The 115,343-nt window shown below is 43.7% G+C and carries 101 protein-coding genes and 10 tRNA genes (2 of these 111 running past the window's edge); 56 read left to right on the forward strand and 55 right to left on the reverse strand.

What is annotated here, in order from left to right; translation table 11 throughout:
- From fusA to AV939_RS07945, 5 genes are all read right to left on the reverse strand, one after another.
- Window positions 1–1,316, reverse strand: the 5' portion of a protein-coding gene (gene fusA / locus AV939_RS07925) for an elongation factor G (RefSeq protein WP_057792668.1). 769 nt of this gene lie to the left of the window's left edge; only the first 1,316 of its 2,085 coding nucleotides appear in the window; it begins with the start codon at window positions 1,314–1,316; the stop codon falls past the left edge of the window.
- A gap of 194 nt (window positions 1,317–1,510) precedes the next feature.
- On the reverse strand, window positions 1,511–2,605 hold the full coding sequence (rlmM, locus tag AV939_RS07930) for a 23S rRNA (cytidine(2498)-2'-O)-methyltransferase RlmM (protein WP_061997502.1): 1,095 nt from the start codon (window positions 2,603–2,605) through the stop codon (window positions 1,511–1,513).
- Window positions 2,598–2,942, reverse strand: coding sequence for a DUF423 domain-containing protein (locus tag AV939_RS07935; RefSeq protein WP_063457324.1), 345 nt, complete (start codon window positions 2,940–2,942; stop codon window positions 2,598–2,600). The genes rlmM and AV939_RS07935 overlap by 8 nt, the downstream gene beginning before the upstream one ends.
- A gap of 165 nt (window positions 2,943–3,107) precedes the next feature.
- A complete protein-coding gene (locus tag AV939_RS07940) occupies window positions 3,108–3,776 on the reverse strand; it encodes an alpha/beta family hydrolase (protein WP_417885631.1) in 669 nt (222 codons plus the stop codon).
- Window positions 3,777–3,806: 30 nt separating this feature from the next.
- Window positions 3,807–4,700, reverse strand: a complete 894-nt coding sequence (locus AV939_RS07945; RefSeq protein ID WP_057792672.1) for a transcriptional regulator GcvA — start codon at window positions 4,698–4,700, stop codon at window positions 3,807–3,809.
- A 228-nt stretch (window positions 4,701–4,928) separates the two neighbouring features.
- Between AV939_RS07945 and AV939_RS07950 the strand changes: the two genes are divergently transcribed.
- The gene (locus AV939_RS07950; RefSeq protein WP_061997504.1) at window positions 4,929–5,216 is read left to right on the forward strand and encodes a hypothetical protein; all 288 of its coding nucleotides are present in this window, start codon (window positions 4,929–4,931) and stop codon (window positions 5,214–5,216) included.
- A gap of 62 nt (window positions 5,217–5,278) precedes the next feature.
- Here the strand turns inward: AV939_RS07950 and kdsA are convergent, their stop codons facing one another.
- The 6 genes from kdsA to hemA form a co-directional block, all read right to left on the reverse strand.
- On the reverse strand, window positions 5,279–6,133 hold the full coding sequence (kdsA, locus tag AV939_RS07955; protein ID WP_057792676.1) for a 3-deoxy-8-phosphooctulonate synthase: 855 nt from the start codon (window positions 6,131–6,133) through the stop codon (window positions 5,279–5,281).
- 24 nt (window positions 6,134–6,157) lie between these two features.
- Window positions 6,158–6,529, reverse strand: a complete 372-nt coding sequence (locus AV939_RS07960) for a SirB2 family protein (RefSeq protein ID WP_057792678.1) — start codon at window positions 6,527–6,529, stop codon at window positions 6,158–6,160.
- A gap of 78 nt (window positions 6,530–6,607) precedes the next feature.
- A complete protein-coding gene (locus tag AV939_RS07965) occupies window positions 6,608–8,182 on the reverse strand; it encodes a DUF3369 domain-containing protein (RefSeq protein WP_061997505.1) in 1,575 nt (524 codons plus the stop codon).
- Window positions 8,183–8,267: 85 nt separating this feature from the next.
- Window positions 8,268–9,179 (reverse strand): peptide chain release factor N(5)-glutamine methyltransferase, encoded by a 912-nt coding sequence (prmC, locus tag AV939_RS07970; protein ID WP_061997506.1) that lies wholly within the window; start codon window positions 9,177–9,179, stop codon window positions 8,268–8,270.
- Window positions 9,180–9,183: 4 nt separating this feature from the next.
- Window positions 9,184–10,269 carry a peptide chain release factor 1 gene (gene prfA, locus AV939_RS07975; protein ID WP_057792684.1) on the reverse strand — a complete coding sequence of 362 codons (1,086 nt, stop codon included), beginning with the start codon at window positions 10,267–10,269 and terminating at the stop codon, window positions 9,184–9,186.
- 15 nt (window positions 10,270–10,284) lie between these two features.
- Window positions 10,285–11,559 (reverse strand): glutamyl-tRNA reductase, encoded by a 1,275-nt coding sequence (hemA, locus tag AV939_RS07980; RefSeq protein ID WP_061997507.1) that lies wholly within the window; start codon window positions 11,557–11,559, stop codon window positions 10,285–10,287.
- Between the two features lie 114 nt (window positions 11,560–11,673).
- On the opposite strand from hemA, the gene lolB reads away from it, so the two are divergent.
- The 16 genes from lolB (at window position 11,674) to AV939_RS08060 (ending at window position 24,515) form a co-directional block, all read left to right on the forward strand.
- Window positions 11,674–12,294: a lipoprotein insertase outer membrane protein LolB gene (gene lolB / locus AV939_RS07985; RefSeq protein WP_061997508.1), complete on the forward strand. Its 621-nt coding sequence runs from the start codon at window positions 11,674–11,676 to the stop codon at window positions 12,292–12,294.
- 13 nt (window positions 12,295–12,307) lie between these two features.
- Window positions 12,308–13,183 carry a 4-(cytidine 5'-diphospho)-2-C-methyl-D-erythritol kinase gene (ispE, locus tag AV939_RS07990; protein WP_061997509.1) on the forward strand — a complete coding sequence of 292 codons (876 nt, stop codon included), beginning with the start codon at window positions 12,308–12,310 and terminating at the stop codon, window positions 13,181–13,183.
- 5 nt (window positions 13,184–13,188) lie between these two features.
- A tRNA-Gln gene (locus AV939_RS07995) sits at window positions 13,189–13,264 on the forward strand.
- Between the two features lie 43 nt (window positions 13,265–13,307).
- The gene (locus AV939_RS08000; RefSeq protein WP_208806010.1) at window positions 13,308–14,246 is read left to right on the forward strand and encodes a ribose-phosphate pyrophosphokinase; all 939 of its coding nucleotides are present in this window, start codon (window positions 13,308–13,310) and stop codon (window positions 14,244–14,246) included.
- A gap of 277 nt (window positions 14,247–14,523) precedes the next feature.
- Window positions 14,524–16,905, forward strand: a complete 2,382-nt coding sequence (locus tag AV939_RS08005; RefSeq protein WP_057792693.1) for a putative bifunctional diguanylate cyclase/phosphodiesterase — start codon at window positions 14,524–14,526, stop codon at window positions 16,903–16,905.
- Between the two features lie 72 nt (window positions 16,906–16,977).
- Window positions 16,978–17,430, forward strand: coding sequence for a hypothetical protein (locus tag AV939_RS08010; RefSeq protein WP_057792695.1), 453 nt, complete (start codon window positions 16,978–16,980; stop codon window positions 17,428–17,430).
- A gap of 106 nt (window positions 17,431–17,536) precedes the next feature.
- Complete coding sequence (gene ahr, locus AV939_RS08015) at window positions 17,537–18,538, forward strand: NADPH-dependent aldehyde reductase Ahr (protein ID WP_057792697.1); 1,002 nt, start codon at window positions 17,537–17,539, stop codon at window positions 18,536–18,538.
- A gap of 205 nt (window positions 18,539–18,743) precedes the next feature.
- Complete coding sequence (locus AV939_RS08020; RefSeq protein WP_057792698.1) at window positions 18,744–19,376, forward strand: 50S ribosomal protein L25/general stress protein Ctc; 633 nt, start codon at window positions 18,744–18,746, stop codon at window positions 19,374–19,376.
- A 5-nt stretch (window positions 19,377–19,381) separates the two neighbouring features.
- Window positions 19,382–19,963, forward strand: a complete 582-nt coding sequence (pth, locus tag AV939_RS08025; RefSeq protein ID WP_057792701.1) for an aminoacyl-tRNA hydrolase — start codon at window positions 19,382–19,384, stop codon at window positions 19,961–19,963.
- Between the two features lie 38 nt (window positions 19,964–20,001).
- Entirely contained in the window at window positions 20,002–21,093 is a 1,092-nt protein-coding gene (ychF, locus tag AV939_RS08030; protein WP_057792703.1) for a redox-regulated ATPase YchF, read from the forward strand.
- 180 nt (window positions 21,094–21,273) lie between these two features.
- Window positions 21,274–22,236, forward strand: coding sequence for a peptidylprolyl isomerase (locus AV939_RS08035; protein ID WP_231751179.1), 963 nt, complete (start codon window positions 21,274–21,276; stop codon window positions 22,234–22,236).
- 171 nt (window positions 22,237–22,407) lie between these two features.
- Window positions 22,408–22,484: transfer RNA gene (locus AV939_RS08040), tRNA-Met, on the forward strand.
- Between the two features lie 39 nt (window positions 22,485–22,523).
- Window positions 22,524–22,608 (forward strand) — tRNA-Leu (locus AV939_RS08045).
- 4 nt (window positions 22,609–22,612) lie between these two features.
- Window positions 22,613–22,688 (forward strand) — tRNA-Gln (locus tag AV939_RS08050).
- A 41-nt stretch (window positions 22,689–22,729) separates the two neighbouring features.
- Window positions 22,730–22,805: transfer RNA gene (locus AV939_RS08055), tRNA-Gln, on the forward strand.
- Window positions 22,806–23,111: 306 nt separating this feature from the next.
- The gene (locus AV939_RS08060; protein WP_057792705.1) at window positions 23,112–24,515 is read left to right on the forward strand and encodes an alanine/glycine:cation symporter family protein; all 1,404 of its coding nucleotides are present in this window, start codon (window positions 23,112–23,114) and stop codon (window positions 24,513–24,515) included.
- Window positions 24,516–24,606: 91 nt separating this feature from the next.
- Here AV939_RS08060 and AV939_RS08065 read toward each other — a convergent pair whose 3' ends face one another.
- The 3 genes from AV939_RS08065 to AV939_RS08070 form a co-directional block, all read right to left on the reverse strand.
- Window positions 24,607–25,224 carry a flavin reductase family protein gene (locus AV939_RS08065; RefSeq protein ID WP_057792707.1) on the reverse strand — a complete coding sequence of 206 codons (618 nt, stop codon included), beginning with the start codon at window positions 25,222–25,224 and terminating at the stop codon, window positions 24,607–24,609.
- 556 nt (window positions 25,225–25,780) lie between these two features.
- A complete protein-coding gene (locus AV939_RS20255) occupies window positions 25,781–25,954 on the reverse strand; it encodes a hypothetical protein (protein WP_167347515.1) in 174 nt (57 codons plus the stop codon).
- A 293-nt stretch (window positions 25,955–26,247) separates the two neighbouring features.
- Window positions 26,248–26,799: a carboxymuconolactone decarboxylase family protein gene (locus AV939_RS08070; protein WP_057792709.1), complete on the reverse strand. Its 552-nt coding sequence runs from the start codon at window positions 26,797–26,799 to the stop codon at window positions 26,248–26,250.
- Window positions 26,800–26,955: 156 nt separating this feature from the next.
- Between AV939_RS08070 and AV939_RS08075 the strand changes: the two genes are divergently transcribed.
- The gene (locus AV939_RS08075) at window positions 26,956–27,537 is read left to right on the forward strand and encodes a TetR/AcrR family transcriptional regulator (protein ID WP_057792711.1); all 582 of its coding nucleotides are present in this window, start codon (window positions 26,956–26,958) and stop codon (window positions 27,535–27,537) included.
- 476 nt (window positions 27,538–28,013) lie between these two features.
- Here AV939_RS08075 and AV939_RS20260 read toward each other — a convergent pair whose 3' ends face one another.
- Together AV939_RS20260 and AV939_RS08080 are read right to left on the reverse strand one after the other, a co-directional pair.
- Window positions 28,014–28,190 carry a hypothetical protein gene (locus tag AV939_RS20260; RefSeq protein ID WP_167347516.1) on the reverse strand — a complete coding sequence of 59 codons (177 nt, stop codon included), beginning with the start codon at window positions 28,188–28,190 and terminating at the stop codon, window positions 28,014–28,016.
- Entirely contained in the window at window positions 28,178–29,410 is a 1,233-nt protein-coding gene (locus tag AV939_RS08080; protein ID WP_061997510.1) for an FAD-dependent monooxygenase, read from the reverse strand. The genes AV939_RS20260 and AV939_RS08080 overlap by 13 nt, the downstream gene beginning before the upstream one ends.
- Window positions 29,411–29,762: 352 nt before the next feature.
- On the opposite strand from AV939_RS08080, the gene miaB reads away from it, so the two are divergent.
- The 5 genes from miaB to lnt all read left to right on the forward strand — a co-directional run bounded on the left by miaB (window position 29,763) and on the right by lnt (window position 35,295).
- Complete coding sequence (miaB, locus tag AV939_RS08085) at window positions 29,763–31,196, forward strand: tRNA (N6-isopentenyl adenosine(37)-C2)-methylthiotransferase MiaB (protein WP_057792714.1); 1,434 nt, start codon at window positions 29,763–29,765, stop codon at window positions 31,194–31,196.
- 26 nt (window positions 31,197–31,222) lie between these two features.
- A complete protein-coding gene (locus AV939_RS08090; RefSeq protein WP_057792716.1) occupies window positions 31,223–32,335 on the forward strand; it encodes a PhoH family protein in 1,113 nt (370 codons plus the stop codon).
- Window positions 32,332–32,799, forward strand: coding sequence for an rRNA maturation RNase YbeY (ybeY, locus tag AV939_RS08095; protein WP_057792718.1), 468 nt, complete (start codon window positions 32,332–32,334; stop codon window positions 32,797–32,799). Before AV939_RS08090 ends, ybeY begins: the two co-directional genes overlap by 4 nt.
- Before the next feature lie 127 nt (window positions 32,800–32,926).
- On the forward strand, window positions 32,927–33,784 hold the full coding sequence (locus AV939_RS08100) for an HlyC/CorC family transporter (protein ID WP_013784735.1): 858 nt from the start codon (window positions 32,927–32,929) through the stop codon (window positions 33,782–33,784).
- A 5-nt stretch (window positions 33,785–33,789) separates the two neighbouring features.
- Window positions 33,790–35,295, forward strand: coding sequence for an apolipoprotein N-acyltransferase (gene lnt / locus AV939_RS08105; RefSeq protein ID WP_231751180.1), 1,506 nt, complete (start codon window positions 33,790–33,792; stop codon window positions 35,293–35,295).
- Between the two features lie 229 nt (window positions 35,296–35,524).
- Here lnt and pta read toward each other — a convergent pair whose 3' ends face one another.
- Window positions 35,525–37,660, reverse strand: coding sequence for a phosphate acetyltransferase (pta, locus tag AV939_RS08110; RefSeq protein WP_057792720.1), 2,136 nt, complete (start codon window positions 37,658–37,660; stop codon window positions 35,525–35,527).
- 64 nt (window positions 37,661–37,724) lie between these two features.
- Window positions 37,725–38,906: an acetate kinase gene (locus AV939_RS08115; protein WP_057792722.1), complete on the reverse strand. Its 1,182-nt coding sequence runs from the start codon at window positions 38,904–38,906 to the stop codon at window positions 37,725–37,727.
- A 524-nt stretch (window positions 38,907–39,430) separates the two neighbouring features.
- On the opposite strand from AV939_RS08115, the gene AV939_RS08120 reads away from it, so the two are divergent.
- Window positions 39,431–39,874: an Hsp20 family protein gene (locus tag AV939_RS08120; protein ID WP_057792724.1), complete on the forward strand. Its 444-nt coding sequence runs from the start codon at window positions 39,431–39,433 to the stop codon at window positions 39,872–39,874.
- Window positions 39,875–39,975: 101 nt separating this feature from the next.
- On the opposite strand, the gene AV939_RS08125 is transcribed toward AV939_RS08120, so the two are convergent.
- From AV939_RS08125 to dapB, 8 genes are all read right to left on the reverse strand, one after another.
- Window positions 39,976–40,365, reverse strand: a complete 390-nt coding sequence (locus AV939_RS08125; protein ID WP_057792725.1) for a DUF3224 domain-containing protein — start codon at window positions 40,363–40,365, stop codon at window positions 39,976–39,978.
- Window positions 40,366–40,489: 124 nt separating this feature from the next.
- The gene (locus tag AV939_RS08130; protein WP_057792727.1) at window positions 40,490–41,035 is read right to left on the reverse strand and encodes an NUDIX domain-containing protein; all 546 of its coding nucleotides are present in this window, start codon (window positions 41,033–41,035) and stop codon (window positions 40,490–40,492) included.
- 89 nt (window positions 41,036–41,124) lie between these two features.
- A complete protein-coding gene (locus AV939_RS08135; protein WP_057792729.1) occupies window positions 41,125–42,990 on the reverse strand; it encodes a hypothetical protein in 1,866 nt (621 codons plus the stop codon).
- Between the two features lie 189 nt (window positions 42,991–43,179).
- Window positions 43,180–45,168, reverse strand: a complete 1,989-nt coding sequence (locus tag AV939_RS20005; protein ID WP_063457187.1) for a methyl-accepting chemotaxis protein — start codon at window positions 45,166–45,168, stop codon at window positions 43,180–43,182.
- A gap of 301 nt (window positions 45,169–45,469) precedes the next feature.
- Window positions 45,470–45,946: a transcription elongation factor GreA gene (gene greA, locus AV939_RS08145; RefSeq protein WP_057792731.1), complete on the reverse strand. Its 477-nt coding sequence runs from the start codon at window positions 45,944–45,946 to the stop codon at window positions 45,470–45,472.
- A 127-nt stretch (window positions 45,947–46,073) separates the two neighbouring features.
- Window positions 46,074–49,289: a carbamoyl-phosphate synthase large subunit gene (gene carB, locus AV939_RS08150; RefSeq protein WP_057792733.1), complete on the reverse strand. Its 3,216-nt coding sequence runs from the start codon at window positions 49,287–49,289 to the stop codon at window positions 46,074–46,076.
- A 13-nt stretch (window positions 49,290–49,302) separates the two neighbouring features.
- The gene (carA, locus tag AV939_RS08155; protein ID WP_057792735.1) at window positions 49,303–50,433 is read right to left on the reverse strand and encodes a glutamine-hydrolyzing carbamoyl-phosphate synthase small subunit; all 1,131 of its coding nucleotides are present in this window, start codon (window positions 50,431–50,433) and stop codon (window positions 49,303–49,305) included.
- Window positions 50,434–50,776: 343 nt separating this feature from the next.
- The gene (gene dapB, locus AV939_RS08160; protein WP_057792737.1) at window positions 50,777–51,577 is read right to left on the reverse strand and encodes a 4-hydroxy-tetrahydrodipicolinate reductase; all 801 of its coding nucleotides are present in this window, start codon (window positions 51,575–51,577) and stop codon (window positions 50,777–50,779) included.
- A gap of 243 nt (window positions 51,578–51,820) precedes the next feature.
- Here dapB and AV939_RS08165 point away from each other — a divergent pair, with 243 nt between their 5' ends.
- Window positions 51,821–52,501, forward strand: coding sequence for a cytochrome b/b6 domain-containing protein (locus AV939_RS08165; protein ID WP_057792739.1), 681 nt, complete (start codon window positions 51,821–51,823; stop codon window positions 52,499–52,501).
- A 50-nt stretch (window positions 52,502–52,551) separates the two neighbouring features.
- Here the strand turns inward: AV939_RS08165 and AV939_RS08170 are convergent, their stop codons facing one another.
- From AV939_RS08170 to grpE, 6 genes are all read right to left on the reverse strand, one after another.
- Window positions 52,552–54,444, reverse strand: coding sequence for a propionyl-CoA synthetase (locus AV939_RS08170; RefSeq protein WP_061997511.1), 1,893 nt, complete (start codon window positions 54,442–54,444; stop codon window positions 52,552–52,554).
- 198 nt (window positions 54,445–54,642) lie between these two features.
- Complete coding sequence (locus AV939_RS08175) at window positions 54,643–57,198, reverse strand: sensor domain-containing protein (RefSeq protein WP_061997512.1); 2,556 nt, start codon at window positions 57,196–57,198, stop codon at window positions 54,643–54,645.
- A gap of 288 nt (window positions 57,199–57,486) precedes the next feature.
- Window positions 57,487–57,987 carry a c-type cytochrome gene (locus AV939_RS08180; protein WP_082604943.1) on the reverse strand — a complete coding sequence of 167 codons (501 nt, stop codon included), beginning with the start codon at window positions 57,985–57,987 and terminating at the stop codon, window positions 57,487–57,489.
- Between the two features lie 155 nt (window positions 57,988–58,142).
- A complete protein-coding gene (gene dnaJ / locus AV939_RS08185) occupies window positions 58,143–59,276 on the reverse strand; it encodes a molecular chaperone DnaJ (protein ID WP_061997513.1) in 1,134 nt (377 codons plus the stop codon).
- Window positions 59,277–59,456: 180 nt separating this feature from the next.
- On the reverse strand, window positions 59,457–61,391 hold the full coding sequence (gene dnaK, locus AV939_RS08190; protein WP_057792745.1) for a molecular chaperone DnaK: 1,935 nt from the start codon (window positions 61,389–61,391) through the stop codon (window positions 59,457–59,459).
- A 117-nt stretch (window positions 61,392–61,508) separates the two neighbouring features.
- Complete coding sequence (grpE, locus tag AV939_RS08195) at window positions 61,509–62,129, reverse strand: nucleotide exchange factor GrpE (RefSeq protein WP_061997514.1); 621 nt, start codon at window positions 62,127–62,129, stop codon at window positions 61,509–61,511.
- Window positions 62,130–62,368: 239 nt separating this feature from the next.
- Here grpE and AV939_RS08200 point away from each other — a divergent pair, with 239 nt between their 5' ends.
- The gene (locus tag AV939_RS08200) at window positions 62,369–65,854 is read left to right on the forward strand and encodes a hybrid sensor histidine kinase/response regulator (RefSeq protein ID WP_061997515.1); all 3,486 of its coding nucleotides are present in this window, start codon (window positions 62,369–62,371) and stop codon (window positions 65,852–65,854) included.
- A 7-nt stretch (window positions 65,855–65,861) separates the two neighbouring features.
- Here the strand turns inward: AV939_RS08200 and AV939_RS08205 are convergent, their stop codons facing one another.
- Entirely contained in the window at window positions 65,862–66,500 is a 639-nt protein-coding gene (locus AV939_RS08205) for a response regulator (RefSeq protein WP_057792751.1), read from the reverse strand.
- Between the two features lie 311 nt (window positions 66,501–66,811).
- A complete protein-coding gene (locus AV939_RS08210) occupies window positions 66,812–69,115 on the reverse strand; it encodes a TonB-dependent receptor (protein WP_061997516.1) in 2,304 nt (767 codons plus the stop codon).
- Between the two features lie 273 nt (window positions 69,116–69,388).
- Between AV939_RS08210 and AV939_RS08215 the strand changes: the two genes are divergently transcribed.
- The 8 genes from AV939_RS08215 to tmpT all read left to right on the forward strand — a co-directional run bounded on the left by AV939_RS08215 (window position 69,389) and on the right by tmpT (window position 77,961).
- Window positions 69,389–70,684, forward strand: a complete 1,296-nt coding sequence (locus AV939_RS08215) for a GntP family permease (protein WP_061998186.1) — start codon at window positions 69,389–69,391, stop codon at window positions 70,682–70,684.
- Between the two features lie 12 nt (window positions 70,685–70,696).
- A complete protein-coding gene (locus tag AV939_RS08220; RefSeq protein WP_061997517.1) occupies window positions 70,697–72,034 on the forward strand; it encodes an E22 family MetX-like putative esterase in 1,338 nt (445 codons plus the stop codon).
- A 72-nt stretch (window positions 72,035–72,106) separates the two neighbouring features.
- Complete coding sequence (locus AV939_RS08225; RefSeq protein WP_061997518.1) at window positions 72,107–73,165, forward strand: extracellular catalytic domain type 2 short-chain-length polyhydroxyalkanoate depolymerase; 1,059 nt, start codon at window positions 72,107–72,109, stop codon at window positions 73,163–73,165.
- Complete coding sequence (locus AV939_RS08230; RefSeq protein WP_061997519.1) at window positions 73,158–73,925, forward strand: 3-hydroxybutyrate dehydrogenase; 768 nt, start codon at window positions 73,158–73,160, stop codon at window positions 73,923–73,925. Before AV939_RS08225 ends, AV939_RS08230 begins: the two co-directional genes overlap by 8 nt.
- A gap of 79 nt (window positions 73,926–74,004) precedes the next feature.
- Window positions 74,005–74,880, forward strand: coding sequence for an NAD(+) kinase (nadK, locus tag AV939_RS08235; protein ID WP_057792762.1), 876 nt, complete (start codon window positions 74,005–74,007; stop codon window positions 74,878–74,880).
- 96 nt (window positions 74,881–74,976) lie between these two features.
- Complete coding sequence (gene recN / locus AV939_RS08240) at window positions 74,977–76,662, forward strand: DNA repair protein RecN (RefSeq protein WP_057792764.1); 1,686 nt, start codon at window positions 74,977–74,979, stop codon at window positions 76,660–76,662.
- Between the two features lie 119 nt (window positions 76,663–76,781).
- Complete coding sequence (locus AV939_RS08245; protein ID WP_057792766.1) at window positions 76,782–77,138, forward strand: outer membrane protein assembly factor BamE; 357 nt, start codon at window positions 76,782–76,784, stop codon at window positions 77,136–77,138.
- Between the two features lie 181 nt (window positions 77,139–77,319).
- On the forward strand, window positions 77,320–77,961 hold the full coding sequence (gene tmpT / locus AV939_RS08250) for a thiopurine S-methyltransferase (RefSeq protein WP_057792768.1): 642 nt from the start codon (window positions 77,320–77,322) through the stop codon (window positions 77,959–77,961).
- An 87-nt stretch (window positions 77,962–78,048) separates the two neighbouring features.
- Here tmpT and AV939_RS08255 read toward each other — a convergent pair whose 3' ends face one another.
- On the reverse strand, window positions 78,049–79,344 hold the full coding sequence (locus AV939_RS08255) for a DUF445 domain-containing protein (protein WP_057792769.1): 1,296 nt from the start codon (window positions 79,342–79,344) through the stop codon (window positions 78,049–78,051).
- A gap of 3 nt (window positions 79,345–79,347) precedes the next feature.
- Complete coding sequence (gene arsC, locus AV939_RS08260; RefSeq protein ID WP_057792771.1) at window positions 79,348–79,764, reverse strand: arsenate reductase (glutaredoxin); 417 nt, start codon at window positions 79,762–79,764, stop codon at window positions 79,348–79,350.
- Between the two features lie 470 nt (window positions 79,765–80,234).
- On the opposite strand from arsC, the gene AV939_RS08265 reads away from it, so the two are divergent.
- Complete coding sequence (locus AV939_RS08265; protein WP_061997520.1) at window positions 80,235–80,906, forward strand: DUF4097 family beta strand repeat-containing protein; 672 nt, start codon at window positions 80,235–80,237, stop codon at window positions 80,904–80,906.
- 31 nt (window positions 80,907–80,937) lie between these two features.
- Window positions 80,938–81,504, forward strand: a complete 567-nt coding sequence (locus tag AV939_RS08270) for a sugar O-acetyltransferase (RefSeq protein WP_057792775.1) — start codon at window positions 80,938–80,940, stop codon at window positions 81,502–81,504.
- A 99-nt stretch (window positions 81,505–81,603) separates the two neighbouring features.
- Here AV939_RS08270 and dkgB read toward each other — a convergent pair whose 3' ends face one another.
- Window positions 81,604–82,407 carry a 2,5-didehydrogluconate reductase DkgB gene (gene dkgB / locus AV939_RS08275; protein WP_061997521.1) on the reverse strand — a complete coding sequence of 268 codons (804 nt, stop codon included), beginning with the start codon at window positions 82,405–82,407 and terminating at the stop codon, window positions 81,604–81,606.
- A gap of 323 nt (window positions 82,408–82,730) precedes the next feature.
- Between dkgB and AV939_RS08280 the strand changes: the two genes are divergently transcribed.
- Window positions 82,731–83,390 (forward strand): hypothetical protein, encoded by a 660-nt coding sequence (locus AV939_RS08280; RefSeq protein ID WP_156454634.1) that lies wholly within the window; start codon window positions 82,731–82,733, stop codon window positions 83,388–83,390.
- Between the two features lie 105 nt (window positions 83,391–83,495).
- Here the strand turns inward: AV939_RS08280 and rluB are convergent, their stop codons facing one another.
- From rluB to AV939_RS08305, 5 genes are all read right to left on the reverse strand, one after another.
- Complete coding sequence (rluB, locus tag AV939_RS08285) at window positions 83,496–84,392, reverse strand: 23S rRNA pseudouridine(2605) synthase RluB (protein ID WP_057792782.1); 897 nt, start codon at window positions 84,390–84,392, stop codon at window positions 83,496–83,498.
- Complete coding sequence (gene scpB / locus AV939_RS08290; RefSeq protein WP_057792784.1) at window positions 84,385–85,029, reverse strand: SMC-Scp complex subunit ScpB; 645 nt, start codon at window positions 85,027–85,029, stop codon at window positions 84,385–84,387. Before scpB ends, rluB begins: the two co-directional genes overlap by 8 nt.
- 2 nt (window positions 85,030–85,031) lie before the next feature.
- Window positions 85,032–85,844, reverse strand: a complete 813-nt coding sequence (locus tag AV939_RS08295) for a segregation and condensation protein A (RefSeq protein ID WP_057792786.1) — start codon at window positions 85,842–85,844, stop codon at window positions 85,032–85,034.
- A 9-nt stretch (window positions 85,845–85,853) separates the two neighbouring features.
- Window positions 85,854–86,474 (reverse strand): L-threonylcarbamoyladenylate synthase, encoded by a 621-nt coding sequence (locus tag AV939_RS08300; RefSeq protein WP_061997523.1) that lies wholly within the window; start codon window positions 86,472–86,474, stop codon window positions 85,854–85,856.
- A 138-nt stretch (window positions 86,475–86,612) separates the two neighbouring features.
- Entirely contained in the window at window positions 86,613–87,497 is an 885-nt protein-coding gene (locus tag AV939_RS08305; RefSeq protein WP_057796249.1) for a PHP domain-containing protein, read from the reverse strand.
- A 285-nt stretch (window positions 87,498–87,782) separates the two neighbouring features.
- Here AV939_RS08305 and AV939_RS08310 point away from each other — a divergent pair, with 285 nt between their 5' ends.
- From AV939_RS08310 to AV939_RS08340, 7 genes are read left to right on the forward strand one after another with little or no spacing between them, the layout of a single operon-like run.
- Window positions 87,783–89,405, forward strand: a complete 1,623-nt coding sequence (locus tag AV939_RS08310; RefSeq protein WP_061997524.1) for an anthranilate synthase component 1 — start codon at window positions 87,783–87,785, stop codon at window positions 89,403–89,405.
- Window positions 89,402–90,031, forward strand: a complete 630-nt coding sequence (locus AV939_RS08315) for an aminodeoxychorismate/anthranilate synthase component II (RefSeq protein ID WP_061997525.1) — start codon at window positions 89,402–89,404, stop codon at window positions 90,029–90,031. Before AV939_RS08310 ends, AV939_RS08315 begins: the two co-directional genes overlap by 4 nt.
- Before the next feature lie 4 nt (window positions 90,032–90,035).
- Window positions 90,036–91,067: an anthranilate phosphoribosyltransferase gene (trpD, locus tag AV939_RS08320; protein WP_061997526.1), complete on the forward strand. Its 1,032-nt coding sequence runs from the start codon at window positions 90,036–90,038 to the stop codon at window positions 91,065–91,067.
- Window positions 91,060–92,457, forward strand: coding sequence for a bifunctional indole-3-glycerol-phosphate synthase TrpC/phosphoribosylanthranilate isomerase TrpF (trpCF, locus tag AV939_RS08325; protein WP_061997528.1), 1,398 nt, complete (start codon window positions 91,060–91,062; stop codon window positions 92,455–92,457). The genes trpD and trpCF overlap by 8 nt, the downstream gene beginning before the upstream one ends.
- A 15-nt stretch (window positions 92,458–92,472) precedes the next feature.
- Window positions 92,473–93,654, forward strand: coding sequence for a tryptophan synthase subunit beta (gene trpB / locus AV939_RS08330; RefSeq protein ID WP_061997530.1), 1,182 nt, complete (start codon window positions 92,473–92,475; stop codon window positions 93,652–93,654).
- Window positions 93,654–94,463 carry a tryptophan synthase subunit alpha gene (trpA, locus tag AV939_RS08335; RefSeq protein WP_061997532.1) on the forward strand — a complete coding sequence of 270 codons (810 nt, stop codon included), beginning with the start codon at window positions 93,654–93,656 and terminating at the stop codon, window positions 94,461–94,463. Before trpB ends, trpA begins: the two co-directional genes overlap by 1 nt.
- A 17-nt stretch (window positions 94,464–94,480) precedes the next feature.
- Window positions 94,481–94,780, forward strand: coding sequence for a YciI family protein (locus AV939_RS08340; protein WP_061997534.1), 300 nt, complete (start codon window positions 94,481–94,483; stop codon window positions 94,778–94,780).
- A gap of 323 nt (window positions 94,781–95,103) precedes the next feature.
- On the opposite strand, the gene AV939_RS08345 is transcribed toward AV939_RS08340, so the two are convergent.
- Window positions 95,104–95,568, reverse strand: a complete 465-nt coding sequence (locus AV939_RS08345) for a pyridoxamine 5'-phosphate oxidase family protein (RefSeq protein WP_057792804.1) — start codon at window positions 95,566–95,568, stop codon at window positions 95,104–95,106.
- Between the two features lie 501 nt (window positions 95,569–96,069).
- On the opposite strand from AV939_RS08345, the gene AV939_RS08350 reads away from it, so the two are divergent.
- Genes AV939_RS08350 through AV939_RS08360 form a run of 3 tightly spaced genes read left to right on the forward strand, consistent with a single transcriptional unit; the run spans window position 96,070 to window position 98,357 of the window.
- Window positions 96,070–96,345: a PepSY domain-containing protein gene (locus AV939_RS08350; RefSeq protein WP_057792806.1), complete on the forward strand. Its 276-nt coding sequence runs from the start codon at window positions 96,070–96,072 to the stop codon at window positions 96,343–96,345.
- 1 nt (window position 96,346) lies between these two features.
- A complete protein-coding gene (locus tag AV939_RS08355; RefSeq protein WP_057792808.1) occupies window positions 96,347–97,021 on the forward strand; it encodes a response regulator transcription factor in 675 nt (224 codons plus the stop codon).
- Window positions 97,022–97,031: 10 nt separating this feature from the next.
- Window positions 97,032–98,357, forward strand: coding sequence for an ATP-binding protein (locus AV939_RS08360; RefSeq protein WP_057792811.1), 1,326 nt, complete (start codon window positions 97,032–97,034; stop codon window positions 98,355–98,357).
- Here AV939_RS08360 and AV939_RS08365 read toward each other — a convergent pair.
- Window positions 98,354–99,397 (reverse strand): AI-2E family transporter, encoded by a 1,044-nt coding sequence (locus AV939_RS08365; protein ID WP_057792813.1) that lies wholly within the window; start codon window positions 99,395–99,397, stop codon window positions 98,354–98,356. The genes AV939_RS08360 and AV939_RS08365 overlap by 4 nt on opposite strands.
- Window positions 99,398–99,472: 75 nt before the next feature.
- Between AV939_RS08365 and folX the strand changes: the two genes are divergently transcribed.
- Window positions 99,473–99,841 (forward strand): dihydroneopterin triphosphate 2'-epimerase, encoded by a 369-nt coding sequence (folX, locus tag AV939_RS08370; RefSeq protein ID WP_057792815.1) that lies wholly within the window; start codon window positions 99,473–99,475, stop codon window positions 99,839–99,841.
- Window positions 99,842–99,909: 68 nt separating this feature from the next.
- Window positions 99,910–100,803, forward strand: coding sequence for a TIGR01777 family oxidoreductase (locus AV939_RS08375; RefSeq protein ID WP_057792817.1), 894 nt, complete (start codon window positions 99,910–99,912; stop codon window positions 100,801–100,803).
- Window positions 100,804–101,107: 304 nt separating this feature from the next.
- On the opposite strand, the gene AV939_RS08380 is transcribed toward AV939_RS08375, so the two are convergent.
- Complete coding sequence (locus AV939_RS08380; protein ID WP_057792819.1) at window positions 101,108–103,630, reverse strand: ABC transporter permease; 2,523 nt, start codon at window positions 103,628–103,630, stop codon at window positions 101,108–101,110.
- Between the two features lie 15 nt (window positions 103,631–103,645).
- A complete protein-coding gene (locus AV939_RS08385; RefSeq protein ID WP_057792821.1) occupies window positions 103,646–104,344 on the reverse strand; it encodes an ABC transporter ATP-binding protein in 699 nt (232 codons plus the stop codon).
- Window positions 104,345–104,361: 17 nt separating this feature from the next.
- On the opposite strand from AV939_RS08385, the gene AV939_RS08390 reads away from it, so the two are divergent.
- From AV939_RS08390 to AV939_RS08400, 3 genes are all read left to right on the forward strand, one after another.
- Window positions 104,362–105,018, forward strand: coding sequence for an arylesterase (locus tag AV939_RS08390; protein ID WP_057792824.1), 657 nt, complete (start codon window positions 104,362–104,364; stop codon window positions 105,016–105,018).
- A gap of 67 nt (window positions 105,019–105,085) precedes the next feature.
- Window positions 105,086–105,271 carry a hypothetical protein gene (locus tag AV939_RS08395; RefSeq protein ID WP_057792825.1) on the forward strand — a complete coding sequence of 62 codons (186 nt, stop codon included), beginning with the start codon at window positions 105,086–105,088 and terminating at the stop codon, window positions 105,269–105,271.
- An 80-nt stretch (window positions 105,272–105,351) separates the two neighbouring features.
- Window positions 105,352–106,332 carry a transposase gene (locus AV939_RS08400; RefSeq protein WP_057796250.1) on the forward strand — a complete coding sequence of 327 codons (981 nt, stop codon included), beginning with the start codon at window positions 105,352–105,354 and terminating at the stop codon, window positions 106,330–106,332.
- A gap of 63 nt (window positions 106,333–106,395) precedes the next feature.
- On the opposite strand, the gene dusC is transcribed toward AV939_RS08400, so the two are convergent.
- From dusC to gltX, 7 genes are all read right to left on the reverse strand, one after another.
- Window positions 106,396–107,334 carry a tRNA dihydrouridine(16) synthase DusC gene (gene dusC, locus AV939_RS08405; RefSeq protein ID WP_057792827.1) on the reverse strand — a complete coding sequence of 313 codons (939 nt, stop codon included), beginning with the start codon at window positions 107,332–107,334 and terminating at the stop codon, window positions 106,396–106,398.
- Window positions 107,335–107,605: 271 nt separating this feature from the next.
- Entirely contained in the window at window positions 107,606–107,779 is a 174-nt protein-coding gene (locus AV939_RS20010) for a DUF1289 domain-containing protein (protein WP_082604944.1), read from the reverse strand.
- Complete coding sequence (locus AV939_RS08410; protein WP_057792830.1) at window positions 107,779–108,009, reverse strand: hypothetical protein; 231 nt, start codon at window positions 108,007–108,009, stop codon at window positions 107,779–107,781. Before AV939_RS08410 ends, AV939_RS20010 begins: the two co-directional genes overlap by 1 nt.
- A gap of 67 nt (window positions 108,010–108,076) precedes the next feature.
- Complete coding sequence (locus AV939_RS08415) at window positions 108,077–108,979, reverse strand: M14 family metallopeptidase (RefSeq protein WP_057796252.1); 903 nt, start codon at window positions 108,977–108,979, stop codon at window positions 108,077–108,079.
- A 128-nt stretch (window positions 108,980–109,107) separates the two neighbouring features.
- A tRNA-Glu gene (locus AV939_RS08420) sits at window positions 109,108–109,183 on the reverse strand.
- Window positions 109,184–109,705: 522 nt separating this feature from the next.
- Window positions 109,706–109,781 (reverse strand) — tRNA-Ala (locus tag AV939_RS08430).
- An 85-nt stretch (window positions 109,782–109,866) separates the two neighbouring features.
- Window positions 109,867–111,276 (reverse strand): glutamate--tRNA ligase, encoded by a 1,410-nt coding sequence (gene gltX, locus AV939_RS08435; protein ID WP_057792831.1) that lies wholly within the window; start codon window positions 111,274–111,276, stop codon window positions 109,867–109,869.
- A 314-nt stretch (window positions 111,277–111,590) separates the two neighbouring features.
- Here gltX and AV939_RS08440 point away from each other — a divergent pair.
- From AV939_RS08440 to AV939_RS08455, 4 genes are all read left to right on the forward strand, one after another.
- Window positions 111,591–111,666, forward strand: a tRNA-Val gene (locus AV939_RS08440).
- A gap of 93 nt (window positions 111,667–111,759) precedes the next feature.
- Window positions 111,760–111,835: transfer RNA gene (locus tag AV939_RS08445), tRNA-Val, on the forward strand.
- Window positions 111,836–111,860: 25 nt separating this feature from the next.
- Window positions 111,861–111,936, forward strand: a tRNA-Val gene (locus tag AV939_RS08450).
- Window positions 111,937–112,554: 618 nt separating this feature from the next.
- On the forward strand, window positions 112,555–114,180 hold the full coding sequence (locus tag AV939_RS08455) for a response regulator (protein WP_057792833.1): 1,626 nt from the start codon (window positions 112,555–112,557) through the stop codon (window positions 114,178–114,180).
- Here AV939_RS08455 and AV939_RS08460 read toward each other — a convergent pair.
- Complete coding sequence (locus AV939_RS08460; protein WP_057792835.1) at window positions 114,168–114,695, reverse strand: GNAT family N-acetyltransferase; 528 nt, start codon at window positions 114,693–114,695, stop codon at window positions 114,168–114,170. The two genes, AV939_RS08455 and AV939_RS08460, sit on opposite strands and share 13 nt — an antisense overlap.
- An 80-nt stretch (window positions 114,696–114,775) precedes the next feature.
- Window positions 114,776–115,343: the 3' portion of a GTP 3',8-cyclase MoaA gene (gene moaA / locus AV939_RS08465; RefSeq protein WP_057792837.1), read on the reverse strand. The gene runs 401 nt beyond the window's last position; only the last 568 of its 969 coding nucleotides appear in the window; its start codon lies off the right edge, out of view; the stop codon is at window positions 114,776–114,778.

The raw sequence follows: 115,343 nt of genomic DNA on the forward strand, positions 1-115,343 counted from the left end.
TCAGTTTCAACTTGGAAAGAAGGATCTTCTGCAATCATTTTACCGATAGCGATACCCATCTTCTCGTTTCCGCCTTTATCTTTAGGCTGAACAGCAATCGAGATTACTGGAGTTGGGAAAACCATTGGCTCAAGTGTTACTGGATCTTTCGGATCACATAATGTGTGACCAGTTTGTACGTTCTTCATGCCTACGATAGCAATGATGTCACCCGCTTGCGCGCTAGATAACTCAATACGTTCGTCAGCTTGCATCTCAACCATACGGCCAACACGCTCAGTTTTACCAGTGAATGAGTTAAGGATGGTGTCACCCTTATTCAATTTACCAGAATAGATACGTACGAATGTTAGTGCACCGAAACGGTCATCCATGATCTTAAATGCTAACGCTTTAAACGTTTCATCAGCAGATACGATTGCATGTTCACCATTTTCGTTACCTTCTTCGTCCATAAGAGGCTGAGGATCAACTTCTGTAGGAGACGGTAAGTAATCAACAACAGCGTCAAGTACTAGTTGAACACCTTTGTTTTTGAATGCAGAACCACAGAACGTAGGGAAGAAAGCAAGGTCACGTGTACCTTTACGGATACAACGCTTGATGTCTTCAACCGAAGGTGTTTCACCTTCCATGTACGCTTCCATTAGGTCATCGTCTTGCTCTACAGCAGTTTCGATAAGCATTTCATGGTATTCATCAACTTTGTCTACCATGTCTGCAGGAATATCTTTGATTTCGTAGTTTTCAGGAAGACCAGTGTCGTCCCAAACGTATGCTTGTTTAGTCAATACGTCTACTACACCTACGAAGTCATCTTCGATACCAATTGGCAACGTCATGATTAGAGGTACAGCACCAAGTACTTTACGTACTTGCTCAGTTACACGGTAAAAATCAGCACCCATACGGTCTAATTTGTTTACGAATATAATACGTGCAACTTCTGATTCGTTAGCATAACGCCAGTTAGTTTCTGATTGCGGTTCAACACCACCAGAACCACAGAATACACCGATACCGCCGTCTAATACTTTTAATGAACGGTAAACTTCAACTGTAAAGTCAACGTGTCCAGGAGTATCGATAACGTTGAAGCGGTGATCTTTCCAGAAACAGCTTACTGCTGCCGACTGGATAGTAATACCACGCTCAGCTTCTTGTTCCATGAAGTCAGTAGTTGACTCACCGTCGTGTACTTCACCGGTTTTATGGATTTTACCAGTAAGCTTCAAAATACGTTCTGTAGTGGTAGTTTTACCCGCGTCTACGTGGGCGAAAATACCAATGTTTCTGTAAAGGGATAAGTCTGACATTAGTTCACTTTCATTGATTCAGAGTAAAAAAACGGCCGGATTATAAAGGATTTCTGTACAAGAGATACACCTTTATTTAGCACAAACTCTGAAAACGTTTGTGAAAAACCGAGCCACCATTAATTTTTTATTTAAATATCAATAATATAAAAATTTAAGATATTTTTTTAAAAATAACAAAAACACACCTCGTTTCACGAAGTGCGTACAATCGTTACTGTAACTTCATCTCTGTCATGATAGAGATGTCTTACCTTGACAGTGAATGCATCGTCTAACGCATCCAATCTGGTCATTAACGTCGACATGGCCTCTATAACGGTTTCATATCGTCGTTTCATGGGTAGCTTTAAATTAAACACTGCGTGAGTGGCCCAATGTTTTACCAACCAGTCACCCATCAGCTTTGCTACCCGATCGGGTTGCTCTATCATATCACACACAAGTAAATCTACACGACCAAATTGTGGTCTATAAGTAAACCCGTCTGCAGCATGGTGTTCAACAAGCCCTGTGTTCATTAAGCTTTCTGCAATAGCGCCATTATCAATTGCTTCTACGTACATTTCACGTTTCACTAATTGATAGGTCCAGCCACCGGGGCACGCGCCTAAATCAACAGCTCTGCCACCGGCTCTTAACACCAATCGTTGCTCTTCGGCGCTTAACATATTCACCAAGGCGTCTTCCAATTTAAGGGTTGAGCGGCTTGGCGAATCAGAAGGGAACTTTAATCGGCAAATGCCCAAATGGTCACTAGAGCGATAACCAGCCAAACTATAGCCGATATAGCAGGTTTCAAAAGATTCAAAGAAAACATGCAGTTTAAGCTTAGTATCGTTTTCCTTAGGCGATAACCAACCCTTCTTTCTTAATGCCTGACGAAGAGGAACGGTAAACTTCCTACAAAATTTCGCAAGGGTTTTGCCATCTTCCGTATCTGGGTATTCCACGTCGATAGCGCCGAATATACCATGTGCGCCAGTGAGTTCCTCTAGCGATACATCTTCTAGCGCCTCGAGCACTTGCCCTACTCTATCGTCTTTTTCTATTTCATTTAGGGTAGCGAATACCCCAATTAATTGACGAGGGAATATAGACTCACTCACCGCAAATAACGAAAGAGCGTTGCCCAAGCTTGTTTTGTCGTACAAATGGTAATGCACAAAGCCCGTGTTCGATTTTGATACCGGATAGCCAAAGAGTTCTTTTTCGCCATATCGGGTAGCCAATTCATTTGCCGTGTCGTTCTCATAGCCGGGGCGACAATAAGCCAAAATGCTAGTCATTAGATTTTCCCTTACTGGTCTTTCCATTAACGATGGCGATAGCCAATGCTATCCAGCCGATAATAAAACATAGGCCGCCCAAAGGCGTAATAGGGCCAAATAACCCGTTACCGGTTATTGCTAATAAATACAAACTGCCACTGAACAGCGCACAGCCAATTACATAAAGTGCTGCTACCGCATTAAGCCATTTAGGCGAAACGTATGCCGATAAAGCAGGCAGCGCTATAATGGCTAAACCGTGATACATCTGGTAGCGAACACCAATTTCAAATGTTGCAAGTGCTGATGGTGCCAATATCGCCTTTAGGCCATGAGCACCAAAAGCGCCTAGCATTACCGCGGTTGCCGCCAAAAGGATGCCAGCACAAAGCCAGACTTTATTTAGGCTCTGGCTATCGTTTAGCCCCTTATTAACAACCCCTGCGTTATCTATTGGCTTATTCAAAGCAGCTACCCATGACATTGAGTGAGAGTAAAACCGAAGGTAATTGGTGATTCATTATGTATTTACGCGTGCCTTTATGAAATCAGCGGTCGATTTAGCCGCGCATTCTATATGGGTCTCTAACGTAAAGCCACTTTGCTTTCTAGGTTTAAAACTGTGATCGCCATCAGCCAAGTAGGAAACCGCAATTGCACTAGATAAAGCATAGGCACTCACCTCATCTTTCGTTCCAAAGGTATCACGCTCGCCTTGCAGTATAAGCAGCGGCTTATTGAGTGTTTCTAAATGGGCGGTTCTGAGCTTTTCTGGCTTACCTGGAGGATGAAATGGATAACCGAATGCTATAGCGCCTATTATTGATTCAGCATCATCAAGCACCATGGTCGCCATTCGTCCTCCCATGGATTTTCCACCAATAAACGTTGGTACGCTAGTTTGGGTTTTAGCCACCTCATCAATAAGCGCAGTAAAGTGTGCGAGTAACTTTTCAGCTTTGTCTGGCGGCCTACGCTTCCCCGTTTCTATCATGGTTTGCATATAGGGAAAGTTAAATAAAACTACTTCAATATTTTGACTAGTTAACTGCGAAGCCATTGCTTGCATGAAATCATGATGCTTACCCGCACCCGCGCCATGCGCAAAAATAAGACGTGCTATAGGTGCTTTGTTCTTTTCATCGGTATTTACAGGGTGAATTTCAATATCAAACATCGACTGACTCATTATCTGTGTACGTTTTATTTCTGTGATGCATCACTCTTGCTCTTCTTCTACTAAGCCTAAGATCCATTCTCTGAATGCAGCAATTTTTCCTAACTCAGCTTGAGATTCTTCGCACACCAAATAAAAGGCATCACGACTTTCTACTTTCTCTTCAAAAGGCATGATTAATCGGCCTGCATCTAATTCCGGTCGAGCAAGCACCGTATTACCTAATGCAATCCCCTGCCCCAACGCGGCCGCTTGCAGTACCAACATAGAGTGACTGAACACTGGACCTTGGTTTACATTCACGCCCAATACGCCAACATGTTTGAGCCAGTTTTTCCACGCTGCGCGACTTAAGTCATGAAGCAGCACATGATGACGTAAATCTGCCAGGCTGGTTAACGGCTTAGGACCATTGAAAAGCATTGGGGAACACAAGGGGGTCAAAAACTCACGGTGCAGCTTGTCTGCTTGCAACCCACTCCAGCGGCCTTTGCCGTAGTAAATAGCAACATCTACGTCGTCGTCCAAAAAGCCTTCATCAAAATCTACTGCCTTAATTCTTACGTCTATGTCAGGTTGCGCCACACTAAACTGACTAATTCGAGGCACTAACCATTGGCTAGCAAAACTCGGCGGCATGGCCACAGTTATGGCTCCTTTACTGCCTCTTGCCAGTAACCTTTCTGTGGCTTCTTGTAAGTTTTTAAAGATGTCCTTTAACTCAAGGAAATAGGCTTGGCCTTCTTCTGTCAAAAGCAAGGTTCTGTTACGACGAATGAATAACTTCATCGATAAGAATTCTTCAAGCGCTTTTATTTGATGACTAACCGCAGCTTGCGTAACAAAAAGCTCATCCGCCGCTTTAGTGAAACTCAAATGCCGGGCAGCCGCTTCAAAGGCTTTTAAGGCATTTAGAGGAGGGAGACGTCGATGCATGTTAAGAAATAAACCCTGTGTGACCTACTTATACTATAGTAGCAGCTAACTCATTAGTTTTACTAATGACAACCCATACTTTTACTCGTTTTATTTTTGCGCGAATTTTGGCTACTATTTGCGCGAACTTTGAAAAGAGCTACGAATATCAACTCTTTACAAAGCCTACTTGTTAAACAATTTAACAAGTAGAAACATATTTTTAAATTATTTTTATTAGGTGTGAAAATGAAAAAATTACTACTAGCTAGTGTGTCTGTAATGGCTTTTGCAAGCGCTGCTGTGAATGCTAACGTACAACCAGAAAAGATCAATCTTCAATCATTAATTACTACTGCAATGACCAGCGTAAACATGGCAGACGTATTGCCTGAGAACGACGCTCACGTTGTTGTCAAAAAGCAGTCAGTTGCATTATTGGCAGAAGAGACGCAAATCGCGTTGCATAAGAACTTACTTGCCATGGCGAAAGAAAAAAATAAAGAATCTACTGTATTAGTTGCTGAAAGCGAGTAATACACGCCCACACCTGATACGCATGCCGGTGCGACGCACCGGCATTCGCCATCAGACCTGGCCTAGGTATTACTGGTATCTAACGGCTCAAACCCTTTAACCAATTCATCCAACGCTTTCATCTGCGCTAAATATGGCTCAAGTTTTGCCAATGGCAACGCACATGGACCATCACATTTTGCTTCATCCGGATTAGGATGTGCTTCAATAAACAACCCTGCAAGGCCCAACGCCATTCCGCTTCGCGCTAATTGTGCAGCTTGAGCACGACGACCATCTGCTGATGTTGCTCTGCCTCCTGGCATTTGCAGCGCATGGGTAGCATCAAATATTACCGGTGCGTAGGATTTCATTGCATCCATGCCCAGCATATCAACCACCAGATTGTTATAGCCAAAGCTACTGCCACGTTCACATAAAATGACTTTATCGTTACCCGCTTCGCCTAATTTAGTAATGATATGACGCATTTCATGAGGCGCTAGAAATTGCGGCTTCTTCACATTAATTACGCTACCGGTTTTAGCCATAGCAACCACCAAATCAGTTTGACGGGCTAAAAACGCTGGAAGTTGGATCACATCTACAACGTCAGCAACAGGTGCGGCTTGATGGGGCTCATGAACATCGGTAATTAATGGCACATTGAAAGTAGATTTAATTTCTTCGAATATACGCAGGCCCTCTTCCATACCTGGACCGCGATAAGACGTTACCGATGAGCGGTTCGCTTTATCAAATGAAGCTTTAAAAACATAAGGAATACCCAACTTTTGGGTAACTTCAACATAATGCTCAGCAATGCGCATGGCAAGATCGCGAGACTCTAATACATTCATTCCGCCAAAAAGCACGAAAGGTAAGTGATTAGCAACTTCTACATCGCCAACACGAATGATCTGTTGAGATTCAGACATAATTAATTCGTTATCCGTTAATTTCTAGAATAAGGGTTGTTTGGTAACCGCCACCATCGCAGTTGTCATCAGTACCACGAGCGCGGCAATGAAAAAAGCCCAGCGGCCCACAGTGGTTTTTGCTTTTTTAAGCGCAAATAAACCAAGCACGATGTAAGCGATAACACCAGCTAACTTGAATGTGAGCCATGCATTTACAATGGGATATTGTGACAAGATCACACATAGCCACACAGCACTGGCTAATAAAATGGTATCAATAATATGAGGAACAATTTTGACCCACTTTTTTGCTAAAATTGAGGCGTCGAATTGTGACCAGATAAAGCGAAAAATAAACAGTAAAATACTTAGTCCGACTGCGGTTAAGTGCAGATGTTTCGCCATCATATACATACAATAATTCCTATCGTTCTTAAGTTTTGATTATGTAGTTATTCGTTATTGTACGTTATTTACTGGCATTCGACTAAGTTAAACATACTCAGGAATATCAGGGTGCTGATGTTGAATAGCCATGAATTTTTCAATGTGGGTCAACAAGTAATCCACTAGTTGAGGGTCGAAATGCCGTCCTCTTTCTTCATTGATAACCTTTTCAACCTTGTCTAATGGCCAAGCAGTTTTATAGGGGCGGATATTGATTAACGCATCAAACACATCTAACAAGGTTGCTATGCGACTTTGCAGCAAGATATCTCTTCCTCGTAGACCTTCAGGATAGCCTTTGCCATCCCATCGTTCATGATGTTGGCGTGCTAGCGTTGCGGCAAGCTGAATAGTGGGCCTAGAAGAGTCTTTTAAAATCTGATAACCAAATTCGGCATGCTGACGAATGGCAAAAATATCATCTTCTGTTAAGGGCTCAGTCTTACGTAAAATAGTGACAGGTACCCGAGAGTTACCAACGTCATGAAGAGGTATTGCATGCTTAAGTAACCGCACGTCGTTTTCACTCATGCCTATGCCACAGCCCATAATCTCTGCCATCGCACTCATTCGCACAATATGGTTACTGCCCTGTCCGTCATGCTCCATGGCTCTACCTAAGCGCTCGATAATTTCTCTTTGCGTATTTTCTACATCAATGGTTTTAAGTACATTATCGAACGCTAGTTGAACACTGTTCGAAAACCGTCTCACCAAGTGCTTGTCATTTTCGCCAATACGACGAGGTAATCCGGATAAATACAACAAAGCACCGTTTTGCGTTTTACTATTGCAGTAAGCCACTACGTGGTCTTCTGCGTACACGATTTCGCGTTCGCGCATTGCGCGCTTGCACAGTTCATATTCTTCAGGTGACACGGCATCTTTTAATAGCACACCTTCCTTATCTGAATATTCACCGTTGCCGGCGAAAACGTATAGCTCATTGAGATCGAGTGTATTAGTAGGATTAGGTGATGCATCGGGTGTGGCAGCTACGGCCGTGGTAATGTAGGCTGCATCTTTCGAACAGCCTAAAATAGACGCCAGTTGCTGAATAATGCCTTGCATGAATTTTTCTAGCGAGTTGGAAGAAAACAAATCTACAGACGCATCTATGATTTTTTCTAAGCCTGCACGGCTCTCTTCAATCACAATGATATCGCGATAAGAGCGCAGCGCCGCAATAATAACAGTGAATAGCTTTTGTGCGGTTAGTTCAGTTTTAGATTTATAGTCATTGATGTCGTAATTAATAATGACATCTTTTTCAGGCGCTTGGCCTGGCTGACCGGTACGCAGAATAATACGGGTAAAGTGATTATCGAGCTCGTTACGAACATACTCTGCAACTAGCAAGCCCGCATCGTCACTTTCCATAACCACATCAAGTAGTACCACTGCAATATCATCATGCTCTCTGAAACAGCGTTTTGCTTCATCACCACTATAAGCACTGATAAATTCGAGGGTTTTGCCATTTAAGAAAAAGTCGTTGAGTGCCAATTTTGTGATGGCATGAACTTCTGGCTCATCATCAACAATGAGAATTTTCCACGTACCTAACTCTTCTACTACATCATCTTCATCGTCTTCGATGAAAAGTAAATCGTCACTCATCTATAACTTCCTGTTCCTCAAATGCTTTTAAAATACTAATGCAATACGTATTTTTAGCAAGTCCCCAAATATAAGTGACAAATTCTTAACGTGTTGTAGATAGGTAACCGTAAGTGACTCGGTCATTCCCGCCATAGTCTCTTTCTGTGCAAACATTCACAAAGCCTTGGGCTTTTAACAGGTCGCCAACTGCTTTTGCTTGGTCGAAACCATGCTCGAAAGCCAGTAAGCCACCTTCAAATAAGTGGGTGGGTGCAAGTGCGATAATATGCCTTATGTCATCAAGCCCATCAGTACCCGAGGTAAGCGCTGATGCAGGTTCAAAGCGCACATCACCTTGCTGAAGAAAAGGACTGGATATTTCTATATAAGGTGGATTAGAAACAATAACGTGAAATTTTTCGCCCGCTAAATTATCGAACCAACTGCTTTGCTTAAACTGTGCATTAGTAATGTGATTAAGTGCTGCATTGCTAGTGGCGAGTTGAACAGCTTCATGTAGTAAATCTATACCCGTAACATTTGCATTGGGCAATTCAGAGGCCAACGCAAGGGCAATCGCACCTGTGCCTGTACCTAAATCACAAACGGATAGTTCACTCTTAACTGGCTCACTGCTTACTGGCTTAGCGCTTTCTTGTTTATTATGTACAAGCGCACTGGCAAACTGCGCCGACGCGATACATGCTAGAGTTTGCTCTACCAATACTTCTGTATCGGGTCGAGGAATAAGGGTATGGGGCGAGGTGGCTAAATGTAAGGTCCAAAAGTCACGACTACCGGTTAGGTAAGCCACAGGAATACCTTGGACGCGTTTGGCTACCAGTGTTTTAAAATGAGATAACTCGTCAGCGCTTAACCTTTTGTCTGGCCATGTAAATAGATAAACCTGAGGCTTATCTAACACATGGCTCAACAGCACTTTTGCATCAACAGCTGGCGATTCGCTTTCGCATAACTCGGCTATCGCCCACGCTAATGCTGCGTCTATACGCATGGTATTATTCGTCTGACAACGAGGCTAATAAGTCGGCTTGGTGCTCTTGCATGATAGGGTCGAGAAGCTGCTTCAAATCACCTTCTATCACTTCATCTAAACGATAAATCGTTAGGTTGATGCGGTGATCGGTTACACGGCCTTGCGGGAAGTTATAAGTACGGATACGCTCTGAACGATCACCACTGCCTACTAGGCTCTTACGAGTAGAAGCTTCTTCTGCTGCACGCTTTTCTTCTTCAATGTTATTCAATCGAGCTTGCAATACTGACATGGCTTTTGCACGGTTTTTGTGTTGCGAACGCTCATCCTGACACTCAACCACTAACCCTGATGGTAAGTGAGTAATTCGAATAGCAGAGTCGGTCTTGTTAACGTGCTGACCACCGGCACCAGATGCTCTAAAGGTATCGATGCGAAGGTCCGCTGGGTTAATATCAATGGCTTCTGATTCTGGAATTTCAGGCAATACGGCAACCGTACACGCAGAGGTATGTATACGGCCTTGTGATTCTGTATCGGGTACACGCTGAACACGGTGGCCGCCAGATTCAAACTTTAAAATACCGTAAACACCATCACCACTAATATTCGCGACAACTTCTTTATAGCCGCCGTGCTCACCCTCATTGGCGTTAATTAACTCTACGCGCCAACCTTTGGTTTCAGCGTAACGGCTGTACATGCGGAATAAGTCGCCTGCAAATATAGCGGCTTCATCTCCACCGGCACCGGCACGTACTTCTAAGAAGCAGTTGCTGTCATCGTTGGGATCTTTAGGTAACAATAAAACCTGAAGCTCAGTTTCTAAGCGCTCAATATCCGCTTTCGCAATTTTTAATTCTTCTTGCGCCATTTCACGCATCTCTGCGTCATCTTCTTTCAACATTTCATTCGCTGAATCAAGATTTTCTTGCGCTTGTTGGTATGCATTAAAGCCAGCAACTACGCTCTCTAGCTGGCTAAACTCTTTTGACAAATTACGAAACTTATCTTGATTGCCGATTACTTGTGGGTCGCCTAATAAGGCCTGCACTTCTTCGAAGCGTTCCACTAAGTTTTCGAGTTTTCTGACAACCGAGTCTTTCATATTTTTATGTTTACCTTATTTTTTGATATCTGACGTAGTGTCAGATAACGATAATGCTTGCCCCAACCACCGGCTCAGCGCCGGGTCATCATGCATGGCAGCTTCTCTAAGTGCCAGGGTTGTGGGGTGCAGCAATGTATTGGTTAGCTTGTAGGCCATTTCACTCAGTACCGTTTCGGCATCTTTGCCTTCGGTTAACTGTGCCAGTGCTTTCTCTACTACGTCGTCACGCTGTTCCATGCCCTTTTGACGATATTGCCTAACTAAATCTATAGATTGTTGAGACTGCTTCCAGATCATGTAATCGCCAGCTTGCTTTTCAATTAGCTTTTCAGCTTCAAGAGCCGCTTGCTCACGATTTTGTAAATTCTTTTGAACGATGTGCTGTAAATCATCTACGGTATATAAGTAGGCATCACCCAATTCGTTCACTTGGGCTTCAATATCTCGAGGAACCGCTAAATCGACCAAGAACATGGGCATATTCCTGCGTTGTTTCAACGCCTTCTCTACCATGCCCTTGCCTATTAAGGGTAGCTGACTCGCCGTAGAGCTGATAACTATATCGAAATCTTTTAGATGTTCCGGTACTTGAGACAGCGTAAATACACTGGCATCCAAGGTTTCGGCCAAGGCTTCAGCACGTGAAATAGTCCGGTTGGCCACCGCTAAGCAACTTACGCCTTGCTCTTTTAAATGCTGTGCCACTAACTCAATAGTTTCACCCGCACCCACCAACAAAACCGAGCGCTTAGGTAGCTCAGCAAATATATGCTTGGCTAATTGAACTGCAGCATAAGCTACACTGACGGCATTCGCGCCAATTTCAGTTTCGCTACGAACTCGCTTTGCAACAGAAAAGGTGTGCTGAAATAGTTTATCAAACTCGGTATTAATCATACCTGAGTGTTTGGCATCGCCAAAGGCTTGCTTTACTTGCCCTAATATCTGCGGCTCGCCAAGAATAAGGGAATCTAACCCACTTGCCACCCGCATAATATGTTTTACCGCATCATCTGCAGCAAGCACATAACTGTTGTTAGCAATTTCATCAACCTCAACATGGTGGAAGTTTGATAACCACTCTAATAATGCAGTAGCACTTTCATGCTGGGTGTTCACGTACAGCTCTGTGCGATTGCACGTTGATACAATCACCGACTCATCAACCCCATCTACCTTTCTTAATGACGCAAGTGCTTCCACCAGAGAGTCTGGTGTAAAAGCCACTTTTTCACGTAATGCGACAGGGGCGGTTTTGTGATTAATACCAAGGGCGAGTAGAGTCATTCAAATCTGTGCTGGCAACGTCGGACGCGCATTGTACGAAAAACCCAAAATGATTGAAAGTGTTGGTAGAACTGTGTTCACATAAAGTATGAACTTTACCTAAGACGATACCCAATGATTCGCTTCGTTTTTATACTTGTACTGGTTAACCTACTTATCAGCGCCTGTACCACACTACCTGATGGTCCTGAAAGCGCCGTAAACCTTAGTGCCCAGCTTAAAAAGGTGGCACAAGTTGATGCCTGGCAATTGCGCGGAAAAATAGCTTTTAGGCAGGAAAAAGAAGGGGCTAGCGCTAACCTTTTGTGGAAAACCGATGATGCCGATTTTCATTTCCGATTAACCAATTTGCTTGGTGTAACTATGGTTGATTTGAACGTAAATGGTGATAAAGCGATTTTAGAAGCGGGTAATGACGTATATGAAGACGCCGACCCCGAACCTTTAATTTATTATACCACTGGCATGGATATCCCCGTTGAACCCTTACTTTCTTGGATTAAAGGGCTTCCTCTTGCTGATGATAAATTTACCCTTACCGACAAGGGGCTACTTAATACGCTTGAAAGCAACTGTAGTGCATGTAAGGGCTGGCAAGTCAGTTATGCTAACTATGGCAATGTGGCTACTCCCGAAGGCAATAATGTGTGGCTGCCCCATTCAATTAACTTGGTTCAACCCAATCCGCCTTCAACAACGCTAAAAATAAAAATATATGAATGGACGCTGCTTTAGTGAGAAACCTAACATGACAAACTTAGATTGGTGGCCTTCCCCTGCCAAACTTAATCTTTTTCTGCATATTAACGGTCGTTACCCTAATGGCTATCACCAATTGCAAAGCTTATTTCAAATGCTTGATTACGGCGACAAGCTAGCTTTTGACATTAATGATTCAGGTGTAATTTCTATGGCTACCCCTCTACAAGGGGTAAAAGATGAAGATAACCTTATTGTGCGTGCCGCTAAGCTGCTGGCTAAACATACTCATATTCATAAAGGTGTTAGCATTAGTTTAGAAAAATGTTTGCCCATGGGCGGCGGTATTGGGGGCGGTTCATCGAATGCTGCCACCACCCTAGTTGCACTGAATCATTTATGGGGCGTAAAGTTATCTGAAGACGAACTTGCTGAGCTAGGGCTTAAATTAGGTGCAGATGTACCTATATTTGTTCGCGGTCTTACTGCTTTCGCATCAGGCGTAGGTGAAGAAATTACCCCTGCCCCGCAAGAAGAAAAGTGGTATCTGGTGGCAAACCCCAATGTGCATATTAGTACCGCCGAAGTATTTACAGCTGAACAATTGACCAGAAATACACCAATTATGCAGTGGGAAGACTATCAATTTGAAGAAACTCGCAATGATTGTCAGCAATTAGTCGTTAATCGCTATCCCGAAGTTGCAAATTTATTACAGTGGTTGGTACACTACGCACCGTCGCGAATGACGGGCACAGGTGCCTGCGTATTTGCCACCTTTTCTGACGAAGTTTCAGCCGTAAAAGTTCAGGCTCAATTGCCCGATACTTGGCAAAGTTTTGTTGCAAAAGGTGTGAATCGCTCACCGCTATTACAAAAATTAAAAAAATCAGAGCACGTGTACGCCACATCGGACAAGAAATAAAAAATTGGGGTATAGCCAAGTTGGTAAGGCAGCGGGTTTTGATCCCGCCATTCGTAGGTTCGAGTCCTGCTACCCCAGCCAAACCTCTTTTATCAACGCACTGAGGAACCCACTTGTGCCAGATATGAAGCTCTTTGCAGGTAATGCCGTACCAGAACTTGCCCAGAAAGTCGCCGATCGCCTTTACACCAAACTCGGAAACGCCAAAGTAGGCCGTTTCAGTGATGGTGAAATTAGCGTAGAAATTCATGAAAACGTCCGTGGTTCGGACGTTTTTATTATCCAATCAACCTGTGCCCCCACAAATGACAACCTAATGGAATTGATCGTGATGATCGACGCTTTGCGCCGTGCATCAGCAGGTCGTATTACTGCGGTAATTCCATACTTTGGTTATGCGCGTCAAGACCGTCGCGTTCGTTCAGCCCGGGTACCAATTACTGCAAAGGTTGTCGCAGACTTTCTTTCTAACGTTGGTGTAGATAGAGTACTTACTATCGACTTGCACGCCGAGCAGATTCAAGGTTTCTTCGATGTACCTGTAGATAACGCGTTCGGAACGCCTATCTTGTTGGCCGATATGGTTCAACGTGATTTCGCCGATCCGGTTGTGGTATCTCCAGATATTGGTGGTGTTGTTCGAGCTCGTGCTACTGCTAAGCTACTTAACGACGCTGACCTTGCCATTATCGACAAACGCCGCCCTAAAGCGAACGTTGCTCAGGTAATGAACATCATCGGTGACGTTAATGACCGCGACTGTATTATTGTGGATGACATGATTGATACTGGCGGTACATTGGCTAAAGCCGCTGAAGCATTGAAAAGCCATGGTGCACGTAATGTTTATGCTTACGCCACTCACGCGATTTTCTCTGGTAACGCAGCACAAAACCTAAAAGAATCAGTCATCGATGAAATTATCATTACCGATTCTATTCCGCTTAGTGCAGATATGCAGAAGATTGGAAAAGTGAAACAACTTACCTTGTCTGAAATGCTCGCTGAAACGATTCGTCGTATCAGCAACGAAGAGTCTATTTCAGCTATGTTTGAGTACTAGCCTCTAGTCATAGTCGCAAGCACTCAACTTAAATTTTCGCCGTAGTGTTAAAACGCGGCGTCAATTCACTTCTCGAAAAAGGGCCTATGGGCCTTTTTTTTTGGCTCGAATCTTAATAATGCCTCCCTATATTTCCCTCAATACTTAACATTAAGAATAATAGACGGAGCAAGCAATATAGCTCACTATTCGTTCGGTAAAATAAAAGATAAAAACTAAATAATTATCGTGATTGAACTCTGTCGAGTGAAACCAGCTTTCTAAAGGAGTAGAATGAGTGATAGGTAAACATATATTTAAGTTACCTGTATTCTTATATTGGTTAAGGCAGTATTGGGGCGATCCTGATGCGCCATCAGACATAGCTCGTCACTATCGTGCACGCCAAATTGATTCCATTGCTCGGCAATTACCCCTCGCCAGTATAGCGACCTGTTTTGTGGTGTTTTTGTGTGTTGCTTTCGCAAGAAATAATATTAACCATGATTTTTTAATGACGTGGGCGGGTACGCTCATCATCATTGCCTGTGGAGATCTTATTGCTTGGTATCTTCTCTTACATAGCAACATTGGTAATAGCGGCGCTAAACGAGTCGTCCTCATTTTAGCGCTAATGCTAGGGTTAGCTGCCCTACTCTATGCGCAAATGATCGTAGCCTTAATAGGCGCCCTAGATTTCTCAGGCCAACTCGTATTAGTAGCGATAGGTGCAGGTTTCATTTCCACTGGAGCTTGGCAGTTTGCCTCACTACCAGCCGCCTCGCTGCTTTGGATATTGGGTCTTACACTAGGGACCTCTATCGGTTTTTACATAAATTACGGCACTGAATACCTATTCCTCTCATCCTTGCTGGTAGTTTACTGGGCCTACTTGTCATGTGCAGCCATGGTAACGTCGAAACGGTTTGTTTTAGGTTTAGTTGCCGAAACTGCCATAGAGCAACAACGACAAGTGGTGGGCTTATTACTAAAAGATTTTGAAGAAAATGCCAGTGATTGGCTGTGGGAAATAGATACGCTTGGTTGCCTTAGACATGTTTCCTCACGAATGGAAAGCGTATTTGGTAAAGACATTACTCACCTTTCGGGTCGTCACTTTGTGAGTTTGCTTCGTGAAATATCTCCTTCAGGAAGTGAGACACAACTGACTCAATTGGGAACAAAGTTTGAGTCAAATGAACCTTTCACTTTCCAAAATATTGCAATTCAAAATAGCAGTAGTACAAGATGGTGGTCTTTAACTGCGCAGCCACTTAATAACAATAATGGCGAAGTAATAGGCTGGCGCGGAGTAGGCACGGATGTAACCGAAGCGTTATTAAGAGAACAAGAAATGACGCACTTAGCGAATGTCGATTCGTTAACAGGGCTTGCGAATCGCCATGCGTTTGGCCATACCCTTTCGAATTGCTTCATTGAAGGAGCAGAACTAAGTTGTAACATTACACTTTTAACGCTGGATATAGACAATTTTAAAGCGGTTAATGACACATTGGGACATTTAGCCGGAGATGAACTTTTAAAGGAGGTGGCCTCTCGCTTCCAAAAACTAACTCCCGATGACGTTTTGTTAGTAAGATTAGGTGGCGATGAGTTTGCGTGGGTATTCCCACACTGTATATCCCCTTTACAGGCCACACTTTTTGGCGAAAAGATTCACGAATCACTAGCTATTCCTTGGCTTCACCAAGAGCATTCTTTTAATTTAGGGGCTAGCATTGGTGTAGCTAATGCGCCTATGGATGGCGCGTCACCCGTATCACTTCAGCGTGCTAGTGACATGGCGTTGTACTCAGCAAAGGCTAGTGGTAAAAATAGACTGTGCTTTTATGATCCCAAACTTGATGAATATGCCATGCTCAGACTGGCATTACTTAATGACTTTCGAAAAAGCTTCGCTAACCATGACTTTGTTGTGTTATATCAACCTCAAATACGATTCAGCGACAATGCTTTAATCGGGTTTGAAGCCCTAGTGCGATGGCATCACCCTGAAAGAGGCATAGTGTCACCTATCGAGTTTATTCATTTAATTGAAGAAAACGGGATGATAATCCCTCTTGGGAAGTGGGTGCTAAATCAGGCCTGTAAAGATGCAATGACTTGGAGTGCACCGTTACAAATTGCGGTTAACGTGTCGCCAGTTCAAATAGAGCGTTCAAATATGCTCCTGACGGTAGCGTCAACACTGGAAAACACAGAGTTACCGGCATCTCGCTTGGAACTAGAACTTACCGAGTCATCTTTGATGTGCGATGGCGATAATACCATCAATTTATTAAATGAACTCCGTCAACAGGGGGTTAAAATAGCGCTCGATGATTTTGGTACAGGTTACTCTTCATTGTCATATCTTCAGCGCTTTCCTTTCGACAAGCTTAAAGTAGACCGAAGTTTTGTTATTGCTGCATCAAATCATACTAATAGCGATGGCAAATCTGATGCTAAGTCTATATTAAGTGCAATACTTCAGTTAGCCCAAGTGTTGAACCTAGAAACCATTGCTGAAGGCGTGGAAACTCAAGAAGTGGGTACTCTCCTCCACGAGCTTGGTTTTGAAAATGCCCAGGGCTATTTCTATGGACGCCCCATGACTGCCGATCAAGCTAAGCAATTGATCATCGATTGGCCACATAATATTGAACAAAACAATAGTTAACGGGTCTTCCATTCATCTCCTTTTCGGATTACCTTCATGGGTAAATACGGGAAGTTATAAAAAGGAAAACAAATGAAATTTACTCGTTCACTATCTATCTTCACTGGTTTAGCTTTGCTATTAACAGTATCAGCGTGCTCTGACGACGAGCCCAATGCTGATATTAAAAAAGACATGACTATGACTGAAAAAGACTCTAAAAAGCCATCTAATGATTTGATTGCTAAAACCGCAGAACAAAAACGTCTTAGTGCTTCCGATGCACCTAGTGAAGTTACCCTAACCGGCACTATTGTGTACAAAGAAATGGAAGGTGGCTTCTATGCCTTTATCGCAGAAAACGGCGAGCGCTACACACTTCGAAAACTGGATAAGAAATTTCATAGAAATGGCCTGATCGTGAAGGTTACCGGTATGCCTATGCCTGACGTCATGACTATCACACAATACGGCACCGTGTTGCAGGTTAAAAGTGTTGAAATACTCGACGCTAGCAGAGTGATAGGAAACGCATCTTCTCACTAAGCATACTTCGACTAAGTGTTGCTTTGCTGGGCTTGAAACAGGGAACGGTGATCGATTACGGCTAACTACGCCGTACAAACACCACTGTTAATAGTAGGAGTAACAAATGATTAATGCATACGCAGCAAAAGAGCCAGGCGGAAAACTGGAAAAGTTTGAATATGATCCTGGCGAATTAGCCTCTCATGATGTTGAGATAGACGTAGAGAGCTGCGGTATTTGTCATAGTGACTTAAGCATGTTGGATAATGAATGGGGTATAAGTGAGTACCCTTTCGTTCCAGGCCATGAAGTAGTAGGAAAAATAAGTGCGATAGGCGATCACGTTACCTCGTTAAAAGTAGGTCAACGAGTGGGCCTAGGATGGCATGCTGGCTATTGTAATAGCTGCGGTACCTGTGAATCTGGCGATCAAAATTTATGTTCTAATGCCACTATGACTATTGGTGGCCGCCACGGTGGTTTTGCCGATAAAGTTCGTGCTCAAGCCACAGCAGTAGTTCCTATTCCTGACGGCGTAGACCCTCAAAGTGCTGGGCCATTATTTTGTGGCGGCATCACAGTATTTAATCCTCTCATTCAATTTGATATCAAGCCCACTTCCGTGGTTGGCGTGGTAGGGATTGGCGGCTTAGGTCACTTAGCATTGCAGTTTTTAAATGCCTGGGGGTGTAAGGTTGTTGCTTTCACGTCCAGTGAGTCGAAGAAAAAAGAAGCGTTAGAGCTTGGTGCTCATGAAACCTTAAATAGCCGTGATGAAGAGGAACTCAAAGCCGCTGCAGGTAAGTTTGACCTTATTATTTCTACCGTGAATGTGAAGCTTGATTGGAACTTATACCTATCGACATTAGCGCCTAAAGGCCGTTTACACTTTGTTGGCGCAACCTTAGAGCCATTAGATATAGGCGCGTTTAACCTTATTGGAGGCCAGCGCTCGGTTTCAGGTTCTCCGGTAGGTAGCCCAGCAACCATTAAAACCATGCTGGATTTTGCGGCACTGCATGATATTGCTCCTGTTACCGAAACGTTTAAATTCGATGAAGTTAACGAAGCAGTACAACGGCTTCGTGATGGTAAAGCTCACTATCGTGTGGTGTTAACCAAATAGGCTGTACTTTACTGCTAAGTAAAGCCTCACCAATACATAAACATATGCCAAGTAAAATTTGTATGTTATAGGTCTCGGTGTTAGAATTCGCCGCCCTCAAAATTTGAGGCGGCGATTGTTGCTTACAAATTGTAACTGCAACGCCCTATAACGTAGGTTCTGGTCGCAAGAACTTACATTCTTAATTTTTTATTGGAGACATATAATGTCTAAAGCAATTTTTACTCTGGACGCTACTGTACGTACAGACCTAGGGAAAGGTGCGAGCCGCCGCCTACGTCGTGAAGACAAGCTTCCTGGTATCATCTACGGTGGTGAAGAAGCACCAGTGTCGATTACTCTTGAGCACAACAAAGTAAACAACGCCGCTGATTTTGAAGCGTTCTACTCTCACGTTCTTACTTTGAACGTAGACGGAAAAGCTGTTGAAGTACTTGTTAAAGACATGCAACGTCACGCTTTCAAGCCTCGTATTCTTCACGTTGACTTCCAGCGCGTAATCGCAGGTCAAGAGTTACACACTAACGTACCTCTTCACTTCATCAACGAAGACAAGTCTGCAGCAATCAAAGCTGGCGGTATCGCTGAGCACCACGTAAACGAAATCGAAATTACGTGTCTGCCTAAAGATCTTCCAGAATTCATCGAAGTAGATATTGCTAACGTTGAAATGGATTCTACTCTTCACTTGTCTGACCTTACGCTACCTGCTGGTATCACGTCTGTTGAGCTTGGAAAAGACGACGAGACGCATGACCTTGCAGTAGTAACTGTTAAGCCTGCTCCTAAAGCAGCTGAAGCAGAAGAAGGCGACGAAGAAGCAGCTTCTGAGGAATAATCAGCTTGGCTGATATCCGACTTATCGTGGGCCTGGGAAATCCAGGCCCCGAATATGATAATACCCGACACAATGCCGGTGAATGGTTTCTAAACCAACTTGCCGACACCTTCAATACCCCGCTAAAACCAGAATCCAAATTCTTCGGTAAAACAGCCCGCGTTACAATTGCTGGTCAAGATGTGCGTTTGCTCTACCCCACCACTTTTATGAATAAAAGCGGCCAAGCAGTAGCGGCATTAGCCAATTTCTACCGTATTGAACCCGAACAAATTTTAGTGGCCTTTGATGAACTTGACTTACCTCCTGGTGTAGCAAAATACAAAGTAGGCGGTAGCTCTAGTCAAAATGGTATTAGAGATATTGTGGCAAAATTGGGTAACAATAAAGACTTCTTACGCTTGCGTATTGGTATTGGACATCCGGGTCACAAAAGCCGTGTTACCGGACATGTATTAGGTAAGCCACCCGCTGACGAAAAAATGGCCATAGAAAGTGCTATTGACGAAGCTGTGCGTTGTACTGAAATACTCCTTAAGAACGACCTTAAGCAAGCGCAAAATCGGCTACACTCCTTTAAGGCGTGAGCCTAAGCTAGCACTAATTCCAGACAAGGATCCCTATCATGGGTTTTAAATGCGGTATTGTTGGACTACCAAACGTAGGTAAATCAACACTCTTTAATGCACTGACAAAAGCAGGTATTGAAGCGGCAAACTTCCCTTTTTGTACCATAGAGCCCAACACAGGCGTTGTACCTGTACCGGATCTTCGCTTGGACAAACTGGCTGAAATTGTAAACCCTCAGCGTGTTATTCCAACGACGATGGAATTCGTTGATATTGCAGGTTTGGTTGAAGGCGCTTCAAAAGGTGAAGGTTTAGGCAATAAATTCCTAGCTAACATCCGAGAAACCGATGCGATTGGCCACGTGGTTCGCTGTTTCGATAACGAAAACATTGTTCACGTTGCAGGTAAAGTTAACCCACAAGACGATATTGATATTATTAATACCGAGCTTGCGCTTTCAGACTTAGAAACCACAGAAAAAGCCCTACACCGTGTTGCTAAACGCGCTAAAGGTGGCGATTCTGATGCTAAGTATGAGCTTAAAGTATTAGAAAAGATTAAGCCTCACTTAGATGAAGGTTTATTACTTCGTTCTTTAGAACTGACTAAAGAAGAGCACGCTGCAATCAGCTACATGAATATGCTTACCCTTAAGCCAACCATGTACATTGCAAACGTTGACGAAGACGGTTTCGAAAATAACCCATACTTAGACAAAGTACGCGCTATCGCTGAAGGCGAAAATGCCGTAGTTGTTGCAGTATGTGCGGCTATCGAGTCTGATATTGCTGAGCTTGAAGATGACGAGCGTGAAGAATTCATGCAAGACATGGGGCTTGAAGAGCCAGGTCTTAACCGTGTTATTCGTGCTGGCTATAACTTGCTTACGCTTCAAACCTACTTCACGGCAGGTGTTAAAGAAGTACGTGCATGGACCTTTCCTGAAGGCTCAACTGCACCACAAGCAGCAGGTAAGATTCACACAGACTTCGAGAAAGGCTTTATTCGTGCCGAAATCGTCAGCTACGATCACTTTGTTGAATTCAACGGTGAACAAGGCGCGAAAGATGCCGGTAAGTGGCGCTTAGAAGGTAAAGAATACATTGTTAAAGATGGCGATGTTATTCACTTTAGATTTAACGTGTAATAAGCAATATAGCCTAGGCTAGCGCTTATTTTAACGTACAAAGAACCACCCTTATGGGTGGTTTTTTTTGCCTGTAAAATTAGTTGTTGATTTACCAGCCAGTGAGTCGTTATTTTAAACACATAAAAAGACACTCATAACAGTGCTTATAATAAGATTTTCATTAGGGCTTACAATAAAATGATAAAAAACCTCTTACATTCACTTTCAGTACCTTCACAGATTTCAGCACTGGTAGTTTCGCTTTGTGTGGCATTTTTAGGTTTAAGCAGCGTTTCATCAATCGCGCACGCAGAAGATCATGAGAAAAGCCATGAGGCCACTCAGATAAAAGAAAAACTCTTGTTGGATACCGACATCACCAATAAATGGTACAAGGTGCCCACTAAACATACCGTTACGCTTGAAACACACTATGGTGATGTAGTCATCGCGCTTAATCCCGCTTTAGCCCCCCATCATGTAAAACGATTCCGTAAGCTAATTAAAACTGACTTTTATCAACAGGAGTACTTCTATCGCGTGGTAGATGGCTTTGTAGCACAAGGAGGGAGTAATGAAAGCCATGAGCCCTCGCCAGAAACAAGTAATCTTCAAGCAGAGTTTATTGCCCCTCTGTCAGCTTCTGCTGTAGTAATTGAAGAAAACGACATGTTCGCCCCTGCTACAGGTTTTCTAAATGGCTTTCCTGTGGGAATGGACAAGGCGCGCAATGAAATGTGGGCGCTTCACTGCCCTGGCACTGTCGCTTTTGCCCGTAATAGTGAAAAGGACACAGCCAGTACCGAGTTTTATATTGTGATTGGGCAAGCCCCAAGACATTTAGATAGAAATATGTCTGTTATTGGGCGTGTGCTTGATGGAATGGACGTATTGCAGCAATTACCAAGGGGTCCAATAGAGAATAGCGGCGTTATTGAAGTACCTTCAGATAAGAGCCAAATAAAAAATAGTGCCCTTGGGAACAAAGATACGTCAGGTAAACAGTATTATATTCAGCTTCCATCCCACCCCGAATACCAAAAACGTATGAAAACTGGGCAAACACTCGATAATTCTTTCTTTCATGATAAAATTTATAGTCCAAGACCGATAGACGTTTGCTATTACCAGACTAAAACTTCATCAACACCATGGAATTAAGTTTAGGTTTATTGGCGAAATTTGATTAAATTCGCTGCACTTTGACTAGATTTTAGACCTGAACGCACAGATATTAGCCACTTAGAAAAAGTTCGTAAAAAAGGGGTTGACGGTCGCCAGTCATATCCGCATAATACGCGCCACTTCCTGAGAGGGAAAAGAAAAGCCGGAGGCTATGTAGCTCAGTTGGTTAGAGCACATCACTCATAATGATGGGGTCGCAAGTTCGAATCTCGCCATAGCCACCAATTTTCTTTTTATCTAACTTCTCTAGAGGTTCTGACTGTGCGGGAGTGGTGGAATTGGTAGACACGCTGGATTTAGGTTCCAGTGCTTCACGGCGTGAGAGTTCAAGTCTCTCCTTCCGCACCACAGTTGGGGTATAGCCAAGTTGGTAAGGCAGCGGGTTTTGATCCCGCCATTCGTAGGTTCGAGTCCTGCTACCCCAGCCATTTTTTCCTAGTAATTGCGCTTTTGCTGCGTGGTTATCACTTGGGGTATAGCCAAGTTGGTAAGGCAGCGGGTTTTGATCCCGCCATTCGTAGGTTCGAGTCCTGCTACCCCAGCCATACATAAGAAACCGGTCCTTCGACCGGTTTTTTGTTTTCTGCATCAATAAAGTTGTAATCTAACTACTTATTCCCTCTTCACTCTTTTTTTCCACATGCTACTATATTTGCTTACTGTGTCTTTTGAGCGCTTTCCTGCAAGATACTTTCTTCTACGGTGCTTTTGTTAAGGTGCTTTCCATTGAAGTGCTTTAGATTAAATGTGCTCAAGATTTAGATATTAGCCTTTTAAGGTATTCGTCTTTACGCGAATAACAGCCTCTTTAGAATTTCTACGAGTCTCACAACAAAAACAAAGGAAAACGCGTGATATACGACTTTGTCTCGGCGGTGAATAACGTCTTATGGGGTAACGGCCAAGTATTAATTATAATGCTATTGGCGTGTGGTATTTGGTTTACCGTTAAATTAGGTGGTGTTCAATTACGTCATTTTGGTCACATGTTTTCCTTATTGAAAGGAAGCAATAAATCCTCGAAAGAAGGTATTAGTTCTTTTCAGGCATTATGTACCAGTCTATCTGCACGCGTAGGTACGGGTAATTTAGCTGGCGTAGCGGTGGCTATTTCTTTAGGTGGCTCGGGCGCTATATTCTGGATGTGGATGATTGCCATATTAGGTATGGCCACAGGCTTCGCAGAAAGTGTACTTGGCCAGCTTTATAAAGTACGCGACGAAAACGGTGAGTTTCGTGGCGGCCCTGCGTATTACATTAAACAAGGTTTAAATAAAACCTGGTTAGCAGTCGCCTTTTCTTTGTGCCTTTTCTTCGGTTATGGATTTGTGTTTAGTGCCGTGCAAGCAAATACTATCACTGATGCGCTAAACAACGCTTACCAATTCCCCAGCGAATACACGGGCATAGCCATTATTGCTCTAGCCTCTTTAATAGTAATAGGTGGCTTACGGGGTATTGCCAGGTTTGCTGAATTTGTTGTGCCTTTTATGGGTATTGGTTATGTTTTAGTGGCATTAGGAATTACCTTTATCAACATCTCAGAACTTCCTGCTATGCTGATGGATATCATTAAGTCTGCATTCGGATTACAAGAAGCAGGCGCTGGCGCATTAGGTGCGGCCATTAAAAATGGTATTCAACGAGGATTATATTCAAACGAAGCCGGAAGTGGCTCTGTGCCCCATGCTGCGGCCAGTGCGGTGCCAAACCCTAACCACCCAGTGTCGCAAGGCTATATTCAAATGCTGGGCGTGTTTTTAGATACTATGGTGCTGTGTACCTCTACCGCGTTTATTATTCTGCTTGCAGGCGGGTCTAGCTCCGACCAAATGGAAGGGATCAGATTAACCCAAGACGCAATGAGCAGCCATTTAGGTGAAGGGGGCACCGACTTTGTTGCCGCCGCTATTAGCTTATTCGCCTTCACATCGGTTGTGGCTAACTATGCCTACGGCGAAAGTAACTTACACATGTTCAAACTTGATAACCGTGCTGGCCGAGCCGCCTACACAATAGGTTACTTGGGTATGATTTACTGGGGTGCTCAAGCAGCTATGCCGCAAGTATGGGCCATGGCCGATATGGCATTAGGACTAATGACCGTTATCAATATCACCGCCATTGTGTGGATGACGCCTACCATCGTGTCTATCAGCAAAGATTACTTTGCTAAACGGGATAGTGGCGAAAAAGTAGAATATAAAACCGGAGACTGTGAAATTCAGGGTAAATCTGAAGACGGTATCTGGTAAGCCTTACAGATAAAAACAAAGCTAAAGCAGTGGCAACTTTTTAAGAAGTTTATAAATCGTCGCCACTGCTTTTTTATCGCTACGGCTATATTTATTTTGGCCTGAACAGCTCAAACATATTGCTACTGTCTACCGTAAAATAATCCCCCGCTCCGCCACCGCGCATAACAGGTTCAGCTCTCAAGGTTTTATACACACCCGCTTCAATCATGTTTTTTTGTATATGCACACCCACAACTTCACCCATTACAAACCAACTTTCACACAAACCGCCTTCCGCATTTTTTAGCTGTACGATATCGGTAAGCTTGCACTCCATACTAACAGGGCTTAATTTCACTCTAGGCACATCAACAATGTGAGAAGCTACGGTATCTAAAGCAGCAAACGCGAACTCATCTTCATCGGCTGCTAATGGTGCACTGGTTTGGTTCATAGCCTCTACCAATGGCTTGCTTACAAGGTTCCAACAAAACTCACCAGTCGCTTTGATATTTTTAAGTGAATCTTTATCACCTACGCTAGAAAAACCGATGATAGGTGGCGTGTAATTAAGCGCGTTGAAAAAACTATAAGGCGCTAGGTTTAGCTTACCTTCTTTACTTTTAGACGAAATCCAACCAATGGGCCTAGGCGCAATAATGGCGTTGAAAGGATCGTGGGCTAGACCATGCCCTACTTTAGGTTCGTAGAAGTGAATATCAGACAAGAATTTTCCTTAGCAATCATGGTGGTTAATTAACTAACTTTTTTATCATTGTGAGTATAGCGGCTAAGGTGTTTAAATTGCAGTAGTGAGTTTAGGCTGGTTGTAAGTTTAGGCTAGCTGGGAGTTTAAGTTAGTTGTGAGTTTGGCTAACTAGCATAACTTAGCAGGCGTAATCATTTCATTATTTCGATGTGGTTAGTGTTGGTTTGCCATTCAGATGAATCGCTGAAATGTTAAATCATTAAGCAATAAACCATCACATACAAAAAACGGCGTTAAGCCATGCTTATACGCCGTTTTTTATTTTTATGAATTAAGAAAACAAACTATTTTTTCTTCGCTTTTTTAAGTTCTTTCTTAAGCTTTTTAAGCTTACCTTCTTGCTTAGAAATTTTAGCTTTAGTTACTTTGATTTCTTGTTTAACTTTCTTAGCTTTAGCCATTGGAAATATCCTTTTATTGCTATTGGTTATTGAGTGAGGAATGCTAGGCAATATACGCTCACTTGATGTAATCACTGCTTAAAGAGAAAATGCATTATTTGTTTCGCAAACTACTAATCCGAAGACTTCGCTTTTTGCGCTTCAGTGAATTCTTTAATAAACCGCCTGATCTCTCTTGCCGCTGTAGTATCAAGCTCTTCACAGAGATGAATAAAGTCGGCACGCTCCTGGTCGTTAATGCGAATAATCAGCTGACTATTCTTTTTTTTATTCTTTTTCTTATCCAACGTGAGTCCTCATCAAGAACAGCAGTATCTGTAAATGCCAGCCCGTAAATGCCGATAGATACCAGATCATGCGTTATATGACTATACATCATATAGCACTTGTATATACATTTTCAACATTTACTACTGTTGTATGGCACCTTTGTTTAACTGATATAGCAAAAAACGAGAAAACTAGGCGTAAAAAAACGGCCTATGATAAACAAAGGCCGTTTCTTGTATGCGTATGTTCTACATTAACTTTCGTAAAACCATAGCTGTTTTTACCACGGGTGGAAGGTTTGTCCTCTACCTTACTTCGGTTCCCAAGCAAACGATTTGAATGCGTCGTCTACAGGGGTATCAGCTAGGTGGTTTGTGTAGTTGCTCATCACTTTTTGCGCTAAAATTAGAATAATTTCTAATAGTTGCTTGTGCGCATAACCCGCATCATAAAACGCTTTAAGTTGTGCATCATCGATGTGACCACGACCACGCGTTACTGCTAATACGGTATCTTTCAATGTGTTTAGCTTGGCATCAGAAAGGGTTTCGTCGTTGCGTAACTCTTCAATTAGCTCATCACTTACTTTCATGCTTTTAGCAATACCCGTATGCGCTGGTACGCAGTAATGACACGCATGCTCTACGTTAACCGCTTGCCATACTACAGTAAGCTCTTCTGCATTGAATGAGGTATCTTGTGCCAAACCGTGAAGTACTTGATAACCTTCAAGCAACGTTGGCGCTTCCGCCATTACTGCATGCAAGTTAGGGATCATACCGAAAGCTTTTTGAGAATTCTCAAGAAGTGGTTTAGCTGCTTCTGGTGCGCTATCTGCTGTGTGTAATGTAAAATCGCTCATGTCACTCTCCTATTGATGTGAACTGAAAACCAGTAACTAAAATTGATAATAAATACTGATTACGTTTTGATGTAATACAATATAGGTTTACTTGAACACTTGTTCAAGTCATAATTGAACAAGTGTTCAAAACATTCGAATATAAGGTATACCAGAATGAAATATGTAGAGTCTGAAGTGATTGAGAAGGCCACCACGCTTTTTTGGCAAAAAGGCTTTCAGGCCGCTGGTATGCGCGACATTCAACAAGCCTTAGATATGCGACCAGGTAGTATTTACGCGCGTTTTAAAAGTAAAGAAGGTTTGTTCCAACTGGTAGTGGAAAAGTATGTAGCCCACACTCAGCAGAAACTCAGCACCGTAATTGGTGCTGATACTCCTCTTGATGCCTTGCGTGCATTTTTTGTCAACGAGCTTATTAATCCTGAAGAAATACGCTTTCAGCGCCAATGCTTATTGATTAAGTCTATTACCGAATTAGAAATGTTGGGTGAAAACGGGAAACAGTCTGTACTTGATGGCATGAGTACCTTAAAAACTTGCTTCAAATCGATTGTAAAAAAGGCCGTTCAAACTAACTCATTACCTTCGAGTACACCCGTTGATAAAGCCGCAGATTGGTTACAAAACCAATTTGTAGGGCTTCGTACTTTTGCCTTAATGCAGAGCGACAATCTCGCCATTGAATCTATGATTGATAAAGTACTCATCGACCTTAAGACATCTTGGCCTGAGTAATTGGTGCAGAAGGTGGGCTTTTATTAGAAACTTTCCACTGTATAAATTTGGTGGCAGAGTACTTTTGGGTGGGCTTATCACGTACTTCTGAATGTTAGCTTTTCGCTTGGTGAATCAGAGGCGTTGGGAGAGCTTGTATTCGCAACTTTCCTCAGTAGAATTCTGCGGCAGACTGCCTATCGACGGGCTTATCGGGGATTTTTTACTGCTGACTCTTCGCTCGATGTATCTAGAGAGTCGGGAGAGTGTGCATTAGAAACCTTCCACAGCATGGATGCTGTGGCAGAGCGCCCATGGATGGGTTTACCGCGCGTTTCTGAATGTTAGCTTTTCGCACGTTGTATCTGAGGCATTGGGAGAGCTTGCATTAGAAACCTTCCACAGCATGGAGGCTGTGGCAGAGCGCCCATGGATGGGTTTACCGCGCGTTTCTAATGCAAGCTTTCCCAAGGGCCACCATCATTCGAGCCGAACAACTAACTAAACATCATGCGCAGAAGTTGTGCTACCAGTAATATGCCCATTAGCGGCCATATCCACTTAGACCATTTGGCGGTGTCTTCATCACTAATGCGCATTTTAGAGCGTTCGATAAGTGGTATCACTATGAAAAGTGCGCCGAACAGTACGGCAAGTATTATTAAAACTTCCATTCTCGCATTCCTATCGCATATTTAAGTACTTCCCGCTTGGCTGGCTCAAACTGCTGAGCTACAGAAAGTATTTGGTTTCTTAACCATTTAATGGGGCCGATATCGTTACTAAACAAGCCGTAGAAACCATCCATAGCAGACATCATTAGCCCGTTATCACGCTGGCGCGGTTTTTCGTAGCTTGTTATTAAGCGCTTTTTAAACTCTAGCGATGTTAAATCGGTACCTTCGGCAGTCACCGCCAATAAGGTTTCAACATCTCTAAACCCTAAATTAACACCCTGCCCGGCTAATGGATTAATAGTATGCGCTGCATCGCCTACCAAAATAACGCCGTCGGTAATATAACGGCTTGCATGTGCTCGGGTTAACGGAAATGTGGCTTTATCAATTACCGTGAAGTCGTTACCGTTTTTTAAAAGCTCGTTGGGAAAGGCCTCTATAATGGCTTGCTTTAATTGTGCGGCGTTAAGGGTTGATATACGTTTGAGTTCATCGGGTGAGTCGTACCAAACTAGCGAGGCGTAATTGTTGAACATTGGCAAAAAGGCTTTAGGGCCATCAGGTGTAAATTCTTGCCATGTAATGGCATCAACCGAATTTACCATTTCAACCGTAATGCCCATAGCTTGTTGACTATATTGCCAACCAGATACGCCAATATTCGCAGCTTGCCTAACTTGCGAGGCCGCACCATCGGCACCTATTAACCACTTTGCGTGAATAGTTTCGCCGTTATCAAGACTAAGGGTGGCGGCATGGTTTCTTGAAACATCAGAATCGACCGAGCTATTAACCGAACTATTGCCTAGCGTGATATCGGTAACTTTACAGCCAGTAAACCAGGTAACGTTATCAAATGCCTGCAAGGCTTGATGACACCCCAATTGTAATAATCGGTTTTCAACAAAAAAACCTAACTGGGGCACGTCGATACTTTGTGCGGTAAAGTCTGTTCGATGGGCGGGGTCATCCCATACACTTAAGCCAGTATAGGGTTTAACGCGCATTGCTTGAATATATTCCCACGCGCCTAACGAAGTTAGTAAGGTTACAGACGCATCACTAATGGCTGATACTCTTAAGTCTGGCTTACTGGATTCGTCAAAGCCCTTGGGCAAATGGGGTTCAATAATAGCCACGCGGTATTGCTGTTTAGCTAAACCTAATGCAAGCGCAGCCCCCACCATGCCACCACCATTTATACAAAAATCATACATAATATAAATCTCTTTTACTGACCCAATAGCTTACTCGCTTTGCACTAATAAATAATACGAATGTGAGCCCAAATACGTTCGCCTTTTTAATTTACTAATATCTTCTGTTTCATGCTTTATATCCGCCACACCGCCCTTGCACAATGGCAGTGCATTAAATTCCGGCGAATGTGGGTGAATACACTGGGCATTCGGCGTTATAACAGGTAAAATACGCGGCTATTTTGAACATCTTCCCAAAACTGCAGTGGCAGGCTTTGCCAGAAATTACACCTAACCTAGTTAGCGTGTGGCATTTTCAACCGCCAGTCAATTGCTTACGGGAACTCTATCAGGTTATCGACTAGTTGTTATGACTAAAAAGCTGTATATCAAAACCTGGGGCTGCCAAATGAACGAGTATGACTCGGAGAAAATGGCAGACTTACTCGACTCTACTCATGGCTACTCTGCAGCAGAAACTGCGGAAGAAGCCGATGTTATCTTGCTTAACACCTGCTCTATTCGTGAGAAGGCGCAGGAAAAAGTGTTCCACCAGCTAGGTCGTTGGAAGAACCTTAAGCAAGATAAACCCGAGCTTATTATTGGCGTGGGCGGATGCGTAGCTTCTCAAGAAGGTAGCGTTATTCGCCAGCGAGCCCCTTATGTTGATTTAGTATTCGGCCCGCAAACCTTGCATCGTTTGCCCGAAATGATTAACCAACTTAAAGGCGGCGAAAAGTCGGTTATCGACGTGAGCTTCCCTGAAATTGAAAAGTTCGACCGTATGCCTGAGCCTCGTGCTGAAGGCCCAACGGCGTTTGTTTCTATTATGGAAGGCTGTTCTAAGTACTGTACATTCTGCGTAGTACCTTATACCCGTGGTGAAGAAGTAAGCCGTCCGGTAGACGACGTATTGCTTGAAATTGCTCAGCTAGCCGGTCAAGGCGTTCGTGAAGTTAACTTGCTTGGCCAAAACGTAAATGCGTTTCGTGGTGAAAACCACGATGGCACCGTGTGTCGCTTTGCCGAGTTATTAGAACTTGTTGCAGCTATCGACGGTATCGACAGAATTCGTTATACCACGTCACATCCGGTTGAATTTACCGATGATATTATTGACGTGTATGCCACTATTCCTGAACTTGTTGATCATCTTCACTTGCCTGTACAAAGTGGTTCAGATCGTATTCTTAACTTAATGAAACGTGGTCATACCGCCATTGAGTATAAGTCTAAAATTCGTAAGCTTCGTAAAGTTCGCCCTAACATTAGTATGTCGAGCGACTTTATTATTGGTTTCCCTGGTGAAACCGATGCTGACTTTGAAGCCACAATGGACCTTATTCAGGCAATTGATTACGACCTAAGTTTTAGCTTCATTTACAGTGCACGCCCTGGTACACCTGCAGCAGACGCAGTAGACGATGTAACCGAAGACGCGAAGAAACAGCGCCTGTACTTGTTGCAACAACGTATAAACCAACAAGCGTTACGCATTGCCCGTAACATGGTAGATACCGAGCAGCGTATTTTGGTTGAAGGCCCTTCAAAGAAAAATCCTATGGAGCTTTCCGGCCGTACTGAAAATAACCGCGTAGTAAACTTCGAAGGCACGCCGGATATGATTGGTGAATTCGTAGACGTGAAAGTGACAGACGTATTCTCTAATTCATTACGTGGCGACGTTATTCGCCGTGAAGATGAAATGGGCTTGCGTGTTGCCGTTTCGCCCCAATCTATTATGGCTAAGCACGAGGCTGATTTGCCTGACGCGATAGGCGTAGGTCAATTCAACCCAGCATAAATAGTAAAAGTGAGGAATACAGTAGTTTGAGTACATTGGTAAGTAATGAATTTGATTTGGAACCGGCAGACACAAAACGTTTGTCCAATTTATGTGGGCCGTTTAACGACAACATTAAGCAAATAGAGCGCAGGTTGGGAGTAGAAATTACTTACCGAAATAATGCGTTTAAGGTGCTAGGTGAGCCACGCCAAATTCAGAGCGCCACTGAATTACTTAAACAGCTGTATGTAGAAACTCAGCCAGTAAAAGGCCGCTTGCCTGAACTTGAACCTGAGCAAGTGCATTTGGCTATTCAACAGGCCGCGGCTTTAGAGCAAGATACAGGGTCAGGCGCTGGCGATTTCGGTAAAGAAGTACACATTCGTACAAAACGTGGTGTAATTAAGCCTCGTAATCCGAATCAAGCTCAGTATGTGGCTAATGTTCTAAACTACGACATCACCTTTGGTGTAGGCCCTGCTGGTACTGGTAAAACGTATTTGGCCGTTGCTGCAGCCGTTGACGCGTTAGAACGTCAAGAAATACGTAGAATACTATTAACTCGTCCTGCTGTTGAAGCGGGTGAGAAGCTAGGCTTTTTGCCGGGCGACCTTTCACAGAAAGTCGACCCTTACCTACGCCCACTTTACGACGCCTTGTTTGAAATGTTGGGTTTTGAAAAAGTAGAAAAGCTAATGGAACGCAATGTGATAGAAGTTGCCCCCTTAGCTTATATGCGTGGTCGTACTCTAAACGATGCTTTTATTATTTTGGATGAGAGTCAAAATACCACGGTTGAGCAAATGAAAATGTTCTTAACCCGTATTGGCTTTAATTCAAAAGCGGTGATCACCGGTGATATCACTCAAGTAGATTTGCCACGTGGTGCCCGTTCAGGTTTACGCCACGCTATTGAAGTATTGGATAATGTTGACGATATTTCGTTTAACTTTTTCAACGCTGAAGATGTGGTAAGACACCCTGTAGTTGCCCGAATCGTGCGTGCTTATGAGCATTATGACGCCGAGCAAGAGCGTGTTCGCAAAGAGAAGAAAGAAGAAGCCCTTCGTCTTCAACGTGAACAAGCTGATGCTAATGCCTTATCTGGCAGTTCATCTAATAGCACATCTGTACAACAAAATAGCGATGCCAAGTGATAGCCATTGTAGATTACCAGCAAGCCTACGAAGCTGACGAGGAAATGGCTAAGGCCATTCCCTCTGCTGAACAAGTTGAAGCGTGGGCTAATGCGGTACTTGCGGCCGAAAACACGGGCGAGCAAGAAGTTACCGTACGCTTCACCGATGATGAAGAGTCACAAACACTAAACCATGAATACAGAGGTAAAGATAAGCCCACTAATGTGCTGTCTTTTCCCTTTGAAGTTCCACCAGGCATTGAAATGAACTTGCTTGGCGATTTGGTTATTTGTGTACCTGTGATCATGCGTGAAGCGCAAGAGCAAGACAAAACACCCACCAACCACTATGCCCATATGGTCATTCACGGAATATTACATCTTCTGGGATACGATCACATAGACGATGCAGATGCTGACATTATGGAAGCAAAAGAAATTCGTATATTGGCATCTTTAAATATTGGTAATCCTTATCAATAAAACCCAATAGCGCCAACAAGTTACACTTGGGTAGTTGCGTAATTTACGTGCAAATAAACAATAAAGCATTGACGCCCCTCCCCAAGACATTTAACGTTGACGTTGTATCAATAAATTAGCGGACATTATGAGCGACGATAATCCTCACTCTACCAACGGCTCCCAAGGAAAAAGTTGGTTAGACAAACTTAAACTTTCTATCTCTGGCGAGCCGAGAAGCAAACAAGAACTGGTTGAAGTTATTACTGAAGCCGAGCAGAACGAAATCATCGATCCCCAAACCCGGGAGATGATTGAAGGTGTAATAGGTGTCAACGAAATGCGAGTTAGGGATATTATGATCCCACGCGCGCAAATGACTACCATAGACGTTGAAAAAAACGTTGATGAATTCCTACCTGTTGTGTTGGAATCAGCCCACTCCCGCTTCCCCGTTATTAGTGAAGATAAAGATCATATTGAAGGCATATTGCTTGCAAAAGACTTACTGAGCTATGCGTTTAATCCAGAAAAAAGTCTTAATTTACGCGATATCTTGCGCCCTGCCGTGATTGTGCCGGAAAGTAAGCGTGTAGATGTGCTGCTGAAAGAATTTCGCCAACAACGCTATCACATGGCCATTGTTGTGGATGAATACGGCGGTGTATCTGGCCTTGTTACCATCGAAGATATACTAGAGATTATTGTCGGTGAAATTGAAGACGAATACGATACCGAAGAAGACGGTACCGATGATATTCGCCCACTGAACAAATCGACCTATTCAGTTAAAGCGTTAACGCCTGTTGACGAATTTAATGCCTTCTTTGAAACCAAATTCAGCGAAGAAGAAGCCGATACCATAGGCGGTATTGTGCTTAAAGCGTTCGGGCACATGCCTGAAACGAACGATGAAGTTACCATTGGTGATATTCACTTTAAGGTAACCAACTCTGATAAACGCCGTCTTATACACCTGAAAGTGTCGGTGGCCTCTCTGGAGTAACTCCGTTGAAACGGTTCATTCCTTATTTACTGCTTTTACTAAGCGGCGCTAGCTTAACGCTGGCGTTTGCCCCCTTTGGTATCTGGCCACTTGTTATCCCCGCGTTTGCATTGGGTATCCGGCAAGTAATGAAACTTACGCATCGCCCTTTTTTAGCTGGTTGGTTGTTCGGGCTAGGCTGGTTTGGAGCAGGTATTAGTTGGGTACATGTAAGCATTGCCGATTTCGGTGGCTTACCGCTAATTGCATCCATAGGCCTCATGGTTTTATTATGTAGTTACCTTGCGTTGTTTCCGGCGCTTGCGTTTAAGCTTACCGCTCGCTATTTCCCTCATCGTCTTTGGCCATTGGCTTTGCCTTTTTTCTGGGTATTCGCCGAATGGTTACGCAGTTGGTTATTAAGCGGGTTTCCGTGGCTGTCGTTAGGCTATAGCCAAATCGATAGTGCTCTAGTGGGTTGGGCACCAATCATTGGTGAAACCGGCATAACAGCCTTGCTAGTTATTGGTGCGAGCTTGTTTGCCGTTGCGCATACTAAACGGCATTTCACCGGCGCGGTTGTGGTTAGCTTAGCTTTATATATTAGTGGGTTTGTTGCCAATCAGCATACATGGGTTGCCCCTAAGCAGCAGTATAACGTTGCGATGGCGCAAGGTAATATTGCACAGTCTTTGCGATGGGTGCCTGAACAAGACGCCCCTACTATGGACCGTTATTTAAATCTTACGGAACCGCTGTGGGATAACGACCTGATAATTTGGCCTGAAGCAGCGGTACCAAAATTAGAGCCACTTGCGTTAGATTATTTAACACAAGTCAATGCTCGCGCCTTTGCTGAAGATACCGCGCTTATCACAGGTATTGTTAATTTTAATTGGGAAACCGATGAGGCGTGGAACAATTTGATCGTACTGGGTAAAAGAACCCCCGATTCTACAACGCCAGACTATCAGTACTTCCATAACAATCGTTTCGCTAAGCACCATTTACTACCCATTGGTGAATTTGTGCCTTTTGAAGACTGGTTGCGTCCGTTAGCGCCTTTGTTCGATTTGCCCATGTCTTCCTTTGCGAGAGGTGATTTTCAGCAAGCTAATCTTGTTGCCAACGGTATACATTTGGCGCCGGCAATATGCTTTGAAATTGCTTTCCCAAGGCAAGTAGCCGCGAATATCTACAATGCTACAGACATGATTATTACGGTAAGTAATGATGCGTGGTTTGGCCATTCTCATGGCCCAGCGCAGCATTTAGACATTGCTCGAATGCGTGCCGTCGAGTTTGGCCGCCCCGTGGTACGTGCCACCAATAATGGCATCACCGCCTTTATTAACCACAAAGGCAATATAACCGCACGATTACCTCAATTTGAAGCGGCCAGTTTAACTGCCCCAGTGTTGGCAACCTCTGGTTTTACGCCCTATTACCTGATTCAAGATATAGGCGTGTGGGTGCTGGTATTGGTATTTTTCTTTATTGCGCTGAGGTTAAGAAAGCGTTCGAAGGATTAGTAGATACGCCATGCGCTAATCGTCCAGTTTTGATTTAGTCGGTAAGTTAAGTGGACGAACTAAAATTGAAACATAAAAAACGGCGCTTCATGCGCCGTTTTTGTACGTGTAACTAACTAGTTTTCATAGTAGTAGACTAATAGATACAGCCTTGAGCTGAATAGACAGCCTTGAGCTAACTGATTTATGAGCTAACTCAAGCAGCCTCAAGCTAATACACAGCCCCTAACTAATTCGCAGCCTGAATAGCAGTTAACGCAATAGTAAACACAATATCATCTACCAACGCCCCACGGCTTAAGTCATTGACGGGTTTGCGCATACCTTGAAGCATTGGCCCAATACACACCAAATCGAAACTACGCTGTACCGCTTTGTAAGTGGTGTTCCCGGTGTTTAAATCTGGGAACACAAATACGTTCGCTTTACCTGCAACAGGGCTGTTTGGCGCTTTACTGCGCCCTACACTTTCAATGGCAGCAGCGTCGTATTGAAGCGGCCCATCAATCAGCAAATCTGGACGAAGTTTTTGTGCAATCTCGGTAGCTTCACGCACCTTTTCAACATCACTGCCAGCACCAGATGTACCAGTAGAATAACTGATCATGGCCACTCTTGGTTCAATACCAAACATCTGCGCCGAAGTAGCAGACTGAATAGCAATATCCGCCAGCTGCTGGGCGTTAGGATCTGGGTTTATCGCGCAATCGCCATAAACCAAGACTTGGTCGGGCAATAGCATAAAAAATACCGACGATACTAATGATGCATTTTCTGCTGTTTTGATTAACTGCAATGCTGGGCGAATGGTATTTGCTGTAGTGTGAACGGCGCCAGATACCAAACCATCAACATCACCTTGCTGCAACATCATAGTACCTAGGGTAACGTTGTCTTGTAGCAGCTCGCGGGCAACCACATCAGTAACACCTTTGTGACCGCGAAGCTTAACTAACCCAGCCACATAATCTTCTTGAATTGCAGCAGGTGAAACAATCTCTACGCCTTCCCCCAATACCACACCTTGTTGCTGCGCCACACGTTGAATTTCGTTTTCATCACCAATTAGTACAGGGCGCGCTAGCCCCCGTTTTGCACATATAGCGGCGGCTGCCACAGTACGGGGTTCATTACCTTCAGGCAGTACCACTCGTTTATTAACTTGGCGCGCACGATTGGTTAAATAATAGCGGAATGCAGACGGAGAAAGTTTCTTTTGACGAGATACTTTTTCGGTAAGCGAAGCTACCCATTTAGCGTCTAAACTTTCAGCCGCATGCACCATCACTTTTTCGATACGCTGACTATCATCTACCGGCACTTCTTGATTGAACGCGTGCAGATTCTGTGCGGTTTGCCACGTATTAGTATTAACTAGCATGACAGGCAAGCCGGTCTCCAGTGCTTGGCTGCATAAATGCTTTATATTTTCATCTGGCTGGTAGCCGCCGGTTAATAGCAATGCGCCTAATTTGGTACCATTTAACGCTGCTAAACAACAAGAAACAAACACATCACCTCTATCACCAGACATCACTTGCAGTGCACCAGGCTTTAACGTGTGCGTCATGTTATGAATTTCACGGGCAGCAAAGGTAACGCTACTTAATCTACGTGAAGCAATATTGCCTTCGTTAATTAATGTGGCGTTTAAGTGCTTGGCAATATCGATAGCGCGGGGAGACATAAGCTCTGCATTCCAATCAATATTTCCCAACAGATTTAAGCCTTTTGCAAATATAGGCAGCTCACGCAACGCTTTGCTGCGTGTTTCATCGTGCTCTGGCGCTTCTAGCACACTTAAATCGGTACGTAGTTGGCCATGTTCGTCGTAGGGCGCGTTTACTTTGTTAAATATACAACCTACTACCTTTTTACTTTTATGGCCGCCGTAAGCGTCTACCACAATTTCAAGTCGATGGTTAATATCAACAGGATCATCGTTTCCTGGCACGCAAACAAACACTATATCGGCATCTAACGCGCGACTAATTTCAAGATTCAGACGCTCTGCGTAGGGATGATGGCGGGTTGTTACCAAGCCTTCGATAACGGCTACTGCATCGGGTTCTTGATGTGCTTCAAAGCGCTCTATAATCTCTTCAAGTAATTCATCAGTATTGTCGCTACTGATCATTCGCTCGACTACATTCAAATCGAACGGCGCTATAGGCTTAACACTACAGTGGTGGCTAATAATAGCTGTAGAGCGCTCTTCACCGGTATCGCCTCTTCGAGGCTGTGCTACAGGTTTAAAAAAATTCAGTTTAATGGCTTGTTCTTCTAATGCACGAACTAGCCCAATGCTGACAGTAGTTAACCCTACGCTAGTGCCAACAGGGATCAGCATAATACGGCGTGACATAATTGCTCCTAAAGCAAAGACAATTTACGCGAAAACAATTTACGCAAAAGTTTATCCAAAAAAACTAGGCAAATTTCGCAGCTTCGGCGGCGATAACCCACTCTTCATTAGTGGGTACGATTAAAACAGGTTTGGTGGATGAAGAAGACGCTATATTTCCTTTTGCACCAAAACGCATAGCCTGGTTACTTTGCTCATCAACCGTAAAGCCAAGGTGAGAAAAATAACCCATGGTTGTGGCGCGAATGTACGATGAATTTTCACCAATACCACCGGTAAACACTACAGCATCTAATGACGGCACCGCTATCATGTAACTAGATATATACTTGGCTAAGCGATAACAGAACATTTCAAGGGCTAATAATGCGCCTTCATGCCCCGCTTCAGCCGCTTCTTCTAGCGTACGACAATCGTTGCTTAGCCCAGAAATACCGGCAAGGCCTGATTCTTTGTTAATTAGTGCGTTGATTTCAGCAGCAGACTTCCCTAGCTTTTCTTGTAACGTTCCAGGAAGGCTAGGGTCGATATCGCCGCAGCGTGTTCCCATCATTAACCCTTCAAGCGGCGTAAACCCCATGCTGGTATCTACCGCTACCCCTTTTTCAATAGCAGTAACACTGCAACCATTTCCTAAGTGAGCACTAATAATACTGGTTTGTTCAACCGGCTTATTAAGCAATTGCGCAGTGCTATCTAGAATGAACTTGTGGCTAGTGCCATGGAAGCCATACTTACGCACGCCATGCTGCTCGTACAAAACCTTAGGCAGTGCATACATATAGGCACGTTTAGGCATTTGCTGGAAAAAAGAAGTATCGAACACAATGACATGAGGTAAATCTGGATACGCGGCTTGGGCAGTGGTAATCCCTTTTAGATTTGCCAGGTTATGTAACGGCGCCATACTCGCATATTCTTCTACCGAGGCTAATACGCTATCGTCGACTAACGCTGCTTCTTTGAAGCGCTCACCACCGTGAACAACTCGATGACCCAAAGCAATTGGATTAACACCTGTACTAGCAATTATGTTTTGAATTGCTGCCAACGCTTCTGCATGAGAGGCATTAGCCGGTAAGGTTTGCTTTTCTTTTTGACCGTTTAATTTAAACGATATGCTTGCGTCATCATTCCCTAAGCTTTCTGCAATACCACTTAGGCCAGCTTCACCTGTGTCGGCATCGATAATAGCGAATTTAACTGACGAACTACCGCAATTTAAAACAATAACTTCTTTTTTCATTCGATTTCTTGAGTTTGATTAAGTAACAAAAAGAACGCTAAGTGTAGCATTTTTGTACATAAATGCTTACTTAATACTCTTTCAAGTAGATGGTTATATTACTATCCCATAAAACCCAAATACAATTAATTATCATTTAGTTCAGTAATTAATGAAGGTCAGCGTCGTTTGAGTGCATACGAAAGCTTGCTGTTGATTTGATGGTTCTTTTAATGAAAGGAACAAACTAAGGAAAGGAAAATTTAGTGGATAGTACAACCTTACGCTAACCACTTGATTTATTAAAATTCGGTCGCACTTACCTGTTTGCGGTAACTAATAATACATAGTGTTGACGCCGGTAAAAACTAAGGTGCTTTTACATTTCAAAATAAATTTTAAAATTTTTGAAAAAAAACCTTGAAAAGAATTTGAGCCACCCTATATCTATTATGTCGACGCTGAAAGCTCAGGTTGACAACACCGCCGCCGAATAGTCGGGGCGAATTATTTTTAACATATTGCTAAATTAATAGGATATGACTATGCGTACTATCGATCTATCTCCACTTTACCGTTCATTTATTGGTTCTGACCACTTAGCTTCACTTGTTGATGCTGCTTCTCGTGCTGAAAAACAAAGTACTTACCCCCCTTACAACATTGAATTGCTTGGCGATGATAAATATCGCGTCACAATGGCGATTGCGGGTTTCAGTAAAGATGACGTATCCATTGAAGTTCAAGAAAACACCCTAGTGATAACAGGTACACGTAAGCCGGAGGAAAAAGAATCCGCCGAACGTAAGTTCCTTCATAAAGGAATATCCGAGCGTAATTTCGAAAGAAAATTTCAGCTTGGCGACCATGTGAAAGTGTTAGCTGCTGATATGGAAAATGGGTTATTGCACATCGATATGGAGCGTGTCATACCCGAAGCTAAAAAACCTCGTCAAATTGAGATTGGTTCTCGATTAATAGAGAGTTAAAAAAAGCTTTTAAAAATCGTTTCCCTGGTTTTGGACGGCGCTGAAAAGCGCCGTTTTTTCGTTTACACCTAATGTGTAAGAAATAAGGTTATCTGTAAGAGTTATTCGGTAAGATTAATTGTGTAGTTCGCTTTACCGCCTTCAGCAGACTCGAAGGTTCCTAAAATATTGCAATTAGAAAGTTCACCCGTAGCACTGCCTTCAATTGATGAAAAGTTGCTACTGGCAATGCCATTCACAAATTTTCCATCATGTTTAAATGAAATTGTGCCTCGACGACCGTCTATAACCCCTACAAAACTCTCGAATCCAACGAATAGCGCTAACATTGATGTCTGATATGACATGAGAAATTCAACGTCGCTTTGCCCCGCCATGCTGCCTTCATAAGCCTGTGTAATGCTAGCATGGGTTTGCTTAACACCTTCTCGTTTTTCACTTAGTATATTTTCATCCCACCCCGTAATGGAAAATTGCCCATTGCAGTTCATTGTTTGCTCCAAAGAAAAAGTGTGGTCACACAATACAAGTGAGTTCGATACCGTTCAACATAAAATTGTTACACACTGTTACAACCAATAATCAGAGTGTTACAACCAATAATCATAGTGTTAACTAAATAAATCCTTTTAAGCGGGCAAGTCCGAACGCATTGCAGGTAGATGCATCTTTAATCGAGCCTTGAGCTATCATTGATTCTAATTCTTTTAAATGAACAGGTATGATTTTTAAATCCTCCTCCTCTACGTCTAACTTCTGCTCTCCCTGCGTTAAACCTTTCGCGACGAATATATGATAACCCTGATTGCAAAAGCCATAGGCAAGGTATTGAAAGCCTACATAATGCATTTCGCTGGCTGTAAACCCAGTTTCTTCTTTTAATTCGCCGGCGGCTAGTAATTTAGGATCGGCATCGGGGTTGTCTTCCCAAGCACCTTGTGGAAATTCTAGCAATCGCTGTTCTACCGTGTACCGGTATTGTTCAACTAAATAAACAATATCACCATCGATGGGAAGAATAATCGCAAAATCTGGCTTTTCAACAACACCGTAAATACCTTCGTTTCCACTTGCACGACGAATTTTATCTTCACGCACTTTTAGCCATTTATTTTCATAAACCACTTTTGACGAAAGCGTTTCAATATCCTTATCCGACATAATAGTGCCCTTCAGTAAGCCTTAAAAAGTTAGTGTACAAGCGCCTAAAGCAAGGAGCAAATCCGTCCACCGGCGAATAAAACTAAATATTAGCTTTTATTTTCATCGTCTTCATCTGCATTATTACGCAAGAAACCGGCAGCGTCTTCTTCCTGTTCAAGGGTAATTTTGCTTTGAGGAGTGTCATTATGGCTTCGGGTTTGCTGATTTACCTGATGAATGGTTCCAGCATTGGCTAGATCGGCCTCATTGGTAATAGACGCGATGGTTTCACGCCCGCGCAAGAATGCTTTAATCTCAGTGACAATCTCGCCAAGCTCGGCATCATTTTTATTCATTCCCATAATGAAACGTGGCGATTCTAAGTTGTTCATACCGCTTGTGGCAAAAATAGAAGTGTTGATCCTGCTGGTGATGATCCAAGGGGTAATACTACTTCGCACCACAACATTTTCGGACCGTGTAGAGTCATGAATAGCCATGCCTGTAGATACACGAGACTCTGTATAGGTACCTTCCGTTTTCATAAACATAAGCAAGGATGAAAATGTCATTTCACCCCAAAACATGTGAGACGCTTTGTTCATCACATTAGCAGCACCGCGAACCGTTAACCACGCAAACACTAACCAAATGAGATTGTTGCCCATCGTAATTGCAGTATTGACTTGCGCGTCGGTGTTTACGCCTTGCCGAATAACTAAATCGAGAACTTCAGCAAGCTGCAACCCGCCCACATAAAATAAAATTGCGGCTGCGACCACGGCGACTTGCGCCACAGCAGTGAGAGCCATTTTCTTTTTCTCTGGCAAGGTCACACCGTCGGTTAATGTAGGCTGAGTTTCTATTAGTAACTCACCCTCAAAACTACCTTTACCTTCTGCTTGCTCTTTTAGTCTAGGATCGAAATCGGCATAAATACGATTTGGTACTTCACGGTATCTTCGGTTCGCAAGCACGATATTTTCAATATTGATGAAGATTTCATTCGGGTGAACCGACTCCTGCATATTGGCGCGAAATTCACTGACTTCCGTTTTAGGTGTAACCTGCCCCATTCGTTTGTAAAGTAGCGGCATAATTAACGCCATCACAGCAATGACGCAAACAAGCAGTAAGGCTAAGTTTGCCCAAGCGCTAAATAGTGGGAATGTATTTGCCCAAGCCTGTACTTTATCGATATCGCGACCTACTAGCTCATCTAAAAACACACCCGCTCCTAACGGAACCACTATCGCTAGACCAATAATCACCCCTAGCGACAAACTGCTTGCTTTCGCAAGTTGTGAGTTACCTTCGTTGTGAATACCTTTTGCGGTAGAGCCCCAATTTGCTATTAAGTACACAAGAAGCAAAATTGAGAGTAGAGGCATCACCAATACTTTAGCCACCTCACCCGCTAAGCCGTTACTTACCAAAAAGTAGACAATAGCGAATGCAAGCAGCGCAACAAGAAAGGTTACCGCCATGGCAATAATTTCTTGAGATAAATGGCGCAAAGGAAACGGCAGGAAAGTAAGTTTTGGCAATACGCTATGCACTAATCTGGCTAGCCAACCGCGGGGCTCTTCAAACGTAGTGTTGCGACGCCCCATTAACATAGCGTGTAGGCTTTCTTTAGAATACAGCAGGGATTTTTGTTCTGCTTGTGCTGCATCTTGTTCGGAAACCGAGTGGTTATACGCAAGAGATGTTGGCACAGTTCGCCCTACAAAAAATCGCATGAGCTGCAAAATACCCACCGCGCAATGTTTAATGCCTGATACGATCAGTACAAAAGCGACACCTAATAAGGTGTAGCCACGAACTTTGTTTTCGGCAAATAGCTCAGGTACACCTGCTACTGCATAAATGGCTAACGCGAGCACCAAGCCGCCGCCTACTGCGCGGAATAACCCTTCTTTTTTGAATGGGTTGGCTATGCCTAACGTCTGTGAACCAAAATCATAGGCCATTGGAAAAATCCCTGTTAAATAAAAAGCTTATGCAGAATAAACTTTGACTGGGGGTTAGGCAATGAAAAGTCTTAGCGAGATTGTAAAGGATTGATAGTTAAGCGCGAGGCAGACACTTAAAATGAGAGAACCAACATGAGTGTGTGTCCAACTTTAACGTCAGATTGCTTAGCCCCATTGTTTTAATAGTTAATCATTATCCACTTTAAACCCATCTATTGTGCGTTGAAGAAGAAGGTTGTTTTCTTTCATCTCGCCGGATAATTTAGACAAACGAGTGGCTATATTCACTTCATGACGGGCCGCCTCTTCAACATTCACCACATCTTGAGCTATGACTGAGGTAGTAGCCGACTGCTGCTGCGCCGAAGATGACATGGTATTAGCCATGCCTTCAACATTGGTTGCAGCTTCTTTTACTTTTTCAGCGGTAAAACGGCCTTCGTTGGTTACTTCCATAGAATTTGAGATAGAGGCCACGTTTTTATTAATATCCGCGACCACTACTACACTGGCATTTTTTAAATTAGACAACAAACTCGATATTTTGTCGGAAGAAGCCCGGCTGCTTTGCGCTAGCTTTCTTACTTCATCAGCAACAACAGCGAAACCTCTGCCATGCTCGCCAGCCCGCGCGGCTTCGATTGCTGCATTTAACGCCAATAAATTGGTTTGATCAGAAAGTGTATTAATGGTGTCGAGAATAGAGCCAATTTCTGTGACTTGCTGTTCCATATCGGCAGCATTTTGCTGTACACCTTTGATATCATCAGACAGTACTTCCATACTATGACGAATATTATCGTTCGCGGTTAGCGACTGTTCAGCTAAACTGTCTAACTGCTTACTGGCGCTTAACGTATCTACCGCCGCTTTAGCAATTTCACTGCTAGTCGCGGCCACTTGTTCAATAGCTGAAGCAATATTCGCAGTAAGTTGCTGGGTTTTTTCCGCATCATCCAGCATTTCACTACTAGAGTCTTCTAATTGATTGGAAAGCCTGGAGCTTGTGAGAATAGATTCGCCTAAGCCACGCAAAAGATCCCGCAGAGCTAAAATGGTGGCATTTACTGAGCGGGATATGTCACCTAGTTCGTTCTTCGTGCTCATTGATAAATCAATAGTGAGGTCACCCTCTTTCGCTATTTTATCTAGGTTCGTCACCAACTTGTTTAACTGTTGAGTAATGATCCCAATCAACGTGCGATATATAACAACAATAATCAGCGTGAGTACCACAATGGCTACGAATGTAATGACTAAGTTTGTGTTAGCCCTACTCGCTTTCGAATTAACGCTGCTTACCACGTAATCAAACCGCTCACCTAACAACCCAGCAATGCCGCCTATTTGCTTTGTGGCTAATGCAAACCATTCTGAATTTGTGGGTAGTGAGGAGAATGCAGGGTTATCAGAGGTGGCGTCATCCACAATTTGATTAATTTCATTGCTTGTAGAACTGTTCAATAGGGTTTGCAATCCAGTTAATGCATCGCCCTTTAAATTCAGCTTGAGCTTTTCTTCTATGTATTTGGTTTCGTTGGTATAGGCTAACACTTGCTGCCTGACCGGACCTGAAATGCTCCTTGATGCCAAAACCGCATTCATTTTACCTCGTCGCTGCCCCATTTTTTCTTTTGCTTGCGCAAACAACAGTGCCTGTGACAGCGCCTGTTTAGCGTCAGGAGCATTAACTAGCATTGTTAGCGCATTGGTGGCATTTAACACGCGTTTATTAAGGTTGCTATAGAAAGAAAAAGCATTTTTCCCATTTAACTCGTCTACCTGCTGTCTAATTTCACCTTTGTTTTTCATTAATGTATATACGGGTGAAAGAATAACGTTAATTGTCGATGAATTTTTCCAGTCCGACGCGACTATACTTTTTACATTATCAATTGCAGCATCGGCCTTTTTTCTTTGGTTTACTACTTTGTTTCGCGATGCATCATTTGGGTTACCTAAAAAGCCAGCCGTTAACCCCCGTTCAACCGCGTGATGATGAGCCACCCGTTCTACGGCTGTTATTATGGTCACTAGTTTAATATCTCTTTGTGCAGAAGAGAGTAGTTCTCTAGAGGAACTTATGTCTTTGTAGGCCAGAAACACGATTGATATAAACAAGCAGGCCGTACCTAAAATGGCAAGCTGCAACACCGATAGTTTTTTCAATACCATAACGAAGACAGCCTTATAAAAAGTGGATAACGTTGTTACAAAATTCAATAAGTGCGTTGTAAGCAACAACAGCAATCAATATCGCTATGGCCAATAAATGCATACGCTATTAACAGTAGTCTATTACCTGTGACTTTCACCTTTATCAATTAGTGTAAGGTTTTCATCATGGCAGGCTGATGGCCGTTTTTCACAAGGGAAAGAGATTTAAAAATTAAAGAGTGGTAAAAGAGGAATTGGTCTTAGTGGTGTATTTTGTATTAAATCAAACCAGTGGCGAGCGCCACTGGTTTGCGGTGTATCAGATATATTCAACTTCGATAATTTCTACTTCAACACTACCAGCTGGCGTTTGAATAGTAACCATATCATCAATCTCTTTACCAATAAGACCGCGAGCAATAGGTGAATTTACCGAAATACGGTTTTTCTTAATATCCGCTTCGTCGTCGCCTACAATGCGATACGTGGTTTCTTCGTCGGTATCAACGTTCAAAATGGTCACAGTAGTGCCGAAAATCACCTTACCTGTATTCTCCATTTTGGTGACATCGATAATTTGTGCGTTCGACAACTTACCTTCAATATCTTGAATACGGCCTTCGCAGAAACTTTGCTGTTCACGGGCGGCATGATATTCAGCATTTTCTTTTAAATCGCCGTGCTCGCGAGCTTCAGCAATAGACTGAATAATACGCGGGCGAGTTTTTGTTTTAAGTTCGTTTAGTTCGTCGCGCAGAAGCTGTGCGCCGTGCGCGGTCATTGGATACTGACTCATGAATACAGTCTCGACTGGCTAGTTGATTTTAAACAGAAAAAAGTGCGCCTTCCGGCGCACTTTTGATTTGGTTCACATAAGTGTCATATACACAGGATACCGCGTATCCCATGTAATGTCATCAGTGTTAGAGTCTTGCGTGAAGCTCTTGTACTGAAGCAACCTTGTCACGATCGTCTGCTGACTTCGCACGAATAGTGGCAAAAGCAGCATTCATTGTGGTGGTGTAGGTAACCTTATTCAACAATGCTTCTCGGCGAATATAAACCGAGTCGGTAATCGCTTGGCGACCTTCCGTTGTATTGATGATATAGGCGTACTCACCGTTTTTGATAGAATCCACAATGTTAGGACGACCTTCAGACAGCTTATTCACTACTGAACAAGCAATGCCGGCATCATAAAGGGTGGTCGCTGTACCGCGAGTCGCTTCAATGCTAAACCCAGCACCGTTCAATGCCTTAGCTAATTCGATAATTTTGTTCTTATCGTTATTACGCACAGAGATTAACGCTTTACCTGATTTAGGTAATGGCGCGCCTGCACCTAAGTTAGCTTTAGCATACGCTTCTTCGAAGGTATCACCCACACCCATCACTTCACCAGTAGAGCGCATTTCTGGGCCTAGTAGTGGATCAACACCTTGGAATTTAGCAAATGGCAATACCACTTCTTTTACAGAGTAGAACGGAGGAATAATTTCTGTCGTAACACCCTGCTCTGCCAAGCTAACACCCGCCATGGCGCGCGCAGCAACTTTAGCAAGTGGAACACCTGTGGCTTTCGACACAAACGGCACTGTACGTGCAGCACGTGGGTTAACCTCAATTAAGTACACTTCGCCATCTTTTACCGCGAATTGTGTATTCATTAGGCCAACTACACCAAGTTCAAGCGCCATGGCTTTCACTTGTTCACGCATAGTGTCTTGAATCTCTTTACTTAAAGAGTGTGGTGGTAATGAACAGGCTGAGTCACCAGAGTGTACACCGGCTTGCTCAATATGTTCCATGATACCGCCAATCACGACTTCTTTACCGTCACAAATTGCATCGATATCGACTTCAATTGCGTCATCTAAGAAACGGTCTAGCAATACAGGAGAATCGTTAGAAACCTTCACCGCTTCCGTTAGGTAGCGTTTTAAGTCTTTAAGGTCGTAAACAATTTCCATCGCGCGACCACCTAGTACGTACGAAGGACGTACTACAAGTGGGAAGCCAATACCGTCAGCCATTGCAAGGGCTTGCTCAATGTTGGTCACTGTCGCATTCGCAGGCTGTTTAAGGCCTAGCTTGTTTACCATTTGCTGGAAACGTTCACGATCTTCTGCTCTATCGATAGCTTCAGGCGACGTACCAATAATAGGTACTCCAGCAGCTTCAAGGGCGCGTGCTAATTTGAGCGGCGTTTGGCCACCGTATTGAACTATCACGCCTTTTGGCTTCTCTTTAGCCACAATCTCAAGCACGTCTTCAAGCGTAACTGGTTCGAAGTACAAGCGATCAGATGTGTCATAGTCGGTAGAAACCGTTTCAGGGTTACAGTTAACCATAATGGTTTCGTAACCATCTTCACGCATTGAAAGCGCCGCGTGAACACAACAGTAATCAAACTCAATACCTTGGCCGATACGGTTTGGACCGCCGCCTAACACCATAATCTTATCGTTGTCAGTGGGGTCAGCTTCACACTCTTCATCGTAGGTTGAATACATGTAAGCTGTGCTGGTAGAAAACTCTGCCGCACAAGTATCAACACGTTTATACACTGGCGTCACACCAAAGCCGCGACGGGTTTCACGAATGTCACCTTCCGCCACTTTCGTTAGCTCTGCTAAGCGAGAGTCAGAGAAACCTTTGCGCTTAAGTTTGCGCATAAGATCTTCATCAATACCGTGCAAGCCGCACTCAGCAACCTGAGCTTCAAGTTGAATAAGCTCTTCAAGCTGAACTAAGTACCAACGGTCAACGTTGGTGAGGGTAAAGACTTCATCAACGGTCATGCCCATGCGGAACGCATCGCCAATATACCAAATACGCTCAGCACCAGGCTCTCGTAGTTCGTAAATAACTTTGTTGCGTGCTTCAGGGTCTTCTAAATCGACCATTGAGTTTAAGCCATTAGCGCCAACCTCAAGGCCACGAAGTGCTTTTTGTAATGACTCTTGTTGGTTACGACCAATCGCCATCACTTCGCCCACTGATTTCATTTGCGTGGTAAGACGATCGTTCGCACCAGCAAATTTTTCAAAGTTAAAGCGAGGAATTTTTGTGACTACGTAATCGATTGAAGGCTCAAACGATGCCGGTGTTAAACCACCAGTAATATCGTTAGCAAGCTCATCAAGGGTGTAACCAATGGCTAACTTGGCAGCTACTTTGGCAATTGGGAAACCTGTGGCTTTTGATGCTAATGCAGATGAACGCGATACACGCGGGTTCATCTCGATGATCACCATACGGCCTGTGTTTGGATCTACACCGAACTGAACGTTCGAGCCACCGGTTTCAACACCGATTTCACGCAATACTGCCATAGCGGCATTACGCATTAGCTGGAATTCTTTGTCAGTAAGGGTTTGCGCTGGCGCTACTGTGATTGAATCACCAGTATGTACACCCATGGCATCGAAGTTTTCAATAGTACACACGATAATGCAGTTATCTGCACGGTCGCGAACCACTTCCATCTCGTATTCTTTCCAACCAATTAACGACTCATCAATGAGTAGTTCTTTGGTAGGTGACAGGTCGAGACCACGGCCACAAATCTCGTTAAATTCGTCAATATTGTATGCAATACCGCCGCCACTTCCACCCATGGTGAATGACGGACGAATAATACATGGAAAGCCAATGCGCGTTAACACATCGTGGGCTTGATCCATGCTCTGTGCAATCTCAGCACGTGGGCATTCAAGACCAATGTTTTTCATTGCCTTGTCGAAGCGCTCACGGTTTTCCGCTTTATCGATAGCATCAGCCGTTGCACCAATAAGTTCAACATTGAACTCTTTCAATACACCGTGATGATCCAAATCGAGCGCGCAGTTAAGCGCGGTTTGTCCGCCCATGGTTGGCAGAATAGCGTCCGGACGCTCTTTTTCAATAATTTTGCGTACCACTTCCCAATGAATTGGCTCGATGTATGTTGCATCGGCCATTTCTGGATCGGTCATGATAGTGGCGGGATTCGAGTTAACCAGAATTACGCGATAACCTTCTTCGCGTAGCGCTTTACATGCTTGAGCGCCTGAATAATCAAACTCGCAGGCCTGGCCAATGACAATAGGGCCAGCACCTATGATGAGAATACTTTTTATGTCGGTACGTTTTGGCATAGCGGGCTCGTTCCTACTGCTTGTGTTGTTCGATTAATTCAATGAAGTGGTCGAATAGCGGCGCAGCTTCGTGCGGTCCTGGGCTTGCTTCTGGGTGCCCTTGAAAACTAAACGCTGGCTTATCGGTACGATGAATACCTTGTAACGACTTATCGAACAACGAAACATGCGTTACTTCTAAATTAGAAGGAAGGCTTGATTCATCTACAGCGAAGCCATGGTTTTGACTGGTGATCATAACCACATTACGTTTTAAGTCTTTCACTGGGTGGTTAGCACCATGGTGACCAAACTTCATTTTCACCGTAGTAGCACCACTGGCTAGGGCAAGTAGCTGATGACCTAAACAGATACCAAACACTGGCAAACCTGTCTCAACGATAGTTTTAATCGCTGATATGGCATAATCACATGGCTCAGGATCACCAGGGCCGTTAGATAAGAACACCCCATCAGGCTGCATAGCTAAAACTTCTTCAGCAGGCGTTTGTGCTGGTACCAAGGTAACGCGACAACCACGGTCTGCAAGCAAACGTAAAATGTTGCTCTTAACCCCGTAATCGTAAGCGACTACATGATATTTGCTATCGGCTGGAGTGATATACCCTTCGCCTAACTTCCAACTGCCTTCAGTCCAGGTTTTTGGCTCAGTAATGCTCACTACTTTCGCCAAGTCCATGCCTTTCAAGCCAGGATAATCTTTTGCTTGTGCTAACGCGCTCGCTTCATCTAACTCATCAGTACAAACGATGCAGCCGTTTTGCGCGCCTTTATCACGTAAAATACGTGTTAAACGACGAGTGTCGATATCGGCTATACCTACAACGCCTTTAGCTTTGAGATATTCAGATAACGTTTGTTGTTGACGGAAATTACTAGCAACAAGGGGTAAGTCACGAATGATAAGACCTTTAGACCAGATTTTATCTGCTTCAACGTCTTCTTCGTTAATACCGGTATTGCCAATATGTGGATAAGTAAGGGTAATGATTTGTTCAGCGTAGGATGGGTCAGTGATGATTTCTTGATAGCCTGTCATTGAAGTATTAAAAACAACTTCACCAACGGCAGTGCCTTGCGCACCTATCGCCGTTCCTTTAAAGACAGAACCATCCTCTAACACCAAAAGGGCAGAATTAGCCAAGTCAACCTCCAGATTAAGGATAACTATGTGTTTGAACAGAATTTCTGTCCAAACCCCACAAAAAATGAGAGTACTGGTTTAACAGCGCTCATTTTACGATCTTTGCAGCTAATAAAACCGTGTTCTACAGCCAGTTTTATAGCTTTAGAATACGAAATTCGGGCAAATTCCGGCGAGTATACATGACTGACTAAAAATGTCTAATTTAAATATTAAAAATTATTAAAATAACCACTTAAACTCATTTACCTAGTATAACCGCCAAAACCACCACTTATTAACATGCAGCATTTTCACTTAAGTCGCTGTTAAAATTAAAAAACACCGCTACAGTGTTAGGCTTCTACTTTAAATCTAAGACATCCACCATTGAATATAACCCTGCCGGCTTACCGTGAAGCCACTGGGCTGCATGCACCGCGCCTTTTGCAAACGTTAAACGACTCGATGCTTTATGAGTTATTTCTAAACGCTCACCAATATCGGCAAACAATGCGGTGTGCTCACCGACAATATCGCCTGCGCGAACAGTAGCAAAACCGATAGTACCTTGGTCACGCTCAGGCTCTTTGCCTTCACGGCCATAAACAGCACAGGTTTTAAGGTCACGACCTAGCTCATCGGCAATCGCTTCACCAATGGCCATGGCGGTGCCTGAAGGCGCATCTTGTTTGAATCTATGGTGGGCTTCAGTAATTTCTATATCAGCCGTGTTACCTAACGCCCTCGCGGCTTGTCGAACTAATGACAACATGAGGTTAACGCCCACGCTGTAGTTAGCCGCAAATACAATGGGAATGGTTTTAGCCGCTTCATCTAGCGCAGCCAACTGACTTCCACTTAGCCCAGTGGTACCAATGACCACTGGCATATTATTGGCCACACACCATGCAATGTTACTTTCAAATACCACTGGCAACGTAAAATCAATCATTACATCGGCGTGAGATTGGGTTAACGCAGACATGCCTAAGCAATCAATTGGTTTTTTACCAATACCAGCCAGTTCGCCTACATTCATACCAACCCAAGGAGAATCATCGCGCACCGTAGCAACACTTAATTCTGCATTCTCGTTTTGATCTAGTGCTTCAATAAGCACCCGACCCATGCGCCCATTAGCGCCAAATAAACCTACTTTCATTTACGTTATTCTTTTCCTTTAACAGTAAACGCATTTTGCCAAATGCAGTTACTATTGCAACGAGATAAGCTTAAATATTACCGATAATTGAAAAATTGCAGCATTAATACAAAAAAGGTGGGCAACCTATCGTTTTTAACGGTAAAAATAGCTAGCATGAAAGTAAGTGGGTTTACCCCAAGACCTAAATAACGTTTAAATTAAGGTTTATTGAACTACTTCAAAACACATAGGCAGAATAATATGCGTCAACAGCTTATATGGGATCTCCCCACCCGGCTTTTCCACTGGTTACTGGTTGTAAGTATTGCAGCACAATATGTTACCGCTGAGTGGATGGACGATGCGACTCAATGGCATTTCTATATTGGCTACTTTACCTTGGGGCTTTTGGTATTTAGGTTGGTGTGGGGAGTTATAGGTCCAACTTATGCCCGCTTTAGTCAATTTGTGAAAGGGCCAAGTGCGGTAATAGGGTATTTGCGTACACTGTTTGATAAAAACAGTGCCGCCGTGGCAGGCCACAATCCTCTTGGCGGCTGGTTTGTCGTGGTAATGCTTTTACTCTTAATGGTGCAAGCGGTAAGTGGACTATTCATGACCGACGATATTTTTCTAGATGGCCCCTATCGCCATCTAGTTAGCAATAACACGTTGGATCTGATGAATACCTTACACCACCTTGCCTTCGACATTTTACTGTGGGTAATAGGCTTACATGTTGCCGCCATTGGGTTTTATGCCGTGTATAAAAAGCAGAAACTTGTGCCCCCTATGTTTCATGGCAAAAAAGACACCAACGACAAGCCCATTCCTTCATCTCGTCTTTGGCTTGCGCTGGCGATTGCACTAGTAACAGCAGCTGCGCTTTATTACGCGATAGAAATTGCGCCACCTACACCTGAAGTAGAAGAGTACTTTTAACTGCCTGTATAGCTAACTATGTAACTGACTATGCACTTGATATATAAGGCTTAGCGTTCAACTAAGCCTTTGTGTTTCATTAAATCGGCAATCTCTGTCACACTGGCTGGGTCGTCAATGGTAGAGGGTATATTTATTGGCTCATCGGCGGCGATTTGTCTTAACAGCTTACGCAGTATTTTTCCTGATCGAGTTTTTGGTAAACGGTTAACAATAACGGCACGCTTGAAGCTAGCCACCGGCCCTATCGTATTTCTTACTTTAGCAATGAGCTCTTGCTCAAAGGCTGCCTCATCTACTTGAACGCCATCTTTGAGTAGCACTAACCCTACGGGAATTTGCCCTTTCAGCACGTCAGCCACTCCAATGACACTGCACTCAGCCACGGCATTGTGTGAAGCCAATACTTCTTCCATTTCCCCTGTTGATAACCGGTGCCCCGCCACGTTAATGACGTCGTCGGTTCTGCCCATAATGAACACAAATCCTTCTTCATCTATATACCCATTGTCACCTGTGCTGTAATAGCCTTCGAATTCCTGCAAATACCCTTGGGTGAAACGTTTATGGTCACGCCAAATAGTCGTTAAACACCCGGGAGGTAACGGCAAAGAAATAGCAATGGCCCCTTTTTCACCCGTTGCAACCGGCTCACCGTTAGCGGCCAAAACTCTCACATTAAAACCTGGTGTGGGAACACTTGATGAACCGGGTTTAGTACTGAGTGCTTCAATACCAATAGGGTTTGAACAAATGGGCCATCCGGTTTCAGTTTGCCACCAATGGTCAACTACTGGCTTACCGGTTTTTTCTACTGTCCAGTGATATGTGGGAGGATCTAATCGCTCACCGGCCATAAATATAGTACGCAAGCTACTTAGGTCGTAACGGGCGATGCAATTAGCTTCAGGATCTTCTTTCCTAATTGCTCTGAATGCGGTTGGCGCAGCAAACAATACATTAATTTTATGCTGCTCTACCATACGCCAGAAAGCGCCAGCATCTGGTGTGCCTACAGGTTTTCCTTCAAACATCACAGTAGTCGCGCCTTTTATGAGTGGCCCATAAACAATGTAAGAGTGCCCGACTACCCACCCCACATCCGACGCTGCCCAAAAAACATCACCTTGATCAATACCGTAAATGGCTTGCATAGAATAATTAAGCGCTACCGCATGGCCACCATTGTCACGAACAACCCCTTTAGGTTTACCTGTTGTGCCCGAAGTATACAAAATGTAAAGGGGGTCGGTAGCGTCTACCGGCGTGCATGATACTGGCTCACTGGCATTACATAATGCTTGCCAGTCATGATCAAAATCATCAACAAGAGAAGCGTTGAGCTGCTGGCGTTGATAAACAACACAGCCTACGGGTTTATGGCGAGCAAGGGCGATAGCGTCATCAACCATTGGCTTGTAAGGCAGTAGCTTTTTACCTTCTATACCACACGACGCTGTAATAATAAGGGCAGGTTCGGCATCATCAATTCTGACCGCTAATTCACTGGCAGCAAAGCCACCGAATACCACCGAGTGAATGGCCCCTATTCTTGCTACCGCTAACATTGCCACCGCCGCTTGCGGGATCATCGGCATGTAGACAATTACCGTATCGCCTTTCGTCACACCAAGGCTGGTGAGCGCGCCCGCTAACGTGGCTACTTCATTAAGTAGGGTATTATAAGTCCAGGTTTCTTGCGTATTTGTAACCGGTGAGTCGTAAATTAACGCTGCAGCGTCGCCGCGCCCAGCATTTACATGATGGTCTAATGCTAAGTAACTGGTATTAAGCTTTCCCCCTTTAAACCATTGAGGGTAACCATTGGTATTTTCGCTTAATGCCGTTTGAGGAGGGGTGAACCAGTCGAGATACTGTGCTTTGTCTAGCCAAAATGCTTCTGGGTTATCAATTGACGCCTGATATTCTTGATGATAATTCATGACCGTTTCCGCAATAGAGTATTACTTTACCCTACTTCAAAAACATGAATTTATCGTATAAGACTTCAGGCTTACGTTAATTAAACCACTGTATAAATTGAAGTTATTTCTTTTATATTAGCGTTAGCCGCATCAGTAATTTGGTGTTTGTGACCAAAAGTACTGGGCTTAATCTGGTTTGCTTTAATCAGATGCACACTATTTTACTGGTAATTTTGCTCGCCAATCTCTGACATTAAGGGGCTTGTCTAAAAAGTACCCTTGAAAAACATGACAACCACGCTTTATCGCATCGTTAAATTGCGTATTATTTTCTATTCCTTCTGCCACTGTTCTTAATTCGAAGATTTTTGCGATATCGAAAATACTGTTTAGCAGCGGGCTTTGCGCCCCATTCTCGCCTTCTTCATCGATAAAGTGCCTATCAAGTTTCACTTCTTTTATACATAGGTCGCGAAGGTAACTTAAATTTAAATTTCCACTACCAAAATGATCTATGGAGAATGACACCCCTTTATCGGCTAGCTCTTTCATTGAAGTACGCACCAAAGCAAAACTTCCAATAAGTGCGGCTTCTCTAAGTTCAATGGTAAGGCTCCCATTTGGAATATTCCAATGGGCGATCACGGCTAGCATTTTTTCGCTAAAGTCGGCTCTAGCCATATGTTTGGCACTTATATTAATTGAAAGCCGTGTTCTCAAACCGCTTTTATTACATTCGTATAATAGCTTTCCACATTCATTCATCACCCATTGACCAATTTCAACTATGGCATCACTCTCTTCTGCAATAGGAATAAACTCAGCGGGGGTAATTAAGCCTAATTGGGGGTGCTGCCAACGAACCAATGCTTCAGCACACACCATACTACCATCACTTTCATATTGTGGTTGTAACTCTATGAAGAGCTCATGATTACTGACTGCAGCACCAAGAGACTGGCGTATGAAATTGTACCTGTCATAACCCACACTAGAAGCACTATGAAAAACCACTGGGGCATTCACTTGGTCTTCACTGAGTTGGTTATACCCTTCCCCAAGCATATGCCTGACTTTCGTCACGCTGGTCTCCATACCTTTTAGTTGGCAAATAGTTACCACGGCATAAATTTTATGGGGGCTGTTGTGCAAGGTAATGTCGCTACACACTTCATCGGTAAATTGCTGGCGAACTGCATCTATAGCATGTCGTGCGTCTATATCTTCTTCGGTGATGATGTCTTCGTATAGCAAATAGAAGCTGTTTTCGGCGCCTTTGAAAACAACGAAAGGTTTAGAAAATGTTCGAGTGAGCCTAGAGGCAAGAATACGCATAACATAATCGGCGGTAGGCTGACCAAACGCCTGCTTATACTGACTTATATTGTCGATAACTATTTGCGCGCAGTAAATATCTGCGTAGGTTACCCCCGCTTTTCGAATAACACACTTCAAGCCTTTTTCGAACAATTTAGCGTTTGGCAATTGAGTGATGTTGTCATAGTAAGCGGCTTGATAAACTTGGTCTGCTAATTGTTTTCGAACACTCATATCCCGAAATACCAATACTATCCGCTTTTGCATATCAAAATGAAAAGAAGATAATGAAATATCAACGGGTATCAGGCCGCCATTTTTATGGCTAACCAAATGATTTTCTGGGGAAGCTTTAGCGGTTTTCCTGCCTCCTTCCATAAACGTTTTCAGATATTCTTTGGTATTTTGTGATTCAACTTTGGGCACCAAAATAAAGATATCTTGCCCTATAAGCTCATCAGCATCGTAACCTAACACGTGCTCAACCGTATTGTTGGCTGTGATCACAGTGCCCTCTTCATCAATGGTCACAAGCGCATCAGAAATACTGTCTAAAATTGTAGAAAGGTATTCCGTGTAGTTATGTTGTGTATCGGATAAACGTTTATGTTCCGTTATATCCTGCACAGAGCCATAAATCCTATACACCTTATCTTGGTGCGAGCTAGTAACCTCTGACTGAGGTGTGCCCGTCATTTTCAACCAGCGCCGATAACCCTCTGCATTGATGTACTCTACCTCTAATGCAAAAGTGGACAGTGACTTTATTGCTGCTTTCATTGCTTTGGTAATTTTTTCGCGGCTCACTTGTGGGAAGTTGGCTAAAGCTCGCTCTACCGTGATATCTCTTCCCGGCGTAACACCAAACAATAAGTAGGTTTCTCGTGTCCACGAGACAAGGCCTGCATGTATATCTAATTCCCAGCCACCAACATGAGAGATGCGCCCAATTTCATTAAGCAACTGAATTTTTTCGGCGAGTTTGTCGGTAAAAGGATGTTGAATAAGTTTATATTGAAGACTGAGTTCTATTTGCTGACGGGCTATACTAGCGTAGTGCTTTTGATGACTCGTTAATTGATGACAACGCAGCACAATCAGAACGGCCCCGATAATATTACCTTGAAAATCTTTTATTCCACCTACAATCACATTTTGGCTGCTACAAATGGTTAGCGCCTCTGGCCATTCAAAATCACAGCCTGGTAATGTGGCACTCATTTCTGTCATCGATAACAGAAGCTGAGCATGTTTGGGCATGACCAGTGACTGTTTCTCAGAATCGGAATTATTGTCATCGCAGCACAGTATATCCACGCAAGTGGCAGTAGGAGATAACGAAACAAGCAAGACAGCGGTAGCTTCTGTATTTACCCTGGCTTCACTCAACCGCGAGGTAACCTCTGGCAAACTACTATCTTGTAAAGAGCCCAACAATCCGTCGTGAAGCTGCATTTTAGGTGAACTCCAATCCATCTTAAGATGGTTATAGTGCGATCATTTGTCGTTAATTATTTACTTATCAACTTCACTGCTCAAGCAAAAATCATGATCATTATTTAGTCAACAATAGAGAATTTTTACTCTTTTTTCCAGCACATTTGCACTAAGAAGTGAGCAATTGTTTAGTATATAAAGAGGATTTATGAGCGAGCATGAATGATATGTATGTATGCAGCTAGAGGTAAGGAGGTAAGGAAATAACAGCGCACGAACTACATGCGCTGTGAATAACTAAAACGGTTAGTCTTTTTTGTAGTCATCATGACAAGACTTACAGCTTGCTCCCACTTTGCCAATCGCGCCGCGATAAGCACTTTCATCGCCTGCTTTCACTGCAGCTTGTAAGCCCATTGACGCTTCTTTTAATGCGGCAATTTTAGATTCTACATCGGAGAAATTTTCCCACATTGCGTCTTTTGCGCCTGTGTCTACATCAAACTTACGGGTATCAACAGATAAGTAATCACTCATCATATCCGCAAGTTGCTCTAATCGCACCCCATTGGTCATCATCACAGACTCATCAAAAGGTAGCGCTCCTTTTGCCATGCCGCCCAACGGCCCCATGTTGCTGCGTACCAATTGGAATATCGCTTGACGGTATTGGGTCGCCGCTTTCGCATGCTTTTCTGACGAGGCTTCTGATGTTTCCGTCGCCGCAATTGCTCCACCAGCTAAACACGTTGCTAAAGCTGCGGTAGCTAATGTGGTCTTGATTGTCTTTCCTAGAATATTTTTCATAGTTATCGCCATGCCTGTTCGATTGTGTTGGTCTGTTTTCTATCCTGACGAATACCCACCTTTTGCGCAAGGTTTTAACCTGTAAATTTTGTGTTTTTTCTTTATTTTAGGCAAAAAAAAGCCCTCATATGAGGGCTTTATAATTTTGATACGATTTAGTTAGTTAAATCATCGAAAAACTTTTTCACACCGTCAAAGAAGCCTTGTGCTTTTGGACTGTGTTTACTTGATGCTTTGCCCATCGATTCTTCTAGCTCTTGTAGCAATTCCTTTTGACGTGATGACAAGCTAACCGGTGTTTCCACCACAACTTTACACATCAAATCGCCAACTGCGCCGCTTCGAACCGATTTAACGCCTTTACCGCGTAAACGGAACATACGTCCTGTTTGGGTTTCAGGGCTAATCTTAAGTTTCACTTTGCCATCTAGCGTAGGTACTTCTAACTCACCACCTAGGGCTGCTGTAGTGAAACTTAATGGCACTTCACAGTACAAGTTGTTACCGTCACGCTGGAAGATTTTATGATCACGCACATGTACTTGAACATACAAGTCACCTGCCGGTGCACCATTCTCTCCCGCTTCGCCTTCGCCAGATAAACGAATACGATCGCCGGTATCAACACCTGATGGAATCTTGACATTAAGGGTTTTGGTTTTTTCTTTACGACCATGGCCATGACAGCTGTTACATGGATCTTCAATAATCTTGCCTTTACCTGAACAGGTTGGGCAAGTTTGTTGAACCGCAAAGAAGCCTTGGCGCATTTGCACCTGACCGTTACCATGACAGGTTGGACACGTTTTAGGCGTTGAGCCTTTCTTCGCACCAGAACCGTCACACACTTCACATTCAACCAGTGTAGGCACGCGAATATCTACGCTTTTGCCACGTACCGCTTCTTCAAGCGATAACTCTAGGTTGTAGCGAAGGTCTGAGCCTTGACGAGCACGTGATTGACGACCGCCGCGAGCACCGCCGCCGAAAATATCACCAAATACATCGCCAAAGATATCACCGAAGTCGCCACCACCACCAAAGCCAGCGCCACCGCGATTAGGATCTACACCAGCGTGGCCATACTGATCGTAAGCGGCACGCTTTTGCGCATCGTTTAATACTTCGTAGGCTTCCTGGATTTCCTTGAATTTAACTTCAAGGGCTTTATCGCCCTGCGTGCGGTCTGGGTGATATTTCATCGCTAGCTTTTTATACGCTTTTTTAATTTCGCGTTCGCCAGCGCCTTTATCTACCCCAAGCACTTCGTAGTAGTCACGTTTCGACATAGTGTTTACTTATCCTACCTATTATTATCACAAGCACGTTGTTCGAGCACATTTTCGCCCTTGTGAAACTACATTTGTTTATCGTGTTTTATTACACGACAAAGGCGCAACAAGTGAACCTGATGCGCCTTAACTGCCAAAGTCAGCTCAACTTACGTTGAGCTTATCGCAACAGCTTGCTTACTTTTTATCTTCGTCTTTGACTTCTTCAAACTCAGCGTCAACAACGTCATCATCAGCTTGGCCAGATGCTTGTTGCTCTGCACCTTCGGCGCCTGCTTCACCGGCCGCACCTGCTTGCTGTGCTTGAGCCGCTTCCATCAACTTGCTAGACGCTTGAATTAATTCTTGCGTTTTCGCTTCGATGTCTGCTTTATCTTCGCCTTTAACCGCTGTTTCAAGCGCGCTAACAGCTTCTTCGATTGGCGCTTTATCTTCTGCACTTAGTGCATCACCAACTTCTTCAAGCTGCTTGCGAGTAGCGTGAATCATGCCGTCAGCTTGGTTTCGAGCTTGAATTAGCTCTTCAAACTTAGCATCAGACTCTTTATTCGCTTCTGCATCAGCAACCATCTTCTCGACTTCTTCATCGCTTAAGCCTGAAGACGCTTTGATTGTAATCTTCTGCTCTTTACCTGTGTCTTTATCTTTCGCAGACACATGTAGGATACCATCCGCATCTAAGTCGAAGGTTACTTCGATTTGAGGGGTACCACGAGAAGCAGGACGAATACCTTCAAGGTTGAACTGACCTAGTGATTTGTTACCGCTAGATTGCTTACGCTCACCCTGTAGTACGTGTACTGTTACCGCAGATTGGTTGTCTTCAGCAGTAGAGAAAGTTTGCGACTTCTTCGTTGGAATAGTCGTGTTCTTCTCAATAAGTGCTGTCATCACACCGCCCATGGTTTCGATACCAAGAGACAGTGGAGTTACGTCAAGAAGTAGTACGTCTTTAACGTCACCAGAAAGTACACCACCTTGAATTGCTGCACCAACGGCTACGGCTTCATCAGGGTTAACGTCTTTACGTGGCTCTTTACCGAAGAATTCAGTAACTAGCTTCTGTACCAGTGGCATACGTGTCTGACCACCAACCAAGATAATATCGTTGATATCGCCTACTGATAAATCAGAGTCTGCCAATGCTTGCTTAAGCGGGTTAAGCGTGTTTTTAACAAGCTCTTCAACCAAAGACTCAAGTTTTGCACGGGTTAGTTTAATCGCTAAGTGCTTAGGACCTGAACCGTCTGCTGTGATGTATGGCAAGTTAACTTCAGTTTGCTGTGAAGAAGAAAGCTCAATTTTCGCTTTCTCACCGGCTTCTTTAAGACGCTGCATAGCAAGCGGATCTTTACGTAAGTCGATGCCTTGATCTTTCTTGAATTCGTCAACAAGGTAGTTAATAACACGATTATCGAAATCTTCACCACCAAGGTGAGTATCACCATTAGTTGCTAGTACTTCAAACGTGTGCTCGCCGTCTACTTCATCAATTTCGATGATAGAGATATCGAATGTACCACCACCAAGATCGTATACCGCAACAACGTTATCGCCTTGCTTTTTGTCCATACCGTACGCTAACGCAGCCGCAGTTGGCTCGTTGATAATACGTTTAACTTCTAGACCAGCAATACGACCCGCATCTTTCGTTGCTTGACGCTGTGAGTCGTTAAAGTAAGCAGGAACAGTAATTACTGCGCCAGTTACTTCTTCGCCAAGATAATCTTCAGCGGTTTTCTTCATTTTCTTAAGTACTTCAGCAGAAACTTGAGGAGGCGCCATTTTCTCGCCTTTCGCTTCTACCCATGCATCACCGTTGTCTGCACCTACAATTTTGTAAGGCATGATGTCGATATCGCGTTGTACTTCTTTATCTTGAAAACGACGACCAATTAAGCGTTTAATCGCGAAAAGCGTGTTTTCAGGATTTGTTACCGCTTGGCGCTTAGCAGATTGACCTACTAAAGTTTCGCCGTCGTTTGTGTAAGCAATGATTGATGGCGTTGTACGATCGCCTTCCGCGTTTTCAAGTACGCGAGGTTTGTCGCCGTCTAGCACTGCGACACATGAATTCGTTGTACCTAAATCGATACCAATGATTCTACCCATTACGTGTCTCCAAAAATTTATTTAATCTACAATTTTAGTGGGGTTATTCCGCACTATTTTCAATAGTTGTCAGTAAAAAAACTGACATTTTTGTGTAATTTAAGCCGCAATACGTATTTACGCTTGCGTATCTACACCACCGCTAGGCGCTCTCGAAACCATAACCATGGCTGGGCGCAACAAACGGCCATTAATTTGATACCCTTTCTGCATAACCGCCATTACCGTATTCGGCGCGTGGTCTGCACTTTCTTGCATCGACATAGCTTGGTGCAAGTCAGGGTTAAAGGTTTCACCCTGCGGATCAATAAGGCTCAATCCAAATTTCTCAATAGTGCTTAAGAAACTTTTGTGTGTCATTTCCACACCTTCAAGCAACGGCTTAACCGCTTCGTTTTCGCCATCGGTTAATTCGATAGCGCGCTCAAGGTTATCAACAACAGGAAGAAGCTCGCCCGCAAAACGCTCTAATGCAAATTTACGTGCTTTTTCTACTTCCATTTCAGCTCGGCGACGGGCGTTTTCCACATCAGCACGGGCACGTAATACGCTATCTTGCTGTTCTTTAATGGTTGCCTGTGCTTCTGAAAGTGCTGTTTCTAGCTCATAGATGCGCTGTGTTGCATCTGATTCAGCTTCTGGTGAAGATTGCTCTTCTTGTATCACTTCAGCATCTTGTACGGTTTCGTCTACGCCAGAAACTTCTTGCTCTGCCTGCACGTCGCGGTTATCGCTCATGCTTTCCTCCAAACGTTAATGTCTATACTGCATAAACCCATGAATGACTCGTACTCAATCATAGGCAATGTCTGTGTTGGGATTAATTATGGGGCTGCTTTAACCGCCTTCAAGGGTAACCACACTATTTTTATGGTTTGTTTTTAAGTTTTTTTTAATAGATCAATAAATGCGAGCTACACACCCACTCATTGTAAAAAACATGTTAACTTTGACAGGTATTGTATAAGAGAATCTTGATGCTCAGTATTTGGACCGTAGGAACGGTAGTAGCCCTTTATTTGCTCGCATTATTTGCCATTGCCTTCTGGGGCGATAAACGGCTACGTGATAATCAACAACACCCAATTTTATATAGCTTGGGGTTAGGGGTTCACTGCACCTCCTGGGCGTTCTTTGGCACGACATCGCAAGCCGCTGAATATGGCTGGGCGGTTATACCTACCTATATGGGTATTATTCTTACCATGGCATTCGCCTTTCCTGTGGTATTGCACATAAGCCGATTGTGTCAGCAACACAATATCAGCTCATTGGCCGACTTAATTGGCCTTAAATATCAGCATTCACACCTTATTGCCGCGTTAGTCACCTTGTTATGCTTTATTGGTGTTATTCCTTACATTGCCTTGCAGTTAGACGCCATCACAAAAAGCATTAACCTCATTACGCCCGATACTCAGCATTCAACGCAAAACGTGAGTTTATATGTAGCGGGGCTAATGGCTATTTTTGCCATTGTATTTGGTACACGCACTCTCAACCTTACCGACAAACACCCAGGTTTATTGCTTAGTATTGCGTTCGAATCGGTGGTGAAGCTTGTCGCTTTATGGGTGGTAGGTATATTTGTTTGTTTTTACTTGTTTGATGGCGTGCTTGATTTAGTCACGCAAGCCGCTAGCAGCGACGCTGCTCGCGGTGTTATTTATGCCGACAGGGCACCATGGGTATATTTATCCCACGTGCTTTTAGGTGTGTGCTCTATGTTTGTATTACCGCGTCAATTTCACATGAATTTCGTTGAATTAAACGGCGAAGGAGAGCTTCGCACTGCACGTTGGCTATTTCCCTTGTACTTATTGGGTATGACGGTTTTTCTTATTCCTCTGGCATTGGCGGGTAAAGTGTTACTGCCACAAAGCATCAATTCCGATGCGTATGTATTGGCTCTTCCTTTGTACGCAGAAAATATGTCTGTTTCTATCATCGCTTTTATTGGGGGTTTGTCGGCGACCACCAGCATGGTTATTGTGGCAACGCTTGCCCTTGGCATCATGATAGCCAACAACTTAGTTACTCCGTTGTGGTTAAAGCTGCGTTTGCGCGCCGAACCTAATCACACCCTGCAGCCCAGTAAAATTTTAACTATTCGCCGCCTTACCGTATTGGTGGTGTTATCGGTGGCACTTTGGTATCACTTAAATGTTAGCCAATCGGCGCCATTAGTAAAAAGCGGTATTATTGCCATTGCCTTATTAGGCCAGTGCTTGCCTGTACTTATGTTCGGTATATATTGGCAACGAAGCACTAAATCTGCCGCCGTATGGGCGCTGCTAGCTGGCTTTAGTTTTTGGGTAGTGTATTTGCTATACCCCAGCATAATGTCGAGCTATTATTTTTATAGCCCACCTTCTGATGCCGAACTTGGAATGGGGTTCGCTTATTCATTGTTAGCGAACTGCGTTACCTTCATTGTGGTTTCTTACATTACTTTTAAGCGCCCGCTTCATGGCATTGAACAGGAAACGCCTGCATCACCTGCTTTTGCCATTCGCATTAAAGATTTAACGGCGTTAACCCAGCGTGTACTCGACCCCAGTGTTCACCAGACGTTAGTAAATCAATTGTCTGTGAGTATCTCCGATGCTAATGCTAATTCTGGTTACGCTAACCATACCCTACTGCAGCGCACAGAAAAATTGCTTAGCGCTCAAGTAGGTACCCCAAGTGCCCGCATATTGCTAGGCGCTATTACTGAAACTAAAAACGAGACCTTGCCTGAACTGGTAGATTGGGTGGAAGAAGCATCACAATCTTTTCAGTTTAATCATGAAGTACTGCAATCGTCGGTACAAAATATTGAACAAGGCATTAGCGTATTAGATGAAAAGCTGCAGTTATTAGCGTGGAATGAGCGATATATTGAAATGTTCAATTACCCACGGTCATTCCTTAAAACCGGTATGTCGATTGAAAGTATTCTTGCTTACAACGCTCAGCGAGGGCTATTCGGTAACGCCGTTATGAGTAACGAAGAAATCAATAAACGTATTGTTTATATGAAAGAAGGCAGCCGGTATAAGTACGTCCGTAAGCAGCCCGATGGAAAAGTGATTGAGCTAAATGGCTCTCCCTTACCTGGTGGCGGATATGTAACTACCTATAGTGACATAACAGAATACATTGCCATTCAAGATGCCCTTGAGCGTGCTAAATCCGACTTAGAACACCGCGTAGCTGCTCGCACTGAAGAGCTACAACACGCCAAACTGGAAGCCGACAAGGCAAACGAAAGTAAAACGAAGTTTTTAGCCGCAGCGGGGCACGATCTTATGCAGCCTTTTAATGCTGCCACCTTATTTGCCGCCATGCTGGCCCAAAAAACCAAAGGTGGCGAATTGGCCACGCTTTCAAAAGGGGTCGTAAGTTCACTAAATAGCGCAGAAAGCCTGCTAACCATGTTACTCGATATGACCAAGTTAGAGTCGGGTAAGCTTACTCCGCAAAAAAGCGACTTTACACTAGATGACATGCTAGCGTCCCTAGTGCAAGAGTTCAAAGTCATAGCCGCATCTAAAGGTTTAACCTTGCGCTATGTCCCCACCCGACTTGTTATCCATTCCGATAAAAACTTGTTACGACGTATCGTGCAAAACTTATTATCGAATGCGATACGCTACACCACAGCTGGTAAAGTGCTAGTTGGTGCAAGGCGCAAGTACTCACAATCAGGCCCCCAGCAGCACTTAGAACCTGCCTCACCGCTAATTGATATTTGTGTGTACGACACAGGAACTGGTATTCCCAACCACCAACAAAGTGAAATTTTCAACGAATTCCATCAATTAGATGAAAAACAAAACGCTCAAGGTTTGGGGTTAGGGTTAACCATTGTAGAGCGTGTGGGCCGGTTACTACATCACCCTATTTCGCTGGTATCGACGGTAAACAAAGGCAGTAAATTTAGTGTATCTGTGCCCTGCGTTGAAACTTCAACTAATAGCGGGAACTTGCAGGTGAGAAGCACAAGCGTTGCACATACCGAAACGGCAGAGCCTCAACCAAACACAGTCAGTGTCGCCATAAGCCCTAGCCCAGCGACACCACATGTACCGATTAGCAAGCCTTTCTTATCTGGCAGGCGAATACTACTGATAGAAAATGATGCACAAATAGCCCAAGCTATGGAGGCATTACTTTCAGATTGGGGCGCTACAGTGCTAATTGCCACTAATATCACAGATTCGATACAAGCGTGCCCTACCCCACCAGATTTGCTTCTTGTCGACTATCATTTAGATGCTGGTGAAACCGGTACACAAGCTGTTACTCAACTTCAAGGTAAGTGGGGACGCAAAGTATCAGGGGCTTTAATTACGGCGAATCGAAGTGAGGGTATCAGAGAGGCTGCCAGCGACATAGGGCTTTATTATTTACCCAAGCCTGTTAAACCATTAGCCCTTAAGCGCTTATTAAAAAATGAATTGAAGCTTAATGATTAGTTTAGGGCTATTCGTGCACAGCCATAGCATGTTTGAAAGCAATACCTGCTTTTGTACGATTAATAACATTCAATTTTCTTAATACCGCTGAAACGTGCTGTTTCACGGTAGACTCAGAAATATCCAGTTCGTAGGCAATTTGCTTATTAAGCAATCCATCCGCCACCATCCGAAGCACTTTCAATTGGTGAGGTGTGAGCATCGCTAATTTACCGCTAAAATCGTCAGTGTCAGTCTCATCATTGGTGAGGTTCGCTGCCGATTCAGGAAGCCATTGTTCGCCGTCTAGTACACGTTCGACTGCCTCCGCTATGCACTCTATGGATGCCGATTTAGGAATAAAACCGCACGCACCTAAAGAAAGCGCCTTACGAATAAGGTTAGCCTCTTCAATGGCTGTCACCATGACCACTAAGACATCAGGGTAACGCGCTCGTACCTCAGACAACCCTATCAAGCCGTCATTGCCCGGCATTTTTACATCCAAAAATACCAAATCAATATCTGGGTTAGCGTCAAGCTGACAGAGGGTTTCATTTAGCGTAGATGCTTGCAGTATATTGGGCCCTACAATGTCACTGAGGGCTTGGCACATGGCCGCTCGAAATAAGGGATGATCATCTGCAATAAGCACGCGTATTTTCATTTTGTTATCTGCCGCACAATTGTAACAACAATGTTAAATTAATAATAACACGATAGTTACAAATACCTAGTATTAAAAGGTGTTTATATTGCGTGGAAACATACTATCCAGATAAATTTAGACACCAACAAAAGAAGCCGAAACTCTCATTCCGGCTTTCTCCTATCACTATTTGGTATCACTATTTGGTACCGCTATTTGGTACCGCTAATTTGTATTTTTCGTATATCTAGCGATTGCGCTAGCTATTACACTTACTATTTCTCTAGCCAAGTGCGCGAGTTATCGTAAGTTCTGACGACTTACTAAGTTTAAAAACGATAACCTAGCGTAACGTGAATCGTACGTGGGTCACCATAATAGCCAATTAACGTGGTATCACCGCCTAGGCCCGGCCCAAAGTTACCGTCTTCGTCTCGGGTAACAAAATCATACCCACCCACCAAATATTCTTCATCGGTAAGATTTTTCATATGAAGGCCAGCATACCAGTCGCCTTCTACACTCTCCCAACGCGCACTTAAGTTCACCATGCCATAAGCATCTTGCTCAATAAGATCGCTGGTTTCAAATAGTAGGTAGTCATCACGATAATAGTAATTGGCATTAAACGTAATATCACCAAAGCCGGTTTCTAGTAGATAATTTGCGCCAATATTCAACGTATTTTCAGGTGTGCTAGCCAAACCAATAAGTGGGGGTATTGCGTTGTTTTTCTTAATTTCAAAATCGATATACCCGTAAGCCACATCAAATTGCAAGTTATCAGAAGCTACCCATGTCATTTCTACTTCAGCACCTTTGGCCGCCGTTTCGGCAGCGTTACGTAGCCTTTGATCAAGTGCAGTTGGGTCGCTTAAGTCACCTTCGATACCAATATATTGTCGGTCTGAATGATCGTACGAGAATAATGTCACATTTAATCGCAATGCATCATTCAAATCGCTTTTCATGCCCACTTCGTAGCTATCAACGACTTCTGGTTCAACCCCTGGCTCGTTTACCGTAGCGCGTGGATTGAAGGTGCCCGATTTGAAGCCTTGCGAATAACTCGCAAAAAATAGGGTATCGCGGCTCATTTGGTATTCCACGCCCACCCGCGGCGTGAAACGCGACCAACTTTCCACTGCAGCTCCTTCAAATACTCCATCACCATCGCTGTCAGTGCCCAGCACCTGCGGAACTAAGTCACCATCTGGGCGAACATACCCATCGAACCAATCTGTATAAGGGTAAACATTCGCGAAGATTAAGCCGTTATTTACTGTTGCCGATTTTTCTTCGTCTGTGTAGCGGGCACCGAGTGAGAGAGAAAGCTTGTCGTTGATATCGTAATTAAACTGCGCATAAGCTGCCCAACTTTCTGAGTTATTACAGCCGCTTACTTCTCGGGTTAAGCCAGAAGCGCCTAGCGCCACACCCAATACACCTAAAACAGCGTCAAAGTTTCCGCATGACTCACCGTCATAAAGATATAAGCCAGATACTAGCGAGTAGCTATTTCCTGTGTAATTTAGTTGTAATTCATGGGTGTCGTTGCTGTCGTCATACTCGGCAGGAACATCAAAAATTGGCAATGCCGTATTATCAAAATCAATATTCGTGGGCGAGTAACTCTCGCGGTGTGAACCTATGTATTTAAGTTCTAAATTATCACTTACGTTATAGCGAGCTAGCCAGTTATACCCTTCAAGTTCTACTTTATTCCAAGTAGGTAAACTGGTGTACGAATCGAACTTTGAATCAGGCACTGGCGCGTCGGTTAAAATGCTGGGGATAAGACGATAACCACCTTTTGCATTCGAGGTATCTTCGGTTTTATCCCAGCCGAAACGGAAAAATAAATCATCACTAGCGTGTACTTCTAGCGTAAGGCGCGCTGCCCATAAATCTTTGTTGTAGTTTTCTTTGTCTTGGCCGTCTAATGCGCTAACTAAATATTCACCAAAACCATCGCGGTTTAAGTTTGCGTAGCCTAAGCCCAAATACACAGTATCTTCTACTAATGGAATTTGCCCAGTGACTTTTAGATCCCGCTGGCTATAACTACCAAGGGTAGCTTGCACGTTTAACTGGGTTTCCCCTGACATTTCTTTGGTGACATACTTAACTGCCCCACCAATAGTATTTTTGCCATAAAGTGTACCCTGCGGCCCTCGTAGTACCTCTATGCGCTGAACATCTAATAAATCGAGTACCGCACCTTGTGGGCGAGCTATGTAAACATCGTCAACGTAAATCCCTACACCAGGCTCGTATCCCCAAAGCGGATCTTGCTGACCTAAACCACGAATAAACGCAGTTAAGGTAGAGTTCGTGCCACGGCTGGTTTGCAATGTAGTGTTAGGTGAAAACTGCTGAACTTCAGTGAGTACGCTAATGCCCTTTTCGGCTAATTCAACAGCCCCAATAGAGGTGATAGCCACAGGGGTTTCCTGCAACGATTCAACGGTTTTTCGTGCGGTAACTTCAATACGTTCCAGTTTGCCCTTCTCGTTAATATTGTCAGCATCTGCGTCTTGAGCAGAGGTGGAAGGTGAAATTAACAGTGCGCTCGCAACAGCAGCTGCACAGATAGAGCGAGGGTAACGCTGCATGTGTGTAGTGAGTGACATAATGTGTCCTTTTTAGTTCTAAATTATCGTTACTGTCGGATGTAATGCCTGCGGTCGAACTTTACTCTAGGTAATTTTGCCCTTGCCGTATGTAGTACCATCGTACTATGGGAATTTAGCGCCACTACCGCCACACTTTAGCCCTAGGACATGACTTCACCAATCATTTATTGATATAAAAAGCCATGACTTACAGCTACATAAACGCAATATAAACATAAGCTTAACTGTTCTGGAGAATCTGCGGTCACAGATTTTTAAGGAAAAATAATGATGTTAAGTATGATTGGTCTGGTAGGCGGACTCGTATTATTAATTGTGTTAACCATTCGGGGAATGAACCTTTTCATTGCAGCCCCCTTGTGTGCACTGGTTGTGGCGTTAACCAACGGCATGTCTGTTTTTATTGGTGATATAAATTTTGTGGAAACCTACATGAGTGGGTTTTCAGGCTTTATTGCCGCATGGTTTTTTATGTTTTTGCTTGGTGCTTTATTTGGCAAATTCATGGAAGACAGTGGCGCAGCCGATTCCGTCTCTCGTTGGATAATACAACGTATTGGTTACAAACAAGCTGTGTTAGCAGTCGTGCTTGCTTCCGCTATTTTAACTTACGGGGGCGTGAGCGTTTTTGTTGTCGCCTTCTCGGTTTATCCTATGGCAGTAAGCTTATTTAAAGATGCGAATTTGCCTCGCCGTTTCATACCCGCCGCCATGGCATTCGGCTCGGTCACCTTTACCATGACCTCTGCCGGCTCGCCAGAAATCCAAAATTGGATCCCCATTAAGTATTTAGGCACCTCGCCATTTGCTGCATGGGAAGTAAGCTTAGTGGTTGCTATTTTCATGGCAGTGCTTGGCTACTGGTGGTTGGCGAAAATGATCCGCAAAGCGATAGCCAATGGCGAAGCATTTGAAGCGCGTATTACCGACCCTGAAATACGCGAACGTGACTACCCTCACCCACTTACCGGCATTATTCCATTGCTTGTGGTGCTGTGTATTTCCTTCTTTTTACACGAAGCACTAGCACAACTTGCGCTTATTGTAGCCTTAGGGGGCGGTGTGCTTACCTTGCTTATAATAAATCATGCCCACTTTCACAATTTACAAGCGGCGATTAACACCGGCACAACCGGCGCGCTGGTAGCCATTGGCAATACCGCGGCAGTTGTAGGGTTTGGTTCAATCGCCAAAAACACCGAGGCATTTCAGCAAACGGTAACGTTAATGACGCAAATCCCTGGCAACGAATTAATTGGCGCTGCTATTGCGATTAGTGTAATCGCAGGCTTAACCGGCTCGGCATCTGGCGGGCAGGCCATTGCGCTGCCACTACTTGCACCACATTATCTCGACCAAGGTGTGCAACCAGAACAATTACACCGTATTGTTTCTATCTCTTCAGGTGCGCTAGATTCACTGCCTCATAACGGGTATGTTGTCACCACAATTCGCGCCATATGCCATGAAACTCATAAGGCAGCCTACGGTGCAGTCGCAGCACTGACGGTAGTCGTACCGGTTGTAGGGCTAGCCCTTGCCATTGGCTTATTTAGCGTGTTTTAGACAAGGATTTCCATGAAACTAAAAATAGCTTTTTTATATTGTACTTTGCTGGCGTTGCCGTTAATTACTACAACAGCGTGCAGTGCTAACTCTGCCAATTCAGCATCAACTGAATCAGTGAAGTCTATCGCCACAACTAATGGGGCAAATAGTGCTGATACAAGCGCAGTAGATAAAAATAATTTTGGTCCAACTGACATAGAAACAACTCAACCAACGCTGATTACTAAGAAAGAAACGTTCTCAATAGAAAGCTTCACCACATTTGGTGGCAAAACCATTAATAACCTGAAAGTGGGTTGGGAAGCCTACGGACATTTAAATGCAGATAAAAGCAACGTTATCCTTATTACTCACCATTTTTCGGGCACATCCCATGCGGCGGGTGTATATGAAGAAAATGAGGAAAAGACAAGCCCCAACATAGGCTACTGGGATGCGTTAATTGGCTCTGGCAAAGCCATCGATACCGATATCTATTACGTTGTGAGTGTAGACAGTTTGGTGAATTTAAACGCTTATGATGAAAACGTTATTACTACCGGCCCAGCGACTATCAACCCAGAAACTGGTAAGCCTTGGGGGCTAGAATTTCCCGTAGTGACAATCCGCGACTTCGTTAACGTGCAAAAGGCGCTACTTGAAAGCTTGGGCGTTCAGAAACTGCATGCTGTGGTTGGCCCTTCTATGGGGTCGATGCAGGCTATCGATTGGGCCAGTGCTTACCCCGACTGGGTGCCAAGGATAATATCGGTTATTGGCACGGGTGAAAGCGATGCGTGGACAACCGCAGCTCTATCGCACTGGGCGATGCCTATTCGGTTAGATGGTAACTGGCAGCAAGGGAGGTACGCTCAAAACAACCAACCTATTGAAGGGTTAGTGGCTTCTTTGATGATGATCACCCAACATGCCTTGTACCCTACGTATTTTAACCAAGAAGGTAAGAAACTAGGTTATCACGCCGTGGAGCAAGCGCCGTTAGAGAACATTAACGCTCAGCATTCTATTGTGAAATGGTTGGAAAGCCGCGCGCGTCAACGAGCTGAAAAAATGGACGCAAACCATCTTCTTTATTTAGTCCGTGCCTGCCAATTGTTTGTAGCAGGTCATGGCAATAATATGGAAGAAGGGCTTAAACACATTCAAGCCAAAACCTTATTCTTGCCGGCATCCACCGATTTGTTACTTATGCCTTATTTAGCCGAAGCGGCTAACAATCAACTTAAGCAATTGGGAAAAAACAGCGAATTGAAAACGCTGAATGGCCCCTTCGGACACCTTGAAGGGATTGTAAACGTGCAAGCCGAAGGCGAGCGTATTGCCGCTTTTCTTTCTAGCGATTTATAAATAGTAAAATGAAACGTTTAAATAAGTGCAATGCTTAGCGGCAAACTAAGCATTTAACTGTAGGAACTTGTTATGAAAACAACTTATAAAATACTGGCCAGCATTTGTGCTTTGTACAGTAGCCTAGCGTTATCTAACTCAGCTAATGCAGCCAATGGCCTCCCCGAGCTGAACCTTGATGTAGAGCAGGTTACCGTATCGGGCCTTTCCTCTGGCGGATACATGGCCACGCAATTTCATATAGCACACAGTGATTGGGTAAAAGGCGCAGGCATCATTGCTGCAGGGCCTTATTATTGTGCGCAGAATGATATTACCACTGCGTTAAACCAATGCGTAAATAAGGTAGATACGCCAATTAATCTAGATGTGCTTTCAAGCGTTGCCGTAGATTATGCAAGCGAAGGCACCATAGCGCCTTTAACAGGCCTTAAAGATGCAAAAGTATGGTTATTTCACGGCACTAACGACAAACGTGTAACCGCACAAGCCAGCAATTTATTGTACCGCCAATACCAAAATTGGACAGACACTCAAAATATAGTGTACGTGAACGACCAGAGCGCAGCACATCACTTCCCTACTTTAGATGAAGCCAGTAATTGCAGCGTTTCAGAAAGCCCTTTTATTGGTAACTGTAACTACGATGCAGCGGGCAATATGCTAAATCACCTGTTACCCAACTTAACTGCCCCCGACGACACAATTTCAGGCAAGGTTTACACTATTTCTCAGCAAAAGCTTTCAGGCAGCGATGGCGAAACCTTGGCAGATAAGGGTTTTGTTTTTGTACCCGAAAACTGTGCAGAAGGTGAGCCCTGCAGCTTACACATAAGCTTTCATGGATGTAATCAATATGCCGAAGCCGTAGGCGATAGTTATGTAACAAAAACCGGTATCAACCGTTGGGCCGATAATAACAATATCGTTGTGTTGTATCCGCAAACTAAAAAATCGTTATTTATGCCATTAAACCCCCAAGGTTGCTGGGATTGGTGGGGATATTCTTCTGATGACTATGCAAATAGAAAAGGTTCGCAGATTTCTGCTGTTACTAATATGATTAAAGGCATAAATGCAGGCGCTGCCAATAAAACAACGATGAATACAGGAACGGCAAATAATGACTAAGCGAACTGTATTTATAACTGGTGGTGCTAGCGGTATTGGCTTTGGTATAGCACAAGCAATGTCGAATACAGGGCATCATGTGATTATTGCCGATATTAACGAGCAAGCTGCACAGCACGCTGCGAGCGATATTCTAAAAGAAGGTGGCAGTGCCAGTGCTACTGAGGTTGATGTGTGCAATGCTAAGCAAGTGGCGGCTTTACCCGACTTGCTCGAGGGGCAAAAAGTAGATGTGTTGATTAACAATGCCGGCATTCAGCATGTCTCACGTATTGAAGACTTCCCAAGCGAAAAATGGCAGCAATTAATTAATATTATGCTGGTTGGCCCCGCGCTTTTAACCCAAGCGTTTTTACCTGGCATGCGCGAGCAAAACTTTGGCCGAATTATCAACATTGGTTCAATTCACTCCCTAGTGGCCTCCCCTTATAAATCGGCTTACGTGGCCGCAAAACACGGCCTACTGGGGTTTGCTAAAACTATCGCCCTTGAAACCGGCGACTGTGATGTCACCATAAACACCCTTTGCCCGGCTTATGTTAAAACACCACTGGTCGAAAAGCAGATTGCCTCACAGGCCAAAGAAAACAACCTTACAGAAGAGGAAGTGATCAATAAAATAATGCTTGAGCCCATGCCGAAAAAACAGTTTATTAGTGTAGATGAGTTGGCAGACACGGCGGCATTTTTAATGTCGGATAGTGCACGCAATATCACCGGCCAAACTATGGTACTGGATGGCGGCTGGACTGCCCGATAAACGTTGCGCTAAGGCTTTCCATTCGTAAAATATCTGTGCTAATGTCCTGACATCAGTAAGGAAAACACATTAGCACTACATGTCCTATCAAACCGTTGCTTTAATTGGCAAACCTCAACACGCTGCTACCCACGACAGCTTAAATCTTTTGGCTCAATACCTCACCGCAAAAGGCTGTGAATTATTGGTTGAAGAGAGTATTTCAAAAGAATTAGAAAGTGATAATCATCGCGCATGCAACTTAGTTACCATTGGTAAAGAAGCCGACCTTGCCGTAGTAGTAGGCGGTGATGGCAGTATGCTAGGTGCAGCAAGGGTATTAGCGCGCTTTGATATCCATGTGGTAGGGGTAAACCGAGGCAATTTGGGTTTTTTAACCGATATCCACCCCGATGAAATCGTGCAGCAACTCGATCTTATTTTTGAAGGCGAATGCGTCGTTGAAAAACGCTTTTTGTTAGACGTGGGTGTGTATCGCCATGAAAAACTAAAAAGTAGCAATTCCGCGGTGAACGAAGTGGTTCTTCACCACGGTAAAGTTGCCCACATGATGGAATTCGAAATTTATATTGATGACCAATTTGTGTTCAGCCAACGCTCAGACGGCCTAATAGTGGCAACCCCGACTGGCTCTACCGCCTATTCGCTGTCGGCAGGTGGACCTATTATCATGCCCAAGCTTGATGCTCTAACACTCGTGCCTATGTTTCCACATACATTAAGTAGCAGGCCAATTGTTGTCGATGCCGACAGCCAAGTATCGATGAAGGTATCGAAGGTTAACAGCGACTCACTACAAATAAGCTGCGACAGCCACATTGTACTGCCCGTACTTCCGGGCGACGAAATACGCATTAATAAAAGTGAAGATAAACTTTATTTGGTGCATCCAAAGGGTTACAGCTACTTCAATGTACTGCGCAAAAAATTGGGCTGGGGTAGTAAGCTTTACTAATAAAAGTAGAGGATGATAATTAATTTTATCCAACCTCTTTACATGTGCAAAATACTGTATATATTTACACGTACTGTATAAACATCGAGTATAGTTATGTTAGCGCATCTTTCTATTAGTAACTTTGCAGTGGTTAAGCAACTTTCAGTTAATCTTGAAAAGGGGCTCACTGCCATCACTGGGGAAACCGGTGCCGGTAAGTCTATTGCCATTGACGCTTTGAGCTTATGCTTAGGCGAGCGAGCTGATGCCAACGCCGTAAGAAGCACCGCGCCTAAAGCAGAAATCATTGCTCATTTCGCATTGGCCACAAATACCAAGGCAAAGCGCTATCTCGATGAACACGAACTTACCTCAGACGAGGATGAAAACAGCTGTTTCATTCGCAGAGTCATTTCAAAAGAAGGCCGCTCAAAAGCCTTTATTAATGGTATTCCCGCTTCACTACAGCAATTGAAAGGTTTAGGTCAGCACCTACTTGCCATACATGGCCAGAATACGCACCTCCAGCTTTTAAAAGAAGATTATCAACGTCAGCTTGTTGATACTGTAGGCAACCACAAAGACAGCCTCTCAAATGTAAAACAGCACTATGCCTTATGGCGTGAAAAGCAAAAAATGCTTAGCGAACTGCAAGCGCAAGCTCAGCAGCGTGAAGACAGATTACAGCTGCTTACTTATCAGGTTAGAGAGTTAGACGAATTTGCCTTAGAAGACGGTGAGTTTTCAGAGCTTGAAACTGAGCATAAGCGCCTAAGCAACGGACAAAGCCTTTTAGAGCAGGCACAAACTAGCTTTTATCACTTGTACGAAAGTGACGAAGGCAATGCACTGTCTATATTGCAAAATAGCATAGACCGTTTGGGTGAGCTTGAATCCCATGATGCCAGCTTGAGCCCAATTCTTGTTTTGTTAAACGAAGCTGCTATTCAAGTTGAAGAGGCGGCGGGAGAATTGCGCCATTATTGTGATGATTTAGAAATAGACCCACTTCGTTTACAACAAGTAGAAGCGCGCTATGCAAAAGCAATGGACTTAGCCCGTAAGCATAGTGTTATGCCGGAGGAATTATTTGCACATCACCAAACCCTAGCCAGGGAGTTTGCTTCGTTGGGCGATCAAGAGTCTTTGTTAACCACGTTAGAAGATGAAGTAGATGAGCTTAAAGCGCAATATTTAAACGAAACTAAAGTGTTATCAGAATACAGAGTAAAAGCAGCAAACTATTTGGCAAGTGAAATTGAAATACAAATCCATCAGATGAACATGCCCCATGCGAAGGTAGCCATTGAGGTAAACTACGATGAGTTTAAAAAGCCATCAGCCTTAGGCCAAGATACGGTAGAAATTAAAGTATCCACAAACCCGGGCCAAGCAGCCGACAAACTTGATAAAGTCGTATCTGGCGGTGAGCTTTCTAGAATAGGATTAGCCATTCAAGTTATTGCCAGTGATAACCATGCTACGCCTACTATGATTTTCGATGAAGTAGATACCGGAATTAGCGGTCCTACCGCATCAATCGTAGGCGGATTACTTCGCCGCTTAGGCAAGCAGGTACAAGTTATGTGTGTTACCCATTTACCTCAGGTTGCTGCTCAAGCGCATAACCAGCTCTTTGTTACCAAGCTAACCGACGGTGAAAGTACTGAAACTCAAATGTTGGCGCTAACGAAACAAGATAGAGTGGATGAATTAGCTCGCTTATTGGCTGGCGACAAAGTAACCAAATCGGCGCTTGCTAACGCAAAAGAGTTATTGAAAAGCGCGCAATCGAACTAAAATGCAGTTGATTGGTCATACTTGTCGATGTAGCATGCCTTCGTGCTTACATTAACGCACCCCACCCGCCTTTATGCTGTTGGGTAACGAAGAAAAAGCAATACTGGACTGATTTACGCATGAAGTTGCAACATTTATTAATAATTTTAGGTTTAACCCTTACATCAAGCGCTTGTTCTAACTGGATTTATCGTATTGATGTGCCTCAAGGTAACTTTCTCGATCAACGAGACGTTTCAAAACTACGCATCGGCATGACTAAAGAACAAGTTATCTATGTGCTTGGTAACCCAGTAGTACAAGATTCTTTTGATGATGATACTTGGTACTACGTTTACGACATGAAGCGCGGCATGAAAAAACGCGGTGAAGATTTCCAAAAGCAAATGGTTATTACATTTGAAGACGGCAAAGTAACATCAGTAGAAGGTGACTTTGAACTGTCTGAAGATTTTAATACGCCGCTAGACAGTTAAGTGTTAATAGAGTTAAGTACCAATAAACTTGAGTACAAAAAACTACCAAACGATATATAGCGAAGGAGCTTTTGTTTATGAACAGATTGCTCCTAGCTTGATATTGTTTTACTCAGGTTGCTTTACACAAATTTCTCCCCCCTATTAATCTGTAACCCTCACATGTTAAAGGAATATGTTAATGGAACACGATTTTTGGCATAGCAAGTGGCATAAAAATGAAATTGGTTTCCATGAACCTGAGGGCAATGCACTTCTCGTTAAGCATGCCGATACCTTATTAGCTGCTGTCTCACCGCGAATATTCGTTCCGTTATGCGGTAAAACTAAGGACATCCATTGGTTGCTTGCTAACGGCTGCGAAGTGGTAGGTGCTGAGTTAAGTGAAATTGCGATCACGCAATTATTTACGGAGCTGGATATTGAGCCAGAGATCACGACCGTAGGTAGCCTTAAGCTTTTTAAAAATGGCCCGCTAAGTATTTTTGTTGGTGATATTTTTGAGCTAACCGACGAAACACTAGGTAACGTAACCGGTGTTTATGACAGAGCCGCATTGGTCGCATTGCCGACCGCGCTTCGCGAGAAATATGCAGCGCATATTTGTACCATCACCAAACTAGCCCCTATCCTTTTGATAAGCTTCGATTATGACCAATCCGTCATGCCAGGCCCTCCATTTTGTGTTGACGAAACAGAAGTGACTCGCTTATATAATGCCAGTTATTCTATTTCGCTACTTGAACGTGAACCGCTAGAAGGTGGCCTTAAAGGTAAAGTGGCTGCAGACTCATTGGTCTTCAATCTTCAACCTGAAGCATAATTAGTAAGGTTAAAAGGAGATGCCATAAGCGTTAGAACGTGCCCACTTTTGCAATATTGCCTAAAACGTTGCTTAACCCAACATTCACTATTGTGACGTAAATGCGATAACTTGCTCTAGACCAAATAACAATGCACCAATTAATCCTCCCACCAAAGTGCCATTGATTCGTACCTTTTGAAGATCACGCCCAATATTAAGCTCAATTTGCTCAGCCATTTCGTTCTCATCCCAACTATTGATAGTATCTTCAATATGCTTGGTTAGAAAGTCAGCCAATTCTGGTGCCATGTACTTACCAGCTTCTCCAATATGGCGGTCAAATGCGCTCGATAGGCGTTCATCAGTGGTTAAAGAGTGACCTAGTTCATTTAGCCAATGTGTCACTTTGGTTTCTGCTTTACCGCTTTCGGCGGTTAACGATTCAAGCATACGACCGTGTAACGATACCCAGCTTTTATTTAAGAACGCTTTAAGGGCAGGGTCATGAACCAGTTGCTCTTTATAATTATTGATACGTTGTGCCATCGACTCACTAGTTTGCACTTCGTGTAAAAAGTCATTTACCTGCTCGTCAAACGCGTGTCTTAGTGGATGATCATCATCGGCATACACATCATCAAGTACGCGAGAGACCGCTTTTACCGCGATCAGTGCTCCCCGCTCACTCAACCAGGTTGAGGGTAGAAGTTTTTCTAAACGGTTATGCTCTGTTTTAAGCCAATCTATAAGTGTTGCGGCAATATATTCCTGTGTTTCAGGCTCACCCATTAATTTAGCAACGTTTCCTAGCAACTTGTCTAATACAAGCTGATGATGGCGCTCTCGGGTAATACTGCTTAACACAGTAGCTATCAGCTGTTGTAGGTCGAGTTGATTAATTCCTTTTTCTGCCGTTTTTCCAATAAAGGCTTTAACCGGTTTGTCATCCACTAAACGAAGAATACCGGCAAGTGCATCACATAAAAATCGACTTAATTTTTTCGCATGTTGAGGGTCTTCCAACCATCGTCCGGCCCCTTTCGCAGGCTGGCTAGATGCTATGAGCGTTTCAATGGCACTCGCATGAAAAAACTTCTCTTTTACAAATTGTGATAGGTTTTGCGCTATCACTTTTTTATTGCTTGCGACAATATTGGTATGAGGGATGGGATATCGTGCTGGTATAGGCTTGAAAAGCGCTGTCACCGCAAACCAGTCAGCGAGCCCACCGACTAACGCGGCTTCACTGGCCATTTTTATAAGCCCCAACCATTTAGCACCCGCCAAGCTGGGAACGTAAACTTGAGTAATAATGGCACTAACGAAAACACCCGCGGCTATCAATAAGCAAATTAATGCATTTTGCTTTGCTCGCTTTAACTGCGAATGTTTGTCGTGCATAAATTACATCCTTTTACCAAGTTCATCTAAAATTTGCTCACCATCTTCTTTAAAATACGGGCCTTGTGGCCATGAAGGTAGTAAATCGAGTACTTTTTCACTCGGGCGGCATAATGCCACACCTTTTTCTGTGCAAACTATAGGCCTATTTACCAAAACCGGATGTTTCAACATAGCATCAAGCAAAATATCATCTGATACCGATTCATCCAATAACCCCAACTCTTCTGCAGGTGACTTTGTTGTTCTAAGCGCTTGTCTAGGAGTTAAACTAGCGGCAGCAAACAACCCAAGTAACTGAGAGCGAGTCCAACCTTCTTTTATAAAATCTACAACAATCGGCGAGTAACCAGCATCTTCAATAATTTTTAATACGTTACGAGATGTGCCGCAAGCGGGGTTATGGTGAATAACAATCATAAAAATAGCCCTTGAAAGAGAAATTACTTAATAAATTAATTATTCACACCATAACACATATGGTATTTCATATTTATTATCATTTAAGTGTGTGTCCAATTAGCTTTATATGGCAGTTTAATTTTTTCGAGTGACTGTCCTTTATGTCGTCTTGTCGTATATGTGTGTGTCCGACGAATCTCGAGTGTGTGTCCAATTATCGAATAGCTGCCAGCGCTACTTTTACTATCAGCTTCTTACAGCGCTTAATTGTTCAAATTAAAACCAACCTAAAACCTAACAATTGGTGTATTTCGCTATTATCTAGCGAAGTTTTTAAAAGCCATAATTAAGACATGATATAAAAAATTGTAAACCACTGATAATTATAAAAATTTACTCTTGGCATACTCTGTGAAAGATGATTGTGAAAGATAATCAGATTTTAACGCGTAATTTATAACGCTAAACAACACTCAAAAGGCTTTTTGATGAAAAAAACACTTATTGCCAGCACCCTATTTTTTGCAGCTACAACAATGCTTTCAGGTTGCGTCGTCCATGTTGGCCACGCCAATGCTCAAGAGGGCGAAGATATTAGTAGCGTATTTGGTAGCGTAGATGTAGCAACACATCGTTCAGTAGGCGACCTTTCATCAGTCAATGGCGATGTATCACTTGAAGATCATGCCCAAGCCGAAGATATTAGTGTTGTAAATGGCAGTGTAGAAATGGGTTCTCACGTTCGTGTTGATGAAATCAACATCGTCAATGGCGACCTTGATGCTGGTTCCCATCTGCATGTAGCCAACAGTATTGAAACGGTTAACGGCGATATAAACATTGAACAACAAAGCACGATTCAAGGCAGCGTAGAAACCGTTAATGGTGATATTCAAATTGCTGGCAGCATAGTGGATAGCAATATTGAGAGTATGAATGGAGACATCACCCTTAAAGGCGATACCTTGGTTAAGGGCGACATTATTTACAAAATACGTGACGAAGGCTGGCTAGAGAGAAATAGCACAAAACCTAAGCTCACGATTGAAGCTGATGTGTCTATCGGCGGTTCAATAATTCTTGAACGCCCGGTAAATTTGGATATTGCGAGCCCTGCTCTACAAGAAAAAGTGATTGTCAGTTATTCGTCTAGCAAGTAAGGTCTTGGCATTATCCCAAATGTAGACTGGTATGAACGAAAAACAGAAAATGTTATCCGGTGAACTTTACTATCCTAACGATCGTGAATTAACCGGGTTGCGTAAGTCCTGTCGGGTACAACTAGATGAGCTTAATGCTACATGTCAAACTGAGCACAAAGCCCGTACCCGTCAATTAAAGGCGCTTTTTGGCACTACAGGCAAGCGCTTATACATAGAGTCGTCTTTTAAGTGCGACTATGGTGAAAACATTCATGTAGGTGAAAACTTTTACGCTAATTTTAATTGCGTAATATTGGATGCTGCCAAGGTGACTATTGGCGATAACTGTATGATTGCACCGCAAGTGGGTATTTACACCGCAACACACCCTATCGACCCCGCCTCCAGACAAACTGGTATTGAGTTCGCTAAGCCTATCACTATTGGTCACAATTGTTGGATTGGTGGTATGGCGGTGATAAACCCAGGCGTTACCTTGGGCGATAATGTAGTAGTGGCTTCAGGAGCTGTAGTTACCAAGAGTTTCGGCGATAATGTTGTTATTGGCGGTAATCCGGCCAAAATCATTAAACACGTTGAGGTTGGCGAGGTATAGACCCTCATATTTGTACAGAACTTATGTATCTCTTTACCGGTAACCCTCCCACCAAGCTATTGGTGAGAGGGTTATAAGTGTTTATTTAATGATAAGAGCCTAATCCCATTTGGGCGCGAAGTCTGGATTAACGATACGCTCACCGTTATCTAACTCATCGATGCGGGTAATATCATCATCCGTTAGAGAAAGTTCGGTATAAGAAAAATTTTGCGCCAAGTGCTTTTTATTGGTTGAAGAAGGAATGGTGTTAATCCCTTTTTTATCTAACCATGCCAATACCACCTGAGCTGGGCTAGAGTTATACGCATCTGCAATAGCCATTAATGTGTCATCTTTCATTACATCACCGACGGCAAAAGGCATGTAAGCCGTTACGCCAATACCGCGCTCTTCACAAGCTTGTACAACCTGACGGTTTTGCATGAACGGGTGAAGCTCAATTTGGTTAGTGTATATCTCACCCTTACCGAGTATTTCCTCAGCCTGTTTAATCTGATCTATCGTGAAGTTAGACACCCCGATATGACGGGTCAAACCAAGCTCTTTAGCTTGCTTTAAACGCATGAGGTAGTCTTTAAGGGAAATATCATCACCTGGGTAAGGCCAGTGAATGAGCAGTAAATCGACATACTCCACTTTTAGCTTAGACAAACTCTCGTGAACGCTAGGAATAAACTTATCTTCACTTAATGATTCATACCACACCTTGGTGGTAATGAATAAATCAGAGCGTGCGATGCCGCTGGTTTTAATAGCGTCCCCAACAAGCTCCTCATTTTTGTATATTTGCGCGGTATCTACATGCCTGAAACCTACATCTAGTGCATCGGTTACAGCATTGAGTGCGGTATCACCTTCCAAACGAAATGTTCCCATTCCTAACTGAGGCATATCTTTCATATCAGTCTCCTTTTTTGTGCACGTTTATCAAATCATTGATGTGTTGTTCCTACGCACTCAAACCACGGGGAGATCGAATTCATTGAAAAAAGTTAATCTATGCAATAATAGCATCAGCATTAATTCGAAAGTTCGCCTATCTGCATCGAAAATGATAAAAAAGTGGAAAATGGATCTACGAAAAAGTATCCTGCCCGCCATTAAATACATGCCTTGAAGCCCTAATGTTTAACCGTTTTTTCCTGCTGATAATTTTATGCATTCATGTCAGTAACTTAGCTATAGCGTCGGATATTAAAAACCTGCGTGTCGGTGTTGAAGCTATGAATTATTACCCTGTGATGGACTTTACTACCCCGCAACATCGCGGTTTGTTAAGCGATATTATGACTGATTTTGGCAATAGCCATAACATCTCATTTGAATTCATTCCCCTCCCCTTACAACGGTTCAATCATTGGTTCGAAGACAATGCCATTGATTTTCGCTTACCTGACAACCCTAGATGGACGCAAAGCAGTACCGCGGGCCTTGTTTATGGCGAACCGCTAATTACCGTATGTGACACTTCTGTTGTACTTACTACAAACAGTGACATTCCTATGGATGAAGTTACTCGACTCGGTTTATTGTACGGCTTTACTCCTGCTGAAAAATGGCAAGAAAAGCGTTCTAACGGCACGTTAACTATTGCGAATGAGCGTTCTGTTCGCATCCTCACCCGAATGCTGGTAAATGGATTAGTCGATGCTATAGATTTAAACATTGCGACAGTTAAAAATGAATTGATGTCTTTAGGCTTGTCTGAAGAATTAGTGGCGGTAGCGAAGAATGTACCAGCGAATGGGGTGCAGTATCGTATTTCAACTCGGCTACAGCATGACGTGCTAAGTAAACTTAATGCGTATGTTAGTCTGAACCGTGATTCAATAAACGCAAAAGCTCAAGAATATGGTATTGCTGCCGGGACCAGTTGCGATTAGCTATATTAAGCATTCCGCTTCTAGGCTTTCTTTGCTAAACCTAAATAATGTTGCAAAAAAAACGGGCAAAGCCCGTTTTTTCTAATCAATTCATTCAGATTGCTATTAACGCTTAGGCGTTCTCGCTACCCGCTTTTTAACACCGCCATTTTCTTTACGTACCTTATGTTTTTTCACAGAGCGACGCATACGGCTTAAACGTGCATGGTCTAGTTTGCCTTGGCGTACATCCACCATGGTTTGCGTTTCTTCAGGTAATTGCACAATGTCACGTAGTGAGTTTACATCTTCTAAACCCAGCTCTACCCAAGCCCCCTGTGGCAAACGCTTTTGTAAGTCCATTGGACCGTATTTAACACGGATTAATCGGCTTACCTGCACGCCTTGTGACTCCCACAAGCGTCGTACTTCTCGGTTTCGCCCTTCTTTAAGCGTAACGTTGAACCAACGGTTCATGCTTTCTTCTTCAGAGCCGGGAGGGGCAACTTTACCCGAGATACTTAAAAACTTAGCTTCACCGTCTTCAAGTTGAACGCCCTTTTTCAAGGTATTTAACGTTTGATGCGTTACGTCACCAAATACACGTACAGCGTATTCGCGCTCTACTTCACACTTAGGGTGCATCAAACGGTTTGCAAGCTCACCATCGTTGGTAAACAACAATAGGCCGCTTGTGTTCATATCTAAACGCCCTACCGCAATCCAACGGCCCATACGAATAGCAGGTAAACGGTCAAACACCGTGTCACGCCCTTCAGGGTCGTGGCGGCTGCATAACTCGCCTTCAGGCTTGTTATACATTAAAACGCGGCATACAGGCTGTTCAGTTTGACGAGACAACAAGTGTCCATCAACACGAATCTGGCCACTTTCGTCAACACGGTCGCCCAATGTTGCCAATGTACCATTCACCGAAACGCGGCCTTGTTCAATCCAACGTTCCATTTCTCGTCGCGAGCCTAGCCCTTGATTAGCTAGTACTTTTTGCAACTTTTCAGTCATTTGTATCACTCTTTATTTGCTTGTTTTCGGTCGCACGGTCTGTTACCTCAGACGGTGCCTCATTTAACACCTTAAGCGACGAGGTGGACTCAGTACTTTTTGCCATTTCATCAAAGGCATCGGAATTGGGAAGCTCCGACAATGATGAAAGCGAAAAGTAATCTAAAAAAGTATGGGTGGTGGCATATAAAGCTGGCCTGCCTGGCACTTCTTTATGCCCCACTACTTTTACCCATTCTCGTTCTGTGAGTGTCTTCATTATACTACTGCTTACCGCTACGCCTCTTACTTGCTCAATTTCTCCACGAGTAATAGGTTGACGATAGGCAATAAGTGCCAAAGTTTCCAACATAGCGCGGGAATACTTTGGGGCAGTTTCCTGCCATAGTTTGCTCAACCACGGACTTAACGCATCCACAGATTGAAATCGGTAGCCACTGGCTACCTTAACTAATTGTATACCCCTAGGTTGATAATCTAAGGTTAGCTCATTAATGACTGTTTTTAAGGTTCTCTCTGCAACCGTAAAGTCACTTAGCACCGTATCTCTTAATTGCTGAATAGACACTGGGGCATCGGCAACGAAGATGGCGGCTTCAACCAGTTGTTTTAATTGAGCTGTTTTAATTTTTTTCATTATTACTCAACGCTGCTGCCTAATTTTACATGAATTCGGGCGTAAGGACCTGCCTGAATACAAAAAATCAGTTGTTCTTTTACCAATTCTAAAATGGCTAGGAAGCACACCACCACACCAGCGCGACCTTCTTCCACCGTAAACAACCCCTCTAGTGGCGTAAATTCATTGGCGTTTATCAAACTAAGAATTAACGACATACGTTCACGGGTACTTAAGGCTTCGCGGGCAATAGTATGGTGTTCAAAAGCCGCCGCCCGCTTCATAGCCCCACTAAAAGCGAGTACAATTTCCACTAGGCTTATCTCTGGCTCAATTCGCACTGGAGAAACACTGTCGGCCACCAGCACATGGGTATCAAATATGTCTCGTTCTAAACGAGGTTGGATATCCAAGTCTTCAGCAGCTTGTTTAACCAGTTCGTATTCTTTTAGTCGCCTAATAAGTTCAGCGCGAGGATCGTCTTCTTCGTCGCTATCGCTACTGCGTTTTGGTAGCAATAACCGTGATTTTATCTCAGCTAAAATAGCCGCCATTAACAGATATTCTGCCGCTAGTTCTAACTTTAACGACATCATGGCATCGACATATTCCATGTATTGCTTAGTGATTGTGGCCACCGGCAAGGTAATAATATCGAATTTTTGCTTTCGTATAAGGTACAGCAGAAGATCAAGCGGCCCTTCAAACGTTTCTAAAATAACTTCTAGTGCATCAGGCGGAATAAATAAGTCTTCAGGCTTTTCTATTAACGCCTCGCCGTGAATAAATGCGAGCGGAAGCGGCTGCTGAATGGGCGATTGCTCACTGCTCATCGGTACACACTATTCAAATGGGGCTGGGTCGCCCGTGCCACGGCGCATAATGACAGGGGTATCTTCAGACAAATCAATAACGGTAGTAGGCTGCTCGCCTAAATACCCGCCATGAATAATAACCCCAACCTGCTTTTCTAAATTATCGCGAATAACGTCAGGATCTGATTCGGCCATGGTATTACCTGGCAAAATAAGCGAGGTAGACATCAGCGGCTCGCCAAGGGTTTCAAGCAGCGCCAACGCAATGGCGTTATCAGGCACACGGATACCGATGGTCTTACGCTTCGGATTTTGCAAACGCTTGGGCACTTCACGGGTGGCTTTTAGTACAAAGGTGTATGACCCTGGCGTGTTATTTTTAATTTGTCTAAATGCGGTGTTGTCTACCTTGGCGTAAATAGATAATTCAGACATATCTCTGCACATGAGCGTGAAGTTATGATCTTTGCCAATCTCTCGAATGCGGCATAGTTGCTCTAACGCTTTTTTGTCTTCCATCTGACAACCAATGGCATAGCCAGAATCGGTAGGATAAACCACTACCGCCCCTTCACGGATAAGCTCACAAGCTTGGGTCAACAAACGTTGCTGAGGGTTTTCAGGATGAATATAGAAAAACTGACTCATAATAATGTCCTGTTCATGCCTATTGCTTCGCCTCTTTTCCTATTTAACTAATGGAACGCTATTAATAGAAAGCGGCTAATGGAAAGTAGCTAATGCAACGCTGGTGGCAGCTAGTTGCTAACACTTTGCTAGTTATTACTAGTTACTAACACTAGGTGCAGATTGGTTCACCGCGTCAGCAAACCCCTCAACCACTGGCCAATCGTGCCATATAGGCGTTAAGTTACTGCTAATACCCAAATTCTTACCTAGCTCGGTCCATCGTGATGGAAAGTGAAAATCAGAGCCTGCCGAAGCCAATAAATCATGGCTAGCGGCGAGTTCATTCACCAGTGCTTGCTTATCTTTGCTAATGCCGGGAAACGCGGTTTCAATAGCATCGCCACCCGCTTGGGCAAATAAATCAACCAATCTGCGTAACCATTTTGCGGTCATGTCGTAATGAACGGGGTGTGCTAGCACGGCTTGTCCACCCGCGCCTTGGATCCACTCAATAGCAGTTTCCACACTAGGCCAATCCGCTTTTACTGCTGCACGCTTGCCTTTGCCTAAATACTTTTTAAAGGCCGCATTCATGGTGCCAACACCATAGTTATTCACCAGCACGCGAGCAAAATGTGCGCGAGTGACCTGCCCTTCGCCAGCTAATGCCATGGCACGTGGAAGTACCCCTTCAAAACCGCACTTACCTAACTTTTCAGCTATTTTTTCTGCTCGAGCTTGGCGTGTTTGTGCTTGGCCTTCTAGTTGCGCTAAAAACGTTGGGTTGGTTCTGTCAACATTTAACCCCACAACATGAATATCGAAACCATGCCAATTGGTGGAAATTTCAACACCATCGATGATTTTTAACGGACGTTTTTGTTTCGCTTGCGTGTTATGCGCCATTTCTAACCCCGCCACTGTGTCGTGGTCAGTAATGGCTAGCACGTCAACCTGCATGGTGTGCGCGCGCAATATAAGCTCCTCTGCAGTGAGGTGCCCATCGGAGAATTTGGTATGGCTGTGGAGATCTATTTTCAAAGGCTTTTCAATAATTGGTTGACACAAAGGTGAATTTGTTTTCTTCTATACGCACAAGTATACAGATTTACGCCTTCGATAACTATCGATGTTCGTACAAGATTGAACCAAACACGAGTTTATTCATGCAATTAATGACAATCACAACAGCAACAACTATTGCTTCTTGGTGGTGGCACTCCCTAGACTAACGGGTGGTGTGCGCATTTGTGCGTGAATAAAACACAAAAGGCCCGTATTTACGGGCCTTTTTTTTTATCTTTTTGCAGTCGGAGAGTGGCAAAAATGAGTTTAGCGGAACTGGGCACAACCCCAGGCAAAGTGGAAACAATTGAGCAAGTTGGGCATTACATCGACGACCCTCTTGCAGCCTTCGCACATATTTGTGCCAAACGTCCTAATGCCTTGTTGTTAGAGTCGGCAGAAATTGACTCTAAAGACGATTTACAAAGTTTATTGATGGTTCAAGCGGCCTTGCGCTTAGAATGCAATGGCAACCGTGTTGAAGTTAAGGCCCTAACGGCAAACGGCGCTTCCGTACTGCCTATTTTTAAAACGCAGTGCCCTGATGGGGTAACATGCGTTGACAGTACCGACACTTCAGTTACCTTAATATGTGAATCAGCGGACGCGCAACTAGACGAAGACAGTCGCTTAAAGTCTGCCAGTGTGATGGATACCTTGCGTATTATCGTGAAAAAAATCACGCCTATTCGTCAACACCCTCACGCGCTCTTTTTAGGCGGTGTTTTTGCCTATGACATGCTGGCAGGGTTTGAATCGCTCCCTCACGTAGAAGATGGCGAGAATGATTGTCCAGATTTTGTTTTTTACTTGGCAGAAACGCTTATTACGGTAGATCACCAAACTCGTGAAACCCACTTGATTGGCAGCGTTTTTAGCGGCGAAGACGTGGCTCAGCAATATTTCGGCATTTCCCAGCGTTTAGAATCATTGCACCAACAATTGCAGTCTATGCCTGAGACACCCACCTTGACCTCAGGATCAGGTATTGACGGCGCTGTTAGTCATGAAGAGACTGCAGTAAGTGTAGATAAAAGCGATGAAGAATTCTGTAACAATGTGCTTGAGCTAAAACAGCACATTCTTGCAGGAGATATTTTCCAAGTGGTTCCATCGCGAACGTTCTCACTGCCTTGCCCATCACCGCTTCTAGCTTATGCGCACTTAAAAGAACAAAACCCCAGCCCTTATATGTTCTATATGCAAGATGAAGCCTTTACTATTTTTGGTGCTTCACCGGAATCAGCGCTTAAATACGAAAGTGAAAGCAACCAAGTTGAAATTTATCCCATTGCTGGTACTCGCCCTCGCGGTAAACGCCCAGATGGCAGTATCAATCACGACCTAGACAGTCGTATTGAACTTAACTTGCGTGAAGACAATAAAGAGAAATCTGAACACATCATGCTGGTCGACTTAGCTCGAAATGATGTAGCGAAAGTAAGCCGACCAGGAAGTCGCTTTGTAAAAGACTTATTGAAAGTAGACCGCTATTCTCATGTTATGCACCTTGTTTCTCGTGTTGTCGGCCAACTTCGTGATGACTTAGACGCGCTGCACGCGTATCAAGCGTGTATGAACATGGGCACTTTAGTGGGTGCGCCAAAAGTAAGTGCCGCTACATTGATTCGTGAAGTAGAGCAAAAACGTCGTGGCAGTTATGGAGGCGCTGTAGGCTATATAAATGGCCAAGGTGATATGGATACCTGCATTGTTATTCGCTCGGCATTCGTGAAAAACGGCCGCGCATTCATACAGGCAGGTGCAGGTGTAGTTTACGACTCTGTTCCACAAGCTGAAGCTGATGAAACCCGTGCAAAAGCGCAAGCTGTTATTAGCGCGGTTAGCGCAGCACTTAAAGCGGAAGCGGAGACACAAGCATGAGTATGTCTATGATCAACAAAACCACCTTATTCTTGCTCGATAACGTCGACTCTTTTACCTATAACTTGGTAGATGAATTACGCGCGCTAAATTTAGAAATTAACGTATATCGCAATACCGTATGCGCCGATATGTTATTTGAGAAAATGCAAGAGCAAGCCACCAAGGGCCCAGTATTGCTAATGCTATCGCCGGGCCCAGGCGCACCAGGCGAAGCCGGCTGTATGCCAGCTTTACTAGAAAAAGTTGCAGGTACCTTTCCTGTACTAGGCATTTGCTTAGGCCATCAAGCCATTGTTGAATACTATGGCGGCATTGTGGGTCGCGCCACCCAAGTTATGCATGGTAAAAGTTCTGCTATTACTCATTCAGAAAAAGACATGTTTACAGACCTGCCACAGCCATTACATGTAGCTCGTTATCATTCATTAGCCGCACAAACACTCCCTGACGCCCTTGAGCCCTGTGCGTCTTGCGTTAACGACGATGGTTCTGAAACCGTCATGGCCGTGTTTAATAAAACTGATAAAATGCTGGGCTTTCAATTTCACCCTGAGTCGATATTAACGGCCCAAGGTAGTGTGCTGCTGAAGCAAAGCATCGACTATTTAACGCAACAAGGATAAAGCCATGTTTGACGCTACTCCATTACTTGAAAAACTTATCAAACAAGCGGCGCTGTCTCAAACCGAAGCTTACACGTTGTTCAACAGCATTATGCACGGTGAACAAAGCGAAGCCGTTATTGCAGCCGTGCTCACAGCACTAAAAATCAAGCATGAATCACCAGGTGAAATTGCCGGTGCGGCTAGTGCCATGGTGGCGAACGCCAAGCCATTTCCTGCCCCCACCTATCCGTTCGCCGACATCGTAGGCACAGGCGGAGATGGACATAACACCATTAATATTTCGAGCGCAGCAGGGGTTGTTGCAGCTGCGTGCGGCGTGAAAGTAGCCAAACATGGCAACAGAAGTGTATCAAGTAAATCTGGCTCCGCCGATTTGTTCAAACAATTCGGATTAAACTTGGAAATTACGCCAGAATTGTCGAGAAAATGCTTAGATGAAGCAAATTTCACATTTCTTTTTGCGCCGGTTTATCACGCGGGCATGCGTTTCGCAGCCCCCGTCCGTGCTGCCCTGAAGACCAGAACCTTGTTCAACATACTAGGTCCACTAGCCAACCCAGCGGGCCCAACACATGGTGTGTTCGGCGTATACTCTCCCGAACTGCTTGAACCTTACGCAAAAACCCTTATGCTTCTTGGCCAACATCGCGCCATGATTGTTCACGGTGACGGGTTAGATGAACTTGCTCTGCATGGGGAATCTATCATTTACGATCTTGAGCACGGTGATATTCGTAAGTTAACCGTTACCGCTGAAGACTTTGGCCTTTCCTCATACCCGTTATCGGCCATTGAGGGCGGTGAGCCAGAAGAGAATAAGAAATACATTGAAGCCGCGTTAGCTGGTGAAGGCCAAGAGGCCCACCGCGCTGCCATCGCCATGAATTGCGGCGCTCTACTAAAAGTTACCGGTACCGCCGATTCATTTAAAGACGGCACCGAAATGGCTATGCAAGCGATGAAAGACGCAAAACCTTTGGCGGTATTAAACAAGGTTGCCAAAATCAGTCAGGAGGTCAGCACTGATGCCTAATGTGCTAGAAAAAATTGTTGCCGATAAACGCATTGAAGTTGATGCCAGAAAAACGGCTTTGCCCCTTGAAAGCTTTAAAGCAGATTTAGTGCCTTCAAACAAAAGCTTGTTTGATGCGCTGAGTGAACCGAATGCGGGCTTTATTTTTGAATGTAAAAAAGCCTCGCCCTCAAAAGGGCTTATTCGCGAACATTTCGACCTAGACGAAATTTTAGCCGCATACACACCCTACGCAGCGGGCATTTCAGTGCTTACCGACGAGAAGTATTTTCAAGGTAAATTTGAATATTTGGCCTACGTTACAGAACGTGTATCACAGCCTGTATTAAACAAAGATTTCTTTATTGATACTTATCAGGTTTATTTGGCTCGTCATTATAACGCCGATGCCGTGTTGCTAATGTTAAGCGTGTTAGACGATGCACAATACTGTGAACTTGCCACCGTGGCCAATAGCTTGTCGTTAGATATTCTGACGGAAGTAAGCAACGAAGAAGAAATGCATCGCGCCATTGCCCTTGAAGCAAACATCATTGGCATTAACAACCGTAACTTACGCGACTTATCCACCGATTTAGCGACTACAGAACACTTGGTGCCTATGCTGGAAAGGGCCACGCACGACTTTGTTGTGATTTCAGAGTCTGGCATTTATACCCATGAAGATGTACTTCGCTTAGCCCCGCTTTGCCAAGGTTTCTTAGTAGGCAGTGCACTTATGTCGCAAGCTAATTTAAATCGCGCTGTTCGCAGCGTAATTTACGGTTCGGTAAAAGTGTGCGGGTTAACCAGTGTTGCACAAGCACAACTTGCATTTGAAAGTGGCGCCAGTATGGGCGGGCTGATTTTTGCTGAAAAATCACCTCGCTGCGTGACCGAATCTACTGCAAAAGATATCGTAGCAACCGTTGAAGGCGATTATGTGGGTGTGTTTGTAAATCACGACATCGATGAGATTGCCAAGTTAGCTACATCGCTCTCGTTAGCCGCCGTTCAATTACACGGCAATGAAGATGCAGCATATCGAGCAACGTTGAAAGACGCCCTGCCAGTAGGTTGTGAGATATGGCAAGCCGAAGGCGTTAAAGGCGCATTGCCTGAGTATTTACCTCAATTATTAGAAGACGAAAATATCGATTATGTACTGCTGGATTGCCAAGTAGGTAATGCGAAAGGCGGTACAGGGGAAAGCTTCGATTGGCGATTGTTAGACAATATTACCAACAAGCAAAAAATCATTCTAGCCGGTGGAATTAACGCTACCAACATTGCCCAGGGCATTGAGGTAGGCTGCGCAACCATCGACATAAATTCAGGGGTAGAAAGTGCCCCAGGCGAAAAATCGGCTGAAAAATTAGCCGAACTATTTTCAATTTGTCGCCGCTATTAACACTTAGGACAACGCATGAATCAATTAGATACAAAATTTGGAGAGTTCGGTGGCATGTATGTGCCTGAACTACTTATTCCTGCACTGGACCAACTAGAAAAAGCGTTTCTAGATGCGAAAGATGATCCTAGCTTCAATAAAGAGTTTTTGGGGTTATTAAAAGATTACGCAGGTCGCCCAACAGCAATGACGCTAACCCGCAATTTGGTGAGCAACCCTAAGGTAAAATTATACCTTAAACGTGAAGACCTACTTCACGGCGGTGCCCACAAAACAAACCAAGTACTAGGTCAGGCGCTTTTAACGAAGCGTATGGGTAAAACCGAAGTTATTGCCGAAACTGGCGCTGGCCAGCACGGCGTTGCTACGGCGTTAGCATGCGCATTATTAGGCTTAAAAGCCCGTATTTATATGGGTGCAAAAGATGTTGAGCGTCAAGCGCCTAACGTTTTTCGAATGAAACTAATGGGTGCAGAAGTTATTCCAGTAAATGCTGGCTCTGGCACACTTAAAGATGCGGTAAACGAAGCCATGCGTGATTGGTCTGCTAATTACGATACAGCACACTACCTTTTAGGTACGGCTGCAGGCCCTCATCCATTCCCCACGATTGTACGTGAATACCACCGCATGATTGGCGAAGAAACCCGTGCACAAATTTTAGAAAAAGAAGGCCGTTTACCAGATGCGGTTGTGGCTTGTGTAGGTGGTGGTTCAAATGCCATTGGGATGTTTGCTGATTTCATCGATGAACCTTCTGTAAGACTTGTGGGTGTTGAACCTGCAGGTAAAGGGGTGCACACCAAAGAGCACGGCGCAACTATTGTGACCGGCACCAAAGGTATATTGCACGGCGCTTATACCTTCATTATGCAAGACCACGAAGGTCAAATTGAAGAAAGCTACTCAGTGTCTGCCGGATTAGACTACCCTGCAGTTGGCCCTCAACATGCTTATTTAGCGGAAACTGGCCGAGCTGAGTACGTTGCAGCTACTGATGAAGAAGCCCTTAACGCGTTTCAATTACTTGCACGCAAAGAAGGTATTATTCCTGCGCTTGAGTCTTCACACGCCCTTGCACATGCATTAAATATGGCCGACGAAGCAGAGGAAGAAACCATAATTGTGGTGAATTTATCTGGCCGTGGTGATAAAGACTTGGCTCACGTAACCAAAATTTTAGGGGACAAACTGTAATGGAAAGATATGCAGAAATGTTTGCGCGCCTAGACGCAAAAAATGAAGGCGCTTTCGTTCCCTTCGTAATGCTGGGCGACCCTGATTTAGCGCAATCTGAAGCGATTATTTGCCAATTGGTAGAAAGTGGCGCTGATGCGCTAGAGCTTGGAATACCTTATTCAGATCCAATTGCTGACGGCCCTACTATTCAAGCCGCTAGCATTCGTGCGCACAAAAGTAACGTTACCGTAGCTAAATGCTTTGAGTTACTTACTCGCGTACGTAGTAAGTACCCACAAGTACCTATTGGATTACTGCTATATAGTAATTTAGTTTTAGCACAGACTATCGATGGCTTTTATAAACAGGCCAGTGATGCAGGTGTCGATTCTATTTTGGTTGCTGATGTGCCCATCCGCGAAGCCGCACCATTTCAAAAAGCGGCAGATGCCAACGGCATCTCGCAAATTTTGATTGCACCGCCGAATGCGACCGATGAAACCATGGAAAAAATTGGTGAATACTCGAAAGGCTACACTTACTTGTTAGGTAGAGCCGGGGTCACTGGCGCTGAGACTGCGGTTGAAATTCCTGCTGCTGAGTTGATTGCGCGACTAACGGCACACAAATGTGCACCACCACTACTTGGATTTGGTATTTCTACGCCAGCACAAGTAAAGTCGGCTATTGATGCTGGTGCAGCGGGCGCAATTTCCGGCTCGGCTACAGTGAACTTGATTGCGGCTAATCTAGACAACAATGACGCTATGCTAAGTGCATTGGGTGAGTTTGTGCAGTCTATGAAAGCGGCAACTGCAAAGGATTAAGGATTAGGAGCCATAATATGCTTTATATGATTTGTGCTACCGATGTAGCAAACAGCTTAGAAAATCGTTTAGCCGCACGCCCTGCGCATCTAGCGCGTTTAAATACGTTAAAGGATGAAGGTAGGTTAGTGATAGCTGGCCCCTTCCCTGCTATCGACAGCCCAGATCCTGGTCCTGCTGGGTTTACTGGTTCATTGGTAGTTGCAGAATTTGAATCGCTAGAAGCGGCGCAAGCTTGGGCTGATGCCGACCCGTATATTGAAGCAGGGGTTTACGAAAGCGTAATCATTAAGCCTTATAAAAAAGTGCTTCCTTAGCGGTTATTGAGCTGCCTATTTACAGCTTTATAACTAGTTAAGGCGTTATAGCAAGCTTTTTGAGCCCTTTGTGTCAATGTGCGTTAATCAAGCACTGAGCTTCGATTTTGCCAATAAAAAAGCCTGAGAGAAATGCTAATGCATTCCTTTCAGGCTTTTTTGTGTGCGACGCTAAATTGGACAGACACTAAATTGGACAGACACTCAAATCCAAACCATTTTTAAATTTGGACAGTCACTCCAATTACCCGTTTGGCAATCGGTCGGCATTTATCACTTGTCGAAACGTAAAATTGGACACACACTTATCTGAAGTGATTTAATCACAAATTAACTTTGCCATGCTCACCCATTTCATCTGGTGAAATGGTTTTGCCCGTCATCAATTTAAACATACCTTTAAGAGAAGGGTCTGCTTCCCAAATCTCGGCATCCGCCAAATTAAATCGCAGCATAAGTAGATTAGGATCGTCCTTACCCTTCTCGTACCACGCCTCAACGCCATTAGACCAATATTTATCGATAATGTCTTGGCGAGTTTCCTGAACTAAAGTTCCTCGAATGCATGCAAATACATCATGCCCTTTCGAGGAAAACTGTACCATTGCTTGGCCGCCTTCAGCGATACGATTATCTTTGGTGGTATAAAACCAAAATTCGCTATTAGCATGCTTATCGAGCTGGGCACGCATTGGCTCTGAGTGCATATTTTTACCAGTAAGACTTACCATTACGTTTGGGCTACTAGACATAGCTTCCCACATTGCTGTTTTAATATCGTGCGACATATTCCCTCCGTTGCATACAATGTAAATAAACTTATCTAACTGCAATTCACACTACGTGCCAGAATAAACATTAATCGCTACAGACGAGGCCATGAAGGGGATACATAAACAAGGCGCTCTGTAAAAACGTAAAGCGGTTCATGCTAGTACCTATAACCTATTCACTCTTACAGTAAGTTTTTCACACCAACTAAGTTCGAGAACTAACATTGGACACACACTTTAACTAGGAAAAAGGTTGGACAGTCACTCAAGCGTGAGTGGCTTCTGTCACCTATAAACTTGAAACTTGAGTGTGTGTCCAATCCAGTAGCTAGTTGAATTTCTTCTAGACTTAAGTGACTGTCCCACATTCATTCTTGCACTTCAGATTTGATACTAAGGCTTTATGTACACGCTCTATTTGGCAAGGTAGACTTATACATACATTCAGTAATGGTTCAGCTCCGGTCTATATACTAGATTCCTATCGGGCTTTACCTGCTTTTTTGGTGAGAATATATGGTGAATACACTTCGCGCGGTGGCTTTAGTGCTAACCCTGTTTATATGCAGTGGTGGTAATGCCTTTGCACAGCAGGAAAAAAGTGGCGAATTAAGCAAGAGCCAAGCTGTGGAACGTGCCCGTCAGGCCGAAGCTGGACGTGTACTTCGTGTAAGCCAAACTAACCAGAAATACCGCGTTAAGGTTTTAAAGGAGTCGGGCCGCGTAGTCTCTGTTGACGTAGACAAGCGCTCTGGAAAAGTGAAGACATCTAAGAATAATTCAAAGGATTAACATGCGGATACTCATTGCTGAAGACGACAGCCGCCTACTAACCCAGCTTGACAGCCTACTACAGCAACATGGATACAGTGTAGATTTGGCCGATAACGGCGAGCATGCGCTTTATCAACTCAATGAATATGCTTACGATTTAGCTATCATCGATATCGGCTTACCTAAAATGGACGGCTTTGAAGTTATCCGAAAAGCAAGGCAGGAGGACATACGCTGCCCCGTGCTTATCTTAACCGCTCGTGATCGCTGGCAAGAAAAAGTCGAAGGGTTAGACGCAGGAGCTGATGATTACCTTACTAAGCCATTTCACAATGAAGAGTTATTGGCACGGGTTAAAGCACTAATTCGCCGCGCCTCTGGCCAAGCAAACCCTGTCATACAGTTCGGCCCTATTTCGCTGGACACAGTCGCAGAAGAAATTACTGTAAATGATACCCCTCTGGAATTAACTGCGTACGAATACAAAGTCATGGAATACTTAATGCTGAACCCGCAGAAAGTGGTCTCGAAAACAGAGTTAACTGAGCATATTTACGATCAAGATTTTGATCTCGATAGTAACGTTATTGAAGTTTTTGTTGGCCGATTGCGTAAAAAGCTAGATCCTGAAAGTAGCTTCAAGCCCATTGAAACCCTTCGCGGGCGTGGATATAGGATTAACCGCAATCTATGAAGCATAACCGATGAAACAATTGTCGCTGAGAATACGGAGCATTCTATTAGCGATGGGCGTACTTGCCCTATTTGCACCGCTGACTGTGGTTATTTTAGATGACGCTTATACCACTAGTTTAACCCAAGCCAAGATGAGTGAACTTCGACTCATGAACCTAGGGTTGCTCTCGGCTTTTGAGCTAGACGGCGATATTCCCTTCATGCCTGAGATTTTATACGAAGAGCAGCTTAACTTACCAGGCTCTGGTTACTTAGGTGTGATTGTTTTTCGAGGGCACGTTGTGTGGCAGTCGGCTTCAGCATTAGATTACACATTGCCTGCCCCAAATCTTAACGTCAATGTAGGTAACGAGCTCTTCGTTGAATCTTACACGGCCAATTTTGACGGCAACACAGATTATTTCGCCTACGCGTTTACCGCCGAATTTGCCTCAGAAAGCAACTTCGAGCCAGTCCGTTTTTACATTTTCAATAATAAGCACCTGTTTGATGGAGAACGGGAAACCTTTATATCGGTGGTGTGGCGTTGGCTACTTATCTTGTCCGGCGGCTTGCTTGTACTGATAATAGTGGGGATAAGCCTTGTGCTTATGCCAGTAAGAAAACTTATTAGCGAAATTTCACTTACCTCTACCGGTCAGAAACAACAGCTTGATGCGCACTACCCTGTCGAATTTAATCCGTTAAAACAGTCAATTAATGAGCTGATTGAATCTGAATCTCAGCAGCGAGCTCGTTATAAAAACAGCTTGGACGACCTTGCTCATAGTTTAAAAACACCACTGGCTGTGGCTTTAGGGGTTAAAAAGCTTCCAGAGCAAGCCGTTGAATCTTTAAATCAAATTGACCAGATCATTCAACGCCAATTAAAACGTGCTAGTGCTGGTAAAACTGGGTGGCAAGCGGCTATTCCTTTGTTACCTATCATACAAAAAGTGGCTAACGCCATGGATAAAGTTTATCAGCATAAGCAATTGTCGATAACGATTGAAGCCACTAACAAGGTCGCCATAAAAGCAGACGAAACAGATATAATGGAAATGGTTGGAAATTTGTTAGATAACGCTTGTAAGGCTGCGAACTCAACCGTATTGGTTACGCTAATTAACGAAGGAAACTGGGCGGTGTTGACCATTGATGATGATGGTCCCGGCATCCCTTCGGATAAGAAACAAGCACTGTTAGAGCGTGGTACTCGATTAGATACTTACGCAGATGGACAAGGAATTGGCATGGCCTTGGTAAGCGATCTTATTGCCATCTACCAAGGTAAACTGCTTATCGAGCGCGCCCCTATTGGCGGCGCTCGCTTTATTGTGAAGTTCCCGGTTTAAGCTTTTTCTTTTTTATCGCCCGCACTAGACAATAACACCGCAAGCCATTGGCTTTCCTCTCGAGACTCCAGTGCTATTTTTACCACCATAGTCAGTGGCACCGAAAGCAGCATACCTACTGTACCCAATAACCAGCCCCAGAAAATTAATGATAAAAACACCACCAAGGTAGATAGCCCCATCCCTTTGCCCATCAGCCTTGGCTCTACCATATTACCCATAATGGTATTCACTAACAAAAAGCCCAATGCCGCCATGCCTGCTGATGCCAAACCATATTGAACAAAAGCAATAAGTACAGCTGGAAGTGCAGCGATTATTGAGCCTATATTAGGGATGAAATTCAGCATAAATGCCAATACAGCCCATAGTAGAAAATGATCGATTCCCATCACATAAAGCCACGTACCGATAATTAACCCAGTCCCTAAACTTACCACCGTTTTAATAGCCAAATAGCTATTTACTGAACGAATGAATCGGTCGATGTGCTTCAATTTCATGTCAGGGTCTGACAATGCAATGTGCAGACGTTTTGGAATGCTATCTGCCTCAAACAACATAAAAATAACCGTTAACAATATAAGGAATAAGTTCGACAATACACCGCCCATACCGCTAATAAAATTGGTCGCTACTGACATCGCGGTGGCGGGATCTAAGTGTGTGGCAATTAGCTCTTGGTTAACGTTAATATTGTATTGCGCGAGTTTTTCTATAATCCACGAAAACTCGGTATCAAGCTTAGCCCGGTATTCTGGAAGATTTTCTCTAAATTCCGTCATAGACTGTCCTACAAGGCCAGCAAGAAGAAATCCAAAGACTAGTATTAATAGTATTACTAAGGTGATAGAAAGCCATTTAGGCACGCCAAAACGTCCGGTCCAATGAATGATTGGGCTACACGCAATAGCGATAAATATTGATAAGAAAAAGGGTACCATAATTGTACTAGCGGACTTTATCCCCGCCATCACAACAACTAAACATGCGAGAACAATAAGTACTTTCGCTATGGGTGAGCGCAATTCCATGGACATTTGTGTGCTTCATTCCTAATAAAAAACTCAAACACTTTACAGTGACTTATACATAACTACAAATACGAGAATACAATGACCTTCAACTTAGCCACAATTAAAATTAAAAACCTGAGATTGAGAACTTATATTGGTATTAATGAAGATGAAATCATCAATAAACAAGACGTTATCGTCAATGTAAAAATTGATTACGATGCCCAAAGAGCGACAGACAGCGACAATATGGAAGACGCGTTGAACTATAAAGTAATTACCAAGGCCATTATAAAGCTGGTAGAGGATAACCGATTTTCATTGCTCGAAAAACTCACTGCCGACGTATTAAGTTTAGCTGCTGAACATTCATCAGTACGTTACGCCGAAGTAGAGGTTGATAAGCCTCATGCACTGCGATTTTCTGATTCGGTGTCGCTAACGCTTTCGTGTAATAAAACCGGTTGAGCGTGGTTCAGGACCTTTAATAAGCACTTATATAAGCATTTTTGCTAACTCTCTTATAGGCATATTGTATGAAAATTTTAATGACAGGCGGCACTGGTCTCATCGGTAGCGCGTTTATTGAAAAATATATAAACGAGCATCAGTTTACTGTCATAACCAGAGCACCCGAAAAAGCTAAGCGACAATTGGGAGACGATGTGGCTTTTGTTTCAGGGGTGAGTGACATTGATGATATTGGAATTTTTGATGCCATCATCAATTTAGCTGGCGAACCCATTGCCGACAAACGTTGGACAGACACTCAAAAGCAAAGAATCTGCGATAGCCGGTGGGATATTACCTCTAAAATTGTGGCAAAAATTAATAGTGCGGGCACTCCACCACCAGTATTTATCTCTGGTTCGGCCATCGGTTTTTACGGCAGTAAAGGCAGTGTTGATGTAACCGAACAAACGCCCCCCCACGAAGAGTTCACCCACGACCTTTGTGCTAAATGGGAGGCTATTGCTACCTCAGTAGCTCGCAACGAAACGCGTGTATGTACGCTTAGAACCGGTGTAGTGTTAGCTAAAAATGGCGGGGCATTGGATAAAATGGCACTGCCCTTCAAACTAGGCTTAGGTGGTAAAATAGGCAGTGGCGATCAGTATTTATCATGGATCCACATTGATGACATGGTATCGGCTATTGCATACCTGCTTGAGCATGATAGTTGCCATGGACCGTTTAATCTTACAGCTCCATCACCATCTACGAATGAAGATTTCTCGCAGACATTAGCGGCAACGCTTTCACGACCGTGTTTGTTTACCGTACCGAGCTTCGTGATGAAGATAGCTATGGGTGAATCTTCTGACATGATATTAAAAGGCCAAAAAGTGCTACCTGAAAAGCTCGTTACCTCAGGCTACACATTTACTTACCCCACTTTACAAGGTGCGCTAGAAGCAATTTATAAGTAGTGAAGCTTACTCCCACTGAGTAGGACACACACTCGAGCTAATAGCGAACAGCTAAGAACAGCTAGGACAGACACTTATAATGAACTTGAATTTATCCAATTTGAATTAAAACAGGATTGAACACAAACTTGAATTCAAGTGAAATTAGAAATTGGACACACACTCGAATTTAGGTGTGTGTCCAACATTTTGTAGGTTGGCTTGCAAAACCATTTCAAGCGAGATAGAACACTCACTTGAGTGACTGTCCGATTCACTTACATTTTAAAACGGCCTTTCCTAACTCTCGTTAGCTAAACAGCCGCTAAACCATCTTTCTCAGCAGTGCTGATGTATTTAACGTAAGCAAACGCCAGCATCCAATTGCCCCTAACGCGCCTACCACAATCGCACCAACAATCGGCGCAATAACCCAGTACTCAAAGTGTAGACTTGCGGTCATTTGGAACACATTGGTTTGCAGCATATACAAGCTAAGCTCATTGGCGAGCGCTGCCATGAAACCTGCAACCACACCGATGATTAGAAACTCAAACACCACGCTTTTGCGAATTAAACTGCCTTTTGCCCCAAGCGTTCTTAAAATTGCCAACTCTTGTCGTCTTTCATCCATGCTGGCTTGAACTTGGGCAATTAACACTAAACTGCCTGCCACAAGTACCAAGACTAAGATAAATTCAATGGCCACCGACACTTGATTAACAATATCTCTTAGCTGGTTAATTCGCGCATCAACGTCAAACATAGTGATAGACGCAAATGGCTTTAACAACGTGGTTAGTTGTGATTTCTGTGCTTCGGGTAAATAGAAGCTGGTAATGTAAGTGGGATTGAACGACGCCATAGCCTCAGGTTGAATAACAAAGAAAAAGTTAGGCTGCATAGTTTGCCAGTTCACTTTTCTAAAACTTGTTACCTTGGTTATAACAATTTCACTTCCCACATTGAACGTCAGCATATCGCCTAATTCAATGCCAAGTCGCTCCCCTACATCGGTTTCGACTGAAACGGCGAATACGTCCTCTTCTAATGCATCAGTGTTATCCCCATGCCATGTACCACTGATAATTTCATTCTCTTTTTGTAACGAATTACTCCACGTTAAATTCGCTTCACGTCCAAGTCCTTGTCTCCCTTCAGTATTCGAATCGTCCTCTTTAGACACTTCAGTATTTACACTGTCATCATTCACTGCAACGAAGCGCCCTCGTATTACAGGGTAAAACTCTTCGATGGTGATTCCGTTTGATTTGAAGTGTGTGTCCAATTCTGTTTTTTGATCACCAGTTATATTAATCAAAAAGTAATTAGGTGTGCCTTCAGGTAATTGAGAACGCCACTGCGACACCATATCGTTGCGCATAACCAATACCACAAGTAACAACATAATAGTGACTGAGAAACTAATCAGCTGAACACTATTTTCCATTGAACGGCGCTTAATTCGCGCCCATGCAAGCTGCCAAGGGCCCATTTTACCTGAGCCGAATTTGCGTCCCGCTGCAATCAGCAAAAAGGTTGCGCCTAGCAAACCTGCAACTAAAACCACACCAGAGCCAAACAAAATAAGACTTATCATCAAATCTTGGCTATAAATCCACATCAGTAGAAAAATAGCGCCACCCGATGCCACGTATTGGATAGTTCTAGAACGCAAATTGGTACTTAAATCACGGCGAAGCACCCGCAGAGGAGGAATTGAAAACAACTGCATCAATGGGTAAAGCGAGAACAACAATGAGCATGTAGCCCCTGTGAAAACTGCAATTAGTACTGGCCGCCAGTGCCAAATAGTTAACGCCACATCAACTTGTTCAGCAACTAACCACACCACAATTTGCTGACCAATGAAACCCATTATTAATCCAATAATAATGCCTAGCCCAGTGATAAATAGAATTTGAAGAAGATAGATTCGGCGAATGACCTGCTTTGTCGCTCCGAGTGTTTTCATGATAGCCACGGGGTCGAAATGGCGTTGGCTATAGCGCTGAGCTGCCACCGCAATGGAAACCGCAGCAAGCACTATGGCAAGTAAACTCGCTAATAAAAAATAGCGCTCAGCACTGGCTACCGAACGGCCAATGGCTGATTCGTCATCTTCAACTGTACGCCAGTTATGTAAATCATCGTTCAAACTAGGAGTTAGCCAGTCGTAAAAAGTGCTAATAGCACTACTTTCACCTTCGAAATAGCCCACGTAACGTGCCCGGCTACCTGGCCCGGTTATGGCCGTTGCATCCAAATCGGACAGTCTAATAAGGGCGATGGGGTCTGTGTTAAAAACACTGAACCCTGCATCAGGAATATCAACCAACACTTTGGTTACCGTGAATTCAGCATCACCAATTTCAATGCTGTCTCCTAAGCTTAGCTTCAGCGTTTGAAACAACAAAGACTGCAGCCACACTTCGCCTGGCTTGGGCAAATCTCTTGCCGCTTCTTTCTGTCCAAAAGGCACATCAGTAGTATTAACCGTGCCCTTTAGTGGATAATTTTCATTAACAGCCCGAAGGTCTACCAGAGACATTTCGTCACGGTGAAACACCATCGACCGAGTAGTCACCTGCTTTGCCGTGTTAAGCCCTCCATCACGAGCATGCTGTAACCAAGCCTCATCAATGGGGGTATCAGAGCGTAACTGTGCATCAGCTGCTATAAATGCCGCTGAGCGCTCTTTTAAGGCACCTTGCAACCGCTCACTAAATAACGACAATGATAATACCGCTCCTACCGACAACACAATTGCCAATAGAATGATGGTTAACTCTCCGCGCTTCGCCTCATGACGAAACAATCGCCATGCCAAGGTCGATGTCGTACTCATTTATAGGGCCTCCATTTATACGGCCTCTGTACGCTTTATCGCCGATAAGACAGTAGACTCAGTCAATTCGCCCGCTTGCATGGTTAACTGCCTATCACACTTATCGGCAAGCTTGTTGTCGTGGGTAACCAGCACTAATGTTGTGCCCTTCTCTCGGTTCAGCGCAAAAAGAAGGTCTTCTACTTTATGGCTGTTTGTTGCATCCAAGTTTCCAGTCGGCTCATCAGCAAATAGAATTTTAGGAGAAGTGATAAAAGCCCGCGCAATAGCAACACGTTGCTGTTCACCACCTGAAAGTTGATTTGGGTAATGACTCGCGCGATGACCAATGCCTACTTGCTCAAGGATCTTAGTTGCCATCTGCTTAGGATTGTCTAAGCCTGCGATTTCAGCCGGCAGCATTACATTTTCAATGGCCGTTAAACTTTGCACTAACATAAAGCTCTGAAAAATAAAGCCTACTTTTTGACCCCGCAACACAGCGCGAGCCTCTTCATCCATAGTATGTAATGGTTCGCCATCTAGATGAATTTCTCCTTGGGAGACCTCATCTAAGCCGGCCAATAGTCCTAATAGAGTAGATTTTCCTGAACCTGACGCACCGATAATGGCAACGGACTCACCAGACTTGACTTCAAAAGATATAGGATGAAGGATCTCAAGCGTACCTTCGCTCGTAGTTACAGACTTAGTTACTTTGGATGTTTTAATCATATAGGGGTCATCAATTCGTGATTTATCGTTTTCGCAGCGCCGTTTTGTTCACACTGCTTTTATTTATACCGTTATCTGCATTATCAGATCAGACCGATACAACCGTCCCTAATAATTCAGCTAAATTATTGATTCTAGGTGACAGCCTATCTGCTGCATACGGGTTAGATCAACAAGAAGGTTGGGTGAGTTTGTTACAAAAACGCTGGCGTGACGAGAATATATCGATCGACATTGTAAATGCTGCGGTAAGCGGTGAGACCACAGATGGCGGTTTAGCTAGGCTTCCAAGGTTAATTGAACAACATACACCAAGTCACATTTTAGTAGAACTTGGTGGTAACGATGGCCTTCAAGGGCACAGCATCAGTAAGATTAGGGACAATTTGAGCGCAATTGTTAGGATAGCAAAATCAGACAATACCGTTGTTTTTGTGCAAGACATGCAAATACCCACTAATTACGGCAAGCGCTATACACAAATGTTTAGCGACACTTTTGAGACTGTCTCAGAGCAACATGAAGTTACAAAAATTCCTTTTTTTCTTGAGGACATAGCACTTCAGAAAGACTTAATGCAACGTGATGGTATTCATCCGAACGCTGAAGCACAACCAATGATTGTAGATTTTATGTTCGAAAAATTGACACCTTTAATCATAAACAAGCGTTAACCTGTGCTATGCTTTTAACCTTATATGTTAAACGCTAAACAAATAACAGCTTAATTTGGAGATTGTTATGGACGTTTCATCATCAACGTCAACACCAGTATCGAATGTACTTCAGTCGCCACAACAAGAACCTCAGCGACAGGTTCAACAACGTGCTAGCCAGCAAACTGAAGTAAGTGCGCCCCAGCAAACGCAAGAAGCGGCACCTGCCACAGACAGTCGAGTTGGCTCACGTATAGATACCTACGTTTAGTCATAAAACCCGCCCTAAGCACAGTAGTTTATTAACGCATTTCCAGCATAATTATTTCCGAATCACTCGGAGATATGGAAATGCCGCTACCTCGATACAAGCAAGTCAATTTAGATGTCACACCTTATTATCATTGCACATCACGTTGTGTGCGACAGTCCTTCCTCTGTGGCGTTGATGCCAGCACAGGCAAAAACTACAACCACCGCAGACAGTGGATTGTAGACAGGTTACATAAGCTCACGAAAACCTTTGCCATTGACCTTTGTGCTTATGCCGTAATGCACAATCACACTCATATTGTGGTTCATATCGCAAAGGCGAGAGCTGAACATTGGAGCATGGATGAAGTGTTACTTCGCTGGAAAAATTTTTACCGTTGCCCTTCAGTAGTCCAACGTTATCTTGATGAAGAGACCAGAAGTTCATTATCTGAAGTAGAGCTTCAAAAAGCTGAAGAATTAAGTGAGATTTACCGTCATCGCTTGTATAGCGTAAGTTGGTTCATGCGGCTATTAAATGAGTTTATTGCTCGAAAAGCGAATAAAGAAGATGAGTGTTCAGGCTACTTTTGGGAGCGCCGATTCAAAAGCCAAGCGATATTGTCTGAAAATGCGCTTGCAGCAACCATGGCCTATACCGATTTAAATCCCATCCGGGCCGATATAGCCAAAACTCCAGAGCAGTCCCACTTCACCAGCATTCAGTACAGAATTAATGCTTTGAAAGTAAACAAAGTGCCTGCTCGGCTTATGCCATTTAATGATCAAGTTCCAGTTAATGAAAGCAGCCTGCCCTTCAATTTAACCGATTACTTAGTACTGGTTGATGAAACCGGTCGCGTTATGCGCTCAGATAAGAAAGGTGCTATTCCCAAAAAAATTAAGCCTATCTTAGACAGGCTTAAGGTTTCTGGTAAATCTTGGATTACCCTTTCAACCAAACTAGAAAGGAAATTCGCAGGCCCTATCGGCTCTGCAGAGCGAATTTGCGTGTATGCCTCTGCATGCGAATATGGCAGAAAGCCAAACATTGCAAATGCCAGAAGATACCTTCAATAGGCTTTCAACGTTAAATTCATAACGCGAAATCAACAAGAAACGAAGCTAATATACTTTAATAGCCTAGTGAGAAGCTTGTCTGGCTAACACATCCACAATTTCTTGTGATTTTGATAAGCGCCGGATGTCGTTAAACAACAATTCTGCTTCAGGATATTGCCTTTTTAAATAGCCACACCACTGCTTTATACGATTAGGGTAGTACTTACCCTTATCACCGTAAATTTCATAGCCTGAATAGCGAATAAGCAATGCGGCCACATCTTCCCATGCCATAGGTGGTTCGTCATTTCGAATACACCTTGCTAAGTTTGGCATGGCAAGCGCTCCCCTACCCACCATTAAGTTAGTGCAAGCTGATTGCTCTTGGCAACGCTGGGCTTCTTCTGCATTCCAAATTTCGCCATTTGCCACTAGTGGAATATTAGTGCTTTGCTTTATTTTAGCAATCCATTCCCAGTAGGCTGGCGGCTTATAACCTTCCGTTTTTGTTCTAGCGTGTACGACTAGTTCAGACGCGCCCGCTTCCGTGATGGCGATAGCATTTTCTACAGCAAGCGATTTATCTTCAAAGCCCAAGCGGATTTTTGCTGATACAGGTTGTGAGGCGGGTACCGCATCGCGAACGGCTTTTACGATGTCGTATAAAGCCTGGGTTTCTTTTAAAAGGACCGCACCGCCTTTGCTTTTATTAACAGTTTTTGCAGGGCAGCCAAAATTTAAATCTACCCCTGGCGATCCCAAATCAACCGCAGTATAAGCATTTTCTGCCAACCACTCTGGGTGCTGCCCTAATAGTTGGACACGCACTGGTACGCCATTAGGAGTTTTGCCGCCATTATGTAGCTCGGGGCATAGCTTGTAGAAGGTTTTATTGGGAAGTTTTTGATCCACTACTCTTACGAATTCAGTTACACACTGATCGAACCCACCTACATGGGTAAGCATATCTCGCATTAAATGGTCGACAACACCTTCCATAGGTGCCAGCATGATTTTCATAACTAAATTTCGCTAAAACTGAGTGGTTAAAATGGGCGCGAGAGTGTAGCAAAGTGCGGGTTATATGACCATGCTATTTAAGTTTCGAGAGGAAATTGTGTAATTAGAGCGGCTGTCCTAGCCTTTGTTTGAGTGACTGTCCGAAATCTAACTTGAGTGACTGTCCGAAACCTAACTTGGTTTGAGTGACTGTCCGAAATCTAACTTGAGTGACTGTCCGAAACCTAACTTGGAGTGACTGTCCACCCCTTACTTGAGTGTGTGTCCAACCCTAACTTGAGTGTGTGTCCAACTTTTGGGTTTGTAAGCGGATGAGGACATTTTGTTTTTGCTGTGTGCTATAGCTCGACCAACTAGTGATTTCTTTAATGGTGCGCTTACAACCGGTGCATACATCATCGGCGTCTAGCTTACAGTTGGCAATACAAGGTGACACTATACTCACTAATACTTGGCCCTAAGAGTTTGATTTTCTGATGCAGTATTTTTAGCAATAAGAGAGGCATGTAGCATAGCATCAATCACTTTTTGCGTAGGCTCTTTGGCAGTCCACATACAGACATGCACACCGAACTTCGCATTCAAGAACGCGTCGAACTGGGTTTTATCTTCATAATCACCCTTCACCAATTGTTGTTTATAGCCATCATAAATTAATGCAGAAAATGTAAACACGTAAGCCTCCTCATCGAGAAGGCTCAAATATACACCTAGACGTCTAAACATTCAAACATCTAAACGTCTATTTTATATATTCCAATGCTGCGGTGATCACAGCCACTTGGGCAGCATTACAATTTTCAGCCGTGGCATTAGCGCTATCAGGATAAACTTCTGTTGTGGTTACAAACTCTGCGTCTGTCATGCCACCACAAAGATACAATGCTTTTTTGTCGTAACAAATTACACCTTCAGACAATAAGTCAGCACCTATAATTTTGCCGCTATCATCAGCAAGCGCAATATGAGTTACCTGCTTAACTGCATCGATAATAGCTTCCTGAAATGGTTTTTGTGGATTAGTGGTATTCGCCACTAAATAAAACCCATCAGGAATATTCCAATTATCGTGAGTCGTTGCATCTCGTGCTGCTAATGCAGGCCTAAACTCACTGTTATCGGTATCGGTGGTTTCATGTAAATCGACATGCAATGTAAATGGTAAGTTCAACGATTCAACGAATGCCATTAGCTGCGCTGATTCCGGCGCTGGAGAATTAGGATAAAATGAACGATTAGGATCTAACGCATACTGATCCCAACGGTTAATCGTCTCATAACCCCAAGGGCTAACACATGGAACAACAATGATGGTGAAGTCTTCTGCATACTCACTTAGCTTGGTATTGATAAACTGAAGCGCGCCCTGCACCCCACTGGTTTCATACCCATGTACACCGCCGGTAACTAGCACCGCTGGCTTGGCTGCGTCGATATTTTTAGGGATTACGGCATACAACGGGTATCGAGACTCATCGTAAGGCAACGCGCCATACTGCTTTAATTCAAACCCTTCAGGAATGCTGCCTAACTGTTTTAGTACTTCATCGCTGTATGAACGCTTTATAGTTTGGCGCTGTTTCCACTCTTCTTTCTCTTCTTCACCCCAAGGTTGTCCTGGCGTGCCGATAGGATAATTTTGCATAAATAACCTCTTTGTTAACACGGCTATATTATCAAGACGGTATTGGTTTGTATGTGGAATATCGATAAGAGCGGGAGGAATTAAGGTGTAGAAACGAAAAAGCCAACCCGAAGGTTGGCTTAACGATATGGCGTCCCCAAGGGGATTCGAACCCCTGTTACCGCCGTGAAAGGGCGGTGTCCTAGGCCTCTAGACGATGGGGACAAAAAATTTTCTTTCAAAAGCTATGCTTTTGAGATTTTTTGTAAGGTGAAGCGAGCTCTGCGAGCTGAGCGACATTATCCTTACAATCAATCAATTTCTGTAAGGAGAGGTGAGCTCCGCGAACCGAACGACCTTATAACCTTACAAAAACAAATTTTTGTCGCTGATAGTAACTTTTCAATTACTACCGGCCTAATTCACAGTTACGGACTGTGACACCGGAAAATGGCGTCCCCAAGGGGATTCGAACCCCTGTTACCGCCGTGAAAGGGCGGTGTCCTAGGCCTCTAGACGAGGTGAGCTCTGCGAACCGAACGACCTTGCCTTACAGAAGTACTAAACTTTTGTCACTGGTAATTTCAAAGATTACCGGCCTAACTTAACTCAAAAGCTATGCTTTTGAGATTTTTTGTAAGGTGAAGCGAGCTCTGCGAGCTGAGCGACATTATCCTTACAAAAAATAAATTTTGCCCGAAGGTTAAACCTTCAGCCTAAACTACAATATAAACTTGTAGTTAGATTTGGTGGAGCCAGGCGGGATCGAACCGCCGACCTCCTGCATGCCATGCAGGCGCTCTCCCAGCTGAGCTATGGCCCCGTTGTGTCATAGTCACTATTGTGTGACTGTTCCGTGACAGCGGGGCGCATTCTAGGCATCCACCCCATTTATGTCAACGGTTTTTTTATGAATTTTCTCTGTTTGCTATAAAAGTAAGCGCTTTGTCGATTCTCTCGCCAACTTTCTCTTTTGAAAGCAAATTAAGGGTTACATCTAAAGACGGAGAATTACCACTTCCGGTGGTAGCAACACGCAGTGGCATCCCTACTTTACCCATTCCCACTTCTAACTCTTCAGCTGTTGTATTGATTGCAGCCTGAATATTTTCCGGCTCCCACGCCTCAATAGCCATCAACTTCTCTTTTACCAGCTCTAGCGGCCCACGCGCTACTGGGCGTAAATGCTTTTTAGCAGCATTGGCATCAAAGTCTTCATAATCTTGATAGAAGTAAGTAGAGATTTCAGCGAGCTCTTTTAACGTTTTTACTCTGTCAGCTTGAATAGCAATAACAGATTCAAGGGCAGGCCCAGTTGTTAAGTCTACTTCTAACCCATCAAAGTGCCATTTTAAGTGTCCAGCAACTTCACTGGCTGGCAAACTTTTGATGTAGTGCTGGTTCAACCAAATCAATTTTTCAGTATTAAATGCAGAAGCTGACTGACCAATCGCGTCTAAACTGAATAACTCAATCATTTCATCAAGGGTAAAAATCTCTTGGTCACCATGTGACCACCCTAGCCTTACTAAATAATTCAATACCGCTTGAGGCAAGAAACCATCATCACGATATTGCATAACACTAACTGCACCATGACGTTTCGATAACTTTTTACCGTCATCACCTAAAATCATAGATACATGAGCATATTCTGGTACAGGCGCGCCTAACGCTTGTAGAATGTTAATTTGACGGGGCGTATTATTAATATGGTCTTCACCACGAACAACATGGGTGATGCCCATATCCCAATCGTCTACTACAACGCAAAAGTTGTAAGTTGGTGTACCGTCGGTGCGCTGAATGATTAAGTCATCCAACTCACTGTTGTTAATTTCGATTTTACCGCGCACGTGATCGGTAATAACAACCGTGCCCTCTAATGGGGTTTTAAAACGAATGACAAAAGGTTCGCCTTCTGGGTGATCGGTACGATCTCGCCATGTGCCAGGGTAACGAGGTTTTTCGCCACGTTCTTTCTGGGCTTCACGAATAGCATCCAACTCTTCAGCGCTCATAAAGCACTTATATGCTTTACCTTCATCTAATAGTTGTTGGATTAGGTCTTTATATCTGTCGAAACGATCGGTTTGATAGATAGGGCCAGTGTCCCAAGTCAAACCTAGCCACTGCATGCCATCTAAAATGGCTTGCTTAGCTTCTTCAGTGGAACGTTCAATATCTGTATCTTCAATCCGAAGTACAAATTCGCCGCCATTATTTTTGGCAAGTAGCCAAGAATATAAAGCGGTGCGTGCGCCACCTACGTGAAGGTAGCCAGTAGGGCTTGGTGCAAATCGTGTTACAACCGACATGATAAAAACTCTCTATCTTTATTAGATTGTGAAATTGCGCGCATTCTACCAGTCTCCGCTTCACGACAAAAGCAGCACGATGCATTTGCTTAGCATATTAGATACCAATAGAAATTTACATTTATGCTTTACTGACGTCGTGTTTATTAGCATGGCCTCATTTAAAGCTTACAATTCCATCAATTTAGATAAAAAGCGGCCAAAATGTTCACTTTTCAGGCATACAGTCATTTTTCTTTCATTTTATTATTGACAGTATGAGAACCGACTCTATAATACCGCCCCACTTGCTTAGGCAAGATAATAAACAAGACGGACGCTTAGCTCAGTTGGGAGAGCATCGCCCTTACAAGGCGAGGGTCACTGGTTCAAGCCCAGTAGCGTCCACCACTCTTGTGAGTGTTTAGACAATGTCACTGGTTCAATAACTTCGTTACGAGCCACAGCAGCGTCCACCACTCTTGTTTATTAGAAAAAGTATTCGGACGCTTAGCTCAGTTGGGAGAGCATCGCCCTTACAAGGCGAGGGTCACTGGTTCAAGCCCAGTAGCGTCCACCACTTTTTTGAAAAACTTCGATATGCCGGACGCTTAGCTCAGTTGGGAGAGCATCGCCCTTACAAGGCGAGGGTCACTGGTTCAAGCCCAGTAGCGTCCACCACTTCCTTTTTTTAAAATTCATTATAAACACGACACGACAACCACTGGTTCAACAACTTCGTTGCGAGCCTCAGTAGCGTCCACCACTTCCTTTTTTAAAATTCATTATAAACACGACACGGCAATCACTGGTTCAACAACTTCGTTGCGAGCCTCAGTAGCGTCCACCACTTCCTTTTTTTTAAAATTTTTTATAAACACGACACGACAATCCCTGGTTCAACAACTTCGTTGCGAGCCTCAGTAGCGTCCACCACTTCCTTTTTTTAAAATTCATTATAAACACGACACGGCAATCACTGGTTCAAGGTTCAACAACTTCGTTGCGAGCCTCAGTAGCGTCCACCACTTCCTTTTTTTAAAATTCATTATAAACACGACACGGCAATCACTGGTTCAACAGCTTCGTTATCATCAGCAGCTGCATTAACCATCTTTCATACCTCAGAATAAACACTTGAAAGAAAACTAACTTAACGCTCATGCCCTCTACCTGTTTTTCATGCCATGCATCGCAATCTTAAATACCCTATCAAACAATGGTGATAGGTTAATTATTCAACTAAACTCCTATTAGGTTGTTTACACGAGTAAGCATTGACGCACATACGAGGTTGTAATGAACCTACAGTTGGCTAGACAAACCCGCTTATTAATTGCGGAAGATCAGGCTTTGGCAAAAAGTCATATGAAATATGCTTTGGAGCAACTCGGCTTCCAACATATCGATTATGTAGACCGTGCTGCGTACGCCCTTACCTCGCTGCGCACCCGGCAGTACGATGTCATTGTTTGTGCTTATGACTTAAGGCAAGAACAAGGAGGCTATAATTTATTCGAGCAGCTGAAAACCGAAAAGATTATTCCTCTTACTACCGGCTTTATTTTTACCAGTGCCGATACTGCTATTGATGTTGTTCATGCAATAATCGAGTTGCAACCAGACGAATTCTTAGCAAAACCATTTTCCGTCAACGAACTAGATAAACGACTGAGTAAAGTCGTCACCCGTAAAAAGGTGTTTCACGATGTCTATCGTTACATGGATGACCAGAATCCCGAGCAAGCACTTAAAGAATTAGAGTTTATTTTAGTTGAACCTAAGAATGCTGAACACTTCCCGTTAGCCCTTAAAACTAAGGGTGACTTATTGTTATTGAATAGACAGTTTGAAAACGCGAAGCTTTTTTACCAATCAATCATCAACATTCAAAACTTTACGTGGGCAAAGCTCGGCCTCGTTCAATGCTACATTCACTTAGATGAATTTGATGATGCAGAACGAGACCTTATTCAGCTGGCACTGCAACCTGAAAGTATGCTGAGCGCTTATGACTTATTGGCAGAGCTTCAAATTAAGTTAGAAGCCTATGATGAAGCACTGGAATGTGTAAATGTTGCTAGCGATATTTCACCTCGAAATGTGATGCGCCATATTACTGCGGTACAACTTGCTAGGTTAACCCACGATTATGAGGGGCAATTTAATAGCGCTAAAAAAGTAGTTCGTTTCGGCAAGAATTCGGTGCACGACACACCTGAAATGTACTTATCTGTCGCAAGAGCGGGTATCGACTTTGCGATGACGGCAGAAACCTCGCAAACAAACAAAATCATCAAGCAATCCAATGAATATCTGCGCCAATTAAAAAGCGCCTACCCAAAAGTGAATCTTGACCATCAGCTTCAAGTTATTAGTGCTCGTATTCACTATCTAAAAGATGAAAACGATAAAGCAAAAGATCTGCTTGATGCTTTAGATATTGATAATCTTGAAGAACAGTCTGTCGAAACTTTATTAGACTCGGCAAAGGCCTTCCACGACTTGGGGTTAAGAGGAAGCGCGCTTAAATTACTCGATAAAGCGACATTAAGGCAAAAAGAGCTTGATGCGCCAAACAGCTTACTTAGCCGTTATATAAACCAAGAAGTTGTTGAGAAAACAGCAATATCAATTAGTCCTAAAAACCTTAATGACGTGGCTGTGGTGCAGTATAAGCGTGGCGAACTAGCGAAATCTTACCAAACGTTTGAGCAAGCATTCAGGGTTATGCCTCACAATGCTGCCATTGCGTTAAACCTACTGCAAGCGTCAGCAATGCGACGCTCTCGCGAAGGAAAAGCGGAAGCTAGTATGAACTCGGTTATGAAGAAGTGCCGCTTTACGCTGGAAAGTGCTTCTTTATCTGAAGAGCAAAGCCAGCGCTATGAAACGGTTAAAGGGCTGTTAGATCAGGTGGTGTAAACCACTACCTTTTCTTGATAAAGGTTGTCTTTATATTCAATTTCGTGGCTATAGGACATGCCTATTTTTTCCATCACTTTGATGGAATTTAAATTCTCCTGTTTTGCCATGGCACAAAATTTGTCGATGCCAATTTGATACAAAGCATCTTTCACTTGCATCGCTGCCTCTGTGGCATACCCCTTCCCCCAGCTGGCTTGTTTAAAACGCCAACCAAGTTCAATATTATCAATCTCAGGATCTTTAGTGAAAAAGCCAAAAGGGCGAACCAAAATCCAGCCGATATCCTCTTCACTTTCTTTTTCTTGTACTCGCCATAAGCCCCAACCTAGTGCTGGGTTTGAATACGCTTGAAAGCGTGGTACGAAGGTGTTGGTAACATCTTCACGTGATGTTTTTTGACCATCACTGATAAATCGCATTACCTCTTCGTCTTGATCAAGCTCCCAAAGGAACTCTGTATCAGAGTCGGTGATATAATGGAAAGACAGGCGCGCGCTATCTTCAATAAACATAGATTTCCCTTTCTAATCGCTATTATTACGAGCAACTTTATACTGCTGCTTTCGTATTTTTTAGCGCAACGAACGTAAGTTTAGCCGCCTAACATAGCTAAGTGCTTCGTTGCCCCAGTATTACCTTCATGCAAAAAGTGCGTAGCATGCTTTTCACCTAAGCACTCAACTAAGAACTGTTGCAGCCCTACTACATCTTGCTCAGCCAATAGGTGTCGCATATCAATACCGTGCTCACTAAATAGGCACAAATGTAATTTACCATTGGCGGCTACGCGAAGTCGATTACAACTTTTACAAAAATCTTTGCTGTACGGCATGATGAGGCCAATTTTACCCGCATAGTCAGGATGAAAAAATTCCTGCGCTGGTCCAGCGTCTTTGCGCCTAACCATGGGTTGCCATCCGGCATCAATAAGTGTTTGCTTTAGCGGCGTTCCACCTTGATGCTGTGCTTTAAAGAAACTAGTAGTATCGCCGGTTTCCATCAATTCAATAAACCGCAATGTGACTGGCATGGTTTTAAGCCACTCAAGGAATCGATTTAACCTCGCATCAGAAAAATCGTTTAGCAGCACCGAATTCACTTTTACATCAAGTCCGGCCTCAACCGCAGCATCCAACCCGGCTAAGACTTGCTTTAATTTA

It is taken from the genome of Alteromonas sp. Mac1, from assembly GCF_001562125.1.
GTDB lineage: Bacteria > Pseudomonadota > Gammaproteobacteria > Enterobacterales > Alteromonadaceae > Alteromonas > Alteromonas stellipolaris.

Excerpts from the sequence above, each read along its gene's own strand:
- AV939_RS08125 (WP_057792725.1), bottom strand. The coding sequence starts at position 40,365 with ATGAACTGCAATGGGCAATTTTCCATTACGGGGTGGGATGAAAATATA.
- trpCF (WP_061997528.1), top strand. The coding sequence starts at position 91,060 with ATGCCTAATGTGCTAGAAAAAATTGTTGCCGATAAACGCATTGAAGTT.
- trpB (WP_061997530.1), top strand. The coding sequence starts at position 92,473 with ATGAATCAATTAGATACAAAATTTGGAGAGTTCGGTGGCATGTATGTG.
- AV939_RS08360 (WP_057792811.1), top strand. The coding sequence starts at position 97,032 with ATGAAACAATTGTCGCTGAGAATACGGAGCATTCTATTAGCGATGGGC.
- AV939_RS08355 (WP_057792808.1), top strand. The coding sequence starts at position 96,347 with ATGCGGATACTCATTGCTGAAGACGACAGCCGCCTACTAACCCAGCTT.
- AV939_RS08220 (WP_061997517.1), top strand. The coding sequence starts at position 70,697 with ATGAAACTAAAAATAGCTTTTTTATATTGTACTTTGCTGGCGTTGCCG.
- AV939_RS08345 (WP_057792804.1), bottom strand. The coding sequence starts at position 95,568 with ATGTCGCACGATATTAAAACAGCAATGTGGGAAGCTATGTCTAGTAGC.
- rluB (WP_057792782.1), bottom strand. The coding sequence starts at position 84,392 with ATGACTGAAAAGTTGCAAAAAGTACTAGCTAATCAAGGGCTAGGCTCG.
- AV939_RS08400 (WP_057796250.1), top strand. The coding sequence starts at position 105,352 with ATGCCGCTACCTCGATACAAGCAAGTCAATTTAGATGTCACACCTTAT.
- AV939_RS08460 (WP_057792835.1), bottom strand. The coding sequence starts at position 114,695 with ATGTTTATTGAAGATAGCGCGCGCCTGTCTTTCCATTATATCACCGAC.
- greA (WP_057792731.1), bottom strand. The coding sequence starts at position 45,946 with ATGAGTCAGTATCCAATGACCGCGCACGGCGCACAGCTTCTGCGCGAC.
- AV939_RS08310 (WP_061997524.1), top strand. The coding sequence starts at position 87,783 with ATGAGTTTAGCGGAACTGGGCACAACCCCAGGCAAAGTGGAAACAATT.
- AV939_RS07950 (WP_061997504.1), top strand. The coding sequence starts at position 4,929 with ATGAAAAAATTACTACTAGCTAGTGTGTCTGTAATGGCTTTTGCAAGC.
- tmpT (WP_057792768.1), top strand. The coding sequence starts at position 77,320 with ATGGAACACGATTTTTGGCATAGCAAGTGGCATAAAAATGAAATTGGT.
- AV939_RS08075 (WP_057792711.1), top strand. The coding sequence starts at position 26,956 with ATGAAATATGTAGAGTCTGAAGTGATTGAGAAGGCCACCACGCTTTTT.
- lolB (WP_061997508.1), top strand. The coding sequence starts at position 11,674 with ATGATTCGCTTCGTTTTTATACTTGTACTGGTTAACCTACTTATCAGC.
- hemA (WP_061997507.1), bottom strand. The coding sequence starts at position 11,559 with ATGACTCTACTCGCCCTTGGTATTAATCACAAAACCGCCCCTGTCGCA.
- AV939_RS08135 (WP_057792729.1), bottom strand. The coding sequence starts at position 42,990 with ATGGCCTATGATTTTGGTTCACAGACGTTAGGCATAGCCAACCCATTC.
- AV939_RS08115 (WP_057792722.1), bottom strand. The coding sequence starts at position 38,906 with ATGAAAAAAGAAGTTATTGTTTTAAATTGCGGTAGTTCGTCAGTTAAA.
- AV939_RS08180 (WP_082604943.1), bottom strand. The coding sequence starts at position 57,987 with ATGAAAAATATTCTAGGAAAGACAATCAAGACCACATTAGCTACCGCA.
- dapB (WP_057792737.1), bottom strand. The coding sequence starts at position 51,577 with ATGAAAGTAGGTTTATTTGGCGCTAATGGGCGCATGGGTCGGGTGCTT.
- AV939_RS08210 (WP_061997516.1), bottom strand. The coding sequence starts at position 69,115 with ATGTCACTCACTACACACATGCAGCGTTACCCTCGCTCTATCTGTGCA.
- AV939_RS08270 (WP_057792775.1), top strand. The coding sequence starts at position 80,938 with ATGAACGAAAAACAGAAAATGTTATCCGGTGAACTTTACTATCCTAAC.
- kdsA (WP_057792676.1), bottom strand. The coding sequence starts at position 6,133 with ATGTCTGAATCTCAACAGATCATTCGTGTTGGCGATGTAGAAGTTGCT.
- AV939_RS07940 (WP_417885631.1), bottom strand. The coding sequence starts at position 3,776 with ATGAGTCAGTCGATGTTTGATATTGAAATTCACCCTGTAAATACCGAT.
- AV939_RS08395 (WP_057792825.1), top strand. The coding sequence starts at position 105,086 with ATGGACGTTTCATCATCAACGTCAACACCAGTATCGAATGTACTTCAG.
- recN (WP_057792764.1), top strand. The coding sequence starts at position 74,977 with ATGTTAGCGCATCTTTCTATTAGTAACTTTGCAGTGGTTAAGCAACTT.
- AV939_RS08130 (WP_057792727.1), bottom strand. The coding sequence starts at position 41,035 with ATGTCGGATAAGGATATTGAAACGCTTTCGTCAAAAGTGGTTTATGAA.
- AV939_RS08280 (WP_156454634.1), top strand. The coding sequence starts at position 82,731 with ATGAATTATTACCCTGTGATGGACTTTACTACCCCGCAACATCGCGGT.
- AV939_RS08265 (WP_061997520.1), top strand. The coding sequence starts at position 80,235 with ATGAAAAAAACACTTATTGCCAGCACCCTATTTTTTGCAGCTACAACA.
- AV939_RS08245 (WP_057792766.1), top strand. The coding sequence starts at position 76,782 with ATGAAGTTGCAACATTTATTAATAATTTTAGGTTTAACCCTTACATCA.
- AV939_RS08315 (WP_061997525.1), top strand. The coding sequence starts at position 89,402 with ATGAGTATGTCTATGATCAACAAAACCACCTTATTCTTGCTCGATAAC.
- AV939_RS08070 (WP_057792709.1), bottom strand. The coding sequence starts at position 26,799 with ATGAGCGATTTTACATTACACACAGCAGATAGCGCACCAGAAGCAGCT.
- AV939_RS08255 (WP_057792769.1), bottom strand. The coding sequence starts at position 79,344 with ATGCACGACAAACATTCGCAGTTAAAGCGAGCAAAGCAAAATGCATTA.
- AV939_RS08385 (WP_057792821.1), bottom strand. The coding sequence starts at position 104,344 with ATGATTAAAACATCCAAAGTAACTAAGTCTGTAACTACGAGCGAAGGT.
- AV939_RS08020 (WP_057792698.1), top strand. The coding sequence starts at position 18,744 with ATGTCTAAAGCAATTTTTACTCTGGACGCTACTGTACGTACAGACCTA.
- AV939_RS08455 (WP_057792833.1), top strand. The coding sequence starts at position 112,555 with ATGAACCTACAGTTGGCTAGACAAACCCGCTTATTAATTGCGGAAGAT.
- trpD (WP_061997526.1), top strand. The coding sequence starts at position 90,036 with ATGTTTGACGCTACTCCATTACTTGAAAAACTTATCAAACAAGCGGCG.
- miaB (WP_057792714.1), top strand. The coding sequence starts at position 29,763 with ATGACTAAAAAGCTGTATATCAAAACCTGGGGCTGCCAAATGAACGAG.
- AV939_RS08175 (WP_061997512.1), bottom strand. The coding sequence starts at position 57,198 with ATGCAGCTTCACGACGGATTGTTGGGCTCTTTACAAGATAGTAGTTTG.
- AV939_RS08365 (WP_057792813.1), bottom strand. The coding sequence starts at position 99,397 with ATGTCCATGGAATTGCGCTCACCCATAGCGAAAGTACTTATTGTTCTC.
- AV939_RS08205 (WP_057792751.1), bottom strand. The coding sequence starts at position 66,500 with ATGAAAATACGCGTGCTTATTGCAGATGATCATCCCTTATTTCGAGCG.
- arsC (WP_057792771.1), bottom strand. The coding sequence starts at position 79,764 with ATGATTGTTATTCACCATAACCCCGCTTGCGGCACATCTCGTAACGTA.
- AV939_RS07935 (WP_063457324.1), bottom strand. The coding sequence starts at position 2,942 with ATGCTAGGCGCTTTTGGTGCTCATGGCCTAAAGGCGATATTGGCACCA.
- AV939_RS08120 (WP_057792724.1), top strand. The coding sequence starts at position 39,431 with ATGCGTACTATCGATCTATCTCCACTTTACCGTTCATTTATTGGTTCT.
- rlmM (WP_061997502.1), bottom strand. The coding sequence starts at position 2,605 with ATGACTAGCATTTTGGCTTATTGTCGCCCCGGCTATGAGAACGACACG.
- AV939_RS08000 (WP_208806010.1), top strand. The coding sequence starts at position 13,308 with ATGAAGCTCTTTGCAGGTAATGCCGTACCAGAACTTGCCCAGAAAGTC.
- carB (WP_057792733.1), bottom strand. The coding sequence starts at position 49,289 with ATGCCAAAACGTACCGACATAAAAAGTATTCTCATCATAGGTGCTGGC.
- AV939_RS08300 (WP_061997523.1), bottom strand. The coding sequence starts at position 86,474 with ATGAGTCAGTTTTTCTATATTCATCCTGAAAACCCTCAGCAACGTTTG.
- AV939_RS08380 (WP_057792819.1), bottom strand. The coding sequence starts at position 103,630 with ATGAGTACGACATCGACCTTGGCATGGCGATTGTTTCGTCATGAGGCG.
- gltX (WP_057792831.1), bottom strand. The coding sequence starts at position 111,276 with ATGTCGGTTGTAACACGATTTGCACCAAGCCCTACTGGCTACCTTCAC.
- AV939_RS08375 (WP_057792817.1), top strand. The coding sequence starts at position 99,910 with ATGAAAATTTTAATGACAGGCGGCACTGGTCTCATCGGTAGCGCGTTT.
- AV939_RS20260 (WP_167347516.1), bottom strand. The coding sequence starts at position 28,190 with ATGGAAGTTTTAATAATACTTGCCGTACTGTTCGGCGCACTTTTCATA.
- AV939_RS07960 (WP_057792678.1), bottom strand. The coding sequence starts at position 6,529 with ATGTATATGATGGCGAAACATCTGCACTTAACCGCAGTCGGACTAAGT.
- dkgB (WP_061997521.1), bottom strand. The coding sequence starts at position 82,407 with ATGAAAGATATGCCTCAGTTAGGAATGGGAACATTTCGTTTGGAAGGT.
- prmC (WP_061997506.1), bottom strand. The coding sequence starts at position 9,179 with ATGCGTATAGACGCAGCATTAGCGTGGGCGATAGCCGAGTTATGCGAA.
- pta (WP_057792720.1), bottom strand. The coding sequence starts at position 37,660 with ATGTCACGCCGTATTATGCTGATCCCTGTTGGCACTAGCGTAGGGTTA.
- trpA (WP_061997532.1), top strand. The coding sequence starts at position 93,654 with ATGGAAAGATATGCAGAAATGTTTGCGCGCCTAGACGCAAAAAATGAA.
- AV939_RS08035 (WP_231751179.1), top strand. The coding sequence starts at position 21,274 with ATGATAAAAAACCTCTTACATTCACTTTCAGTACCTTCACAGATTTCA.
- AV939_RS08295 (WP_057792786.1), bottom strand. The coding sequence starts at position 85,844 with ATGAGCAGTGAGCAATCGCCCATTCAGCAGCCGCTTCCGCTCGCATTT.
- AV939_RS08165 (WP_057792739.1), top strand. The coding sequence starts at position 51,821 with ATGCGTCAACAGCTTATATGGGATCTCCCCACCCGGCTTTTCCACTGG.
- AV939_RS08350 (WP_057792806.1), top strand. The coding sequence starts at position 96,070 with ATGGTGAATACACTTCGCGCGGTGGCTTTAGTGCTAACCCTGTTTATA.
- folX (WP_057792815.1), top strand. The coding sequence starts at position 99,473 with ATGACCTTCAACTTAGCCACAATTAAAATTAAAAACCTGAGATTGAGA.
- AV939_RS20005 (WP_063457187.1), bottom strand. The coding sequence starts at position 45,168 with ATGGTATTGAAAAAACTATCGGTGTTGCAGCTTGCCATTTTAGGTACG.
- AV939_RS07965 (WP_061997505.1), bottom strand. The coding sequence starts at position 8,182 with ATGAGTGACGATTTACTTTTCATCGAAGACGATGAAGATGATGTAGTA.
- AV939_RS07945 (WP_057792672.1), bottom strand. The coding sequence starts at position 4,700 with ATGCATCGACGTCTCCCTCCTCTAAATGCCTTAAAAGCCTTTGAAGCG.
- AV939_RS08340 (WP_061997534.1), top strand. The coding sequence starts at position 94,481 with ATGCTTTATATGATTTGTGCTACCGATGTAGCAAACAGCTTAGAAAAT.
- AV939_RS08225 (WP_061997518.1), top strand. The coding sequence starts at position 72,107 with ATGAAAACAACTTATAAAATACTGGCCAGCATTTGTGCTTTGTACAGT.
- scpB (WP_057792784.1), bottom strand. The coding sequence starts at position 85,029 with ATGAAAAAAATTAAAACAGCTCAATTAAAACAACTGGTTGAAGCCGCC.
- AV939_RS08215 (WP_061998186.1), top strand. The coding sequence starts at position 69,389 with ATGTTAAGTATGATTGGTCTGGTAGGCGGACTCGTATTATTAATTGTG.
- AV939_RS08100 (WP_013784735.1), top strand. The coding sequence starts at position 32,927 with ATGAGCGACGATAATCCTCACTCTACCAACGGCTCCCAAGGAAAAAGT.
- ispE (WP_061997509.1), top strand. The coding sequence starts at position 12,308 with ATGACAAACTTAGATTGGTGGCCTTCCCCTGCCAAACTTAATCTTTTT.
- AV939_RS08010 (WP_057792695.1), top strand. The coding sequence starts at position 16,978 with ATGAAATTTACTCGTTCACTATCTATCTTCACTGGTTTAGCTTTGCTA.
- AV939_RS08170 (WP_061997511.1), bottom strand. The coding sequence starts at position 54,444 with ATGAATTATCATCAAGAATATCAGGCGTCAATTGATAACCCAGAAGCA.
- prfA (WP_057792684.1), bottom strand. The coding sequence starts at position 10,269 with ATGAAAGACTCGGTTGTCAGAAAACTCGAAAACTTAGTGGAACGCTTC.
- ahr (WP_057792697.1), top strand. The coding sequence starts at position 17,537 with ATGATTAATGCATACGCAGCAAAAGAGCCAGGCGGAAAACTGGAAAAG.
- nadK (WP_057792762.1), top strand. The coding sequence starts at position 74,005 with ATGTCCTATCAAACCGTTGCTTTAATTGGCAAACCTCAACACGCTGCT.
- AV939_RS08230 (WP_061997519.1), top strand. The coding sequence starts at position 73,158 with ATGACTAAGCGAACTGTATTTATAACTGGTGGTGCTAGCGGTATTGGC.
- AV939_RS08080 (WP_061997510.1), bottom strand. The coding sequence starts at position 29,410 with ATGTATGATTTTTGTATAAATGGTGGTGGCATGGTGGGGGCTGCGCTT.
- dusC (WP_057792827.1), bottom strand. The coding sequence starts at position 107,334 with ATGAAAATCATGCTGGCACCTATGGAAGGTGTTGTCGACCATTTAATG.
- ychF (WP_057792703.1), top strand. The coding sequence starts at position 20,002 with ATGGGTTTTAAATGCGGTATTGTTGGACTACCAAACGTAGGTAAATCA.
- AV939_RS08415 (WP_057796252.1), bottom strand. The coding sequence starts at position 108,979 with ATGCAAAATTATCCTATCGGCACGCCAGGACAACCTTGGGGTGAAGAA.
- grpE (WP_061997514.1), bottom strand. The coding sequence starts at position 62,129 with ATGAGCGATAACCGCGACGTGCAGGCAGAGCAAGAAGTTTCTGGCGTA.
- dnaK (WP_057792745.1), bottom strand. The coding sequence starts at position 61,391 with ATGGGTAGAATCATTGGTATCGATTTAGGTACAACGAATTCATGTGTC.
- dnaJ (WP_061997513.1), bottom strand. The coding sequence starts at position 59,276 with ATGTCGAAACGTGACTACTACGAAGTGCTTGGGGTAGATAAAGGCGCT.
- AV939_RS08200 (WP_061997515.1), top strand. The coding sequence starts at position 62,369 with ATGCTCAGTATTTGGACCGTAGGAACGGTAGTAGCCCTTTATTTGCTC.